Annotated in this window: 88 protein-coding genes, 2 tRNA genes and 2 pseudogenes (1 of these 92 cut by a window edge); 33 read left to right on the top strand and 59 right to left on the bottom strand. The window is 72.3% G+C overall.

Features of this window, described 5'->3' with window-relative positions; translation table 11 throughout:
• The 5 genes and pseudogenes from E0493_RS23145 to coaBC form a co-directional block, all read right to left on the bottom strand.
• Positions 1-283: pseudogene (locus E0493_RS23145) on the bottom strand (hypothetical protein); the annotation flags it as partial.
• Between the two features lie 67 nt (positions 284-350).
• Positions 351-725, bottom strand: coding sequence for a DsrE family protein (locus tag E0493_RS14120; RefSeq protein WP_160937664.1), 375 nt, complete (start codon positions 723-725; stop codon positions 351-353).
• Positions 722-1,570, bottom strand: a complete 849-nt coding sequence (locus E0493_RS14115) for a HesA/MoeB/ThiF family protein (RefSeq protein ID WP_408888923.1) — start codon at positions 1,568-1,570, stop codon at positions 722-724. Before E0493_RS14115 ends, E0493_RS14120 begins: the two co-directional genes overlap by 4 nt.
• An 85-nt stretch (positions 1,571-1,655) precedes the next feature.
• Positions 1,656-2,105, bottom strand: a complete 450-nt coding sequence (gene dut / locus E0493_RS14110) for a dUTP diphosphatase (RefSeq protein ID WP_160937662.1) — start codon at positions 2,103-2,105, stop codon at positions 1,656-1,658.
• The gene (coaBC, locus tag E0493_RS14105; RefSeq protein ID WP_160937660.1) at positions 2,102-3,310 is read right to left on the bottom strand and encodes a bifunctional phosphopantothenoylcysteine decarboxylase/phosphopantothenate--cysteine ligase CoaBC; all 1,209 of its coding nucleotides are present in this window, start codon (positions 3,308-3,310) and stop codon (positions 2,102-2,104) included. Before coaBC ends, dut begins: the two co-directional genes overlap by 4 nt.
• A gap of 186 nt (positions 3,311-3,496) precedes the next feature.
• Here coaBC and E0493_RS14100 point away from each other — a divergent pair, with 186 nt between their 5' ends.
• Positions 3,497-3,808: a hypothetical protein gene (locus E0493_RS14100; RefSeq protein WP_160937658.1), complete on the top strand. Its 312-nt coding sequence runs from the start codon at positions 3,497-3,499 to the stop codon at positions 3,806-3,808.
• Positions 3,809-3,815: 7 nt separating this feature from the next.
• Here the strand turns inward: E0493_RS14100 and E0493_RS14095 are convergent, their stop codons facing one another.
• Complete coding sequence (locus E0493_RS14095) at positions 3,816-4,700, bottom strand: helix-turn-helix transcriptional regulator (RefSeq protein ID WP_160937656.1); 885 nt, start codon at positions 4,698-4,700, stop codon at positions 3,816-3,818.
• Positions 4,701-4,818: 118 nt separating this feature from the next.
• On the opposite strand from E0493_RS14095, the gene E0493_RS14090 reads away from it, so the two are divergent.
• Positions 4,819-5,193 carry a nuclear transport factor 2 family protein gene (locus E0493_RS14090; RefSeq protein WP_160937654.1) on the top strand — a complete coding sequence of 125 codons (375 nt, stop codon included), beginning with the start codon at positions 4,819-4,821 and terminating at the stop codon, positions 5,191-5,193.
• A gap of 5 nt (positions 5,194-5,198) precedes the next feature.
• On the top strand, positions 5,199-6,038 hold the full coding sequence (locus tag E0493_RS14085; RefSeq protein ID WP_160937653.1) for an alpha/beta fold hydrolase: 840 nt from the start codon (positions 5,199-5,201) through the stop codon (positions 6,036-6,038).
• A 209-nt stretch (positions 6,039-6,247) separates the two neighbouring features.
• On the opposite strand, the gene E0493_RS14080 is transcribed toward E0493_RS14085, so the two are convergent.
• From E0493_RS14080 to E0493_RS14065, 4 genes are all read right to left on the bottom strand, one after another.
• Positions 6,248-6,985: a class I SAM-dependent methyltransferase gene (locus tag E0493_RS14080; protein WP_160937651.1), complete on the bottom strand. Its 738-nt coding sequence runs from the start codon at positions 6,983-6,985 to the stop codon at positions 6,248-6,250.
• Positions 6,986-7,037: 52 nt separating this feature from the next.
• A complete protein-coding gene (gene murJ / locus E0493_RS14075) occupies positions 7,038-8,564 on the bottom strand; it encodes a murein biosynthesis integral membrane protein MurJ (protein WP_160937649.1) in 1,527 nt (508 codons plus the stop codon).
• 162 nt (positions 8,565-8,726) lie between these two features.
• Positions 8,727-9,305, bottom strand: coding sequence for a protein-export chaperone SecB (secB, locus tag E0493_RS14070; RefSeq protein WP_235913777.1), 579 nt, complete (start codon positions 9,303-9,305; stop codon positions 8,727-8,729).
• 132 nt (positions 9,306-9,437) lie between these two features.
• Positions 9,438-9,995, bottom strand: a complete 558-nt coding sequence (locus E0493_RS14065; protein WP_160937648.1) for a histidine phosphatase family protein — start codon at positions 9,993-9,995, stop codon at positions 9,438-9,440.
• A 214-nt stretch (positions 9,996-10,209) separates the two neighbouring features.
• Between E0493_RS14065 and E0493_RS14060 the strand changes: the two genes are divergently transcribed.
• From E0493_RS14060 to E0493_RS14050, 4 genes are all read left to right on the top strand, one after another.
• Complete coding sequence (locus E0493_RS14060) at positions 10,210-10,884, top strand: Tim44/TimA family putative adaptor protein (protein ID WP_160937646.1); 675 nt, start codon at positions 10,210-10,212, stop codon at positions 10,882-10,884.
• Positions 10,885-10,982: 98 nt separating this feature from the next.
• Positions 10,983-12,014 (top strand): murein transglycosylase A, encoded by a 1,032-nt coding sequence (gene mltA, locus E0493_RS14055; RefSeq protein WP_235913776.1) that lies wholly within the window; start codon positions 10,983-10,985, stop codon positions 12,012-12,014.
• A 174-nt stretch (positions 12,015-12,188) separates the two neighbouring features.
• Positions 12,189-12,596: a hypothetical protein gene (locus E0493_RS23140; RefSeq protein WP_202397127.1), complete on the top strand. Its 408-nt coding sequence runs from the start codon at positions 12,189-12,191 to the stop codon at positions 12,594-12,596.
• 83 nt (positions 12,597-12,679) lie between these two features.
• A complete protein-coding gene (locus E0493_RS14050; protein WP_160937644.1) occupies positions 12,680-13,444 on the top strand; it encodes a (Fe-S)-binding protein in 765 nt (254 codons plus the stop codon).
• Positions 13,445-14,121: 677 nt separating this feature from the next.
• Here E0493_RS14050 and E0493_RS14045 read toward each other — a convergent pair.
• From E0493_RS14045 to mutS, 9 genes are all read right to left on the bottom strand, one after another.
• A complete protein-coding gene (locus E0493_RS14045) occupies positions 14,122-14,472 on the bottom strand; it encodes a helix-turn-helix domain-containing protein (protein WP_160937642.1) in 351 nt (116 codons plus the stop codon).
• Positions 14,469-14,999: a Smr/MutS family protein gene (locus E0493_RS14040; RefSeq protein WP_160937640.1), complete on the bottom strand. Its 531-nt coding sequence runs from the start codon at positions 14,997-14,999 to the stop codon at positions 14,469-14,471. Before E0493_RS14040 ends, E0493_RS14045 begins: the two co-directional genes overlap by 4 nt.
• Positions 15,000-15,128: 129 nt before the next feature.
• The gene (locus E0493_RS14035; RefSeq protein WP_160937639.1) at positions 15,129-15,809 is read right to left on the bottom strand and encodes a LutC/YkgG family protein; all 681 of its coding nucleotides are present in this window, start codon (positions 15,807-15,809) and stop codon (positions 15,129-15,131) included.
• Positions 15,806-17,296, bottom strand: coding sequence for a LutB/LldF family L-lactate oxidation iron-sulfur protein (locus E0493_RS14030; RefSeq protein WP_160937638.1), 1,491 nt, complete (start codon positions 17,294-17,296; stop codon positions 15,806-15,808). The genes E0493_RS14035 and E0493_RS14030 overlap by 4 nt, the downstream gene beginning before the upstream one ends.
• A 95-nt stretch (positions 17,297-17,391) precedes the next feature.
• On the bottom strand, positions 17,392-17,898 hold the full coding sequence (locus tag E0493_RS14025; protein WP_160937637.1) for a hypothetical protein: 507 nt from the start codon (positions 17,896-17,898) through the stop codon (positions 17,392-17,394).
• Positions 17,899-18,243: 345 nt separating this feature from the next.
• Entirely contained in the window at positions 18,244-18,474 is a 231-nt protein-coding gene (locus E0493_RS14020; RefSeq protein ID WP_160937635.1) for a hypothetical protein, read from the bottom strand.
• A gap of 146 nt (positions 18,475-18,620) precedes the next feature.
• Positions 18,621-19,100 (bottom strand): hypothetical protein, encoded by a 480-nt coding sequence (locus tag E0493_RS14015; protein WP_160937633.1) that lies wholly within the window; start codon positions 19,098-19,100, stop codon positions 18,621-18,623.
• 108 nt (positions 19,101-19,208) lie between these two features.
• Entirely contained in the window at positions 19,209-22,046 is a 2,838-nt protein-coding gene (locus E0493_RS14010; protein ID WP_160937631.1) for a [protein-PII] uridylyltransferase, read from the bottom strand.
• Positions 22,043-24,814, bottom strand: a complete 2,772-nt coding sequence (mutS, locus tag E0493_RS14005; protein WP_160937629.1) for a DNA mismatch repair protein MutS — start codon at positions 24,812-24,814, stop codon at positions 22,043-22,045. The genes E0493_RS14010 and mutS overlap by 4 nt, the downstream gene beginning before the upstream one ends.
• A gap of 244 nt (positions 24,815-25,058) precedes the next feature.
• Here mutS and E0493_RS14000 point away from each other — a divergent pair, with 244 nt between their 5' ends.
• From E0493_RS14000 to E0493_RS13990, 3 genes are all read left to right on the top strand, one after another.
• Positions 25,059-26,636, top strand: coding sequence for an ABC transporter substrate-binding protein (locus tag E0493_RS14000; protein ID WP_160937627.1), 1,578 nt, complete (start codon positions 25,059-25,061; stop codon positions 26,634-26,636).
• Positions 26,637-26,770: 134 nt separating this feature from the next.
• Positions 26,771-29,068 (top strand): NADP-dependent malic enzyme, encoded by a 2,298-nt coding sequence (locus tag E0493_RS13995; protein WP_160937625.1) that lies wholly within the window; start codon positions 26,771-26,773, stop codon positions 29,066-29,068.
• Between the two features lie 247 nt (positions 29,069-29,315).
• The gene (locus E0493_RS13990) at positions 29,316-31,355 is read left to right on the top strand and encodes an AI-2E family transporter (protein ID WP_160937623.1); all 2,040 of its coding nucleotides are present in this window, start codon (positions 29,316-29,318) and stop codon (positions 31,353-31,355) included.
• Between the two features lie 265 nt (positions 31,356-31,620).
• Here E0493_RS13990 and folD read toward each other — a convergent pair whose 3' ends face one another.
• The 3 genes from folD to E0493_RS13975 are packed head-to-tail and all read right to left on the bottom strand — an operon-like array spanning position 31,621 to position 33,052.
• Positions 31,621-32,463: a bifunctional methylenetetrahydrofolate dehydrogenase/methenyltetrahydrofolate cyclohydrolase FolD gene (gene folD, locus E0493_RS13985; protein ID WP_160937621.1), complete on the bottom strand. Its 843-nt coding sequence runs from the start codon at positions 32,461-32,463 to the stop codon at positions 31,621-31,623.
• A complete protein-coding gene (locus E0493_RS13980; protein WP_160937620.1) occupies positions 32,460-32,780 on the bottom strand; it encodes a DUF167 domain-containing protein in 321 nt (106 codons plus the stop codon). Before E0493_RS13980 ends, folD begins: the two co-directional genes overlap by 4 nt.
• A complete protein-coding gene (locus tag E0493_RS13975; protein WP_160937619.1) occupies positions 32,759-33,052 on the bottom strand; it encodes a YggT family protein in 294 nt (97 codons plus the stop codon). Before E0493_RS13975 ends, E0493_RS13980 begins: the two co-directional genes overlap by 22 nt.
• A 110-nt stretch (positions 33,053-33,162) precedes the next feature.
• Here E0493_RS13975 and E0493_RS13970 point away from each other — a divergent pair.
• Both E0493_RS13970 and E0493_RS13965 read left to right on the top strand, forming a co-directional pair.
• Positions 33,163-33,238, top strand: a tRNA-Ala gene (locus E0493_RS13970).
• A 163-nt stretch (positions 33,239-33,401) separates the two neighbouring features.
• Entirely contained in the window at positions 33,402-33,830 is a 429-nt protein-coding gene (locus tag E0493_RS13965; RefSeq protein ID WP_160937617.1) for a VOC family protein, read from the top strand.
• Between the two features lie 63 nt (positions 33,831-33,893).
• On the opposite strand, the gene E0493_RS13960 is transcribed toward E0493_RS13965, so the two are convergent.
• The 5 genes from E0493_RS13960 to coaA all read right to left on the bottom strand — a co-directional run bounded on the left by E0493_RS13960 (position 33,894) and on the right by coaA (position 39,960).
• The gene (locus tag E0493_RS13960) at positions 33,894-34,958 is read right to left on the bottom strand and encodes a hypothetical protein (RefSeq protein ID WP_160937616.1); all 1,065 of its coding nucleotides are present in this window, start codon (positions 34,956-34,958) and stop codon (positions 33,894-33,896) included.
• A complete protein-coding gene (locus E0493_RS13955) occupies positions 34,951-35,208 on the bottom strand; it encodes an acyl carrier protein (RefSeq protein WP_160937614.1) in 258 nt (85 codons plus the stop codon). Before E0493_RS13955 ends, E0493_RS13960 begins: the two co-directional genes overlap by 8 nt.
• Positions 35,205-37,118: an HAD-IIIC family phosphatase gene (locus E0493_RS13950; RefSeq protein ID WP_160937612.1), complete on the bottom strand. Its 1,914-nt coding sequence runs from the start codon at positions 37,116-37,118 to the stop codon at positions 35,205-35,207. The genes E0493_RS13955 and E0493_RS13950 overlap by 4 nt, the downstream gene beginning before the upstream one ends.
• A gap of 8 nt (positions 37,119-37,126) precedes the next feature.
• Entirely contained in the window at positions 37,127-38,740 is a 1,614-nt protein-coding gene (locus E0493_RS13945; RefSeq protein WP_160937610.1) for an MBOAT family O-acyltransferase, read from the bottom strand.
• A gap of 266 nt (positions 38,741-39,006) precedes the next feature.
• Positions 39,007-39,960 carry a type I pantothenate kinase gene (gene coaA, locus E0493_RS13940; RefSeq protein ID WP_160937608.1) on the bottom strand — a complete coding sequence of 318 codons (954 nt, stop codon included), beginning with the start codon at positions 39,958-39,960 and terminating at the stop codon, positions 39,007-39,009.
• Positions 39,961-40,362: 402 nt separating this feature from the next.
• On the opposite strand from coaA, the gene E0493_RS13935 reads away from it, so the two are divergent.
• Both E0493_RS13935 and E0493_RS13930 read left to right on the top strand, forming a co-directional pair.
• Positions 40,363-40,908 (top strand): hypothetical protein, encoded by a 546-nt coding sequence (locus E0493_RS13935; RefSeq protein ID WP_160937606.1) that lies wholly within the window; start codon positions 40,363-40,365, stop codon positions 40,906-40,908.
• 108 nt (positions 40,909-41,016) lie between these two features.
• Positions 41,017-41,241, top strand: a complete 225-nt coding sequence (locus E0493_RS13930; protein ID WP_160937604.1) for a hypothetical protein — start codon at positions 41,017-41,019, stop codon at positions 41,239-41,241.
• Positions 41,242-41,347: 106 nt separating this feature from the next.
• Here E0493_RS13930 and dnaA read toward each other — a convergent pair whose 3' ends face one another.
• Positions 41,348-42,826: a chromosomal replication initiator protein DnaA gene (dnaA, locus tag E0493_RS13925; protein ID WP_160937602.1), complete on the bottom strand. Its 1,479-nt coding sequence runs from the start codon at positions 42,824-42,826 to the stop codon at positions 41,348-41,350.
• 347 nt (positions 42,827-43,173) lie between these two features.
• On the bottom strand, positions 43,174-43,452 hold the full coding sequence (gene rpsT, locus E0493_RS13920) for a 30S ribosomal protein S20 (RefSeq protein ID WP_160937600.1): 279 nt from the start codon (positions 43,450-43,452) through the stop codon (positions 43,174-43,176).
• Positions 43,453-43,701: 249 nt separating this feature from the next.
• On the opposite strand from rpsT, the gene E0493_RS13915 reads away from it, so the two are divergent.
• Positions 43,702-44,052, top strand: coding sequence for a RidA family protein (locus E0493_RS13915; RefSeq protein ID WP_160937599.1), 351 nt, complete (start codon positions 43,702-43,704; stop codon positions 44,050-44,052).
• A 202-nt stretch (positions 44,053-44,254) separates the two neighbouring features.
• Here the strand turns inward: E0493_RS13915 and E0493_RS13910 are convergent, their stop codons facing one another.
• The 4 genes from E0493_RS13910 to E0493_RS13895 all read right to left on the bottom strand — a co-directional run bounded on the left by E0493_RS13910 (position 44,255) and on the right by E0493_RS13895 (position 47,764).
• The gene (locus E0493_RS13910) at positions 44,255-45,010 is read right to left on the bottom strand and encodes an enoyl-CoA hydratase (protein WP_160937597.1); all 756 of its coding nucleotides are present in this window, start codon (positions 45,008-45,010) and stop codon (positions 44,255-44,257) included.
• Positions 45,011-45,071: 61 nt separating this feature from the next.
• On the bottom strand, positions 45,072-45,914 hold the full coding sequence (gene mutM, locus E0493_RS13905; protein WP_160937595.1) for a bifunctional DNA-formamidopyrimidine glycosylase/DNA-(apurinic or apyrimidinic site) lyase: 843 nt from the start codon (positions 45,912-45,914) through the stop codon (positions 45,072-45,074).
• An 80-nt stretch (positions 45,915-45,994) separates the two neighbouring features.
• Positions 45,995-46,510: a L,D-transpeptidase family protein gene (locus E0493_RS13900; RefSeq protein ID WP_160937593.1), complete on the bottom strand. Its 516-nt coding sequence runs from the start codon at positions 46,508-46,510 to the stop codon at positions 45,995-45,997.
• Between the two features lie 54 nt (positions 46,511-46,564).
• Positions 46,565-47,764 (bottom strand): GTP cyclohydrolase II, encoded by a 1,200-nt coding sequence (locus E0493_RS13895; RefSeq protein ID WP_202397125.1) that lies wholly within the window; start codon positions 47,762-47,764, stop codon positions 46,565-46,567.
• 252 nt (positions 47,765-48,016) lie between these two features.
• Here E0493_RS13895 and E0493_RS13890 point away from each other — a divergent pair, with 252 nt between their 5' ends.
• The 3 genes from E0493_RS13890 (at position 48,017) to E0493_RS13880 (ending at position 50,872) form a co-directional block, all read left to right on the top strand.
• Positions 48,017-48,736, top strand: a complete 720-nt coding sequence (locus E0493_RS13890) for a response regulator transcription factor (RefSeq protein WP_160937591.1) — start codon at positions 48,017-48,019, stop codon at positions 48,734-48,736.
• A 364-nt stretch (positions 48,737-49,100) separates the two neighbouring features.
• Complete coding sequence (locus tag E0493_RS13885; protein WP_367614517.1) at positions 49,101-49,556, top strand: DUF2231 domain-containing protein; 456 nt, start codon at positions 49,101-49,103, stop codon at positions 49,554-49,556.
• The gene (locus E0493_RS13880) at positions 49,556-50,872 is read left to right on the top strand and encodes a PQQ-dependent sugar dehydrogenase (RefSeq protein ID WP_160937589.1); all 1,317 of its coding nucleotides are present in this window, start codon (positions 49,556-49,558) and stop codon (positions 50,870-50,872) included. The genes E0493_RS13885 and E0493_RS13880 overlap by 1 nt, the downstream gene beginning before the upstream one ends.
• Before the next feature lie 147 nt (positions 50,873-51,019).
• Here E0493_RS13880 and E0493_RS13875 read toward each other — a convergent pair whose 3' ends face one another.
• Positions 51,020-52,468 carry an ATP-dependent nuclease gene (locus E0493_RS13875; RefSeq protein WP_160937587.1) on the bottom strand — a complete coding sequence of 483 codons (1,449 nt, stop codon included), beginning with the start codon at positions 52,466-52,468 and terminating at the stop codon, positions 51,020-51,022.
• A 290-nt stretch (positions 52,469-52,758) separates the two neighbouring features.
• Here E0493_RS13875 and E0493_RS13870 point away from each other — a divergent pair, with 290 nt between their 5' ends.
• The 3 genes from E0493_RS13870 (at position 52,759) to E0493_RS23135 (ending at position 55,388) form a co-directional block, all read left to right on the top strand.
• Entirely contained in the window at positions 52,759-53,325 is a 567-nt protein-coding gene (locus E0493_RS13870) for a transposase (RefSeq protein WP_160937585.1), read from the top strand.
• Between the two features lie 74 nt (positions 53,326-53,399).
• Positions 53,400-54,635, top strand: a complete 1,236-nt coding sequence (locus tag E0493_RS13865; protein WP_160937583.1) for an argininosuccinate synthase — start codon at positions 53,400-53,402, stop codon at positions 54,633-54,635.
• 153 nt (positions 54,636-54,788) lie between these two features.
• A complete protein-coding gene (locus E0493_RS23135; protein WP_202397124.1) occupies positions 54,789-55,388 on the top strand; it encodes a hypothetical protein in 600 nt (199 codons plus the stop codon).
• Between the two features lie 56 nt (positions 55,389-55,444).
• On the opposite strand, the gene E0493_RS13860 is transcribed toward E0493_RS23135, so the two are convergent.
• On the bottom strand, positions 55,445-55,876 hold the full coding sequence (locus tag E0493_RS13860) for a DoxX family protein (RefSeq protein ID WP_160937582.1): 432 nt from the start codon (positions 55,874-55,876) through the stop codon (positions 55,445-55,447).
• 111 nt (positions 55,877-55,987) lie between these two features.
• On the opposite strand from E0493_RS13860, the gene E0493_RS13855 reads away from it, so the two are divergent.
• Complete coding sequence (locus E0493_RS13855; protein WP_160937580.1) at positions 55,988-56,956, top strand: LysR family transcriptional regulator; 969 nt, start codon at positions 55,988-55,990, stop codon at positions 56,954-56,956.
• Between the two features lie 52 nt (positions 56,957-57,008).
• Here E0493_RS13855 and htpX read toward each other — a convergent pair whose 3' ends face one another.
• On the bottom strand, positions 57,009-57,968 hold the full coding sequence (gene htpX / locus E0493_RS13850; protein ID WP_160937579.1) for a zinc metalloprotease HtpX: 960 nt from the start codon (positions 57,966-57,968) through the stop codon (positions 57,009-57,011).
• Positions 57,969-58,010: 42 nt separating this feature from the next.
• Here htpX and E0493_RS13845 point away from each other — a divergent pair, with 42 nt between their 5' ends.
• Complete coding sequence (locus E0493_RS13845; RefSeq protein WP_160937577.1) at positions 58,011-58,196, top strand: DUF1674 domain-containing protein; 186 nt, start codon at positions 58,011-58,013, stop codon at positions 58,194-58,196.
• Positions 58,197-58,358: 162 nt separating this feature from the next.
• Here E0493_RS13845 and E0493_RS13840 read toward each other — a convergent pair whose 3' ends face one another.
• Entirely contained in the window at positions 58,359-58,841 is a 483-nt protein-coding gene (locus tag E0493_RS13840; RefSeq protein ID WP_160937576.1) for a nucleoside deaminase, read from the bottom strand.
• Positions 58,816-59,565 (bottom strand): SDR family NAD(P)-dependent oxidoreductase, encoded by a 750-nt coding sequence (locus E0493_RS13835; RefSeq protein WP_160937575.1) that lies wholly within the window; start codon positions 59,563-59,565, stop codon positions 58,816-58,818. The genes E0493_RS13840 and E0493_RS13835 overlap by 26 nt, the downstream gene beginning before the upstream one ends.
• Positions 59,566-59,729: 164 nt before the next feature.
• Here E0493_RS13835 and E0493_RS13830 point away from each other — a divergent pair, with 164 nt between their 5' ends.
• From E0493_RS13830 to rsmD, 3 genes and pseudogenes are all read left to right on the top strand, one after another.
• Positions 59,730-60,443 (top strand): gamma-glutamyl-gamma-aminobutyrate hydrolase family protein, encoded by a 714-nt coding sequence (locus E0493_RS13830; protein ID WP_160937574.1) that lies wholly within the window; start codon positions 59,730-59,732, stop codon positions 60,441-60,443.
• A 56-nt stretch (positions 60,444-60,499) separates the two neighbouring features.
• Positions 60,500-61,249: pseudogene (locus E0493_RS13825) on the top strand (pseudouridine synthase); the annotation flags it as partial.
• A 203-nt stretch (positions 61,250-61,452) separates the two neighbouring features.
• Positions 61,453-62,049: a 16S rRNA (guanine(966)-N(2))-methyltransferase RsmD gene (gene rsmD / locus E0493_RS13820; protein ID WP_160937570.1), complete on the top strand. Its 597-nt coding sequence runs from the start codon at positions 61,453-61,455 to the stop codon at positions 62,047-62,049.
• Positions 62,050-62,146: 97 nt separating this feature from the next.
• Here the strand turns inward: rsmD and pdxR are convergent, their stop codons facing one another.
• The gene (gene pdxR, locus E0493_RS13815) at positions 62,147-63,577 is read right to left on the bottom strand and encodes a MocR-like pyridoxine biosynthesis transcription factor PdxR (RefSeq protein ID WP_160937568.1); all 1,431 of its coding nucleotides are present in this window, start codon (positions 63,575-63,577) and stop codon (positions 62,147-62,149) included.
• Positions 63,578-63,653: 76 nt separating this feature from the next.
• Between pdxR and E0493_RS13810 the strand changes: the two genes are divergently transcribed.
• On the top strand, positions 63,654-64,382 hold the full coding sequence (locus tag E0493_RS13810) for a pyridoxamine 5'-phosphate oxidase family protein (protein ID WP_160937566.1): 729 nt from the start codon (positions 63,654-63,656) through the stop codon (positions 64,380-64,382).
• Between the two features lie 147 nt (positions 64,383-64,529).
• Positions 64,530-66,077, top strand: a complete 1,548-nt coding sequence (locus tag E0493_RS13805; RefSeq protein WP_160937564.1) for a DegQ family serine endoprotease — start codon at positions 64,530-64,532, stop codon at positions 66,075-66,077.
• Between the two features lie 79 nt (positions 66,078-66,156).
• Here the strand turns inward: E0493_RS13805 and E0493_RS13800 are convergent, their stop codons facing one another.
• On the bottom strand, positions 66,157-66,921 hold the full coding sequence (locus E0493_RS13800; protein WP_160937562.1) for a meso-2,3-butanediol dehydrogenase: 765 nt from the start codon (positions 66,919-66,921) through the stop codon (positions 66,157-66,159).
• A gap of 165 nt (positions 66,922-67,086) precedes the next feature.
• On the opposite strand from E0493_RS13800, the gene E0493_RS13795 reads away from it, so the two are divergent.
• Positions 67,087-67,560: a GNAT family N-acetyltransferase gene (locus tag E0493_RS13795; protein ID WP_160937561.1), complete on the top strand. Its 474-nt coding sequence runs from the start codon at positions 67,087-67,089 to the stop codon at positions 67,558-67,560.
• Between the two features lie 86 nt (positions 67,561-67,646).
• On the opposite strand, the gene E0493_RS13790 is transcribed toward E0493_RS13795, so the two are convergent.
• The 11 genes from E0493_RS13790 to E0493_RS13740 form a co-directional block, all read right to left on the bottom strand.
• A complete protein-coding gene (locus E0493_RS13790) occupies positions 67,647-68,759 on the bottom strand; it encodes a c-type cytochrome (protein ID WP_160937560.1) in 1,113 nt (370 codons plus the stop codon).
• Positions 68,756-69,391, bottom strand: coding sequence for a cytochrome c oxidase assembly protein (locus tag E0493_RS13785; RefSeq protein WP_160937559.1), 636 nt, complete (start codon positions 69,389-69,391; stop codon positions 68,756-68,758). Before E0493_RS13785 ends, E0493_RS13790 begins: the two co-directional genes overlap by 4 nt.
• Complete coding sequence (locus tag E0493_RS13780) at positions 69,391-69,768, bottom strand: hypothetical protein (protein WP_160937558.1); 378 nt, start codon at positions 69,766-69,768, stop codon at positions 69,391-69,393. The genes E0493_RS13785 and E0493_RS13780 overlap by 1 nt, the downstream gene beginning before the upstream one ends.
• A 10-nt stretch (positions 69,769-69,778) precedes the next feature.
• Complete coding sequence (gene ctaD / locus E0493_RS13775; RefSeq protein WP_160937557.1) at positions 69,779-72,325, bottom strand: cytochrome c oxidase subunit I; 2,547 nt, start codon at positions 72,323-72,325, stop codon at positions 69,779-69,781.
• On the bottom strand, positions 72,322-73,302 hold the full coding sequence (coxB, locus tag E0493_RS13770; RefSeq protein WP_160937556.1) for a cytochrome c oxidase subunit II: 981 nt from the start codon (positions 73,300-73,302) through the stop codon (positions 72,322-72,324). The genes ctaD and coxB overlap by 4 nt, the downstream gene beginning before the upstream one ends.
• A gap of 114 nt (positions 73,303-73,416) precedes the next feature.
• Positions 73,417-74,703, bottom strand: coding sequence for a capsule biosynthesis protein (locus E0493_RS13765; RefSeq protein WP_160937555.1), 1,287 nt, complete (start codon positions 74,701-74,703; stop codon positions 73,417-73,419).
• Between the two features lie 218 nt (positions 74,704-74,921).
• Positions 74,922-76,058: a GNAT family N-acetyltransferase gene (locus E0493_RS13760; RefSeq protein ID WP_160937554.1), complete on the bottom strand. Its 1,137-nt coding sequence runs from the start codon at positions 76,056-76,058 to the stop codon at positions 74,922-74,924.
• Between the two features lie 6 nt (positions 76,059-76,064).
• The gene (locus tag E0493_RS13755) at positions 76,065-77,393 is read right to left on the bottom strand and encodes an aminotransferase class I/II-fold pyridoxal phosphate-dependent enzyme (RefSeq protein WP_160937553.1); all 1,329 of its coding nucleotides are present in this window, start codon (positions 77,391-77,393) and stop codon (positions 76,065-76,067) included.
• A complete protein-coding gene (locus E0493_RS13750; RefSeq protein WP_160937552.1) occupies positions 77,390-84,748 on the bottom strand; it encodes a type I polyketide synthase in 7,359 nt (2,452 codons plus the stop codon). Before E0493_RS13750 ends, E0493_RS13755 begins: the two co-directional genes overlap by 4 nt.
• 116 nt (positions 84,749-84,864) lie before the next feature.
• Entirely contained in the window at positions 84,865-86,232 is a 1,368-nt protein-coding gene (locus tag E0493_RS13745; RefSeq protein WP_160937551.1) for a glycosyltransferase family 4 protein, read from the bottom strand.
• Positions 86,233-86,458: 226 nt separating this feature from the next.
• Positions 86,459-87,466, bottom strand: a complete 1,008-nt coding sequence (locus tag E0493_RS13740; RefSeq protein WP_160937550.1) for a C-terminal binding protein — start codon at positions 87,464-87,466, stop codon at positions 86,459-86,461.
• A gap of 114 nt (positions 87,467-87,580) precedes the next feature.
• On the opposite strand from E0493_RS13740, the gene E0493_RS13735 reads away from it, so the two are divergent.
• Together E0493_RS13735 and E0493_RS13730 are read left to right on the top strand one after the other, a co-directional pair.
• A complete protein-coding gene (locus E0493_RS13735) occupies positions 87,581-88,330 on the top strand; it encodes an SDR family NAD(P)-dependent oxidoreductase (RefSeq protein WP_160937548.1) in 750 nt (249 codons plus the stop codon).
• 827 nt (positions 88,331-89,157) lie between these two features.
• Positions 89,158-89,802, top strand: coding sequence for a glutathione S-transferase family protein (locus E0493_RS13730; RefSeq protein ID WP_160937547.1), 645 nt, complete (start codon positions 89,158-89,160; stop codon positions 89,800-89,802).
• Between the two features lie 4 nt (positions 89,803-89,806).
• Here E0493_RS13730 and E0493_RS13725 read toward each other — a convergent pair whose 3' ends face one another.
• From E0493_RS13725 to E0493_RS13715, 3 genes are all read right to left on the bottom strand, one after another.
• Complete coding sequence (locus E0493_RS13725; protein ID WP_160937546.1) at positions 89,807-91,573, bottom strand: adenine deaminase; 1,767 nt, start codon at positions 91,571-91,573, stop codon at positions 89,807-89,809.
• Positions 91,574-91,769: 196 nt separating this feature from the next.
• Positions 91,770-91,994, bottom strand: coding sequence for a PsiF family protein (locus tag E0493_RS13720; protein WP_160937545.1), 225 nt, complete (start codon positions 91,992-91,994; stop codon positions 91,770-91,772).
• Between the two features lie 118 nt (positions 91,995-92,112).
• Positions 92,113-92,188 (bottom strand) — tRNA-Ala (locus tag E0493_RS13715).
• A gap of 177 nt (positions 92,189-92,365) precedes the next feature.
• Here E0493_RS13715 and E0493_RS13710 point away from each other — a divergent pair.
• The gene (locus E0493_RS13710) at positions 92,366-93,127 is read left to right on the top strand and encodes a CoA transferase subunit A (protein ID WP_160937544.1); all 762 of its coding nucleotides are present in this window, start codon (positions 92,366-92,368) and stop codon (positions 93,125-93,127) included.
• Positions 93,128-93,142: 15 nt separating this feature from the next.
• Positions 93,143-93,790: a CoA transferase subunit B gene (locus E0493_RS13705; RefSeq protein ID WP_160937543.1), complete on the top strand. Its 648-nt coding sequence runs from the start codon at positions 93,143-93,145 to the stop codon at positions 93,788-93,790.
• Positions 93,791-93,873: 83 nt separating this feature from the next.
• Here the strand turns inward: E0493_RS13705 and E0493_RS13700 are convergent, their stop codons facing one another.
• From E0493_RS13700 to ptsP, 5 genes are all read right to left on the bottom strand, one after another.
• Complete coding sequence (locus E0493_RS13700) at positions 93,874-94,326, bottom strand: hypothetical protein (RefSeq protein WP_160937542.1); 453 nt, start codon at positions 94,324-94,326, stop codon at positions 93,874-93,876.
• A 73-nt stretch (positions 94,327-94,399) separates the two neighbouring features.
• Entirely contained in the window at positions 94,400-95,206 is an 807-nt protein-coding gene (locus tag E0493_RS13695) for an undecaprenyl-diphosphate phosphatase (protein WP_160937541.1), read from the bottom strand.
• A 143-nt stretch (positions 95,207-95,349) separates the two neighbouring features.
• Entirely contained in the window at positions 95,350-96,438 is a 1,089-nt protein-coding gene (locus E0493_RS13690; RefSeq protein ID WP_160937540.1) for a TRAP transporter substrate-binding protein, read from the bottom strand.
• A gap of 447 nt (positions 96,439-96,885) precedes the next feature.
• On the bottom strand, positions 96,886-98,193 hold the full coding sequence (ahcY, locus tag E0493_RS13685; protein WP_160937539.1) for an adenosylhomocysteinase: 1,308 nt from the start codon (positions 98,191-98,193) through the stop codon (positions 96,886-96,888).
• 685 nt (positions 98,194-98,878) lie between these two features.
• Positions 98,879-100,004, bottom strand: partial view of a phosphoenolpyruvate--protein phosphotransferase gene (gene ptsP / locus E0493_RS13680; protein ID WP_160937538.1) — the 3' portion only. 719 nt of this gene lie beyond the right edge of the window; 1,126 of the gene's 1,845 nt are visible here — the last part of the coding sequence; the start codon falls outside the window, past its right edge — the gene reads right to left on this strand; it ends in the stop codon at positions 98,879-98,881.

Here is a 100,004-nt window from a genome sequence, read left to right as displayed (position 1 = left end):
CCTGGCGCGGGGCCTGCCGGGGCGCGGCGGGCGGCGGCTCGAGGTTCTGCGCCGGGCGTGCCGGGGAGGCGGGCGGGGCGGCGGGCGGCGCGGCGGGCGCCGGCTGCTTCGGCACCATGCCAGGCGGTGCGCGCAGCACATGGCCGCCGCCGGGCGGCACCGGCTGCGGCAGCGAGGGCGAGGGAGCGCCCAGGCTGGAACCGCCGAGCGACGATTGGGCGGCCGCCGGCGCGGCGAGAAGCAGCAGCAGCAGCAGCGGGGATGCGAAGCGAAGCCAAGCCATGGCCTGATCTGGCGCGCAATCTGGGGTTGCGGTCAAGCGTCCCTCCGCAATGAATTCGCTTCTTTCCTCAAAGCGACACGATCTGCCCGCCGCCGACCGCCGCCAGGAAGGTGACGACGCCCGCCACCTCCACCCCCGGCGCCAGCGTCCCGGCCTCGATGTCCTCGGCCCGCAGCCCCGCCTCGCAGGCGATCCGGCGCAGGCCCAGCTCGCCCGCCGCCTCCAGCAGCGTTCCGATGCCGGCCACGCCGCGCTCCCGCAGCAGCGCCTCGCGCGGGTCGGCCAGCAGCGGCGTGTCGCGCAGCAGCAGCCGGCAGCCGGCATTGGTGGCGAACAGCACCACCTCGCGCCCGACCGCCGCCGCCCCGGTGGCCAGCACCAGCGCGTAATGCGCCGGCTCGTGCCCCGCCGCGCGCAGCAGGATGCCGAGCGGCGCGCTCACGCCGGCAGCGCGCAGGCCACGGGCGCGGTGCCGTGCCCGGAAAGGTCGTGGATGGAGGGCGCGTCGCCGCAGAGCGGGCAGGCCGGGTCGCGCCGCAGCTTCACCGTGCGGAAGCGGGTGTCGAGCGCGTCCCACAGCAGCAGCCGCCCGGCCATGCTCTCGCCGATGCCCAGGATCTCCTTCAGCACCTCGGTCGCCTGCAAGGTGCCCATGACGCCGGTCACGGCGCCCAGCACCCCGGCCTCGGAGCAGGTCGGCACCAGGCCGGGCGGCGGCGGCTCGGGGTGCAGGCAGCGCTGGCAGGGATAGGCAAGTCCCCCGGGGCCATGCACATGCGACTTGAACACGGCGAGCTGCCCCTCGAAGCGCAGCACGGCGGCCGAGACCAGCGTGCGGCCGAGCAGGTGGCAGGCGTCGCCCAGCAGGAAGCGGGTGGCGAAGTTGTCGGTGCCGTCGCAGACCAGGTCGTAGCGCGGGATGAGCGCCTCGGCGGCGGCGGCGTCCAGCCGGCGGGCGTGCACCTCGACCGCCACCTCCGGGTTCAGCCGCCGGATGGTCTCCGCCGCGCTGTCCGCCTTGTTGCGGCCGATCCGCCCGGTGTCGTGCGCCACCTGCCGCTGCAGGTTGGAAAGCTCCAGCCGGTCGTCGTCCACCAGCCCGATGGTGCCGATCCCGGCGGCGGCGAGGTAGAGCGCCAGCGGCGAGCCGAGCCCCCCGGCGCCGACCACCAGCACGCGCGCCGCGCGCAGCTTCGCCTGGCCGACCGCCCCCACCTCCTGCAGCAGGATGTGGCGGGAATAGCGGTGCAGCTCGGCTTCGGAGAAATCGAGGTCCATGCCCGGCATATGGGCGAGGGGGCGCGGCCGGCGCAATGGGGCTTCGGGCGAAGCGGCGAGGGGCCAGGGCATGGCTGCCATGGCCCGCCGCGCCTCAGTGCCCCGTGCTGCCGAAGCCGCCCGCCCCGCGCGCCGTGTCCGGCAGCGCATCGGCCTCCCGCCAGGTGGCGCGCGTCACCGGCGCCAGCACCCCCTGGGCGATCCGCGTGCCGCGCTCCACGGTGAAGGGCGCCTCGCCCGCGTTCATGACGATCACCTGCAGCTCGCCGCGATAGTCCTCGTCGATGGTGCCGGGCGCGTTGGGCAGCACGATGCCATGCTTCAGCGCCAGCCCCGAGCGCGGCCGCACCTGCAGTTCGTAGCCTGCCGGCAGGGCGACGCAGAGCCCGGTGGGCACCAGCACCCGCTGCCCCGGCGCGATCACCAGCGGCGCCGTCACCGCCGCCTGCAGGTCGAAGCCCGCCGCGCCGGCGGTGGCGTATTCCGGCAGCGGCAGCCCCTCGGCATGCGGCAGGCGGCGGACGATGATCTCGGCGCCGCTCATGCCGGGCTCTCCCCGGCCAGCGCCTCGGCCAGCCGCGCGGCCAGCCGCCGCGCCACTTCCTCCTTGGGCAGGCGCGGCCAGTCCTCCACCCCGCCTTCCGTCACCAGGTGCACGGCATTCTCGGCGCCGCCCATCACGTCGCCCGACACGTCATTCGCCACGATCCAGTCGCATCCCTTGCGTTGCCGCTTCGCCACGGCGTTGGCCACCACGTTTTCCGTCTCCGCCGCGAATCCGACCACCAGCCGCGGCCGCCGCGCATGGGCGGAGAGCGTCGCCAGGATGTCGGGGTTCAGCGCCAGCGCCAGCGGCGGCGGCGCCTCGCCCGGCACCTTCTTCAGCTTCTGCCCGGCCGCCAGCGCGGCGCGCCAGTCGGCCACCGCGGCGGCGCAGACCGCCGCATCCGCCGGCAGCGCCGCCTCGCAGGCCGCCAGCATCTCCCGCGCGCTCTCCACCCGCACCACCCGCACCCCCGCCGGGTCGGCAATCGTCACCGGCCCCGCGACCAGCGTCACCCGCGCCCCCAGCGCCGCCAGCGCGGCGGCGATGGCGTGCCCCTGCCGGCCGCTGCTGCGGTTGGCGATGTAGCGCACCGGGTCGATCGGCTCATGCGTCGGCCCGCTGGTGACCAGCACGTGCCGCCCCGCCAGCGGCTGCGCCGCCGCCCCCAGCAGCGCGGCGATCGCATCAAGGATCTCCGGCGGCTCGGCCAGCCGCCCGGGCCCGCTTTCCGCCTCCGCCATGGCGCCCTCGCCGGGCCCCACCACGGCCACCCCGCGCGCCGCCAGCGCCGCCATGTTGGCGCGGGTCGCGGGATGCGCCCACATCGCCCAGTTCATCGCCGGCGCCACCAGCACCGGGCGGTCGGTGGCCAGCAGCAGGGTGGTGGCGAGGTCGTCGGCCAGTCCGTGCGCCATCCGCGCCAGCATGTCGGCCGAGGCCGGCACCACCGCCACCAGGTCCGGCAGCCGGGCGAGCCGGATATGGCCGATCTCCGCCTCCCCGGCGAGCGACCACAGCTCCTGGTGCACCGCCTCGCCGGCGATGGCCTGCAGGGCATGCGGCGTGACGAAGCGGGCGCCGCCCGCCGTCAGCACGGGGATGACACGCGCCCCCGCCTTGCGCAGCAGCCGGGTCAGCTCCAGCGCCTTGTAGGCGGCGACGCTGCCGGCAACGATGAGAAGGATGCGCTTGTCCGCGAGCATGGCGCGCAAGCTAGACCGGCCGGGCCGCCGCCGGAAGCCGCGCCGCGCCTGTCATGCCGCTGTCATCACGCGGACGGATGCCCGGTATCCCGGGAAGCGATTGGCGCCGGCTCCGCCCGGGCGCCATCTAGCCCCCTGTAAGAGGACGCAAGGACGTCCCCTAACGACTGAACAGGGGAACGAAAAATGTTTCGCACAGCTATTCTTTCGACGGTTCTGGCTTTCGGCGTGATCGGTGCTGCCGCCGCGCAGGAGAGCAGCATCCGTGTTCTCGGCACCGGCGAGAATTTCGCCGTCGATTACTCCAACGACGGCGGCAACATCGTCGGCGGCGGCCCGGTGAAGGTGATCGGCCGCAACGAGAACGCCCGCTACATCTACGCCCCGGATGCGCCCGCGCAGCGCGGCGTGGTCGCCAGCTTCGCCAACCAGGGCGAGAACAACGAGATCACCTACACGCCGGTGCCCGGCCCGGCCGCCGCGCAGCCGCGCGGCTGACCGCCCGTCACGGCCAGGCAGAAGAGGGGGCTCCGGCCCCCTTTTTCGTGCCCGCGAGCCGCCGCAGCCGCCCGGCGGTGGCGGCATCCGCCGGGTAGAAGGCCTCGATCGCCAGTTCCGACAGCGTCACCTCCACCGGCGTGCCGAAGACGGTGGTGGTCGAAAGCAGCGAAAGCCGCCCCGCCCGGCTTTCCAGTTCCAGCGGCACCGCCAGCCCGTCCACCGCCATCTCCCCGCCGGCCATCTCCCCGCCGGCCACTTCCCCACCGGCCACTTCCCCGCCGGCCGCCGGCGTCTCCAGCGCCGCCAGCTCCGCCAGCAGCGCCGCCAGCGCCGGGTCGGCGCTGGCCGCGACCTGCCGCCGCAGCCGCTCCAGCAGATGCGCCCGCCAGGCGCCAAGGTTGGCGATGCGCGGCGCCAGCCCGCGCGGATGCAGGCTGAGCCGCAGCACGTTCACCGGCGGCGCCAGCAGGGCCGCCTCCGCCACCCCCTCCAGCAGCGGCGCCACCGCCGCGTTCGCCGCGACAAGCCGCCAGTGCCGGTCCACCGCCAGCGCCGGATGCGGCGCATGCGCCTCCAGGATGCGCTCCACCATCGCCCGCGCCGCCGCCATGGCGGGGTGGCCCAGCGGCCGCTCGGCGAAGGCCGGCGCATAGCCGGCGGCCAGCAGCAGGGCGTTGCGTTCGCGCAGCGGCACCTCGAGCTGCTCGGCCAGCCGCAGCACCATCTCGCGGCTCGGCGCCGCCCGCCCGCTCTCCACGAAGCTGAGGTGCCGCTGCGAGACCTCGGCATCCAGCGCCAGGTCGAGCTGGCTGCGCCGCCGCCGCTGGCGCCACGCCCGCAGCAGGGCGCCGATGGGGGAACCGGAGGGGGAGGGCCGGGACAGCGACATGCCGCCAGCCTAGCCCGCCGCCGCGCCGCGCGCCCATGACCTGCGAGGTCATCGCGCCGCCGCCCGCCCCGCGGAACACTGCGCCCGTCCCCACCACCGCGCAGGGAGCGCCCGACCGATGACCGCCACCGACGCCCAGGCCCTCGCCACCCGCTACATCGCGGCCTGGAACGAGACCGACCCCGCCCGCCGCCTGGCCCTTCTCGCCGCCCTCTGGACCGAGGACGCCACCTACCGCGACCCCCTCATGCAGGGCACCGGCCACGAGGCCATCGCCGCGCTGGTCGCCGCCGTGCAGGCCCGCTTCCCCGGCCACCGCTTCAGCCTCGCCGGCCGCGCGGACGGCTATGCCGACCGGCTGCGCTTCTCCTGGACCCTCGGCCCCGACTCGGGCGAGCCCCTGGTCGCCGGCACCGACTTCGCCCAGCTCGCCGGGGATGGCCGGCTCCACACCGTCACCGGCTTCCTCGACCCCCTGCCCGGCGAGGCCTGAACGCCATGCCCGCCCCCTTCCGCACCCGCGACGGCACCGCGCTGTTCCACCGCGACTGGCCTCCCCAAGGGCCTCCCCAAGGGGCTTCCGGCCCGCCCGTGGTGTTCGCCGCCTCCTGGTCGCTGCCCTCCGACTCCTGGTGCTACCAGATGCTCGCTTTGGCCGAGGCCGGCTTCCGCTGCGTCGCCTATGACCGTCGCGGCCATGGCCGCTCCGACGATCCCGGCCGCGGCTACGACTTCGACACCCTGGCCGACGACCTCGCCGCGCTGCTCGACCACCTCGACCTGCGCGGCGCCACGCTGGTCGGCTTCTCCATGGGCTGCGGCGAGGTGCTGCGCTACCTCACGCGGCACGGCGCCGCCGGCCGCGTCGCCCGCGCCGTGTTGGTCGGCACCACCACGCCGAAGCTGGCCCGCGCGCCCGACAACCCCGCCGGCCTCGACCCCGCCCTGCTCGAAAGCTTCCGCCGGGACTGGCTGATGCGCGACTTCCCCGGCTGGATCGACGCCAACATGGAGCCCTTCGTGTCCCCGGAAACCCCCGCCGGCCTGCGCCACTGGGTGCGCGACATGGCGCTGCGCAGCTCGCTCCAGGCCCTGCTGGAATGCCACCGCACCCTGGCCGCCGCCGACTTCCGCGCCGAGGCGCGCGCCATCGGCGTTCCCGTGCTGCTGCTGCATGGCGAGCGGGACATCACCAGCCCCCTCGACCTGACCGCCCGCCCCACCGCCGCCCTGCTGCCCGACGCCCGGCTGGAAATCTACGAGGATGCGCCGCACGGGCTCTTCCTGACCCACCAGGCCCGGCTCAACGCCGACCTGATCGCCTTCGCGCGGGGCTAGAAAAGGTCGGGGGAAGGAACGCCCCCGAACCCCCCTCTTCTTCTTGTCCGTTGAACCGCGTGCAGCCGCCGGGACTGCCCCAGCCACGGCGGCTGCAAGCGGCCAGCGCGGCGGACCGATAAAAAGGNCAAGCGGCCAGCGCGGCGGACCGATAAAAAGGAAAGAAGAGGGGGCCCGGGGGAGAATTCATTCTCCCCCGGAACGGCCCCTCAGAACTTCCACCCCGTATGGATGGCGACCACCCCGCCCGAGAGGTTCTGCCACTTCACCCGTTCGAAGCCCGCGCCTTCCATCATCCCCGCCAGCGTGGGCTGGTCCGGGAACATGCGGATGCTCTCCGCCAGGTACTGGTAGCTTTCCGCGTCCTTGGCGACGCGCGCGCCGATCGCCGGCAGCGCCTTGAAGGACCAGGCGTCGTAGAGCGGCCGCAGCGCCTCGATCTCCAGCCGCGAGAACTCCAGCACATGCATCCGGCCGCCCACGCGCAGCACGCGGAAGGCCTCGCGCAGCACCGCGTCCTTGTCCGTGCAGTTGCGCAGCCCGAAGGCCATGGAGACCTTTTCCACGCTGCGGTCCGGGAAGGGCAGGCGCTCGGCGTCGCAGCAGGCGAAGGCAAGCCCCTCCATCAGGCCCTTCTGCAGCGCGCGGTCCCGCCCGACGCCAAGCATGCTGGCGTTGATGTCGGCCAGGATGACCCGCCCGGCGCCGCGCCTGCGCGCCAGGAAGCCGACATCCCCGGTGCCGGCGGCGAGGTCGAGCAGGGTATCGCGCGGCCCGGCGCCGATGGCGGCGACGAAGGCCTGCTTCCAGGCCCGGTGCAGGCCGAGCGACATCAGGTCGTTCATCACGTCGTATTTGGGGGCGACGCTGTCGAAGACCTGCCGCACCATGGACGCCTTGGCGTCACGGGGCACTTCGCGGAAGCCGAAATCCGTGGTCTGGGTCATGCGCGCAGGATAGCGCGATGCGCGGCGGCGGGAAGGGGCAGGGGCGCCCCCGTCAGGACCGCCGCCGCCGCAGGTCGCGCAGGTCGAGCGCGCCCAGCGCCTGGGTCGCGCCGAAATAGGTGGCCAGCCCCAGCACCACCAGCGCGGCGAGCCCCGCCAGCTTCATCAGCCCCTGCGCCGGGAACAGCCAGGGCTCCACCGCCGCCAGCACCGCGGCCATCACCGCCGCGGCCAGCACCAGGCGCCAGACATTGCGCCGCAGCCGCCGGTCGGCATGGAAGTGGCCGCGCCGCGCCAGCAGGCCGAACAGCAGCCCGGCATTGCACCAGGCGGCCATCGCGGTGGCCAGCGCGATGCCGACATGGGCGAGCACGCGCGTCAGCAGCAGGCTGAGCGCCAGGTTCACCAGCACCACCACGATGCCGATCTTCACCGGCGCCGCGGTGTCGCCGCGCGCGAAGAAGCCGGGGGAGAAGGCCTTGATCAGCACGAAGGCGGGCAGGCCGCAGGCATAGGCGCGCAGCGCCCAGGCCACCGAATACGCCTCCTCCACGCTGAGCGCCCCGCGCTGGAACAGCGTCAGGATGATCGGGTCGGCCATCACGACCAGCGCCGCGGCGGCGGGAATGGTGAGCGCGAGGGAAAGCTCCACCGCGCGGTTCATGCTGCGGTGCGCCGCGAGCGGCTTGCCGCCGCGCAGCTGGCGCGAGAGCACCGGCAGCAGCGCCGTGCCCACCGCCGCGCCCACCACGCCGAGCGGCAGCTGCGCCACGCGGTCGGCATAGGTCAGGTAGCTGATGGCCCCCGCCGGCAGCAGCGAGGCGATGAACACGTCGATCGCCAGGCTCATCTGCGTGATCCCGGCGCCGAGCACGCCCGGCATCATGCGGCGCAGCACCTCGCGCGTGTCGGGCGTCAGGCGCGGCGCCGAGATCAGGCTGAAGCCCATGCCCACCTTGCGGCAGGCCACCACCACCACCGCGAGCTGCGCCAGGCCGGAAAGCATGGTGCCCCAGGCCAGCGCATGCGCCGGCGTCGCCACGAAGGGGGTCAGCGCGAACAGCGAGACGATGGCGAAGAGGTTGAACATCAGCGGCGCCCCGGCGGCGAGGGCGAACCTGTCGATGGCGTTCAGCACGCCGCTGACCAGCGCGGTGAGGCAGATGAACAGCAGGTAGGGAAAGGTGATGCGCGACAGCTCCACCACCAGCCCGAAGCGCAGCGGCTCGTCGCGCAGCCCCGGCGTCAGCACCGCCATGATCTGCGGCATGAACACCATGCCCACCCCCACGATCAGCGCCAGCCAGAGCGCCAGCAGGGTGGACATGCGCGCCGCCAGCTCGCGCGCGCGGCGCGGCCCCTCCAGCGTCAGCGTCGCGGTGAAGGCGGGCACGAAGGCGGCGTTGAAGGCGCCCTCGCCGAACAGGCGGCGGAACAGGTTGGGCAGGCGCAGCGCGATGAAGAAGGCGTCCGCCAGCGGGCTGGCGCCGAGCATCGCGGCGATCAGCATGTCGCGGGCGAAGCCCAGGATGCGGCTGGCGAAGGTCCAGCTGCCGATGGTCAGGATGTTGCGCAGCATCGCAGGGCCGCCCGCCGGGAGGAGGAAAAAGATCGGAGGGAAAGGAATTCCCCCCGAGCCCCCGTCTTCTTTTTGTCGGTTCCGGCGCCCTGTGGCGGGCCGCGCTGCAGACTCGAAGAAAAAAGAAGGGGGTCCGGGGGAATTCCTTCCCCCGGCCTTGCTTCAGGCGTTGACCGGCTGCTGGCCCGCCTCGGGCCCGCGGCGGCTCTGCCACAGCGCCACGAAGTCGATCGGCGAGAGCAGCACGGGCGGGAAGCCGCCGTCGCGCGTCACGTCCGCCAGGATGTTGCGGGCGAAGGGGAAGAGCAGGCGCGGGCACTCCACCAGCAGCAGCGGCTCGACCAGGTTCTGCTCCACGTTCAGCGTGAAGATGCCGCAATAGACCAGCTCGGCGATGAAGGCGGTCTGCGACTGGCCGTCCGGCCCGCTGGCCTGGGCGTCGGCGCGGATCTGCAGCGCCACCTCGTAGACGTTGCCGCCCTGCTGCAACGGCCGCGCCTGCACGTCGAGCGCCAGGTCGATGCGCGGCTGCTCGCGCAGGGTGGTGAAGATCTCCGGCGCCCCCGGCACCTCGAAGGAGAGGTCCTTGGTGTACTGCAGGTTCAGCAGCAGCGGACCCTGGGGTTGCCCCTGCGGCGGCTGTCCCTGCGGCGGCTGTCCCTGGGGCGGCTGCCCCTGGGGCGGCTGCGCCCCGCCGTTCGGGGGCTGGTTTCCGTTGGGGGGAAGGCTGGTGTCGGACATGCAAGCCCCTGGCGTCTGGTTCCGGTTCCGGCGCGCGGGGTAGCACGGCGCGCCCCGGCTGTCACAGGCGGGCTGTCACAGGCGGGCTGCTTGCGGGCGGGCTGCTTGCGGGCGTGCCCTCCCCGCGCGGCGTCAGCGGTGGTGCCAGGAAATCTCCGCCGGGGCCGGCATGCAGGGGTCGCAGCGCAGCCACTGCCCGTTGCCGACCGATTCGCCGGTCATGGAAAGGATGAAGCCCCAGTGCGAGACCACCACGGTGTGCTGCCAGTCCGGCAAGGCGGCCATCTCCGCGCGGAACAGCCGCGCCCGCGCCTCCACCTGCTTCGCCGGCTCCTCCACCGGCGGCCACCACACCTCCTCGACATGCGACCATTCCAGCTCCGGCCACGCCATCGCCAGGGCGGTGCGCGGCGAGCCGACGTCGCAGGTGAAGGCGTAGCGCTCGCGCACCATGGGGTGCACCAGCACCGGCAGGCCGAACCGCCGCGCCAGCGGCGCCGCCGTCTGCAGGGCGCGGGTATAGGGGCTGGCGATGATGCGCCGGACGTCCTCCCCGGCCAGCGCCTGCGCCGCCTGCTCCGCCTGGTGCTGGCCGAGCACCGTCAGCTTCGGGTCCTTGATGCCGGGGTCGCGCCGCGTCGCGGAGAAATGCAGGTTGAACTCGCTCTGGCCGTGACGCAGCAGGATCATCGCTAGACTCCGGGAGGTGGCGCAGCGGGAGGTGACGCAGGGCGGTGCCCCAGCCAGTACCGGCAGGCCCGCCCCGTCGCAAGCTGGTGGCCCTGGCGCCCGCCGCGCGCTGGCGGTTTCGTGTGCCCGACGGCCGCTCCGCCAGCATCCGTCGCCGCGGGGCCGTTGCGGTCAGGGGAATGCGCGCTTAAGTGTCGGACATGAGGAGATTGCAATGTCCGGCGGCTTCCCGCTCGATCTGATCCTGTTCGGCATGGTCGCGGCCTTTCTGGTGCTCCGCCTGCGCAGCGTGCTGGGGCGGCGCCAGGGCTTCGAGCGGCCCCCGCGCGAGCGCCCCGTTCCGGCGCCCGGCGCGCCGCCCCTGCGCGAGGCGGAGGCGCAAGCCCCGCCGCCGCCAACGGGCGGCAGCGGCACCCACCAGGTGGTGCCGGAGATGCGCTCGCCCGCCGGCCAGGCGCTGCAGGCCATCCAGCAGGCCGATCGCGGCTTCGACCCCAACGCCTTCCTGGCCGGGGCGGAGGGCGCCTTCCGCATGATCGTCGCCGCCTTCGCCAGCGGCGACCGCGCCACCCTGCGCGGCCTCCTTTCGGAGGAAACCTATGCCGGCTTCGAGCAGGCGATCAGCGCGCGCGAGCAGGCCGGCGAGCGCCAGCGGAGCGAGATCCGCGCCGTCCTGGAGGCGGCGATCACCGGCGCCGAGCTGCGCGGCAGCACCGCCGAGATCACGGCGCGGATCGTCTCCGAGCAGGTGAACGTGACCACCGACGCCAAGGGCGAGGCGGTGGCCGGCGCCGAGGCGGTGACCGAGGTGACGGACATCTGGACCTTCCAGCGCGACCTGCGCAGCAGCGACCCGACCTGGAAGCTGGTCGGCACGCACGCCGCCTGAGCGCGGCCGTGGAGCGGGGGCCTGGGCCGCGGCGGCGCCCGCCGTCCGCGGGCCGGCGGCTGCGGCGCGCGGCGCCGGTCCATCTGCTGCCGGTCCTGTTGCTGCTGGCCCTGCTCGCCGCCTGTTCCCCCGCCCCCCGCCAGGTTCCGGACCTGCCCGGCTGGGGCGAGGACCGCCTCGCCGAGGCCATCCCCCCCTTCCTGGCCGGCTGCCGCCCGCCCCGCTTCCCCGCCGCGCTCTGCGCCGAGGCCGCCGGCCTGCCGCCTGGCGACGATGCCGCCGCCCGCGCCTTCTTCGCCCGCCGCTTCACCCTCCGCCACGCGGGCGAGGGGCTGATGACCGGCTACTACGAGCCCGAGCTGCGCGGCGCGCTCACCCCCGGCCCCGGCTACCGTACGCCGCTGCTCGGCCGCCCTGGCGACCTCATGGAAGTCGATCTCGGCCGCTTCGCCGAGGACCTGAAGGGCCGCAAAATCCTCGGCCGGGTGGAGGAGGGCGCCTTCGTCCCCTATCCCGACCGCGCCGCCATCGAGGCCGGCGCCACCGACGCCCCCGTGCTGCTCTGGGCCGCCGACCCCGCCGAGGCCTTCTTCCTGCAGATCCAGGGCTCCGGCCGCGTGGTGCTGCCGGACGGCTCCGTCCGCCGCCTGGGCTATGCCGCCGGCAACGGCCGCCGCTACGTCCCCATCGGCCGCCTGCTCGCGGACCGCGGCGAGATCCCGCGCGAGCAGGTTTCCATGCAGAGCATCCTGGCCTGGCTGGAGCAGGCCGGCCCCGCCCGCGCCAGGGCGCTGATGGACGCGAACCCCTCCTACGTCTTCTTCCGCGAAACCCCCGCCCGGCCGGACCAGGGCCCCACCGGCTCGCTCGGCGTGCCGCTGACGCCGCTGCGCTCGGTGGCGGTGGACCGCGCCCATATCCCGCTCGGCAGCCCGGTCTGGATCGTCACCCGCCACCCGCTGACCGGCGCGCCGCTGCGCCGCCTGGTCCTGGCGCAGGACACCGGCGGCGCCATCCGGGGCGAGGCCCGCGCCGACCTCTTCTGGGGCTGGGGCGAGGCCGCCGCCGGTGCCGCCGGGCGGATGAAGGAGAAGGCCATCCTTTACGTGCTGGAGCCCGCCGCACCCTGAGTGGCCGCGCACGCACCTTCGAATATGGCATTTCTGCAGCATGAAAACGGCGAAAGAACGCTGTTGGCCCACGTTCACGTGAAAACTGTAAGCTCCGACGTAGCAAAACCGTGCGCAAGGGCAGGGGTTCTTCCAATGCGTCCCGCGTGGCGCGGAAAAATTGGAGGAATCCCGATGAACAAGATCACCTACGGCTTGGCTGGCCTCATGCTGGCCTTCACCATGCCCGCCATGGCGCAAAGCGCCGGCTCCGGCGCGCAGAGCGGCGGCACCGCAGGCAGCCACAATGGCCAGCAGCAGCAGGGCGCATCCGGCCAGCGGGAGATGATGTCGCAGCAGCGCGTGAAGCAGGACCTGGAGCAGGCCGGCTTCACCAATGTGCGGGTGATGCCGCAATCCTTCCTGGTGCGCGCCAACGACAAACAGGGCCGTCCGGTCATGATGGTCATCAACCCCGACTCCATCACTGCCGTCACCGCGGTGGGCGGCTCGGGCAGCCAGGGCTCCGCAGGCAGTGGCGGCTCGGGCAGTGGCGGCTCCTCGGGCAGTGGCAGCTCGGGCAGCGGCGGCTCGTCCCGCTGAGGGCATGGCCGGCCCGGCCTGCCCGGGCCGGCCGACGCTGCGCGATCCTTGCATCTTGCCGCCCGCGGCCTATCGTCGCCCGCATGTCCCCGACAAAGCCGCGCGTCGCGCTCTTCGTCACCTGCCTCGTGGACCTCTACCGGCCCACCGTCGGCTTCGCCGCCATCCGCCTGCTGGAGCAGGCCGGCTGCACGGTGGAGGTGCCGCGCCTGCAGACCTGCTGCGGCCAGCCCGCCTACAACAGCGGCGACCGCGCCACGGCGCGCGACCTCGCCCGCCCGGTGATCGACGCCTTCCTGGGCTACGACTACACGGTGGCCCCCTCCGGCTCCTGCGCCGGCATGATCGCCAGGCATTATCCCGCGCTCTTCGACGACGACCCCAACTACCGCGGCCGCGCCGAGGCGCTGGCCGCCAGGACGCACGAGCTGGTCTCCTTTCTCGCCGACATGCGCGGCATGACGGGGGTCCGCGCGCGCTACGAGGGCGTGGCCGCCTACCACGACAGCTGCGCCGGCCTGCGGGAACTCGGCGTCCGTGCCCAGCCGCGCCAGTTGCTTGGCACGGTCGAGGGCCTGACGGTGAAGGAACTGGCCGATCCCGAGCTGTGCTGCGGCTTCGGCGGCACCTTCTGCGTGAAATACCCCGAGATCTCCACCCGCATGGTCGCGGACAAGGCCCGCGATGTCGAGGCCACCGGCGCCGACACCCTGCTGGCCGGCGACATGGGCTGCCTGCTGAACATGGCGGGCCGCCTGAAGCGCCAGGGCAGCGCCGTGCGCGTCCGCCACGTGGCCGAGGTGCTGGCCGACATGACCCAGGCCGTGCCGCCCATCGGGGACGCCTGAACACCGGGGGAGAATGAATTCTCCCCCGGACCCCCACTTCTTTTCTCTTTATCCGGTCGTGGTGGCGCTTGTGGCAGCCGTTGTGCCTGGCCGTAGAGGAAAACCGAGCAGGAAGGTCTGCTTACGGTTCAGAGCGGACCCAGGGTGAACGGCGAATCGACGGTATGTCGCTCAGTGACCGCCCGCAGTGGGTTGCTTGGCGAAGTGATGCCAGCAGGAATGAATTTGCCGGCCAGAAGTGTGGATGAGGCAGATGATGAAGGACTTGCTGGGTATCGCCATTTTGTGGGGGGCGTGGCCCTGATCATCTTCAGCATGAGATCCGCCTAACGCATTCAAAAGAACTCTCACCAACATGACTGGAGAAATGATTTCTTCGAAATCGTGTTTCTATCAAGCCAAACTGCCAGTAATACGCTGACCCTACCGATGATTCTGTTCCTGGCGCATCATCTATATGCGCCTCTCTAATATTCAACAGAAAATTTCAGCAGTTAAGCAGGTGCGGACGTGTTGCTCCGTTTCCCAGCCATTCCGGCTCTTCTGACCACGGTTTTCACGCTGAGTTGGGACTTGTTCCGACCGCCAAGGCAGACCCCCACCATCAGCGCGACAAAACCGACAGAAAAAAGAAGGGGGCCTGGGGGAATTCCTTCCCCCAGCCTTTATCCACCCCTCTATTCCCCCAGCAGCCGCCGCATCTCCCGGATCACCTCCGGCGAGAGCCGACGGATTCGCGCGGCGAGAAGGTTCGCCAACTCGGTCGCTTCCGGCGAGAGCCCGCTGGTATCCAGCGTCACCTTGGGGTGCGAGACCCGGGCCAGCCGCGCCATCTCCTCCGCGTCGTCCCAGATCAGCCCGAAAAATTCATTCACCTGATGGATCAGCCCGACGCTCGGCCGTCCCCGTCGCCCATGCTCCAATGCCGAGATGTAGGCCGGCGAGACCTGCAGCGCCGCCGCCAGCTCCTTCAGCGTCACCCCGCGCGCCTGCCGCAGCGCGCGCAGCCGGGCGCCGAAGGGCGTCACCGCCGCCGCCGCAGCAGCAGGTGCACCGCTCCCTGGTTCGGCGCCGGGTGGACGGCCCCCAGCACCAGCGGCCGCAGGTCCGGCGCGTTCAGCCAGTGCGGCAGCTCCCGCCGCAGCACGCCGCCATCCGGCACCGGCCCCTTGCCCGTCACCACCGCCACGCAGCGCAGCCCGTCGGCCTGCGCCGCGTGCAGGAAGGCGCGCACCGCGTGCCAGGCGTCCTGCGCGCGGCGGCCGTGCAGGTCCAGCGTGCGCTCCGGGCGGGTGCGGCCGCGGCGCAGGTCCTTCCAGCGCTGGCTGTCCACCCCGCCCGGCTGCACGCCGACATGCAGCACCGGCGACAAAGGCCTCAGGGCAGGCTTGACGGAGGGAGCGGGGGCGGCGACCACCGGCGGAGGCGGCGCCGGCTCGGCCGGCGCGGCGGGCACCGGCGGCAGCGCATGGCCGGGCAGCGGCGTCACCGCGGCGACATAGGCCCGCCACAGCGCGCGCTCTTGCTCGGTCAGGTTGCGGCCGCGGCGGGGCATCTCGGTCCTGTTCTGGAAAGGCCAGCGAAGGTCAGGGGGCGCCGCCCCTGAAACCCCCGGCAGGACCCTGAGGTTCCTGCACCTTCCTCTAGTCAGGAAGGCAAACCAGGTCCAGGCGACAGCGCCCCCTCAACCCACAAGGATCACATGCAGCCGGCGCGGGCCATGCGCGCCCAGCTCCAGCGTCTGCTCGATGTCGGCGCTGCGCGAAGGGCCGGTCACCAGCATCACGTTGCGCGGCATGAAGCCGCCGGTCAGCGCGTCTTGGTTCTCGGCGCGCAGCAGGTCCCAGGCCTCCTCATAGGCGCCCACCACCCGGTCGGCGCGCAGCACCACCACTTCCGTCTCCGGCAACAGGTTCAGCGTGGTGGGCCGCCCCGGCGCCGCGGGCAGCATCAGCGTGCCGGTCTCCGCGATCCCGGCATAGCCGTGCTGCACGGAAACCTGGTCGCTCCCCTCGGCGCGGCGGCGCTCCATCATCAGCAGCCGGTGCTCGGCCCAGGGCAGCGCCTCCAGCTCCGGGTGCGGCGCCATCACGAAGCGCGGGCCGAGGTTCTGCCCGGCCAGGTAGTCCATCAGCGCCACCGGCACCTGGCTGGCCTCCGGCACCCGCTCCACCGTGCCGAACTCCGCCTCCACCCGCGCGATGAACAGCGCCACCTGCTCCGGGTGCGGCACCCGCGAGCGCGCCGGGATCAGGTGGCGCGGATGGCTCTCCAGCCGGTGCCGCAGCATCGCCTGCTGGTCGGCGGGCAGTTCCCCGCGCTTCAGCCCGCGCCGGATGCCGCCCAGGATCGCCTCCCGGCTCATGCCCGGTTCCCCCCCTGCCGGTTCCCCCCCTGCCGGTTCCCCCCCTGCCGGCGCTCCCCATGCCGGCGCTCCCGCTGCTGCCGCTGGTAGCGGTCCATGAAGGTGCCGCCCGGCTCCGGGGCCGGCAGGTCGCGCCCCTCGGTCCAGCCGCCGGCGCCCGGCAGCTTGCTGAAGGCGCCCTTGCCCCGCCCGAGGCGCGCCAGCGCACCGATGCCCATCCGCATCGCCAGCCGGTAGGCCTCCGGCCGCTTCGCCAGCCAGGCCCAGAGCCGCAGCGCCCGCCGCTGGGTGGGCGGCGTCAGGTGCCGCTCGAACTCCCGCTCGCGCCAGTGCCGCATCAGCTTGGGCAGCGGGATCTTCACCGGGCAGACGCTCTCGCAGCGCCCGCAGAAGGTGGAGGCGTTGGGCAGGTGCCCCGCCTTGTCCACCCCGATCAGCGAGGGCGTCAGCACGCTGCCCATCGGCCCCGGATAGACCCAGCCATAGGCATGCCCGCCGGTCACGCCATAGACCGGGCAGTGGTTCATGCAGGCGGCGCAGCGGATGCAGCGCAGCATGTCCTGGAACTCGGTGCCGACCATGTTGGAGCGGCCGTTGTCCACCAGCACCACGTGGTATTCCTCCGGCCCGTCCAGGTCGCCCTGCCGCCGCACCCCGGTGGAGAAGGTGGTGTAGACGGAAAACTCCTGCCCCGTGGCCGAGCGCGCCAGCAGCCGCAGCAGCGCGGTGCAGTCCTCCAGCGTCGGCACCACCTTCTCGATGCTGGCCAGCACCACATGCACGCGCGGCAGCGTCTGCGTCAGGTCGCCGTTGCCCTCGTTGGTCACGATCACCGAGGAGCCGGTCTCGGCGATCAGGAAGTTGGCGCCGGTGATGCCCACATCGGCCGCCAGGAAGCGCGCCCTGAGCCGCACGCGCGCCTCCTCCAGGATGTCGCGCCGCTGCGCGAAGCTGCGGTCGAAGGGCAGGTCCACATGCGACTTGCGGAAGGTGTCCTCCCAGTCCTCGCGGTTGAGGTGGAAGGCGGGGCCGATGATGTGGCTCGGCGGCTCCTTGCGCAGTTGCAGGATGTACTCGCCGAGATCGGTCTCCACCGGCTCGATGCCGTTCGCCTCCAGGTGCTCGTTGACCCCGAGCTCCTCGGAGATCATTGACTTGCCCTTGGTGACGGTGCGCGCCCCGGCCTTGCGGCAGATCTCCAGCACCGCCGCGCGCGCCTCCTCGGCGGTGGAGCACCAGTGCACCCTGCCGCCTGCCGCCTCCACCCTGGCGGCATAGGCCTCCAGGTAGAAGTCGAGGTTGGCCAGCGTGTGGTTCTTGATGTCGCGCCCGATGTCGCGGAGCTGCTGGAACTCGGGCAGCGCCGCGATGGCGCGGCCGCGCTTGGCATGGAAGGCGGGGCCGGAGCGGCCCAGCGCCTTCTGCAGGCCGGGGTCGGCCAGCGCGCGGGCGGCATTGGCCTTGAAGGCGGGCGAGGTGACATGCACGGGCGAGAACTCCTCCGGGCGTCACCTCACTGTAGCGGGAACGGCGCGGGCGGTCAGGGGGTCCCTTCCACGCGCGCCGCTGCCCTCACGCGGCCTCAGGGACGGGTCGTCGTGCCCTGGCCCACGTCGCTCTGGCCCTGGATCGGCGAGATGGTGCCGGTCCCGGCGGTCGGGCGGCCGCGGCCGGCGCGGGTGGGCGCCACGCTGTTCTCGCCCTGCACGGGCGAGATGGTGCCGGTGCCGGCCGTCGGCGTGCCCGGCGTGTTGCGGGTGGGCGGCACGCTGTTCTCGCCCTGCACGGGCGAGATGGTGCCGGTGCCGGCCGTCGGCGTGCCCGGCGTGTTGCGGGTGGGCGGCACGCTGTTCTCGCCCTGCACGGGCGAGATGGTGCCGGTGCCGGCCGTCGGCGTGCCCGGCGTGTTGCGGGTGGGCGGCACGCTGTTCTCGCCCTGCACGGGCGAGATGGTGCCGGTGCCCGCCGTCGGTGCGCCACCACGCATCGGTCCGGCCGGACCATTGGCGAGGCCGTTGCCGGTCTGCGCCTGGCCGCAGGCCGCCAGCATCAGGGCCAAGCCGCCAATCAGGGCATAGGACGTGCGCATCTGCATTCTCCAGTTCTGGTGACGCGGCGAAGGCCACGCCGGCGGAGGACTAATTCCGCCCAAACGGAAAGGTTGCGCCGCCGCATCCGTCAGCTTGGCCGCGCAGCCGGCGGGCGGCGTTTGGCGCCGTGTCCAACTCGACAGTGTTCGGCGCACCCGTGTCCTGCCCGCGAGGTTCGTGGGGCTTTCCACCAACGCGGCGGACCAGCAGGCCCGCCGGGAAAGGTTCCGCCGGGCGGCCCAGGAGGGGGTGAGCCCAGGAGGGGTGAGCCCAGGAGGGGTGAGCCCAAGGGCAAACCCACGGGAAAGCCCAGGATCCCACGGCGCTGCGGGGCGCCTCCGCCTTCAGCCGCCGCGGCGCTTCGCCGCGCCGGCGGCGCGGCGCGTGCTGGTGCTGTTGCCTTCCTCGCTGCCGGCCGGGTTGGCCACCCCACCGCCGCCGAGGCCAGGCACGCCGCCGGTCCCGGTGGCGGCGCCCTGCGCCGCCTGTGGCGGGCCGCCCCGGGCGGCCGGCCCTGGAGCGCATCCCAGCGCCGGAAGGCCCATGACAAGGAGCAAGGCGAGGGCACGCCGCATCACTGGGCCTCCTGGCAAGGGCGCGGTTCCCGGCGCACGGTGATCGGGCCTGGACGAACTCGGCCAGCGCCCCCGGTCAGCGCCCGTCCGGCACGCGGCGCACCGCACCCGGCACGTGGCGCCGGGCGAGGCGCGCCGCCACGGCCTCAGCCGCCGCTGCCGGAATTGCCGCCCGAACCGCCCGAGCCGGAATTGCTGCCGCTGCCCTGGCCACCGGGGCTCGGCGTGCCGATGCCGGTGCTGCTCGGGCCGCCGACGCCGGAGCCGGTGCGCGGCGTGCCGCTCTGGCTGCCGGAGGGGTTGAGGGGGACACCGCTGGTGGTGCCGCTCGCCGTGCCGCCGGTGGCGCCGCCGCCGCGCATCTGACCGCCCTGTGCCTGGCCACCCTGCGCCTGGCCACCCTGGCTCTGCGCCCTGGTGGCGTTCCGGCCATAGCTGTCCGTCTTGCCGACGGTGCTGCCCGGCCGGTGCGTCGGCATGGTGCGGTGGGCGCTGTTGCCGTGCGCCTGGCCGGCCTTCGCGGCGGTGCCGGCGGTCGGCGCGGTGCCGGAGCCGGTGGTCTGGGCAAAAGCGGGAGTGGCCAGCGCCAGCGCGAGGCCAGCGACGAGGGCATAGGACGTGCGCATGGGGTTTCTCTCCGTTGGACGGCGCGCTTTGACGTCGCGCCGGCAGCGGATTCAAACGCCGGGGCGGGGAAAGGTTGCCCCCCGGCCGAAATCACCCCCCGGCCGAAATCACCCCCCTGCGGCCTCCTCGCCGCCGGGCAGCGTCAGCGCGGCGAGCAGCGCCGCCCTGAGCGTCGCCAGCTTGCGCTCGTTCTCGATCTTCAGCCCGAACACGTCCTTCACGTAGAACACGTCCACCGCCCGCACGCCGTAGGTGGTGATGTGCGCCGAGGCGATCTGCACCCCCTGCGCCGAGATCGCCGCCGTCACGTCGTGCAGCAGCCCCGGCCGGTCGCGCCCGTTCAGCTCGATCACCGTGTGGGTGTTGCTGGCGAAGTTGTCGATCACCACGCGCCCCGGCACCTGCACCGCGCGCAGCCGCGCCGGCTCGCGCCGGACCTTGCCGATCTCCCGCACCAGGTTCAGCCGGCCGGACAGCGCCTGCTCGATCAGCACCGAGAGCCGCGCCAGCCGGTGCGGCGCATCGAGCGCGCCGCCCTGCGCGTCCTGCACCCAGAAGGTGTCGAGCGCCATGCCGTTGGTCATGGTGTGGATGCGCGCGTCCACGATGGTGGCGCCGCCCACCGCCAGCGCGCCCGCGATGTGGCTGAACAGGCCGGGATGGTCGGAGCAGTACACCGTCACCTCGGTCACCGCCCGCGCCTCCAGCACCCGGGTGGCGATGGCGAGCGGCATGCCCTCGGCCTCCGCCTCGCGGATCATGCCGGCATGGCGGGCATGGCTTTCCGGGTCGAAGGAGAGCCAGTAGCCGGGATAGCCGAGGCCGAGGAAATGCTCCACCGCCTCCTTCGGCTGCTCCTGCAGCATGGCGGCGGCGGCCTGCTTGGCGCGCGCCACCCGCACGTCGCGCTCCGGCACCGAGAGCCCGCCGGCCAGCACCTCGGCCACCCGCCAGTACAACTCGCGCAGCAGCGTCGCCTTCCAGCCGTTCCAGACCTTCGGGCCCACGGCGCGCATGTCGGCCACCGTCAGCACCAGCAGCAGCCGCAGCCGCTCGGGCGACTGCACGACCTCGGCGATGTCGAGAATGGTCTTGGGGTCGTCGATGTCGCGCTTGAAGGCGGTCTGGCTGACCAGCAGGTGGTTCAGCACCAGCCAGGAGACGGTTTCCGTCTCCTCCGGGCTGAGGCCGAGCTTCGGGCAGATCTCCAGCGCCAGCCCGGCGCCGATCTCCGAATGGTCGCCGCCGCGCCCCTTGGCGATGTCGTGCAGCAGCACCGAGACGTAGAGCGCGCGGCGCGAATGCACCTGGCCCACCAGCTCGCTGGCCACCGGCGCCGCCTCGTCCAGCAGCCCCGCCTCCAGCTGGTTGAGCACGGCGACCGCCTCGATCGTGTGCTCCTCCACGGTGAAGACGTGGTAGGTGTCGAACTGCATCAGCCCGACGATGCGCGCCCAGTCCGGGATGTAGCGCGAAAGAAAGCCCACCTCGTTCAGCACCCGCACCCAGCGCGCCGAATCGCGGCCCGTCAGCAGGTCGAGGAACAGCGTGCTGGCCGCCGGGTCGCCGCGCAGCCGCTGCGCCGCGGGAGCGTTGCGGATCAGCGCGCGATAGGCCAGCGGGTGCAGCTCGATCGCCCGGTCCCGCGCCGCGCGCAGCAGCCGCAGCATCACGGCCGGGTCGGCGCTGGCGTCGTGGTCGGGCATGATCAGCAGCTTGCCGTCGGCCACCGCCACGCCCTCGCTGGCCAGCCCCGGGTCGGGCGCGCGGTTCACCGCGGGCAGCCCCAGCGTGGCGCGCTCGATCGCCGGCTCCAGCAGGCGCGAAAGCCGCACCACATCCCGCACCGTCAGGAAGAGGTGCTTCATGAAGCGCTCCACCCCGTCCTGCTTGCCGTGGCGCGTGTAGCCCATGCGGGCGCCGACCACGGGCTGCAGGTCGAAGGTGAGCCGCTCCTCGGCGCGGCCGGTGACGTAGTGGAGGTGGAAGCGCACCGTCCACAGGAAGTCCCAGGCGCGCTTGAAGGCGCGCGCCTCGCGCGCGGTGAGCAGCCCGCCGCCGGGGCTGCCGGGCCCCACCAGCTCCGGCATGCGCTTCACGCCAAAGGCGTAGCGCGCCAGCCAGTACATGGTCTGCACGTCGCGCAGCCCGCCGCGCCCCTCCTTGATGTGCGGCTCCACCAGGTAGGGGCTGTCGCCGTAGCGGTGGTGGCGGGCGGTGCGCTCGGCCCGCTTGGCGGACAGGAACTGCCCCACCCCCCAGTCCTGCCGCGCCTCGGCGAAGGCCAGCTCGAAGCGGTCGAACACGGCGGCGTCGCCGGCCAGGAAGCGGCTGTCCAGCAGCGCGGTCTGGATGGTGGCGTCGGCGCGCGCGTCCTCCAGGCACTCATGGATGGTGCGGGTGGCGTGGCCGACCTTCAGCCCGAGGTCCCACAGCAGGTAGAGCATGAACTCCACCGCCCGCCGCCCGCGCGGCCCGAGCGGCGCGTCGGAGAGGAACAGCAGGTCGATGTCGGAATAGGGGCCCAGCACGCCGCGCCCGTATCCGCCGGTGGCGGCCAGCACGAAGGGCGGCTCGGGGGCGCCGAAAGGGCTGGCCTCCGCCTCGTCCCCCCCTATCTCCCGCTGGGCCGCCCCCCGCTGGGCCTGCCCCACCTGCGCCAGGGTATAGGCGTGAATGGCGAAGATCAGCCCGTCGGTCAGCTCGCCCAGCATGCGCGCGGCGGTCAGGCCGGACAGGGCATGCGCCTCGAAGGCTTCCTGCACGCGGGACTGGATGCGCCCGAGCTGCCGCCGCAGCAGCGTCAGCGCCGCCTCGCGCGGCACCGGGGCGCCGGGGCGCGGGATCAGGTCGAGGGCGACGTCGGGGAGCGGCCGCATCGGCGCGACGGAGATCGCGTCGATCGCGGCGACAGGGGCATCTGGCAGGTCGCCGGAGCTTCTCATTCGACGGATGATACTGCGCCGTGCGCTGCGGCAACAGCTTCGTGAGCCGTTTTGCCGGAATCTTTGCCGCTCTGCAGCATGCGCAGGCGATAAAGCGCCTCCAGCGCCTCGCGCGGCGAGAGCGTGTCGGGATTCAGCGACTCAAGCGCGTCCAGAACCGGGTGAAACGCACCCGGAGGTTGCGGAGCGGCCGCCGTTGGCGCGGTGGCGGCGCCGCTGAACAGCGGCAGCTCCTCCGCCAGCGGCTCCAGCCCGGCGGCCCGCTGCTCCAGCGCCGTGAGCACCGCGCCCGCCCGCTGCACCACCGCGCGCGGCACGCCCGCCAGCCGCGCCACGTGCAGCCCCCAGGACTTCTCCGCCGCCCCCGCCCCGACCAGGTGCTGGAACACCACCTCGCCGCGATGCTCGCGCACCTTCATGTGCGCCAGCTGCAATTCGGGCAGCTTGCCGCCGAGCGCCGTCAGCTCGTGGAAATGCGTGGCGAAGACGGCGCGGCAGCGGATGCGGTCGTGCAGCGCCTCCAGCACGCTCCAGGCGATCGCCAGCCCGTCCCAGGTGGCGGTGCCGCGCCCCACCTCGTCCAGCACCACCAGGCTGCGCGCGGTCGCCTGGTTCAGGATGGCGGCGGTCTCGGTCATCTCCACCATGAAGGTGGAGCGCCCCCCGGCGATGTCGTCCGCCGCGCCGACGCGGGAGAACAGCCGGTCCACCAGCCCAAGCCGCGCCGCGGCGGCCGGCACGAAAAGCCCGGCCTGGGCGAGGACCACCATGATGGCGTTCTGCCTGAGGAAGGTGGACTTGCCCGCCATGTTCGGCCCGGTCAGCAGGCAGAGCCGCTGCCCCGGCGAGAGGTCGGCGTCGTTCGGCACGAAGGCCCCCGAGGCCATCGTGCCGCGGCTGCGCGCCAGCGCCGCCTCCACCACCGGGTGCCGCCCCTGCCGGATGCGGAACTCCGGCCGCTCCACCATTTCCGGCCGGCACCAGCCGCCATCGGCGGCGAGCGCGGCGGCGGCGGCGTGGATGTCCAGCTCCGCCATGGCGGCGGCGGCGCCGTCGAGGCCGCGCGCCGCGCGCAGGCAGAGGTCGCGCAGGTGGCGCGCCACGGCGGCCTCGCGCCGCGCCGCCTGCTCCCCGGCGGCGGCCAGCTTGCGGTCCAGCTCGGCCAGCGCGGCGCAGGTGAAGCGGTGGGCATTGGCCATGGTCTGCCGGTGCACCGGCGCCTGCGGCGTGCCGGCCAGCCTCGGCGGCGGCGCGCGCAGCAGCTTCTCGCCGGCGGCGGCCGGCATCTCGGCCAGATAGCCGAACTGCTGGTGGTGGCGGATCTTCAGGCTGGCCACGCCCCAGGCCTGCGCCAGGTCGAGCTGCATGGCCGCGATGGCGCCGCGCGCGTCGTCGCGCATCCGCCGCAGCGCATCCAGCTCGCCGTCATACCCTGGCGCGACGAGGTTGCCGTCCTCCAGCCGCGCCGGCAGCTCGGCGGCCAGCGCCCGCGCCAGCTCGCCGCGCGGCGAATCCGGCGGCAGCAGCGCCGCCCGCGCCCCTTCCAGCAGCGCCGGCAGCGGCGCCGCCGCCGTTCGCCGCTCGGCCAGCGCGTCCGCCATCATCTCGGCGCGCTCCAGCCCGTCGCGGATGGCGGCGAGGTCGCGCGGCGCGAAGCGGTCGAGCGCCAGCCGCGCCAGCGCCCGCGCCATGTCGGGCGCCCCCTTCAGCGCGGCGCGCAGGCTGGCCGCGAGCGGCGGCGCCGCCAGCAGCGCCTGCACCGCGTCGTGCCGCGCCGCGATCGCCGCCGCCTCGGTCAGCGGCGCGCCCAGCCGCGCGGCGAGTTCCCGGCAACCCGCCGCCGTCAGCGTGCGGTCCACCGCCGCCAGCAGGCAGTTGCGCGTCTCGCCGCGCTCGCTCTTCAGGATCTCCAGCGAGCGGCGGGTGGCGGCGTCCATCCGCAGCGTCGCGCGCCCGCCCTGCGGCTCCGGCGGCCGCAGCCGCGGCGCCGCCTCGCCCCTGGCCCCCCCCACGGCGCCCCCTTGGGTGCGGCGGACATAGTCGAGCGCCAGCGCGCAGGCCGCCAGCTCCGCCTCGCTGAAGCTGCCGAAGCCCTCCAGCGTGGCCACCTCGAAGAAGCCGGCCAGCCGCCCCGCCGGGTCGCGCGCCGGCTCCAGGTGGCTGATCCGCTCGGCGAAGGGCCGCAGCGCCGCCAGCCCGGAAAACGCCTCCGGCACCAGCACCTCCGCCGGGTCGAGCCGGGCCAGCAACGCCGGCAGCTCGCCCACCGGCAGCGCCTCGCAGGCAAAGGCGCCGGTCGAGAGGTCCACCCAGGCGGCGCCCCATTCCCCCTCGGCGCGCGCCAGCGCCAGCAGCCAGGCCGGCCGCGCGCCGTCCAGCAGCGCCTCCTCCGTCACCGTGCCGGGCGTGACCAGCCGCACCACCTCGCGCCGGATGGTCGGCGCCTTGCGCGCCTTGGCCTGCTCCGGCGTCTCCCGCTGCTCGCAGATGGCGACGCGGAAGCCATGGCGGATCAGCCGCGCCAGGTAGTTCTCCATCGCGTGCACCGGCACGCCGGCCATCGGCACCGGCGCGCCGCGATGCTCGCCGCGATGCGAGACCGCGAGCCCCAGCGCCTCGCCCGCCCGCGCCGCGTCGTCGAAGAACAGCTCGAAGAAGTCGCCCATGCGGAAGAAGACGAGCGCGTCCGGATGCGCCTGCTTGGCGGCGAACCATTGCGCGAGGGCCGGCGTCGCGCCCTCGGGCGAAGGAAAGGGGCGGGAGGTCATGCCCCTTTCCTAGAGCAGGTCGCGCCCTGGGGGGAAGCAGCGGCGGAAAATGGATTTCCCCCCGCGCCCCGCCTTCTTTTTTCTGTTCGTTGGGCGTTCCCTTGCGGGCAGGGGCGCGCCCAAACCCGACGAAAAAAGATGGGGGCCCGGGGGAATTCCTTCCCCCGGCCTGCTTGGCACCCCCGGAAGAGGCGGGCAGGGTGCGCGCACAGGAAGCACCACCAAGGGGAGGTCGAGAACCGCCATGAACCTGCACCGCCGCGCCTTTCTGGGCGCCAGCGCCGCGCTGCTCGCAGCACCCGCGCTCGCCCAGGGCAACAAGGGCAACAGCCTGCTGCGCTTCATCCCGCAGGCCAACCTGAGCGCGCTGGACCCGATCTGGACCACCGCCACCGTCACCGCCAACCACGGCTACTACGTCTTCGACGTGCTCTATGCCGTGAACAAGGCGGGCGAGGTGAAGCCGCAGATGGCCGAGGGCCACGAGGTCTCGGACGACGGCCTGCGCTGGCGCATCCGCCTGCGCCCCGGCCTGAAGTTCCATGACGGCGAGCCGGTGCGCGCGGCGGACTGCGTCGCCAGCCTCAAGCGCTGGGCGGTGCGCGACGGCTTCGGCCAGTTGCTCGCCAAGGTTGTGGACGAGTGGCGCGCGGCGGACGACCGCACGATCGAGATCCGCCTCACCCGCCCCTTCCCGCAGCTGCTGCTGGCGATCGGCAAGGCGGAGGCGAACGTCGCCTTCATCATGCCCGAGCGCCTGGCGAAAACGGATGCCAACAAGGCCGTCACCGAGATGGTCGGCTCCGGCCCCTACCGCTTCCTGGCCGACCAGTACAATTCCGGCAGCCGCGTGGTCTACGAGAAGTTCGACGGCTACGTGCCGCGCGACGAGCCGCCCGATTCCGCCGCCGGCGGCAAGGTGGCGAACTTCCAGCGCATCGAGTGGATGATCATCCCCGACCCCGCCACCGCCGCGGCGGCGCTGATGAACGGCGAGGCCGACTGGTGGGAGCGCCCGCTGGCCGACCTGCAGCCGATGCTGGCCAGCAACCGCGACATCCGCCGCGAGGTGACCGACACCGCCGGCCGCCTGGCGCTGATGCGGCTCAACAACCTGCACCCGCCCTTCAACGACGTGAAGCTGCGCCGCGCGGTGCTGCAGTCGGTGATCCAGGAGAACTACATGCGCGCCAGCCAGGGGGACGACCCCTCCACCTGGACCACCACGCGCAGCATCTTCCCCAAGCACACCCCCTACTACGAGGACCATGCCGACCTGATGCCGGGCGACCTCGACAAGGCGCGCGCCACGCTCAAGGAGGCCGGCTACGCCGACCAGAAGACCGTTATCATCAACCCCACCGACTTCCCCGACATCGGCCCGCTCGGCCAGGTGACGGCCGACGCGCTGAAGCGCATCGGCATGAACGTCGAGCTGGCGGAGAGCGACTGGGGCACGGTGATCCAGCGGCGCGGCTCGCGCGAGCCGGTGGAGAAGGGCGGCTGGAGCATCTTCCACACCACCGGCGGCGCCGCCTACTACGGCAACCCGGCGATGTCCCCGCTGATCCGCGGCCAGGGCGCCGAGGGCTGGTTCGGCTGGTGGAAGAACGACCGCGCCGAGGCGCTGACGCAGGAATGGCTCTACGCCAAGGACGAGGCGGCGCAGCGCAAGGCGGCGATGGAGCTGGGCCGCCTCGGCCTGGAGGAGGTCTCCACCGTGCCGCTCGGCCAGTTCACCATCCGCACCGCCTTCCGCAAGGACATCACCGGCATCCTGGAGGCGCCGGCGCCCTTGCCCTGGAACGTGAAGCGCGCCTGAACGGGAAGGGGAGGCATGCCTCCCCGTTCTCCCCCGCCGGGCTCCCGCTCTACCGCACCCGCGAAGCGCCCCGCTTTCCCGCATCGCCCGGGACCGACATAAAGGGGGGCAAGAAGCACGGGAGCCCCGAGAACATGGACGACGCGAAGAAGACGCCATTGGGCGATACCCGCACCGCCCGCATCACGGCGGAGGAGGCGCTGGCCCTGCACGCGGAGGGCAAGCCGGGCAAGCTGGAGATCCGCCTCACCAAGCCGCTGACCACGGCGCGCGACCTCAGCCTGGCCTATTCGCCGGGCGTGGCCGAGCCCTGCCTGCACATCCACCGCGACCCGGCGCTGGCCTACGACTACACGGCCAAGGGCAACATGGTCGCCGTGATCTCGAACGGCACCGCCGTGCTCGGCCTCGGCAACCTGGGCGCGCTCGCCTCCAAGCCCGTCATGGAAGGCAAGGCGGCGCTGTTCAAGCGCTTCGCCGACGTGGACTCGATCGACCTCTGCATTTCCACCGAGGACGTGGACGAGTTCGTCAACGCCGTGCGCTTCCTCGGCCCCTCCTTCGGCGGCATCAACCTGGAGGACATCAAGGCGCCGGAATGCTTCGTCATCGAGCAGCGCCTGCGCGAGCTGATGGACATCCCGGTCTTCCACGACGACCAGCACGGCACCGCCATCGTCGCCGCCGCCGGCCTGATCAACGCCTGCCACCTGACCGGCCGCGCCCTGGCCGAGACCCGCCTGGTCATCAACGGCGCCGGCTCCGCCGCCATCGCCTGCGCCGAGCTGATGCGGGCGATGGGCATGCGGCCCGAGAACATCATGATGTGCGACACCAAGGGCGTGCTCTACCGCGGCCGCGAGCAGGGCATGAACCAGTGGAAATCGGCCCATGCCGTCGCCACCGACCGCCGCACCCTGGCCGAGGCGCTGGACGGCGCGGACGCCTTCTTCGGCCTCTCCGTCAAGGGCGCCGTGACGGCCGACATGGTGCGCTCCATGGCGAAGAACCCGATCATCTTCGCCATGGCCAACCCCGACCCCGAGATCACCCCGGACGAGGCGCGCGCCGTCCGCCCCGACGTCATCATCGCCACAGGCCGCTCGGACTACCCCAACCAGGTCAACAACGTCCTCGGCTTCCCCTTCATCTTTCGCGGCGCGCTCGACGTCCGCGCCAGCACCATCAACGACGCGATGAAGGTCGCGGCGGCCGAGGCGCTGGCCATGCTGGCGCGCGAGGACGTGCCGGAGGAGGTGGCCGGCGCCGGCGGCGGCCAGGGCCTGCGCTTCGGCCCCGACTACATCATCCCGCACGCCTTCGACCCGCGGCTGATCGCCCGCGTCTCCCCCGCCGTCGCCAGGGCGGCGATGGACAGCGGCGTGGCCCGCCGCCCCATCCCCGACCTGCAGCGCTATTCGCGCGGCCTCGCCGGCCGGCTCGACGCCGCGGTCAGCGCGCTGGAGATCATCACCGAGCGCCTGAAGGCCAGCCCGCGCAAGGTGGTCTTCGCCGAGGGCGAGGAGGAGAAGGTCATCCGCGCCGCCATCGCCTTCCGCCAGTCCGGCTACGGCACCCCGGTGCTGGTCGGGCGGGAGGACCGCATCAACGCCACCGTCGCCGCCCTCGGCATCCCGCTGCCGGAGGGCGTCGAGATCCACAACGCCCGCCTCTCCGACAGCAACCGCCGCTACGCCGAGCACCTCTACGCCCGCAAGCAGCGCCAGGGCTTCCTGTTCCGCGACTGCCAGCGCCTGGTGAACCAGGACCGCAACGCCTTCGCCGCCTGCATGGTGGCCCTCGGCGACGCCGACGCCATGGTCTCCGGGGTCACCCGCTCCATCGGCGACACGCTGGAGAACGTCACCCTCGCGGTGGACCCGGCGCCCGGCACCGTGCTTTTCGGCCTGACGCTGATGCTGGCGCGCAGCTCCGGCACCGTGCTGGTGGCCGACACCGCCATCCACGAGCGGCCCGACCCGGCGACGCTGGTCAGCATCGCCATCCAGTCGGCCGCCGAGGCGCGCAAGCTGGGGCTGGAGCCGCGCGTGGCCTTTCTCTCCTTCTCCACCTTCGGCGACCCGGGCGGCACCATCCCCGGCTCGCTGCGCGAGGCGGTGCGCCTGCTCGACCAGAAGCAGGTGGACTTCGAGTACGACGGCGAAATGGCCGCCGACGTGGCGCTGAACCCGCAGCTCCGCGCGCTCTACCCGTTCTGCCGCCTGACCGGCCCGGCCAACATCCTGGTGATGCCGGGGCTGCACTCGGCGCATATCCTGACCAAGGCGGTGCCGCACCTGACCAGCGCCACCACCATCGGGCCGCTGCTGGTCGGCATGGAGAAGCCGGTGCAGCTGGTGAACATGGGCAGCAGCGTCTCGCAGATCCTGGAAATGGCCTGCCTCGCCGCGCACGCCTCGCTCCGGCGCTGACAAACGGACCGGGGGGAAGGGATTCCCCCCCGGGCCCCGCCTTCCCCGCCATCGGCGCGGCGCTCTCCCAGGCCCCCTTCCTCCTTCGCCCGTCCTTGCGGCGCCGGCGGCATGCGCGCCCGCCACGGCGGAGGAAGCCGCCGCCGAAGGCCGGCCGGCGGGCCGGGGAAAGCCTTCGCCGCGGTCCGTAACCGCGCTCGCGCTCGCGCGTTCTCCGCTTGAAAGCCGGAGCATGTCAGTCCCGCCAATGAGCACAGCGACCGCTTCGGAGCCTCGCCCGCCAGCCCAGGTCCAGCCGCCGCCCAGCCCGGACGCCGCCCATCTCCTCACCGTCGTGGTCTGCGTCGTCACGGTCTGCGCCTTGTACTTCGCGCGCGAGGTGCTGGTCCCCATCACCCTCGCCATCCTGCTTTCCTTTGTGCTCGCCCCCGTGGTCCGTCTGCTGCGGCGCCTGAAGCTGCCGCGCGTGCTCGCGGTGCTGCTGGCGGTGCTGCTCGCGCTCGGGATCATCACGCTCATCGGCAGCATCATCGGCACGCAGATCGCCGGCCTCGCCCGCGATGCCCCGCGCTACCAGAGCGCCATCCAGGAAAAGATGGACGCCGTCCAATCCAGCGTCTTCGGGCGGATCAGCGAGTTCTCCCGCCGCCTGAACAACGACGCCGGAACCCGCCCCGGGCAGCCGCCCGCGGCCGCCGCGCCGCCCGCCTCCGACCCCGCCTCCGGCCCGGCTCCCAGCCTTCCCGGCGCGGGCACGCCGGCGAAGGGCGAACCCCGCCCCGTCCCGGTGGAGGTCCGCCCCGGCGAATCCTCGACCCTCGACCTGGTGCAGAAGTTCGTCTCGCCCGTGCTCGGGCCGCTGGAGACGACCTTCATCGTCCTGATCGTCAGCATCTTCGTCCTGCTCCAGCAGGAGGACCTGCGCGATCGCCTGATCCGCCTCTTCGGCTCGCGGGACCTGCACCGCACGACCGAGGCGCTCGACGACGCCGGGCGGCGGCTCAGCAAGTACTTCCTCGCCCAGCTCATGGTGAACAGCTGCTTCGGCGTGCTGGTGGGGTTCGGGCTGTTCCTGATCGGCGTGCCCAGCCCCGTCGTCTGGGGCCTCCTGGCGGCGCTCTTCCGCTTCGTGCCCTATGTCGGGCCGATCCTGGCGGCCGGCCTGCCCCTGCTGCTGGCGGCCGGCACGGCGCCGGGCTGGTCCATGGTCATCTGGACGGCCGCCCTGTTCCTGATCACCGAGCCGCTCATCGGCCAGGTGATCGAGCCCATGGTCTATGGCCACAGCACCGGCCTCTCGCCCGTCTCGGTCATTGTCGCCGCGATCTTCTGGACCTGGCTCTGGGGCCCGATCGGCCTGATCCTCGCCACGCCGCTCACGCTCTGCCTGGTGGTGCTCGGCCGCCATGTCGAGCGGCTGGAGTTCCTCGACGTGCTGCTGGGCGACCGCCCCGCCCTGACGCCGGTGCAGAACTTCTACCAGCGCATCCTGGCCGGCGACACCGACGAGGCCCTGGCCCAGGCCGAGACGCTGCTGCAGGACCGCTCGCTCACCGCCTATTACGACGAGGTCGCCCTGAAGGGCCTGCGCATGGCCGCCACCGACCTGGAGCGCGGCGTGCTCCCGCGGCACCGGCTGGAGGGCATCAGGAATGCCGTCGCCGGCCTGGTGGACGACCTTTCCGAGGCCCCGGACCGCGATCCGCCGGAGAAGGGCTCCAGGCCGGACAACACGACACCCGCCGGGGTGAGCGTCGCGGAGCAGGCGGTGCCGCACGAGCCCGCCCCCGACCTCCCCCTGCCGCCGCCCGCCGAGCGCGCCGGGGCCTGGGGCTCGGAAACGCCGGTGCTCTGCCTGGCCGGGCGCGGCCCGCTGGACGAGGCGGCCTCGGCCATGCTGGCCCAGTTGCTCACCAAGCATGGCCTCGGCGCCCGCGTGGTCCCCCACGAGGCCAGCTCGCGCGCGCAGGTCAGCCGCCTGGACACGGCCGGCGTCGCCATGGTCTGCATCTCCTACCTCGACATCAGCGGCAGCCCCGCGCATCTGCGCTATCTCCTGCGCCGCCTGAAGCGGCGCATGCCGGAGGTTCCGGTGCTGGTCGGGCTCTGGCCGGAGGGCGAGGCGGTGCTGACCGATGCCGCCCAGGCCCGCGCCGTCGGCGCGGACCATTACACCGCCTCGCTGCATGCGGCGGTGACGACCTGCCTGAAGGCCGCCGTCTCCGGAGCGCGGGGTTCGGGCGTGGCGAAGGAGGCTGCCCCCCAGCCGGCCGGCGATTCCCCCTGAGATCGAAGGGCAGCAGAGCCGGGGGAGACTGAATTCCCCCCCCGCACCCCCTGCTTCTGCTTTTTCTGGCAGCTTTGGCGCTCTGGCCGCGCGCGCTCACCCCAGCGCGGAAGCGGCCCCCGCAAGGGCGACGGGAAAGGCCCTTGCGCCAGGCGGCGCCAAAAACGGCCGGAAAAAAGAGCGGCTTCGGAGGTCCGAGGCACTGCCTCCGGCAACGCCCCCGACCTTGCCGCGATCCCGCCGCCTGCCCGCGGCTCCGCTTCCCTCACCCCCGCCGGGCGATCGCCGCCTCGACGGTGTTCTCCAGCAGGCAGGCGATGGTCATCGGCCCCACGCCCCCCGGCACCGGCGTGATCGCCGCCGCGCGCTCCCTGGCCGGCGCGAACTCCACGTCGCCGACCAGCCCGCCGTTCGGCAGCCGGTTGATGCCGACGTCGATCACCACCGCGTCCTCGGCGATCCAGTCGCCCCGCACCATCTCCGGCCGCCCCACGGCGGCGACCAGGATCTCCGCCCGGCGGCATTCGCTGGCCAGGTCGCGGGTGCGGGAATGGGCCACCGTCACGGTGGCGTCGGCGGCGAGCAGCAGGGCGGCCATCGGCTTGCCGACGATGTTGGAGCGCCCCACCACCACCGCCCTGGCCCCCGCGACCGTCACCTGGGCGGCCTTGAGCAGGTGCATCACCCCCTTCGGCGTGCAGGGCACCAGCCCCTTCTGCCCGGAGGCCAGCAGCCCGGCATTCACCGCGTGGAAGCCGTCCACGTCCTTGGCCGGGTTGATGGCGGCCAGCACCTTGGCGGGATCGACCTGCGGCGGCAGCGGAAGCTGCACCAGGATGCCGTCCACCGCCGGGTCGTCGTTGAGCTGCCGCACCAGGCCGAGCAGCGCCGCCTCGGAAGTCTCGGCGGGAAGCTGGATGGTGGCGCTGTCCAGCCCCGCCTGCTGCGCCGCGCGGTCCTTGTTGCGGACATAGACGCCGCTGGCCGGGTCCTCGCCGACGCGCACCACGCGCAGGCCGGGGGTGAAGGGCAGGGCGGCCACCCGCTCGGCAATGCGGCCGCGCAGCGCCGCGGCCACGGCCTTGCCGTCGATGATGCTGGCGCTCATGGCAGGTTCTCCAGTTGCTCGGCCAGGCGGGCCGGGTCGCCCGCGATGCGGCAGGTCTTTTCCCGCGCCGCCGCCCCCCGCACCACCGCAATGGCGGAAGGGGGGACATGCAGGGCCGCGGCCAGCAGGGCGCGGATCGCCGTGTTGGCCCGCCCGTCCTCCGGCGGCGCCCGCACCGCCACCTTCAGGCGCGGCCCGTCGGGCGCGTCCAGCCAGCCGGCGAGCCCGTCCCGCCTCGCGCCCGGCTGCGCCCGGAGGCGCAGCTCGACGCCGCCCTCGACGGCCCGCCAGCCCTTCAGCGCGCCACCAGCGGCCACAAGGTGGTCCAGAGGAAGATCCGCAGCGCGTAGAGCAGCAGGATCAGGATCATCGGCGAGATGTCGATGCCGCCCATGCTCGGCAGGAAGTTGCGGATCGGCCGCAGCGCCGGCTCGGTCAGCTTGTAGAGGAAGTCGGCCACGGCCCAGACGAAGCGGTTGCGGGTGTCCAGCACGTTGAAGGCAATCAGCAGGCTGAACACGGCCGCGATGATCAGGGCCCAGACATAAAGGCCGATGGCCTGATCGATCAGCCAGAACACCGCGTACATCGCATTCCCCTTGTCGTGAGGTCCCCATCTACGAAGCCCTGCCCGCCCCCGCAAGCGCCACTTGACTTGTTGTGCGGCCTCGGGGATAAGCGCGCCCACCGCGCGAGTGTGGGGCTGTAGCTCAGTTGGGAGAGCGCCTCGTTCGCAATGAGGAGGTCAGGGGTTCGATTCCCCTCAGCTCCACCACCCCCGCCGGTTCCCTCGCCCGACAGGCAGGCTCTCCCCCAACCGTCCCGTTCAGGCGGCCGCCCGGCTTTCGCGCCGCGATTCCGTGCCCGGCCGCGATGCGGTATGCTGGCCGTGAAACGGTCGCGGCTTGTCGGACCGATTCTGGACGCCTGGGAAGCACATGCAATTCGATCATATCGGCGTGGTGGTGAAGACGCTGCGGCGCGGCCGCGACCTGCTGGGCCCGCCCCTGCGGATCCGCGCCTGGACCCGCGAATGGGAGGATCCCGTCAACAAGGTCCATGTGCAGTTCGGCCACGACGCGTCCGGCGTCTGCTACGAGCTGATCGCCCCGCTGGGCGAGGAAAGCCCGGTGGCGCTGGCGCTGAAGCAGAAGTCCCGCATCCTCAACCACGTCGCCTACCTGGTGGAGGACCTGGCGGCGGAGCGCGAGCGCCTGCGGGACGCGCATTGCCTGCCGATCGCCGAGCCCAATCCGGCGGTGGCCTATGGCGGGCGGCCCATCCAGTTCTTCATGAGCCCGCTCAGCCTCATCATCGAGCTGATCGAGGCCCCCGGCCACAAGCACCAGATCCTGCCGGAAGGCTGAGGGCGCGGAGCGCGCCGCCGCGCCGGAAAGGGCTTGCCCGTTCCCGGCGCGGCCGCCGCCGCCTCAGAGCTTGTTGCCCTCGGTTTTGGTCATCGCCCGCGGCGTGCTGGTGATGCCGGGGTGCAGCGCCTTCGCCAGCGCCGCCGTGTAGGTCTTCGCCGCCGACCAGCGCAGATGGATGGCGTCGAAGAAGCCGGCGGGCCCGACCACCTGCGCGGCGTCCCCGTCCCAGAACTCGGCCAGCGCGTTGTTCGCCAGGGTCTCGCGGATGCGGCGGGTGAACACCGCGACGGTCCGCCCGCTGGGATCGCCGCTTTCCTTCCATTCCGGGTTCAGCGGCGTCGAGGCGACCATCAGGCGCCGGCCTTCCTTCTGCAGCCGGGCGCTGAGCCTGCCCAGCGCGTCGAAGCAGGCGTCGTCCAGCTGCTTGACCATGCCGTAGAGCGGCGTCTCGCGGCTCTTGCGGGTATGGAGCGGGCCGCCGCCATAGGGGTCGAAGACCAGCGGGTCCACCCAGTTCTCGCCGCTGCGCTTGGCCGCGATCTCGCTGGCGTTGCGGGCAAGCGAGAAGATGTCGAAGTAGCGCAGGTAGTAGCCCCAGGGCGTGCCGCGGGCGAGCACGTAGTCCTCGACGTCCTCGGCGTCGAACAGCGCCGTCCGGGTGGTCGTGCAGTTCTCGAAGTCCTGCGGCGAGGTGATCAGCAGGACGTCCTGGATGCTCGGCCTGCGGTCGAGGAACCAGTCGGCCACGTAGCGGGTCTGGTTGACGCTCAGCCCGCAGAAGGCGCCGTTCAGCGGCTTCACGGTGGGCGAATCCTGCACCAGCACGGCGCCGTCGAAATGGCGCCAGGCCACCGAGGAGCCGATCACCAGCAGGTTCGGGTCGCCGATCGGGTGCTCGCGGTGGAAGGCGAGCTTCTCGTCCACGCAGATCGAGTTGGAGAAGGCGGGCGGCGGCAGGTTCTCCGTCGCCCGCAGCGTGAACAGCGCGCCGTAGAACAGCGCCAGCGCGCCGAGGGCGCTGCCGAAGACGGCGGCCAGGTAGCGCGGCCGCACGGCGGGCGGCGGCGGCGCCGCCGGCTTGGCCGCCTTGCCGGCGGCTCCGCGTTGAGGGGCAGGTTCATCCATTCCCGACGGCCTCCAGCTTGCTGCCGATCAGCTTCACGAAATCGCCGACATCGTGCAGGGATTCCAACTCGGCGGTGCGGAAGCGCACGCCGAAACGCATCTCGGCCGCCACCACCAGGTTCACATGCGCCTGGCTGTCCCAGCCGGGAATGTCATCCGCCTTGGTGTCCGGGTGCAGGGCGATGTCGTCGTCGTCGAACACCTCCTGGAACACCTCGGTCAGGGCGGCGTAGATCTCGGGCTCGGTCATGCGGCATCAACCTCGATGAAGTGCTCGGGCGCCTTGACGGCGCTCAGTTCGTAACGCCAGAAGCTGGCGCCGGGTTCGGCGCCCTCCGGGGCGGGCATGGGCCTGAAGCCCAGCCTCGCATAGTGCTCCGCCACCATGCCGTTCTTGGCGGTGGGGCGGTATTCGCCGACCAGCGCGGCCGCGCCCTTGCGCGCGGCATGCCCGGCCACCACGCCGAGCGTCGCCTCCTCCACCTGCCGGCCCAGCACGCGGCAGCTCATCAGCCAGGTGTCGATCAGCAGCTCGTTCGGCGCCAGCGCCGGGTCCGGCCGGGCGATGACGACGCTGATCAGCCCGTTGTCGCCGAAGCGGTCGCGCAGCCGGAAGGACAGCATCACCGTGCCGGCATCGGTCGAGAAGCGCTCGGTGTCGGCCTCGGTGTAGCGGCGGGTGGTCAGGTTGAACTGGTTGGTCTTGTTGATGAGCTGCGTCACGCGCGGCAGCTCGGCGGGACCCACGGGCTTGGCCTGCATGGTCATCGCCAGGCTGCGCAGGTAGCCCTGCAGGTCGGTCGCCTGTTCCAGCGCCGCGGCGCGCTCGGCGTTCAGCACATAGGAGCGCCCGCGCGCCGCGTCATCGGCGGTGAAGGAGACGGCCTCGAAATAGCCGGCCGTCGCGACGATCTCGGGATAGAAGGCGACATCCTCCGGCACTTCCGGAACCGCGACCTCCGGCAGCTCGCGCCGGACGATCTCGCGCTCCGCGGGGTTGTCATCGACGAAGACGAGGCTGTCGAGCCCGATGTTCAGCGTCTTGGCGATGTGGCGGAGGTTGCCCGCCTTGTCCTTCCAGTTGGCGACGAAACAGGCGATGTCACCCCGCCGCAGCGCCATTTCCGGATGCTTGGCGAAGGCCTCCTCCGCCACCTCCGGATTGTTCTTGCTGCACACGGCGAGGATCACGCCGCGCCGGCCGAGCGCCGCCGCATAGCGCTGGAAGGCCAGGAAGGCCTCGCCGGTGGCGTTCCCCTGGCCGAGCTTGATGCCGTCCAGCCCGTCATCGCCGATGACGCCGCCCCAGAGCGTGTTGTCGAGGTCGAGCACCAGGCACTTGCGCGCCTGCCCCGCCACCGCGCCGGCGATGCGCGCGACCAGGTCGCCATAGAGCGGCGCGGCGGCCGGGCTGACGAGCTGCTTGGCCTGGTGCCAGCGCACCGGGTCGGCCAGCGCGCCGGCCCCGCCGAAATGCGCCGCCTGCCAGGCGAGGTCGAGCAGCAGCACGCCCTCCTCCCGCGCGGCGGCGCGGATGGCGGTGTTCAGCCGCTCGATCACCGCCGCCGGCGCGGCCGGCACCAGCGCCTCGAAGGAGCCGAACAGCGGCGGGTCGGCCGCCACCAGCGTCTGCTGCACCACCTGCGCGCCATGGCGCGCCTTGGCGCGGCGCCACAGCCCGCGCAGCTCCTCCACGCGCGCGCCGACGGCCTCCGCCACCGCCTGCTCGCCCGAATCGAGCGGCAGGTCGATCGGCGCGTCCCGCGCATCGAGCGCCAGCAGGATGAGCTGCGGCCTGAACGCGGCCAGCGCCGGGTCCTCGCCCAGCAGCGCCTGCCGGTACATGCCGTAGGGCGCCACATGCACGGCGAGCGCCACGCGCCGGCCGAGGCCGGAGACGCGGATCGCCGGCACCAGGTGGTCCACCGTGTGCGAGGCCAGGATGGCCAGCCGCAGCGGCGTCAGCCCGCCCGGCCGGCCTTCCGCGGCAAGCCCCTCGGCGGCCAGCCGGTCGATCCGGCCGGTGGCGGTGAAGTCGCGCCGGAAGCCGGCGAGCCGGATGGCCTCGTTCAGCTTCGCCGCGGCGTCGGGCAGGCGGCGCGCCGCCGAAAGGGCGGCGCCGAGATCGGGATGGGTAGGCAACCAGGCGAGCTGATCCATGATCCGCCTCAGAACTGGAAATAAAGGAATTCGGTCGGCGCCGCGGACATGGCGCGGGCCAGGGCAAAGAAGCCGAGCACGCCGAGCGCCACGCCATAGGCCATGCTGGGCCGCCAGGTGGCGGCCGCCAGCCGCTGCTGCAGCCAGGCCGTCTGCGGGCGCCAGTTGAGCGCGGTGCGGTACCGCCGCAGGAACTGCTGCGTGTTCGGCAGGAACCAGACGATGCCGAGCAGCAGCGCGATCTGCACCGCCAGCACCGGCCGGAAGAACGGCCCGGCGTCGAAGGGAATGCCCAGCAGCCCGGCGAGCGGCGCGATGCCGGGGATGCGCGCGAAGGAGGTCGGCAGCAGCACGCCGTTCAGGCCCACCATGCTGGAGAGCATGCTCAGCGCCGCCTCCATGCTGGCCGAGCGGAAGAAGACGTTGCCAACCACCACGCAGAGGAAGGTCAGCAGCACGGCCGGCACGCGGTGCCGGAGCTTGTCGCTGTCCACCTTCCAGCCCCAGTGCGCCTTCAGCGCCCGCCAGCCCTGCACCGTCACCAGGTAGAAGCCGTGCAGCAGGCCGAAGGCGACAAAGGTCCAGCCCGCGCCGTGCCAGATGCCCGAGATCGCCATGGTGGCGAGCGTCGGGTAGGCGACCAGGGCCAGAAAGGTGCTGACCCCCATCTTGCCGCGCCGCGGCAGCGGCTTGCCGGCGGCGACGCGGGCGCGCGTCACCCGCAGCACGATCGGGTTGTAGAGGTAGGCCGTCAGGAAGCGCGTCAGCGTCATGTGCCAGCGCGACCAGAAGTCGGCGATGTTGTGCGCCTTGAAGGGGCTGTCGAAGTTCGGCGGCAGGCTGATGCCGAACAGCAGCCCCAGCCCGATCGCCATGTCGGTGTAGCCGGAGAAGTCGAAGTAGAGCTGCATGGTATAGGCCAGCGCGGCGCTCCAGGCGTCCAGCAGCGGCAGCGCCATGCCGCCCTGCGCCGCGGCGAAGACCGGGCCGGCCTCCGCCCCCATCGGGTCGGCCAGCAGCACCTTCTTCGCCAGCCCGAGCACGAAGAGCGTGGCGCCGACCGAGATGTTGTCGAGCCGCGGGCGGAAATTGTCCGGGTTGCTGAACTGCGACAGCATCTCCCGGTGGTGCGTGATCGGCCCGGCGATCAGGTGCGGGAAGAAGGTGATGAACAGGCAGTAGTTGAGGAAGTCGTGCTCCACCACCGCGCCGTCATGCGCGTCGCTGAGATAGGCGATCTGCTGGAAGGTGAAGAAGGAGATCGCCAGCGGCAGGATGATGTGCGGCACGTTCCAGCCGAGGCCGAGCGTGTCGTCCAGCGTGCCGACCAGGAAGCCGGTGTACTTGTAGTACCCCAGCAGCAGGACGTTGCCGGCGATGCCGAGCAGCAGAACCAGCCGCGAGGGGTGCTTCAGCAGCCAGCCCCCCAGCAGGTAGTTGGCGACGATGCTGCCCATCAGCAGCGGCAGGTAGTGCGGGTCCCACCAGGCGTAGAAGAACAGCGAGGCGAGGGTCAGCCAGACCCCGGCCAGCCGCTGGCGCCCTGTCCCGGCGAAGAGAAAGAAGCCCAGGAGCACAACTGGCAGGAACCCAGCGATGAAGATGGCCGAGTTGAACAGCATTGGGCGGAGACCCTTTTGGAGCCGGCATTGCGAGTCGCACAACCGGGAGGAGAGCGATTCCGGCTGTGGCGGTTGCCGAGACGATACTTAAAAATTTGTACCGTTCGAACCGTCCAGAGGGTCAATCACGGCCATTTTAGGGCGAACTGCCCAAAGGGGAAATAACCAGATGGTCACGGGCCCTCACGGGCGGCCGGAATCCCCCTTCCTCGCCGCCGCGAGCCGCCCCACCGGCCTCCCGGGCCGGCGGCGCAAGGCGGCGCGGCTCACATCCGCCGCAGCCGGATCTCCTCCACGGCATGCTGCGGCCCCTTGCGCAGCACCAGCCGCGCCCGTTCCCGCGTCGGCAGGATGTTCTCCCGGAGGTTGCGCAGGTTGATTTCCTCCCAGATCCGCCGCGCCACCGCGACGGCTTCCTCCTGCGGCAGGTCCTTGTAGCGCTGGAAGTAGGAGCCCGCCTGCTGGAAGGCGGTGCGCTGCAGCAGCAGGAAGCGCTGGACGTACCAGTCGGCGATGGCGCGCTCCTCGGCGTCCACATAAACGGAGAAGTCGAAGAAGTCGGAGGCCAGCAGGGTCGCCCCCGGCGCTGCCTGCAGCACGTTCAGCCCCTCGAAGATCAGGATGTCCGGCCGGCGGATCAACTGCTGCTTGCCCGGGACGATGTCGTAGGAGAGGTGCGAATAGACCGGCGCCGCCACCTCCGGCTCGCCCGCCTTCACCGCGCTGAGGAAGGCGATCATGCGCCGCAGGTCGTAGCTCTCCGGGAAGCCCTTGCGCTGCATCAGCCCGCGCTCCTCCAGCACCCGCGTCGGGTAGAGGAAGCCGTCGGTGGTCACCAGCTCCACCTTCGGGTGGTCCGGCCAGCGCGCCAGCAGGGCGCGCAGCACGCGGGCGAAGGTGCTCTTGCCCACCGCCACGCTGCCGGCGATGCCGATGATGTAGGGCGGCCGCGCCGCCGGCTGGCCGAGAAAGGTGTCTTGCACCAGCCCCAGGCTGCGCGCCGCCGCCACATGCAGGTTCAGCAGGCGCGAGAGCGGCAGGAAGACATCCACCACCTCGTCCAGCGAGAGCCGCTCGGTCAGCCCGCGCAGGCCCTCGATGTCCTCGCCGGAAAGCGAGAGCGGCGTGTTGGCCCGCAGCCCCGCCCATTCCTGGCGCCCGAACTTGCGATACGCCGCGCTCACCGAAGCCCCCTCGGCCGGGATGGCAGCATCATCCATCAGGCAACCCTTCTCGCCGGCCTGAACGTTTCGGCAATTCTGGCATTGCTGCGCTGCGATGCGAAGGTTGGGAAGGAGAAATTTCAGCCCTCAGCCCCTGCGGGAGGCAGGGCCGGGCAAGAAGCGCGCCTCCCCCGACTCGCCCCCCCTTCCTTTCTCCGGTCCTTCCGGCCGCGCTGATGGCAGCCGCCGGCACGGCATGGGCGAGGGGCAATCCCCGCCCGCGCACGCCCTGTCCCGCCGTCCGACGCATCGGGGAAGGCGCTGGCCGGCGGCGAAGGCTCTCGGCGTGCCAGATGCCGGGCCCATTCCAAAGAAAAACGGGAAAGGAGCCTGCCGCCGGCACGCTTCGCACAAGCAATCCGGCGGGCAAGGAAAAATGATTTCCGATACGGAATCAAAATGAATTACCTGGGCTCTTCGCGCGTGCTGGCCCTCTGGCAGAGCGCAACCCGGTTCCGGAGAATTCCCATGCCCCGCTTGTCTCTCGCGATGCTTTGCGGCCTTGGAGCCCTGCTGGCCGCCTGCGACACGCCGCCGGCTTCCAGGAGCCCCGCCCCGCCCGCGGCCGCCTATGGCAGCCCGACCGCGGGCACCGGCACGATCAATCCGATCGAGGGCCGCAGGATGCAGGACCCCATGCCCGGCATCGGCAGCCCGACCGCGGGCACCGGCACGATCAATCCGATCGAGGGCCGCAGGATGCAGGACCCCATGCCCGGCATCGGCAGCCCGACCGCGGGCACCGGCACGATCAATCCGATCGAGGGCCGCAGGATGCAGGACCCCATGCCCGGCATCGGCAGCCCGACCGCGGGCACCGGCACGATCAATCCGATCGAGGGCCGCAGCATGCAGAGCCCCGCGCCGGGCGTCGGCAGCCCCACGGCTGGCAGCGGGCTGATCAACCCGATTGAGGGCAGGCGAAACAATCCGCCCATGCCGTGAGGGCGGGATTGGCGCAGGCAGGCACGCAACCTGCCTCAAGCCACCCTGCGACCCACGCCCATGGGCCAGCGGCCATGGGGCGGCGCGCAGCATGCCGAAGGCGGTCCGATGAACCAGGCCTCACCGATGCTCCCGGCTCATCCGGAAGAGATGCATGCCCGCGTCGAGATCAGCCTGGGCGGCGGCAGGACCCTCACGGCCGCCGCGCGAGCCACGCCGGCCGGCCTGATCGCGGCGGCGATCCTGGTTGCCGCCGTCCTGCTTTCGGCCACGGCGCTCCTGCGCGCCCGGGGCGCCGGGCCGCAAGCGGGACGGGCCCCGCCAGGGCGGTGAGGCGCCCGCCGCCGGAAGCAGCAGGAGGGGCGGGCAGGGGAGCGCGGCGCCGCCACGATGAGGCCCCCGGCCCCGCCTCGCCCGCGCGGCCCGGCGCGGGCTGGCCTCAGTTCTCCAGCATCCGCCGCAGCAGCTCGACATCCTCGGCGAAGGTGCTGTCGGCCTGCATCAGCTCCGCCACGCGGGAGACCGCGTGCATCACCGTGGTGTGGTCGCGGTTGCCGAAGCGCCGGCCAATCTCGGGCAGCGAGCGGGAGGTGAGCTGCTTGGCCAGGTACATCGCCACCTGCCGCGGCCGCGCCACGTTGCGCGCCCGCCGGGCGGAGGACATGTCGGTCAGGCGGATGTTGTAGTGCTCCGCCACCTTGCGCTGGATCTCCTCGATCGTCACCCGCCGGTCGTGCGCGCGCAGGATGTCGTGCAGCACCTCCTGCGCCGATTCGAGGGTGATCGGCCGGCCGAACAGGTTGGCATGCGCGATCAGCCGGTTCAGCGCGCCCTCCAGCTCGCGGACGTTGGAGGTGATCTTGTGCGCCAGGAACTCCAGCACCCGCGGCGGCACCTCCACGTCCGCACCCTGCGCCTTGGCCTGCAGGATGGAGATGCGCAGCTCGTAGGTGGTGGCGTGGATGTCGGCCACCATGCCGCAGCCGAGCCGCGTGCGCAGCCGGTCCTCCAGCCCCGAAAGGTCGGAGGGCGACTTGTCGGCCGAGACGACGATCTGCTTCCCGGCATCCACCAGCGCGTTGAAGGTGTGGAAGAACTCCTCCTGCGTGTTGTCCTTGCCGATCAGGAACTGCAGGTCGTCGATCATCAGCACGTCGACCGAGCGCAGGCTCTCCTTGAACTCCATGGTGGACTGCGCGCGCAGCGCCGCGATGAAGCGGTACATGAACTTCTCGGCCGACATGTAGGCGACGTTGCGCTGGCCGTTGAAGGAGATCGCCCAGGCGATGGCGTGCATCAGGTGGGTCTTGCCGAGCCCGACGCCGCCATAGAGGAACAGCGGGTTGAAGCCCGGGCTCGCCGGCTTCTCCGCCACCCGCCGCGCGCAGGCATGGGCGAACTCGTTGGGCTTGCCGACGACGAAGCTCTCGAAGGTGAAGCGCGGATCGAGCGGCGCCGCCCAGTCATTGCGCGATTCGGCGCGCGACTCGGCGCGCGGCGGGGAGGAGAGGGGCTCGGCCAGCGCCAGCGTCGCCTGCTGCGGCCGCGCCACCGGCGCCGCCCCCGCGAGCCCGCCAGCTTGCCCATTGGCCTGCCCGTCGGCCATCGCGGCCTCCGGCTCGGGGGCGCGCAGCTCGGGGGCGACGCGGATGTCCACCCGGCGCACGCCCAGGTTCTCGGCCACCCAGAGGCTGCGCAGGCGGTCGCCGTAATGGCCGCGCACCCAGTCGCGCAGGAAGCGGGTCGGCAGCAGGATGACCGCCTCCTCGCCCTCGATGGCGGAAAGGGTCATCTGGCGCAGCCAGCTGCGATACTCGACCTCGCCCACTTCCTCCCTGAGCCGGCCGCGAATGCGGGCCCAGGCTTCCGTGACCTGCCCGGTGGCAGCGGAAGGGGAAGCGCCGAGCTCTTTCTCCATGCGAAGCACCTGCCACCCTTTTGGCCCGAGGCCAGCCTGATGCATCCCCTTGCGGGGGAAGGAACCACTGTGCGGCACGGTCGGCCTGTTCCGACTGTGGCCAGGACCAGGACGGACATTGGTACCGCTCGCCGTGCGCAGGACGCAAATCACCGATTCGCTTGCGACCTCGGATTCAAGAACAGAACCCACGAGGCGAAAGTCGACCGGTAATCCGGTGATGTAATTGAGTCGTTTTGGTCTAGCGCGTGGTCTCTGGAGGCTATCCCCCGCCGCGCCTCTGGCGCAACGGGGACTTAGCGAGAACACGAAAGCCGCCGGTCATTCCGCGCCGGAGCGCGGAATGTTCAGCCCTGCGCGGCCGCGCCCAGCGCCTTGATCCGCGCCGAAAGGCGGGACAGCTTGCGCGAAACCGTGTTGAGGTGGAGCACGCCCTTGGTCGCGGCGCGCTGCATCTCCGGCTGCGCGTCCTGGAAGGCGGCCTTGGCCGCGGCCTGATCGCCGGAGGCGATCGCCTTTTCGACCTTGGTGAGGAAGGTTCCGACGCGGGAGCGGCGGGCGCGGTTGCGCTCGTTGCGGATGGCCGTCTGCCGGATGCGCTTGCGCGCGGAAGCCGTGTTCGCCATGGCGGTGTTTCGAACCAGTCGTCTGTGTCTTCAGGAACGCGCGGAACCCCTCGGGGTCGCTGCGGGAAGGCGCGGTTTAGCCGCCGGGGGAGGCGGGAGTCAATGGATGCGGGGCCCGCCGCCTGGCCGGGGCCCGGATTCGGCCCTGGTGTGGCCCCCGCGACCCGCCGCGGAACGCAGGCCGGCCCCGCTTCCCCCGCGTCCCGCCCGGCGGCAGACTGCCGCCCTCCACCAGGACAGGACCACCCGATGATTGAACGGATCACCCGCACCCCGATCATGCACCGCGCCGTGGCGCATGGCGGCGTGCTGCATCTCGGCGGCATCGTGGCCGAGAGGCGCGAGGGCGTGGGCATGAAGGGCCAGACCGAGCAGGCCCTGGCGCGCCTGCAGGAGATCCTGGCCAGCGCCGGCAGCGACAAGAGCAAGGTGCTCTCCGCCACCGTCTATGTCACGGACATGGCGGCCAAGGCCGAGATGAACGAGGCCTGGGTCAGCTTCTTCGGCGCCGAGAACCTGCCGGCCCGCGCCACGGTGGGCGTGGCCAACCTGGGCTCGGCGGACACGCTGATCGAGGTTGTCGCCGTCGCCGCGCGTTGAACAAAAGCCTGGGGGAAGGAATTCCCCCAGACCCCCATCTTCTTTTTGTCGGTTCTGACCTGCCGGTCGCCGTCGCCGGCGGGAGGGGGGGGCTGCGCCAGCCCCGGCGCGGGCGCATGCCGCCCGCACCGCCCAACGGATGGAAAAGAAGAAGAGGGGGCCTGGGGGAGAATTCTTTCTCCCCCAGCGCTCAAGCCCCGCTTCAGAAGCGTGGCTTCCGCTTCTCCAGGAAGGCCGCCATGCCTTCCTTCTGTCCCTCGGTGCCGAACAGCCCGAGGAACAGGCGCCGTTCCAGCCGCACGCCCTCGCGCAGCGGCAGCTCGAAGGCGGCGTTGACGGCCTCCTTCGCCATGGCCACGGCCGGCGCGGAAAGCCCGCCGATCTTCTCCGCCAGCGCCACCGCCTCGCTCACCAGCGACTCGGCCGGCACCACGCGCGCCACCAGCCCGGCGCGCTCGGCCTCCTCGGCGTTCATCATCCGCCCGGTCAGCACCATCTCCATCGCCTTGGACTTGCCGATGGCATGGGTCAGCCGCTGGCTTCCCCCGGCGCCGGGGATGATGCCGAGATTGATCTCCGGCTGCCCGAACTTCGCCGTCTCGGCCGCCAGGATGAGGTCGCACATCATCGCCAGCTCGCACCCGCCGCCCAGCGCGAACCCGGCCACCGCCGCGATCACCGGCTTCCTCACCGTCAGCACCGCCTCCCAGCGCGCGCCGATGAAGTCGTGCAGGTAGGTCCCGGGGAAGCGGCGGTTCTGCATCTCCTTGATGTCCGCCCCGGCGGCGAAGGCGCGCTCGCTGCCGGTCAGCACGATGGCGGCGATGGCGGGGTCGGCGTCGAACCGCCCCAGCGCCTCGCCCAGCTCGCCCATGAGCTGGTCGCACAGCGCGTTCAGCGCGGCGGGCCGGTTCAGCCGGATCACCCCGGCGCGGCCCTGCACCTCGGTCAGGATCATGGGTTGGTCTTGCGGGGGTTGGTCTTGCGTGGCGTCCGGCATGGCGCGGCCTCCCGTTGCTTCAGCGTTGTGTGCGGGCACAGAAGAAGGTGCTGCGCCCGGATTGCACGATGCGCGCGACCCCCTGGCAAGCCGGCGCGCCCGGGCAGAGCGGGCAGGGCGCCCCCTCCCGGTCATAGACCTGGAAGCGGTCCTGGAAATGCCCGAGCTCGCCATCCGCCCGCACGTAGTCGCGCAAGGAGGACCCGCCCGCCGCGATGGCCTCCTCCAGCACCGCCCTGATCGCCGGCACCAGCCGCCTGGCCCGCGCGCCGGGGATGGTCTGCGCCAGCCGCCGCGGCGAGATCCCGGCGCGGAACAGCGCCTCCGCCACGTAGATGTTGCCCAGCCCCGCCACCACCCCCTGGTCCAGCAGCGCGGCCTTGACCGGCGTCCGCTTCCCCGCCAGCGCCGCCCCCAGCACGCCGGGCGTGAAGCCCTCCTCCAGCGGCTCCGGCCCCATCCCGGCCAGCAGCTTGTGCCCATCCTCGGCGGCGGTCGGCACCAGGTCCACGCAGCCGAACCGGCGCGGGTCCACGAAGCCCACCCGCGTGCCGTCCTCCACCTCCAGCGCGAGGTGCTCATGCGCCGGCGGCGGCGCATTGGCCCCGCGCGGCCGCGCCACCATCCGCCCGGACATGCCGAGATGGATCAGCGCCGAATCGCCGCCCGAAAGCCGCATCAGCATGTACTTGCCGCGCCGCCGGAAGCCTTCCACCCGCGCGCCGGTCAGCCGCGCCGCCAGCCCGGCGGGGAAGGGCCAGCGCATCCCCTCCCGGTTGGTGGCGGCGCGGATGATGGTGCGGCCCTCCAGCACGGCCGCCAGGCCACGCATCACGGTCTCGACTTCGGGTAGCTCGGGCATGGCGCTCCAAAAAGGCCGGGGGAAGGAATTCCCCCGGACCCCCATCTTCTTTCTGTCAGTTCCGCAGAGATGGGGAAGCCTCAGCCCGCATCCAGCACCTCGAAGGCCGTCACGCCCATGGCCAGCAGCGCCCGAAGGTCGCCCGCCTCCAGCGCGATGCAGCCCTCGGTCGGCGCATAGCCCGGCCGCGCCAGGTGCAGAAAGATCGCGCTGCCCCGCCCGCGCACCACCGGCGCGTCGTTCCACCCCAGCACGCCGACGATGTCATAGACAGGGTCCTGCCGCCAAAGCGCCTCATGGTGCGCGTCATGCGGCAGCCGGATCGCCATGTTGTAGGCCGGATGCGACGAATCGTCGCACCACCCGTCGTTCCGCCCGATCGGCTCCACCGGCACCGCGCAGGCCGGCGCCGCCCCCCGGTCGGCCCGGTACAGCACCCGCCGCAGCGGCAGCCGCCCCACCGGCGTCGCCCCATCCCCCTCCGCCTTGTCCCGCCGCACGCCCCCCTTGCCCAGGGCGCAGCGCCAGGTGGTGCCGCGCAGCACGACGCGGCCATCGGGGAAAACAGTGGCGGTCAGGTCATCGGAACGGGCCATGCCGCCCAGCATGCCGCGCCCGCGCGCCCTGGCAAGGGCCCCGCGGGCCGGCCCTCAGCGCAGCAGGTGCCCGAACCGCTCCGCCTTGGTCTCCAGGTACTTGTCATTCACCCCGTTGGCCGCGAAGCGATGCGCCTCCCGCCCCTCCACGACGATGCCGCAGGCGGCGAGCCCCGCCATCTTGTCCGGATTGTTGGTCAGCAGCCGCACCCGCGGAATGCCCAGCGCCCGCAGCATGGTCGCCGCCACCAGGAAGCCACGCTCGTCGGCCCCGTAGCCCAGCGCCCGGTTGGCATCGAGCGTGTCGAGCCCCTGGTCCTGCAGCGTATAGGCCCGCAGCTTGTTGACCAGCCCGATCCCACGCCCCTCCTGCGCCAGGTAGAGCAGCACGCCGGCGCCCTCATCCCCCATGCGCCGGATGGCGCCGCGCAGCTGCGGCCCGCAGTCGCAACGCAGGCTGCCCAGCAGGTCCCCCGTGAAGCACTCCGAATGCGCCCGCACCAGCGGCGCCCCGCCGGCCTCGGCCAGCTTCTCCGGCTCCCCCACCAGGATCGCCAGGTGCTCGATGCCCCCATCGGCCGCCCGGAAGGCCACGATCCGCGCGTCCCGCGCATTCTCCAGCGGCACCCGCGCCTCCGCCACCCGCGCCAGCGTGGTCGCCGCCGTGGTGGGATAGGCCAGCACATCCGCCGCCGGCACGCTCAGCAATCCGAGCTGCGCCGCCGCCGAGGCCCGCGCCGGCGCCGCCACCAGCGCCGGCAACAGCCGCCCCAGCTTGGCCAGCGCCAGCGCGGCCGGAGACAGGGCCGGCGGCGGGATCAGCTCCGGCAGCTCCGGCAGCAGCCGCTCCGCCACGGGATCGGCCAGCCGCCGCAGCGCCGCCGGCTCCAGCAGCGCCGGCCCCGGCCGCAGCGCCACCACGCCCTCCTCCATCTTGCGCCCCTCGGCCCCGCCCGGCGGCGCGGCGGCGATCGGCCGCTGCAACACCGCCGCCGCCCGCACCGGCGCCAGCAGCAGCACCGGGGGCGCCAGCGCGGCCGCGGCCAGCTCCGCCAGCCCCCGCGCCCCCACCACCTCCGCGGCCGCGGCCACCAAAGGTCCCTGCGGCCCCTCGATCAGCACCGGCGTCCCGCGCCGCAGGTCGCTCGCCGCCCGGTGCACCGCGCGCAGCATCAGGGCGGTGGCATCCGGCAGGGGAGCTCCGATTTCCGGATCATGCCTCACATCCGGCGCCACGTTTCCTGTGCTGGTCATCCCATCGCTTCCCGTCGCCTTTCGGGTAATCTGGTCGCGGAGTCCCGTCTCTGGCAATGTGGCGCCGCGTGCAGGATTGCCATCCCCCGTTTTTCGGCAGAAAAATCAATCTTTGGATGCGCCTGAACCCGTTCCGGGACTTGCCGGATGGCCATACTGCCGTCACGATAAGGCTTGATGGCCTTCCCGTCGGGAACTCCATATCTGGAAGGTTGATGCCTTGTCTTTCCACTGGCTAGGTCGAGAAATCGCATGACTGGCCCGCGGCCGATCCTGATCGTGGACGATGATGACGCCCTGCGCGCCACGTTGTCCGAACAACTGGCGCTGGACGGTGAGTTCGCGCCCGCCGAGGCCGGCTCCTCTGCGGAGGCTGCGGAGCAGCTCCTCGCCGGCGGCGCCCGCTTCGACGCCGTGCTGCTCGACATCGGCCTCCCCGATGGCGATGGCCGGGACCTCTGCGCACGCCTGCGCCAGCAGGGCGTCAAGCTCCCCATCATCATGCTGACCGGCGCCGATGCCGAGCAGGACGTGGTGCGCGGCCTCGACGCCGGCGCCAACGACTACATCGCCAAGCCCTTCCGCATCGGCGAGCTGCTGGCCCGCCTCCGCGCGCAGCTCCGGGTGTTCGACAATTCCGAGGACGCCGTCTTCGTGATTGGCCCCTACACCTTCCGCCCCTCGGCCAAGCTCCTGCTGGAGCCGGTGAAGAACCGCAAGATCCGCCTGACCGAGAAGGAAGCGGCGATCCTGAAGTTCCTCTACCGCGCCGGTGGCCGCCCCGTCGCCCGCCAGGTCCTCCTCAACGAGGTCTGGGGCTACAACGCGGCCGTCACCACCCACACGCTGGAGACGCACATCTACCGCCTCCGGCAGAAGATCGAGCCCGATCCGGCCAACGCCGCGCTCCTCCTCACCGAGGGCGGCGGCTACCGCCTCGACCCCCAGGCCGGCCGCGCCGCCGCCGCCTGAGGGCGTTCGCGCCGCTCAGACCCAACAAAGCCGGGCCGCGCAGGCCCGGCTTTTTTCATGCGCGCCCCCCGCCACCCGCGCAAAGGGAAGGCGCCGCCTTCCCCAGGCTCCCGCCTTCGAGGGCGCATTGGCCCGCGATCACGAACGCCCCTGGCCGCGAGCGCAATGATGGCCCCCCGCCGGCGGCGGGACCGAGGCCGCCCGCACGGGGACTGCCCCTGAACGGCGAGCCGCACGACGGCCCCGCAACCCCCCGTTGACTGCCCCGTTCTCCTGACATCGTCCCCGCCGGAGGCAGGCCGCGTCACCCTGCGCGCCGCCCGGCCCGACCCGGAAACCAGGCTAAGAAACAAGAGGATCCGCCGTGGCCGCCACCCCGACCTCCAGATCCCCGACCCAACTCCCAACCCGATCCCCGCGCCCGCTCCACCCGCTGCACGCCATCCTGCTGGCCTTCCCGCTGCCGCTCTTCCTCGGCGCGCTGCTCAGCGACCTCGCCTACAACGCCAGCTTCCACGTCCAGTGGACCAACTTCGCCTCCTGGCTCATCGCCGGCGGCCTGCTCGTCGGCGCCTTCGCCGTGCTCTGGGCGCTGGTGGACCTGATCCGCGCCCGCGCCCCGGCCCGCAAGCGCGCCGGCCTCTACTTCGCTGTGCTGCTCGCCATGTGGGTGCTCGGCTTCCTCAACGCCCTCGTCCACGCCAAGGACGCCTTCGCCATCATGCCGGAGGCCATCCCCCTCTCCGCCATCGCCGCCCTCCTGGCGCTCGTCGCCGCCTGGCTGGGCTATTCCCGCCTCCAGCCGAGGGAAACCACCTGATGCGCCCGCTCCACACCGCCGGCGCCGCGGCGCTGGCCCTCCTCGCCCTCCAGGCCGCCCCCGCCGCCGCCCAGCCGCAGACCAACCCGCCGCGGCCCGGCCAGACCGGCCCCGACCCCACGCTGCCCCAGCCCCAGCGCGGCCTCCTCCCCAACATGACGATCCCCCGCCCGGCGGGCTGGAACAACGAGCGCCCCACCGTGCCCGAGGGCTACACCATCCAGCCCATCGCCACCGACCTCCGCATCCCCCGCCAGACCCTGGTGCTGCCCAATGGCGACATCCTGGTGGCCGAGGGCTCCGGCGGAAAGCAGGCGCCCAAGGTCCGCCCCAAGGACTTCGTCGCCGGCTTCATCAAGAGCCTCGGCAAAAGCTCCGCCCCCAGCGGCGACCGCCTCACCCTCCTGCGCGACGCCGACGGCGACGGCACCTACGAGCTCCAGCACACCTTCGCGGAAAACCTCAACGCCCCCTACGGCCTCGCCCTGGTCAACGGCAGCCTCTTCGTCGCCAACCAGGACGCCCTGGTCCGCTTCGACTACCGCGACGGCCAGACCGAGGCCTCCGGCCCGCCCGAGCAGGTCACCGCCCTCCCGGCCGAAATCAACCACCACTGGACCAAGTCCCTCGCCGCCAGCCCGGACGGCGAATCCCTCTTCGTCGGCATCGGCTCCAACAGCAACATCACCGAGCGCGGCATGGCCGCCGAGGTGGACCGCGCCATGGTCTGGCAGATCGACGCCGAATCCGGCGCCCACCGCCCCTACGCCACCGGCATCCGCAACCCCACGGCATTGACCATCCAGCCCGGCACCGGCCAGCTCTGGGCCGTCGCCAACGAGCGCGACGAGATCGGCCCCGACCTCGTGCCGGACTACCTGACCTCGGTGAAGGAAGGCGCCTTCTACGGCTGGCCCTACAGCTACTGGGGCCAGAACGTGGACGAGCGCGTCCGCCCGCAGGACCCGCAAAAGGTCGCCGCCGCCATCGCCCCCGACTACGCCCTCGGCTCCCACGTCGCGGCGCTGGGCGTGGACTTCTCCACCCCCGCCATGGGCGCCCCCTTCGCGGAAGGCGCCTTCGTCGGCGAGCACGGCAGCTGGAACCGCACCAATCCCGTGGGCTACAAGGTCGTCTTCGTGCCCTTCCGCGACAACCGCCCCGCCGGCCCCCCGCAGGACGTGGTGACCGGCTTCCTGAACGAGGAAGGCAACGCCCGCGGCCGCCCGGTCGGCGTCACCGTGGACCCGCGCGGCGCCCTCATCATCGCCGATGACCTGTCGAACACGGTGTGGCGGATGACGCCCGCCCGCTGAGGCCGGCCGGGGGAAGGCGCCGCCTTCCCCCGGACCCCCATCCGCCAGGAGGCTGAGCCTCCTGGACCTGCCTGCTTATCAGGCTTTGAAACCATATCTTGGGAAGTTCTTACCCTACGCTGTGGATAGAATAACGCGCATCTTGTGCTACGAAATTGCGGTCCTAATCTTCTTGCAGAGGCTGTCATACCACGTCGCGCCGACTTCATCGAGAAATGCCCGTATACAGTCGCTCTCCAGAACTTCTCGCGAGCAGCTTTTCTTCTCTGCAATGTGGCTTGCGTATTGATGGTGATCATGATCTGGGAAGGATGTGCGAAAAGTAGGAAAATCGAACCCATAGTTTTCGCGCAGCGTTTTCTCGGCAGACTTTGAATGAAATACTTCTTTTTCTGGAGGGAGAGAGCCAGGGAGACAGTATATTCCTTGGCTCTCATTGGCGGTTTGATCGGCGTCCAGAACAGAAATTGCTTTTTGTCCAGAATGGATGATGGCTTTCTGTGCCGAAACAACGGCTCGGTTATCCCCAAAGGGGAGAACTTCAACGCTTTCAATGAGCTGGCGATCAAAACGCATCAGGATTTCCCTCAGCATCGACTGAGCAAATTTATCTTCCACACAAATAACAAAATGGCCACGTTCGCCAGCGGATAATGCTGTCCGGATACGAGAAGAGGACACATTGTCAAAAACCTTTACGCCATCCTGATCTCGTATAAGCAACTTGCGGCCTTCCGGGGGAAGGGCATCCATCATAACGCTAGAATGAGTCGAAAATATAATCTGGTGATGGCGGCGATCGACCACATCCATTAAGTACTTAACAAATTCGTACTGAGCATTTTCATGTAGAGATGTTTCCGGCTCCTCAAGAACTATTAAGCTTTGCTCAGGGCAAGTTTCGAGTAGCCTAACCGTATAGATGAGCCTGCCTTCACCAAATCCCATATTATTTTCTGAATAGGTTGCTCCTAATCGGCAGGCAATTCCTAATTCTCCCTCTCGCTTTTTGAGGGAAACTCCTTGAAAATAAATATCATCATAGTTGGAGCCAAGAATACGGCTCACACGACGGGCGGCGTCTTCGATTTCGTTGCGAGAAGTCAATTCCAAATTGGCTGCGCCATATATACTTAAATCTCTGCGTTCGACTTTGGGTATGTAGACTGTGAAACCCACGTACTCGGTATTCCGCTCGGGCTGCCGCTTGTATCCGGACCACTCCTTCTGTGCTCGACTTATGGTTAGTTCTTGTGGTTGTTCTGGTTTGTCTGTTTGATAGCGAAATGTGACCGCCGCGTCGCGGATAAAGGGTTCGGGATCAGCAGCAGAAGAAGGAAAAAAATCTTTTACGTAAAATCGTTTTCGTGTTGTTGAAGTCGATAGTTTCTTATAGCCGCAAAGCATGAGTTGCCCAATTGTGCTTTTCCCAGATCCGTTAAAGCCTGTGAGGGCGGTAATTGGGTATTCGAATGATAATTTTGCTTTTACACCTCGAAAACCTTCCACATCAGATGATGTAATAACAGGTCCAAAATTCTTAAAACGATGAGCAAGCTTGTATTTCGCTGCCAATGTTTTTCGCACATCTACCATGTGGTCTGCTCGTTATTTTTCTAGAAAATATACAATAATTTAGGAGCGGCGCTGTATATTTTTCGAAGCAGTATTATCCCATCTTTGTCTCTCCATCTTCGAACCTAAAGCGGTTGATATAAACTCAGGGTAGAAGATTAGCGCGAAAATGTACGATGAGAACCTCTGTTTTTAAGTCCAAAAGGTGGCTGAGCTACGCCCCTAGCGAGGGATAGACGAGCCTCTGGTAGAAGCTTGACAAAAGGCATAAATTCCTAATACCCTCCCGCTTCCCACCCGGAGCGGCCCCCATGTCCCGCCTCACCCCCCGAACCCCCTGGACCCCGCTCTCCGACGCCGCCTGGGCCGCCCTCCAACCCTTTCTCCCGGCCCTCTCCCCTCAGGGCCGCCGCACCGCCGATCCCCGCGCCCGGCTGGATGCGATCTTCCACCTCGCCCACCAGCGCGGCGCCCCGTGGAAATCCCTGGCCGAACATCACGGCAAGCCGGATACCGTCTCCCGCTTCTTCCGCCGCCTCACCCATGCCGGCGTCTGGCATGCCCTGCTCCGCGCCCTCGCCAAGGCCCCGCCCGACCACCCGCTGCGCGCCCTGGAATACGCCATCTGCCGCGCCTGCCGCCGCGCCGCGCGCCTCGGCGGCCTGGCCCTCCTGGTGCTGATCCGCCGCCTCGGCCTGCGCTCCGCGCTGGATGCGCCCCCCTGGCTCCTGCCCGATCCGCTTTTGTCCGAAACCCTCCTCCGCCTCCCCCTCGGCCCCCGCACCCCGCCCGAGGCCATCCGCAGCCTGCTCCATCTCGCCCGCGCCACCGCCGGCCGGCGGCGGATTCCCCGCTCCGTCCGCCTCTCCTGGTCATGATCGCCTTGCCCGCGCCCGCCCGCTGCGGCAAACCCCGCCGGAACGCGCTCCCAGCGGAAAAGGAACCGGACGCTATGGCGGTGAAGGACGTGAAGAAGGTGGTTCTCGCCTATTCCGGCGGGCTGGACACCTCCGTCATCCTGAAGTGGCTGCAGACCACCTACCGGTGCGAGGTGGTGACCTTCACCGCCGATCTCGGCCAGGGCGAGGAGCTCGGCCCGGCGCGGGACAAGGCCCGCCTCCTCGGCATCAAGGAGGAGAACATCTTCATCGACGACCTGCGCGAGGAGTTCACGCGCGATTTCGTCTTCCCGATGTTCCGCGCCAACGCGCTCTATGAGGGCTGCTACCTCCTCGGCACCTCCATCGCGCGCCCGCTCATCGCCAAGCGCCAGATCGAGATCGCCGAGAAGGTTGGCGCCGATGCCGTCTCCCACGGCGCCACCGGCAAGGGCAACGACCAGGTCCGCTTCGAGATCGGCTACTATTCCCTGAAGCCGGACGTGAAGGTCATCGCCCCCTGGCGCGAATGGGACCTCACCAGCCGCACCCGCCTGCTGGAATTCGCCGAGGCCAACCAGATCCCCATCGCCAAGGACAAGCGCGGCGAGGCCCCCTTCAGCGTGGACGCCAACCTCCTGCACAGCAGCAGCGAGGGCAAGGTGCTGGAGGACCCCTGGCAGGAGCCCCCCGAATCCGTCTGGCAGCGCACCATCCGCCCCGAGGACGCGCCCGACACCCCGACCGAGATCACGGTGGAGTTCGAGCGCGGCGACGCCGTCGCCATCAACGGCGAGCGCCTCTCCCCCGCGTCCCTGCTCACCAAGCTGAACGAGCTCGGCCGCGCCAACGGCATCGGCCGCCTGGATCTCGTCGAGAACCGCTTCGTCGGCATGAAGTCCCGCGGCTGCTACGAGACCCCCGGCGGCACCATCCTGCACGCCGCCCACCGCGCCATCGAGAGCATCACCCTGGACCGTGAGGTGGCCCACCTCAAGGACAGCCTGATGCCCCGCTACGCCGAGCTGATCTACAACGGCTTCTGGTTCGCCCCCGAGCGCCGCATGATCCAGGCCATGGTGGACGAGAGCCAGAACAGCGTCAGCGGCACCGTCCGCCTGAAGCTCTACAAGGGCAACACCATCGTGACCGGCCGCCAGTCGCCCAACAGCCTGTATTCCATGAAATACGTCACCTTCGAGGAGGACCAGGGCGCCTACGACCAGTTCGACGCCCAGGGCTTCATCAAGCTGAACGCGCTGCGCCTGCGCTTGGGCGCCATGGCCGGCCGCAAGGGCGGCGCCGTCTGATGCGCGGCGGGCCGCGGGCGAGGGCGACCTCTCCCGCGGCCCGCCCCCTGCCGCGCGGGGTCCGAAACCCCCCTCTTTCGCTCGCGTTGTTTCGCCACAAGCTGCGGCCACCCGGCCAGCGGCAGGAAAAAACCAGCGAAGGAGGAGACGCGCATGATCCGTCTTCCGACCACCATTGCCGCCGCGGGCCTGGCCCTTGCCATCGGTGCCCCCCTGGCCCATGCCCAGACCGGCGTCTACGGCACCGCCGGCTACGGCACCCAGAACTCCCCGACGCAGCTTGGCGGCGCCGTCCAGAACGGCGTCGGCCCTTCCAGCACCCGTATGCCGGACAGCCGCGTGCCCGGCGGCGGCAGCTACGGCAGCAGCGGCATGTCTGGCAGCAGCGTCCCCGGCGGCAGCATGTCGGGCGGCAGCATGTCCGGCGGCAGCATGTCGGGTGGCAGCATGTCTGGCGGCGGTATGTCCGGCGGCAGCATGTCGGGTGGCGCGATGCCGGGTGGCGGCATGGCCCCGCCGGGTGGCATGCAGGGTCACGACCGGATGGGCGGCGCCATGCACGGCCAGTCGATGCAGGGCAACATGGCGATGCAGGGCGGCATGCGCGGCGACAGCCGTGCGAACCCGCCGCAGCAGCCCTTCCAGGGCCTGGACCTGCCGCGGCAGAACGTCGGCAATGGCGCCTACAACGGGGGCGGCATGATCCTCGAATACATGCCGGATGGCAGCGTGCGGACCGTTTCGCCCCGCTAAGAATCCGCCTGGCCGCCGGGCGGGGTCTTCCCCGCCCGGCTCCTTCGCCTCTTCTCTCAGGCGAGCTGCGGCCGGCGGTTGCGGCCGATCAGCCGCGCCGGGACCAGCGCCCAGGCGCCGGCGCCGAGCCCCGCCTGCACGAGCAGCGCCGCGATCCAGAACGCCGGGAACTCCCATCCGCCGCCCGGCCGGCTGAACACCCAGCCATTGCCGATATGCTGCAGCGTCGCGCCGATCAGGATGGGCACCGCGAGCAGCGAGACCAGCCGCGTCCAGATGCCGAGCACGAGCGCGATGCCCGCCGCCGTTTCCGCCAGCGCGACCACCGCGCCGAGAACGGGCGGAAAGCCGAGGCTGCCGAAATATCCCATCGTGCCCGTGAGGCCGAAGGTGAGGATCTTCATCAGGAAGCCGTGCGCCAGGAACATCACGCCGAGGCTGACGCGCAGCAGCAGGGCGGCGTAGGGCGCGGTGCGGGAATCCAGCATGGGTGTTCTCCGTGGGAGAGGGGGCCTGTGGCGGCCGTTGCGTTCCCCTCTACGTCCAAGGCACCTCCGGCTTCCAACCGCCATCGGAAACGGCCATCATTGGCGGCATCAATGACCGACCTGGCCCGGCTCGACCTCAACCTGCTGCGGGTGTTCGACGCGGTGGCGCGCGAGCGGCACGTGACGCGCGCCGCGCAGCGGCTGAACCTTTCGCAGCCGGCCGTTTCCAACGCGCTCGCCCGTCTGCGCGCCACCCTGCAGGACGAGTTGTTTCTCCGCCGCCCCGGCGGCGTGGAGCCTACCGCGCTCGCGCTTTCCCTGATGCAGCCGGTCGCGGAGATGCTGGACCGCCTGCGCGATGCCCTGGCCGCCCACGCCCCCTTCGAGCCCGCCACCGCCGAGCGCGTCTTCCCCATCGGCCTCTCCGAATATGCCGAGGCCGTGCTGGCGCCCCCCCTGCTGGCGCGGATGGCCACCGAGGCGCCGGGCTGCCTGCTCGCCATCCGCCACGCCGACCGCACCAACGCCCTTGCCCTGCTCGAGAGCGACGCGGTGCAGATCGCCCTCGGCATGCTGCCCGAGCCGCCCGCCCTCTATACCCGGCTGCGCCTGCTGCCCGAGGTCTTCCTGACCCTGATGCGCGCCGACCATCCCCTGGCCGATGGCCCGATGACGCCGGAGCGCTTCGCCGCCTGGCCGCACCTGCTGCACTCGCCGAACGGCTCGCGCGAGGGCGCGCTGGACGAGCCGATGCGCCAGGCCGGCCATCCGCGCCGGCTGGGCGCCGTGGTGGCGCATCTTTCCGCCGTGCCGGCGATCCTGAAGCGCACGGACATGGTCATGGCGCTCACTGCCCGGCTGGCGATGCAACTGGCCGAGGCGCATGGCCTGGCCCTGCGCCCCTGCCCGGTGGAGATCCCGCACAGCCGCCTCTCGCTGCTCTTCCCGCGCCGCCTGGAGGCGGACCAGGGCCATGCCTGGCTGCGGCGGCTGGTGCTGACGGTGGCGCGCGAGGCGACCGAGGGCTGCGCGCAGGTCAAGGCGCTGCACCGGGATCTCGGACTCCCTGAAAATGACTGACAGCAAAAAGACGGGAGTTCGGGAGAATTCCTTCCGCCGCGCTTTCTTCTTTCTATCCCCAGGGCCCGCGCCGCCGCTGCGGCCGTGCCGTACCCCAGGGGCCGGCCGCCGCGCCCGGCGCTTGCCACGCGCTTTGCGCCGCGCGCGGCGGAGGGCCGCCCATCTCGCCCGCCAGCGCCATCAGCCGCGCCACGCGTTCCTCGGTGCTGGGATGGGTGGAGAAGAGGCTGTCCATTCGCAGCCCCGCCAGGGGGTTGATGATGAACATGTGCGCCGTGGCCGGATTGGCCTCGGCGGCGTGGTTGATGAAGCTGCGCCGGCCCTGTTCCAGCCGCATCAGCGCATGCGCGAGGCCGCCGGGGTTGCCGCTGATCTCGGCGCCGCCGCGGTCCGCCTCGTATTCGCGCGAGCGGCTGATCGCCATCTGCACCACCATGGCGGCCAGCGGCGCCAGCAGCATGATCAGCAGCGAGCCGATCGGGCCCAGTCCGCCGCGCTCGTCCCGCCCGCGCAGGCCGCCGAACAGCCAGCCGAACTGCGCCAGCATGCCGATGGCGCCGGCCAGGCAGGCGGTGACGGTCATGATCAGCGTGTCCCGGTGACGGATATGCGCCAGCTCATGAGCGATGACGCCCTCCACCTCCTCCGGCGGCATACGCTGGAGCAGACCGGTATTGACCGCCACGGCCGCGTTCTCCGGGTTCCGGCCGGTGGCGAAGGCGTTCGGCTGATCCTCGTGGATAATGTAGAGCGCCGGCATCGGAAGGCCGGCGCGCTGCGCCAGCCGGGACACCATGGCGTGGAGATCCGGTGCCTCCTGCGGGCCGACGGGCTGCGCGTTGTGCATCCGCAGCACCATGCGGTCGCTGTTCCACCAGGCGAAGAGGTTGGTGACGCAGGCCACGCCGAAGGCCACCATCATGCCGCCACGGCCACCGATGGCATAGCCCACGGCCGCGAAGAGCGCCGTCATCGCCGCCAGCAGCAGGGTCGTTCGCAGATAGCCGCTCATGCCCTCTTTCCGTTTCCGCGTTCCCATCCCCAGATGGGGTGCATGACACGCGCTCAGCAAGAGGCCGGCAAGCCGGCCAGCCCAAGCCAGACCGAGGCCCAGCCGGCAGCGGAGGCGCCGAAGGTCGCCGAGAAGCCGAAGATGCCGAAGGAGATCGACGGGCCCAAGGGTCCGGAACCGACCCGCTACGGCGACTGGGAACGGAAGGGGCGCGTCAGCGACTTCTGACGCCGCGGCAAGGGCGCTTCCCCGCGCCGCCTTGGCTCCCCCCGTCCCGCGCGGGAGAGACGTCCGCGATTCGTTCGTGCGACTCGGGAATGCCGCCGCGGCAGGTGCGCCTTTTGGACATGCTTTGTTCGAAGATCACCGCAGCGCCGCTACCGGGAGGCGTCAGCCTCCCCGGCGCTGCGCGAAAAACGCGCGCAGCGCCTCCCCGCATTCGCGCTCCCGCACGCCTCCCACGACTTCCGGCACGTGGTGGCAGGAGGGCGCGGCGAAGATGCGCGCGCCATGCTCCACGCCGCCGCCCTTCGGGTCATAGGCGCCGAACACCACCCGCCGCACCCGGAAGAAGCTGGCCGCCTGGGCGCACATCGGGCAGGGCTCCAGCGTCACCGTCAGGGTACAGTCGGGCAGGCGGGGTTCGCCGCGCGCCGTGGCGGCCTGGCGAAGGGCCAGCAGCTCGGCATGGGCGGAAGCGTCGTGCAACTCCTCCACCCGGTTGCCGGCGCGGCCGAGCGCCGTGCCGGCGGCGTCGGTCACCACCGCGCCCACCGGCACCTCGCCGCGCGCGGCGGCGGCGCGCGCCTCCGCCAGCGCCAGCTCGATCGGGCGCGGGGGCGGCACCTCAGGGGCCGATGAGCTGGCCGCCATCCACCACGATGCTCTGCCCCGTCACCCATCGGGCGCGGTGCGAGGCCAGGAACAGCACCACGTCCGCCACTTCCTCGGGATGGCCCAGGCGGCCGGCGGGGATCTGGTTGCGGATCTGCTCGTAGAGCGGCGCGCCCTCCAGCCGGCGCTTCTCCCAGGAGCCGCCGGGGAACTCGATCGAGCCGGGGGCGACGGCGTTCACCCGGATTCCCTTGGAGGCGTACATCTTGGCCTGGCTGCCGGTGTAGTGGTCCACCGCCGCCTTGATCGCGCCATAGGGCGCGCTGCGGCTGCTGGCCCGCAGCGCCGAGATCGAGGAGACGTTGACGACGGCGCCGGCGCCCGACGTCTCCAGCCAGGGCAGGGCGGCATGCGTGGCGCGGACGATCGCCATCATGTCCACCGCGAAGGAGGCGGCCCAGCCGGCCTCGTCATCGGTGGCGCCGAAGCCGGAGGCGTTGTTCACCAGAACGTCGATGCCGCCCAGCGCCTCAGCCGCCTCGGGGATGAAGCGGGCGATCTGCTCGGCCTCCGCCAGGTCGCAGGGGGCGGCGAAGGCCGGCACCTTGAGGGCGGCGATCTCGGCCTGGGTCTCGGCGAGCTTCGCCGCGCCACGGGCGCAGATGGCCACCGCCGCGCCCTCCCGGGCGAAGCCGAGCGCGACGGAGCGCCCGATGCCGCGGCTGCCGCCCATCACCACCACGCGCTTTCCTGCCAGTTGCATCCGCTGTCCCTTCCTTCCGGCGCTGGACACGGGGGAAAATGAATTCTCCCCCGCACCCCCTCTTCTTTGTCTTCTATCCGGCAAAAAGAAGAAGGGGGTTGGGGGAATTCATTCCCCCAACCTTTCTGTTGTCCCCCGTGCCGTGCGCGGCTAGCAACCCCACCATGCGCAAGCTTCCCCTGATCGGCCTGACCCTGGATGCGGAACAGCCTGGCGGCTACTCCAAGCTGCCCTGGTACGCCCTCCGCCAGAACTATTTCGCGAGTGTGGCGCGGGCCGGAGGTTTGCCCGTCGCCTTGCCGCACGCGCCGGAACTGGCCGAGGCTTATCTGGACGAGATCGACGGGCTGCTGGTCACCGGCGGTGCCTTCGACGTGGACCCGGCCCTCTATGGCGGCGGCGCGGCGCACCCGACGGTGGCGCTGAAGGAAGGCCGCACCGCCTTCGAGCTGGCCATGGTGCGCGGCGCGCTGCAGCGGAACATGCCGATCCTCGGCATCTGCGGCGGCGAGCAGCTTCTCGCCGTGGCGCTGGGCGGCACGCTGATCCAGCACATCCCGGACAGCATCCCCGCCGCGCTGGCGCATGAGCAGCCGAACCCGCGCACCGAGCCCGGCCATACGGTGGAGATTTCCGAGGGCACGCTGCTGGCGCGGCTGGTCGGTGGCACGCGGATGGCGGTGAACTCGGCGCACCACCAGGCGGTGGAGCGGCCGGGGCCGGCCAGCGTCATCAACGCGGTGGCGCCGGACGGGGTGATCGAGGGGATCGAGTCCACCGGCCACCGCTTCGCCCTCGGCGTGCAGTGGCACCCGGAATACGCCGTGGACGCCGCCGACCAGCGCATCCTCGACGGTTTCGTGGCGGCCTGCCGATGAGCGGCGCGGCGGATGACGACGGTCCCGAGGGGCTGCCCGAGGAGCAGTCAGAGGGGCTGCCAGAGGGTCAGAAGGGCGAGCGCATCGCCAAGTGGCTGGCGCGCGCCGGCATCGCCAGCCGCCGGGACGCCGAGAAGCTGATCGCCGAGGGGAAGGTGGCGCTGAACGGCCGCAGGGTGGAGGCACCGGCCACCTTCGTGGCCGAGGGCGACACGGTGACGGTGGGCGGCAAGCCGGTGGCGGCGGCGCAGCGCAGCCGGCTGTTTCGCTACCACAAGCCGCCGGGGCTGGTGACGACGCACCGCGACCCCGAGGGGCGCCGCACCGTCTTCGAGGAGTTGCCGGAGGGGCTGCCGCGGCTGATCTCGGTGGGGCGGCTGGACCTCAACTCCGAGGGGCTGCTGCTGCTGACCAATGACGGCGCGCTCTCGCGGAAGCTGGAACTGCCGGACAATGCCTGGATCCGCCGCTACCGCGCCCGCGTGCATGGCCGGGTGGACGAGCGGGCGCTGGCGGCGCTGGCGCATGGCGTCACCGTCGAGGGCGTCGCCTATGGGCCGATCGAGGCCGGGCTCGACTCGCGGCAGGGCACCAATGCCTGGCTGACCGTCAGCCTGCGCGAGGGCAAGAACCGCGAGGTGCGCCGGGTGCTGCAGCATCTCGGCCTGACCGTGACGCGGCTGATCCGCACCGCCTACGGGCCGTTCCAGCTTGGCACCCTGCCGCGCGGGGCGGTCGAGGAGGTGAACGCCAAGTTCATGCGCGAGCAGCTCGGGCTGGACGCGCCGCCGCGCATCCGGCGCGGGGTGGAACTGGCCGCCGAGGCGAAGCAGAAGGGGGCGCCGAAGCCCGAGGGCGTGCAGCGCAGCCGCCCGGCGCGGCCGCCGCGCGCGCGCAACGCGAGCGAGCCGCTGCGCCGCCCCTGGGGCGCCGTGGTGCAGGGGCCGGAGGCGGCCGACCAGCCCGAGGGCCCGCGCCGCCGCGGGCCGCGCAAGCCGCGCTGAGCGGCATGCGGATCATCGCCGGCCGGAATCGCGGCCGCCGCCTGGAGGCGCCGCCCGGCGCCGCCACCCGCCCCACCGCCGACCGCGTGCGGCAGGCGCTGTTCGACATGCTCTGGCATGCGCCCTGGGCCGGGCGGGCCGTGGTGGAGGCGGCGCAGGTGCTGGACGCCTTCGCCGGCACCGGCGCGCTGGGGCTGGAGGCGCTCTCGCGCGGCGCCGCCATGGCGCATTTCATCGAGCGCGACCGCGCCGCGCTGGCGGTGCTGCGGGCCAATGTCGCGGCCTGCCGGGAGGAGGAGCGGGCACGCGTGCTGCCGGGCGACGCCACCCGGCCGCCGCGCGCCGCCGCCGCCTGCGGGCTGGTGTTTCTCGACCCGCCCTATGGGCAGGACCTGGTGCCGCGCGCCGTGGCGGCCCTTGGCGCGGCCGGCTGGATCGCGCCGGGGGCGCTGATCGTCGCGGAAGTGGGACAGGAGGAGGCGCTGGACCTGCCGGAGACGGAGGTGCTGGCCGAGCGGGCGCATGGCGCGGCACGGCTGGTCTGCCTACGGGCGGGCGGGCGGGGCGCTGCCTCTCCCGAACCCACCCCGCCAAAGGCCTGAGGCCTTTGGAAACCCTTTCCTCGGAACCGCGGGTGCAGGGGACCGTGTCCCCTGCCCGGGGGGGGATGAAGGGAGAGTTTGAGGGGGCAGAGCCCCCTCATGCCCGGGCGAAGTTGCGCGCCGCGCGGCCGAGGCGTTCCGCCGCCCGTTCCAGTGCCGGCAGCGGGTGGCCGGAGAAGCCCAGCACGAAGCCGTCCGGTTCCTTCGGAATGATGCGCGTGTCGGAGAGCAGCCAGCCTTCCACGCCGGCCGCCGCGCGGATCGCCCGCGCCGCGCCGGGCGGCAGGCCATCCGGCAGCAGCGCCAGGAGGTGCAGGCCCTGGTCGGGCACGGCGACGCGCAGGGCGCCTTCGGAGGTGCGGGTGAGGGTTTCGGCCACGCGGTCGCGCGCCGCGCGGTAGCGGCCGCGCATGCGGCGGACATGCGCCGCGAAGCCGCCGCCGCTCACCAGCTCGGCCAGGGCGCCACTGAGCGGGCTGGGTGGGAAGCGGTCCACCGCCGCGCGGGCCGTGGTGATGGCGGGCAGCAGGGCGGGCGGCAGCACCAGGTAGCCGATGCGCAGGCCCGGAAAGAGCGTCTTGGAGAAGGTGCCGAGATAGATGACGCGGGCCTGCCGGTCGATGCCGGCCAGGGCCGTCAGCGGCGGGCCGGCATAGCGGAACTCGCTGTCGTAGTCGTCCTCCAGCACCCAGGCATCGGCCTCTTGGGCCCATTCGAGCAGGGCGAGGCGGCGCGGCATGCTCATGGTCACGCCGGTGGGGAACTGGTGGGAGGGCGTGACATAGGCCAGCCGCGCGGCGAGCGCCCGGCGGCGGCCCTCGGCGGCGTCCAGCCCGGCGCCGTCCACAGGCACGGGCACCAGGCGGGCGCCGGCGGCCTCCAGGATCTGCCGCGCGGAGGGGTAGCCGGGGTCCTCCATCCAGGCGGCGTCGCCCGGCCGCAGCAGCGTCGCGGCGCAGAGGTGCAGGCCGTGGCGCGTGCCGCTGGTGACCAGGACATGGCCGGGATCGCAGAGGATGCCGCGCGTCGCCGCCAGGTGGGCGGCGATGGCGGCGCGTAGCGGCTCGCCGCCGCGCGGGTCGCCATAGCCGAAATGCGCGGGGTCGGCCTGCGCGAGCTGGCGCCGTATCAGGCGGCCGAGCTGGTCGAGCAGCGCCTGGTCCGGCTGGGTGCGGCCGATGGCGAAGGGCGCCTGGGCGGCGGGCGGCGGCAGGGTGGGGCGGGGGGCAGCCTCCACCGGCCCGGGAGCGTGCCCCTGCGGCAGCCGGGGCGCCACGAAGGTGCCGGCGCCGGTGCGGGATTCCGCCAGCCCGTCGCTCAGCAGTTGCTCATAGGCCGCGATGACGGCGTTGCGGCGCAGGCCGAGCTGGGCGGCGAGCGCCCGGCTGGAGGGCAGGCGCAGCCCCGCGGGCAGCCGGCCGCCGAGGATGGCGGCGCGCAGCCCGGCATGCAGGCGGCTGGACTGGTTGCCTCCGCTGCCGTCCAGCAGCAGCGGCAGGTCCGGCGCCGTCAGGGAAGTGGTCGGCAATTTCCGCTCCGGATTGGCCCTCGCGCCGACCAATTTCCCGGCGCAAGCATCCGCCTGTCAACCGAGGACCGCCGCCATGTCCGACACCGATGCGCCCGCCGACGCGACCAGCTACCCGGTGGATGCCCGCAACCGCGTGAAGCGCCGCCATGACCGCGGCTTCTACGACCACGAGACGGTGCACCGCCTGCTCGACGCCGCCGCGCTCTGCCACGTCGCCTATGTGGTGGACGGCCAGCCCTACTGCACGCCGACGCTGTTCTGGCGCGAGGGCACGCGGCTCTACTGGCACGGCAGCAGCGCCAGCCGGATGCTCCGCAACCTCGCCGAGGGGGAGCCCGCCTGCCTGACGGTGACGCATTTCGACAGCATCGTGCTGGCGCGCTGCGGCTTCAACCATTCGGCCGACTACCGCTCGGTGATGGCCTTCGGCCAGGCGCGGCTGGTGAGCGACCTGGAGGAGAAGCGCCGCGCCCTGGTGATGATGGTGGACCGCTTCTTTCCCGGCCGCACCGCCGGGCTGCGCGCCAGCACGGAGCAGGAGATCAAGGCCACGGCGGTGATCGTCATGGAGATCGAGCGCGCCGCGGCCAAGATCCGCGCCAAGGGGGTGGCGGATGACGAGGAGGACTACGCCCTGCCGATCTATGCCGAGCGGCTGCCGCTGCGCACCGTGATCGGCGCGCCGGAGCCCTGCCCGCGGCTGCGGCCGGGGGTGGCGCGCGCGCCGGATCTGGCCGCCTATCGCGAGGGGCGCAGCCTGGAGGATGCCCTCGCGGAAGCCCATGCGGAGGCCTATCGCTAGGCCCGCGGCGCGGCGTGGCGGCGGGCGGGCGCCGGAGTCTGAAAACTCTTTCATGCTTCTGTCGGCGCCCTTCCACCGTGCCTCTCCCAGATTGCAGGGCATCGCGGTGGGCCAGCCCGCCGCCCGCAAACGAGAGGGACACGCCGCATGAGCAACCCAACGAACCGCCGCCGCAGCGCCGCCTTCGCCGCCTTCCTGCTGGCCGGCACGGCCCTGGGCGGCGGCGCCGGCTGGCTGGCCGCGCCCACCCATGCCGAGGCGCAGGTCCAGACCCAGGGGGGGCAGGCCCAGGGAAGCCAGGTCCAGCAGAACGCCTCCGCGCAGCTTTCCGCGCCGCAGGTGGCGCTGCCGGGCTTCGGCGACCTGGTGGCGCGGGTGAAGCCCGCCGTGGTCACCATCACCGCGACCGAGCGCGTCGAGGCCGAGCCGTTCCGCTCGCCCTTCCCCGAGGGCTCGCCGCAGGACCGCATGTTCCGCCGCTACTTCGGCGCGCCGGAGGGCAGCCGCCCGCAGGCCGCGCAGGCGCTGGGCTCGGGCTTCATCATCGATGCCGGCGGCGACATCGTCACCAACAACCACGTCGTCGACGGCGCCTCCTCGGTGAAGGTGACGCTGGACGACGGGCGCGAGCTTTCCGCCAAGGTCGTCGGCCGCGACCCGCGCACCGACCTCGCCCTGCTGAAGGTGGAGGCCGGCGACAAGCTGCCCTTCCTGAACCTCGGCAACTCCGACAAGGCCCGGCCGGGCGACTGGGTGGTGGCGCTGGGCAATCCCTATGGCCTGGGCGGCACCGTCACGGCGGGCATCGTCTCGGCGCGCGGCCGCGACATCCACAGCGGCCCGTATGACGACTTCCTGCAGATCGACGCGCCGATCAACCGCGGCAACTCCGGCGGCCCGCTGTTCGGCCTGGACGGCTCGGTGATCGGCGTGAACACGGCGATCTTCAGCCCCTCCGGCGGCTCGATCGGCATCGGCTTCGCCATTCCGTCCAACCTCGTCAAGACGGTGGTGACGCAGCTCAAGGAGAGCGGCCATGTCGAGCGCGGCTTCCTCGGCGTGACGACCCAGCCGGTGGACGCCACCATGGCCGAGGCGCTGAACCTGAAGAACGCCGATGGCGCGCTGGTGGCGCAGGTGCAGCCGAACAGCCCCGCCGCCGAGGCCGGCATCAAGGCCGGCGACGTGGTGACGGCGGTGGGCGGCACCAGGGTGAGCGGCCCGCGCGACCTGGCCCGCCTGATCGCCTCCATGGCGCCCGGCACCAGCACGGAGCTGACCACGCGCCGCGGCGGCGGCGACCAGAAGCAGGTCGAGGTGAAGCTCGCCACGCTGCAGGACGGGAAGGCCAAGGCCGGCCAGCAGGCGGGTGACGAGGGTTCCGAGCGTGGCCGCATCGGCATCGGCCTGGCCTCGGTCGAGGAGGCCGGGCGCGCCGGGCTGGACCTGCCGCAGGGCACCGAGGGCGCGGTGGTGGCCCAGGTGCGCCCGGGCAGCCCGGCCGCCGAGGCGGGGCTGCAGACCGGGGACGTGATCCTCGGCGTCGGCGACCGCGCGGTGAAGGGGCCGGAGCAGGCGGCCAGCGCGATCCGCGAGGCAGGCAGCGGCGGCAAGGGCGCGGTGGCGCTGCGGGTGCTGCGCGACGGCCAGCAGATCTTTGTCGCGGTGCGCGCCGGCCAGGCCAACAAGGGCTGAGCCGTGCGGGGGAGGGCCGCGCCCTCCCCGCGGCAAGGGTGGCGGGGCCGGGGAAGCGCCTTCCCCGGCCCTTTCGCGTTCAGGCCTGCGGCGGCTGGCCGTTGGAGGCGGACAGGCCGCCATCCACCGGCAGGTTCACGCCGGTGACGAAGCGCGCATCCTCGCTCGCCAGGAAGGCGATGACGCCGGCGATGTCGGCCGGCTCGGCGGGGCGGCCGAGCGGGATGCGCTCCCGGAACTTCGCCACCAGCGCCTCGTCCTTTGCCATGTTCCTGGTGAGGTCGGTCAGGGTGAAGGTGGGGTTCACCGCGTTCACCCGCACACCTTTCGCGGCGAGGTCCATCGCCAGCGCGCGGGTGAAGTTGGTCACCGCGCCCTTGGCCGCGTTGTAGGCGCTCATCTGCCAGTCGCCGCCGAGGCCGGAGACGGAGGAGACGTTGACGATGCAGCCCCTGCTCTCCAGCAGGTGCGGCAGCGCCGCGTGGCAGCAGAGGAAGACGCCGTCCACGTCGGTGGCCATCACCTGGCGCCAGTCCTCGAAGCGCAGCTCCTCGAAGGGGCCCATCGTCGCCACGCCCGCATTGTTCACCAGCACGTCCAGCCGGCCGAAGCGCTCCACGGCGGCCGCCACCAGGCCTTCCACCTGCTGTTGATCCGAGACATCCGCCGCATGCACCAGCGTGCGCGCCGGGTCGAGATCCTGCGCGACGCGCTGCAGCTTCTCCGCCGTGCGGCCGGCCAGCACCACCATCGCGCCATCTTGCGCGAAGCGCCGCGCGGTGCCCTCGCCGATGCCCGAGCCCGCGCCGGTGACGAGCACCACCTTGCCCTCGAACTTCGCCATGGCTGTTCCTTTCGCTTTGTGCTGCGGTGGGCAACGCGGAAGGCGGCTGCACGGTTGGGAGGAAGGTCGGGGGGATGAATTCCCCCGAACCCCCTTCTTTCTTCTGTTCGTTTGGCGCGAAGAATGGCCTCGGCGGGACTCCGCGGGCGGAGCCATGCTGCGGGCATGCATGACGCGTGGCAGATCCGGCCGCTGGCAGAGCTTCCCGTCGGCATCGAGGCGCTGCGGGCCGAAGCCGTGGCCGAAGGGTTCCGTTTCATGGACCGCCTGGTCATGGATTGGCACGCGGGCACGAACAGGTTCGACGGCGCAGGCGAGGTGCTGCTGGGCGCCTTCGACGGCGACACCCTGCTGGCCGTCGGCGGGCTGAACCGGGACCCTTACGCGAGCGAGGAAGGCGTGGGCCGGCTGCGGCACCTCTATGTCGCGCGGGCAGTTCGCCGCCGGGGCATCGCCTCGCTCCTGGTCGCGCAACTGCTCCGGCGGGCGCAGGACACCTTCCGGATCGTGCGGCTCAGGACGGAGACGGGGGAGGCTGCCCGCTTCTACGCCCGGCAGGGCTTCGCCCGCGCGAAGGGCGAAGCTGCCTCCCATGTTCTGGTGCTTGCCCAACGCCGAAAGCCTGGGGAAGAGCGTTGAACGGGAAAGCGCGGCTCGCGACCTGCCACGCGCACTGAAAACCCGAAGAAAAAAGAAGGGGGCCTGGGGGAATTCATTCCCCCGGCCTACTGTTCCGGCGCTTCGCGGCGCGTGGCGAACCAGGCGGCGGCGGCTTTCGCCTGGTCCGGCGCCAGCCGCTCCGCGATGGTGTGCATCAGCTCGTTGAACGGGCCGCCGCCGCGCTGTCCTTCGCGCCAGAGCGCGAGCTGGTTCTCCAGGTAGCTGGCGTGCTGGCCGTGCAGGCGCGGATAGGCCGGGTTGCGCGCCAGTGCGGCGGCGCCGTGGCAGGACAGGCAGGCGGGCACGCCCTCCGCCGGGATGCCCTCGCGGGCGATGCGCTCGCCCTCGGCCAGCAGGCCAGGGTCCGCCGCCTGCGGCACGGGGAAGGCGGGCTGGCGCGCGTAATGCGCGGCGATTTCGCGCAGCGCGGCGGCCTCGGTGCGCGCGGCGGGGGGCTGCATGATGCCGCTGTGCCGCCTGCCCTGCGCGAAGGCCGTCAGCGCCTGGGCGAGATAGGTTTCGCTCTGGCCGGAAAGCACCGGAAAGGCCTCGTTGTCGCGGCCGCGGCCGTCGGGGCCGTGGCAGCGCGCGCAATCCGCCATCCCGTCGCGGGCGAGGCCGCGCAGCCCGGCGGCGCCGGCGGCCTGGGCCTCGCCGCCGGCCTGCGGGCCATAGGCGAGGCGGCGGTATTCCTCCGGCGGCATGTCCGGCATGGCCTGCAGGAAGGCGACCATGGCCCAGACCTCGTCCGCCCGCTCCGGCGCCACCCAGGCGGGCATGCCGCTGTAGCGCACGCCGTGCTGCACGATGCGGAAGCGCTCCGCCGGCGTCCAGTCGCCGGGCTCATCCACCAGGGGCGGCGGCGCGGGCAGGCTCTGCCGCACCACCGGGTCCTGCGGCTGGCCCGGCGCGCCGTGGCAGGGCGCGCAGCCGGTGGCGTAATGGCCGGCGCCGCGGGCGAGCAGGGCGGGGCTGGAGAGGTCCTCGGGAGCGGCGACCGGAAGGGCGTCGGTGCGGACGGAGTTCTGCATCACCCAGTGCAGGAACCAGCCGGTCACCGGCCAGTGGCCGCTGCTGGCGCGCACGCTGAAGAGGCCGGACCAGGCGAAGAGCAGCCCGCCGAGCAGCAGGACCGCCAGGCCGAGCGCGAGGCGCCGGAGGGTGAGACGGAGGGTCATCGGGTGGCCTCCTCGGCGGGGTCGCGCAGCAGCCGGGCCGCCAGCCAGAGCCCGCCGGCCAGGTAGGCGCCGCCGCCGGCAAGCAGCATCACCACGCCGCCGAGCGACTGGTCCTCCAGCTGCGTCAGGCCGAGGCAGGCGGGGTGGTCGTAGAGCGGGCGGGGAGCGAGGGCGATGAGCGCGCCCAGCAGGGTCATGTGCATCGAGGTCAGCAGCAGGCCGACGATGCCGGCGGCCTGGCGCGGGCGGCGGTCGGCCGCGCCGGCGCCGAGGCAGGACAGCCAGACCAGCAGCGCGGCGAGCAGGAAGCTGCCCTGCTCCAGCACCAGCATGGGAAAGGCGCCGCGCGCCGCCTGGTGCGGCGCCGGCGCGTGCCAGCCCCAGATGGCGATGAACTCCAGCCCGGAGGCGACCACCGGGCCGAGCAGCTGGGGGAACCGCCGCGTCGGGTCGAGCCGGGTGCCGCCGAGGGCGATGGCGAGCAGCGGCGCGGCCAGCGCCACCACGCCCATGTGCATCACCATGTGCCCGGTGAAGGAGCGGTCGAAGACCAGCAGCAGCGGCCCGCCCCAGGCCAGCGCCAGCACCAGGGCCGCGAGCGGCAGGGCGGGGGAGGCGAGGCCCCGGCCCATCAGCGGCAATCCGCGATGGTCAGCGCCGGCAGCGCGACGAAGACGACGCTGACGAAGCTGAGGGCGCAAAGCAGCAGCGTGGCGTAGCCGAGGAAGTGCTGCCGGACGTCGGCGGTCGGCTGCTCGTAGGGCGGGTCGTCGGTGCCGAAGCCCCAATGGCGCCGCGCCTGCAGCCCGGCGACGGCGATCAGCGCCAGCGCCAGCAGGGTGACGACCAGGATGAGGATGCGCAGCCCGCCCAGGCCGGCGAAGATGTCCTCCGCCTTGGCGCAGGCGATGGCGGCGGCGGCGTAGCAGACCAGGAAATGGATGGCCCAGATCGCCGGCGGCGCCAGCAGGGTCCAGAGGTCGGCGTGCTTGCGGTTGTAGATCAGCATGGCCGCTTCCTCACGCGAGCAGCGGGAACAGCGCCACGGTGGCGAGCGTGACGTGGCCGGTGATGGCGGCGAAATGCCAGTAGAGCACGATGTTCTGGATATCGATGTCGTGCTCGCGCGTCAGCTTGCCCGCCAGGCTGCGGGCGACGGCGTAGAGCTGCATGACGATGCCGGCGGCATAGTGCGCCGCCGCCCAGAGCAGCAGCACCCAGACGGCGGCGGGATAGGAATGCGTCTCCGGCTGCAGGCCGGCCTGCCAGGGGCCCATCAGCATCGCCGCCGCGCTGCCGGCGGCCAGCAGGGCGGAGAGCAGCAGGCCGAGCCGCAGGCCGCCCGCGCGCCCGGCGGCGTTCTGCCGGCGCGCCCAGAGCATCAGCCCCCAGGCGGAGAGGCTCGCCGCCAGGGCCAGCCCGGGCCAGAGCAGGCCGGGGCCGAGCGGAGCGCCCGCGGCATCCAGCGGCGGAAACACCGGCAGGATGGTCCAGTAGTAGAAATAGGCGAAGAGAAGGCTGGCGAAGGCCGTCATGTCGCCGGTCATGGTGATGAACATCGCCCACCAGCCGACCGAGTGCGGGCCGGAGCTGTAGAGCGGCAGGCGGGTGCCGTGGCCGACATCCTTGGCCTGCTTCTCCGGCACCATGGCGGTGCCGGTCCAAAGCCAGGCGAGGATGGCGAAGAGCGCCGCCACGCCGAAGACCAGCCCGCTCCAGTAGAGATGGAAGGTGGTGAGGATGAAGACCGCGCCGGTCAGGATCGCCGCGACCATCGGCAGGAAGCTGGGGCCGGGCACGCGCAGGCACTGGATCGGCCCGGCGTCCAGCACCGAGGTGACCAGCGTCTCGCGCAGCCCCTCCTCGGCATCGGGGAGGTATTCGCGGCCCTCGTCCACCCGGCGCGGCAGGTCGGGGTCGTCCCACAGCGGATAGCGGGAGGCGATGCCGGGCACGCTGCGCACGCCGCAGCTCGGCTGCGGCAGCGGGTTCAGCCATTCCAGCGTGCCGGCGCCCCAGGGGTTGCGCTCCGCGTTGGCGCGCCGGCGCCAGCCCCAGGCGGCGTCCCAGGTGAAGAGCAGCACGCCGGCCGCGAAGATCGCCGCGCCCGCCGACGAGGCCAGGTTGAGCCAGTCGAGCCCCATGCCGCCGGGATAGGTGAAGATGCGCCGCGGCATGCCGCGCAGCCCGCTGAGATGCATCGGCAGGAAGGCGATGTTGAAGCCGGCGAACATCAGCCAGAACACCCAGCGCGCCAGCCGGTCGGAAAGCTTGCGCGCCGTCATCAGCGGAAAATAGTAGTAGGCGCCGGCGAAGAGCGGCAGCAGCATGCCGCCGATCAGCACGTAGTGCAGGTGGGCGACGACGAAGTAGCTGTCATGCGCCTGCCAGTCGAAGGGCGCGATCGCTACCATCACGCCGGTCAGCCCGCCGACGACGAAGATGGCGAGCGAACCGGCGGCGAACAGCATCGGCGTGGAGGCGGTCACGCGCCCGGCCAGCATGGTGGCGATGAAGACGAAGATCTGCACGCCCGTGGGGATGGCGACGGCGGTGGAGGCGGCGGAGAAGAAGCCGATCGAGATGGCGGGCAGGCCGATGGTGAACATGTGGTGCACCCACAGCCCGAAGCTGAGGAAGCCGGTGCCCACGGCGGCCAGCACGATCCAGGAATAGCCGACGATCGGCCGCCGCGCGAAGGTCGGGATGATCATCGCCAGCAGCGCGATCGAGGGCAGGAAGACGATGTAGACCTCGGGGTGGCCGAAGATCCAGAACAGGTGCTGCCACAGCACGGGGTCGCCGCCGCGCTTGGGGTCGAAGAAGGGCCAGCCCGCCAGCCGCTCCAGCTCGAACAGGATGTCGCCGGCGATCAGCGGCGGGAAGGCGAACAGGATCATCCCCGCCACGATCAGCACGTACCAGCAGTAGAGCGGGATGGTGTTGATCCGCATGCCCGGCGGCCGGCACTTCAGCACGCCGACGATCAGCTCCACCGCCGCGGCGATGGAGGCGACCTCGATAAAGGAAAGGCCGAGCAGCCAGACGTCGGCGCCGATGCCGGTGATGCGCGTGTCGGTGGTCAGCGGCGGGTACATGAACCAGCCGGCATCCGGCGCCGCGTTGAAGAAGATCGAGCCGCAGACGAAGATGCCGCCGATCAGGAAGCACCAGTAGCCATAGGCCGAGAGGCGCGGGAAAGGCAGGTCGCGCGCCGCCAGCATGGTGGGCAGCAGCAGGATCGCGACCGCCTCGAAGATCGGCACGGCGAAGAGGAACATCATCGCCGTGCCGTGCAGGGTGAAGGCCTGGTTGTAGAGCGGGGCGGAGACCAGCCCGTTGTCCGGCACGGCGAGCTGGGCGCGCATCAGCAGCGCCAGCGCGCCGGCGAAGAGGAAGAACAGGAAGGAGGTGGCGGTGTACCAGACGCCCACCTCGGTGTTGTTCACCGCCGACCAGTAGCGCCAGCCCTTCGGCGTTTCCCAGGCGGCGTCCAGCCGCCGCTGCTGCGCTTCCTGCCGCGCCCGGTCGGCCCCGTCGTGCCGCGTCGTCGTCTCGTCGCTCATTGCAGCCTTCCCAGCCAGGCCGCGATCGCGGCGATCTCCCCCTCCGGCAGCATGCCGAAGCCCGGCATCAGCGCGGATGGCTTGATCTCGCGGGGATGGGTGATGAAGTGCTCGCGGTTCGCCCGGGTGTTGTCCAGGATGCCGGCGCCCAGCGTCGGGCGGCTGGCGAGATGCGTCAGGTCCGGCCCGACGCGCCCCGCCGCCGGCGTGCCGCGCACCGTGTGGCAGGCGCCGCAGCCGTTCTTCAGGAACAGCGCCGCGCCCTCCCCGGCCGGCGCCGCGGCCGGGCGGCCCTCCTCCGCCAGCCAGCGCTGGAAGGCCGCGGGCTCCATGACCTCCACGGTGAAGGCCATCAGGGCGTGCGAGGCGCCGCAGAACTCGGCGCAGGCGCCGCGGAAGAGGCCGGTGCGGGAAGGCTCCAGCACCAGGCGGTTGGTGCGGCCGGGGATCATGTCCATCTTGCCGGCCAGGGCGGGCACCCAGAAGGAATGGATCACGTCCGGGCTGGTGAGGCGCAGCTCCACCCGCTGGCCGACCGGCAGGCGCAGCGCGTTGGCGCTTTCCACCGGCGGGCCGCCGCCCGGCGGGTGGTAGCGCACTCGCCACCAGAACTGCTCGCCCTGCACCTCCACGCGCAAGGGGCCGCCGGGCGCGCGCAGCGCCGGCATCAGCAGCAGGGAATGGACCAGCAGCCCGCAGAGCAGCAGCGTGGGGCCGATGGCGCCGCACCACAGGATCAGCCGCCCGGCGCTGCGGTGCCGCCAGGGCTCCTGCCGCGGCCGCGCGGCGTAGCGGGCCAGCCCCAGCACCGCCACCCAGAGCAGGGCGGCGGCGCCCAGCATGATCCAGAACAGGCGGGCGACCGCATCGGCCTCGAAGCCGGCGGGGTCGAGCGCGGATTGCGCGCCGCTGCAGCCCGCCAGCACGGGCAGGGCGAGCAGCGCCCGGCCGCGGCAGCCTCCCAACTTCAGTCGCATCATCCCCCCGGCGGAGCGGAAGCGGCCGTGCCGCGCCATGGCCGGGGCAACGCCAGGGCGGCGAAGAGGTTGCGGCGCTGTAATCCGCCGCGCGGGAGCCGGGGCCTGCCGGCCTCAGCCGCCCGCGCCGCTGCCGGCGGGCTCCGGCAGCGGTGCCAGGGGCAGCGCCGGGTCGGGCTGGTTCAGCAGGCCGAGATGCAGCCGCCGCACCGCCGCCTGCACGGCCGCGTCCAGCCCGGGCTGGCCGTAATAGGTGCCGCGGATGTGCAGCATGTGCGCGATGCAGCGCAGGAAGCCCTCGCGCAGCGCCGGGTCGGGCGGCGTCGCCTCGGTCCAGAAGCGGTCCAGCGGGCCGGAGAAGACCAGGCCGGGGATGCGGTAGAGCGCCTCGCCCAGCGCGAAGGTGGGCTTCTGGTCGAGGATGGAGCGCAGCCCCACCGTGCTGTTCACGGTGACCGTGCCCTGCACCTCCTCGACGATGGCGCCCAGGTTGCCGCCGCCGAGATAGTGCATCCGCCCTTGCAGCCCGAACTCGCGGGCGATGCGCTGGCTGCGGCGCTTCCAGTTCTTCAGCCCGGGGTCCAGCGGATGCACCTTCACCAGCAGGTGGGCGTCGGCCGGCGCATGGGCGGCGAAGCTCTGCGCCACCTCGCGCAGCGCGCTGTCGAGGTCGCGATACTTGGAATAGGCGCGGATGGAGAAGTCGGTCTCCATCTGCATGGCCATCAGGAAGAGGGGGCCGGTGCCCATCCGCTCCCGCAGGATCGTCTCGGCGCGGCGGTTGGCGGCGCCCCGCCGCAGCAGCCGCCAGGCCATGCCGAGATAGACCGGGATGGGGTTGTAGAGCTGGTGGCTGGCATAGTGCGGGAAGGGCCAGGGCAGCAGGCTGGCGAGGTGGTAGAGGATGTCCCACCGCGCCTGCGCGGGAAAGCTGTCGCGGTATTTCGTGGCCAGCTCGGGCGGGGGGAGGCGCGCGCCCAGGCGGATGATTTCGGCCGGGTCGCGGGTGAAGCGGCTGGCGGCGTTCATGCCGTCGCGCTCCAGCACGATCCAGTCCGGGCGGATGTAGCCGAAGTCGGTCACCGCCACGCGCACGCCGCGGGCCTCGGCGGCGGCGATGGCGACCTTGTTGTACGCGCGCTGCTCGCCGAGCAGGACCATGTCGGTGATGGCGTGCCGATCCAGGAAACCGGCGATGAAGGCCGGCCATTCGGCGGGGCGGCCGCGGAAATCCACCGCGCCGGGGCCTTGCCAGAACAGGCGGTCGCCCAGGTTGAGGTTGATGCGGTGGACGGCGTGGCCCAGCTCCCGCAGCCCGGCGCCGAGCCGGGGGAAGAAGGGGGAAATCGGCCCCTGCAGGAAGAGGAAGCGTTTTGCTGCCGTAGGTTCTTGGGCCGACATCGTGCCTTTCGTTCAAAGCGGCCGGCATGCGTCCTGTCAAATCCGGCCCCTTCCCGCAGTCTGGCAGAGCGCGGCTTGCAGGATGGTAAAAAATTTCTCCGGTGGTGAGGTCTCCCCGCATCCCCGCCTACCGGGGGGCCGGAAGCCGGCGAGGGGAGGGGGGGGCCTGGAGGTCGCTCCCCCGGCCTCCCCTCACCCCGGAGGGCGGGGGGAGCGCGTCAGTGCCCGAGGCCGGCCGACCACAGCCGCCAGCGGCCGCTCACCGGGGCGGGGAGGCGCGCCATGGCCTGCAGCATGGCCGTGTTGTGGGCCAGGATCCAGGAAACCTCCACCTGTGCCCAGCCGCGCCGCTCGGCATGGCCGATGGCCGCGCTCAGCAGCGCCCCCATGGCATAGGCGGAGACCGGATGCCCCCGCCAGGCCCGGCGGATGCCGAGCATGGGCATGCGGGCGCTGGCCGCCCCGCCCGCCAGGGCCTGCAGCATCCGCGCCCAGCCCCAGGGCAGCAGCCGGCCGTCCAGCCGTGCGGCGGCGGGCTCGATGTTGGGGATCAGCGAGGCGACGCCGATCGGCTCGCCGCGCCATTCCGCGAAGAACACGGCGCCGCGCAGCAGCAGCGGCCGCAGCAGCCGCGCCATGGTGGCCGCCTCGGCCGCCGAGACGGGCAGGGCGCCCCAGTTCTCCGCCCAGGCGTCGTTGAACAGGTCGCGCATCAGGCCGACCTCCTCGCTCAGCCGGCCAGGCCGCAGGCGGCGGACGCGCAGCTCCGAGCGGCCGGGCCAGCGCGCCAGCAGGGCGGCGAAGCGCGGCCGGTGGGCCTCCTCGGCGAGGTCGAGGGTGCAGGCCAGCAGGTCCATCTCGCGCGCCAGCCCGGCGGCATCCAGCATGGGCGGCAGCCAGGGCGGGTTGCGCGGCATGCGTGGCATGGGCAGGGTGCCGCCCTCCACCAGCGCGCCGGCCTCGTGGTTGATGGTGAAGGAGAGCGGCCCGCGCATCCGCGTGGCGCCGCGCTCCGCCAGCCAGCGCCGGGCGGCGCCGAGCAGCGCCGCCAGCACCGCCGGCTCCCGCTCCAGCGCCAGGAAGCCGAAGCCGCCGATGCCCTGGCTCGCCACCCCGTCGCGCGGCCAGGCGGCGGCGATGCGCCCGACGGGGCGGCCGTCTCGGAAGGCCAGCCAGCGCGGCACCGACCATTCGGCCAGGGCGGCGTTGAAGCCGGGATCGAAGATGCGGCGGGTATCGGCGAAGAGCGGCACCGACCAGCCGGCGGCGGCCCCGCCGAGCCGCGCCGGCAGGCGGACGAACAGCTCGGCCTCCGCCGCGCCGCCGACGGGGCGGACCTCCACCGGCGCGGGCAAGCGGGGCTATCCCACCAGGCCGGCCGGCAGGCTTTCCACCCGGCCGGCGCCGGCCACCGCCTCGGACAGCGCCTCGGCGGCGCGGTCGAGATCCTCCGGCGTGTGCTCGGCCGAGACGAAGAAGCGCAGCCGGGCGGACTGCTCGGGCACGGCGGGAAACACCACCACCTGGCTGGTGACGCCGCGCTCCAGCAGCGCCGCGGCCACCCTGGCGGTGCGCACCGAGGAGCCGAGGATCACCGGCACGATGGCGGCGCCCAGGCTGCCGCCGGTGTTGAAGCCGCGCGCCTTCAGCCGGTCGCGCAGGCCGGTGCCGTTGGCGGCGAGGCGCGCCACGCGCTCCGGCTCGGCGCGCAGGATGCGCAGCGCCTCCAGCGCGGCGGCGGCCAGCGGCGGGGCCAGCGCGACGGAATAGACGGAGCCGGGCGCGGTGTGGCGCAGCCAGTCGATCACGTCGGCCCGCGCCGCGATGTAGCCGCCGCCGGCCGCCAGCGTCTTGGAGAGGGTGCCCATCCAGAGGTCGACGCCCGCCGGGTCCACGCCCTGCGCCTCGGCCACGCCGCGCCCGCCGCGGCCCAGCACGCCCAGGCTGTGCGCCTCGTCCACCATCAGCCAGGCGTCGTGCCGGCGGGCGATGGCGACGCAGCGGGCGAGATCGGGGCTGTCCCCGTCCATGCTGTAGTGGCCCTCGACCAGCAGCAGGGCGCGCTGGGCGCCGCGCCGGGCGCCGGCCAGCTCGCGCTCGGCGGCGGCGAGGTCGTTGTGCGCGAAGGGGATGCGGCGGGCGCCGGAGAGGCGGATGCCCTCGGTGCAGGAATTGTGGATCGCCGCGTCGTGCACCACCACGTCGCGCGGGCCCATGATGTGGCCGATGGTGGTGACGTTGGTGGCGTGGCCGGAAACAAAGGTCAGCGCCGCCTCGGCGCCGTGCCATTCGGCCAGCGCCGCCTCCAGCTCGCGGTGCAGCGCCCGCTCGCCGGCGGTGATGCGCGCGCCGGAGGGCGAGACGCCGTACCGGTCGATCGCCGCCTTGGCCGCGGCCTGCACGCGCGGGTCGCCGTTCAGGCCGAGATAGTCGTAGCTGGCGAAGTTCACCACCTCGCGCCCGCGGATGCGGCTGTGCGCGCCGGCCCGCCCGTCATGCTGCTGGAAAAGGGGGCTTTCCAGCCCGAGCGAATCCAGCGCGGTGCCGAGCAGGGCGAAGTCGCGCATGCCCGGCAGGGTGGCGAAGTCGCGCGCGCTGCCGGCCTCCGGGCGCGGCGCCTCGCCGCCCCGGCGCTTCGAGAGCCGCGCCAGCAGCGCCATGCGGGCGGTGGCGGAAAGCCCGCCGCTCATTCGGCGACCTCTGCCTGCCGGGAGGGCGGGTGCCCGCTGGGCTCGAACTGCTCGACGAGATGCGCCACCATGTCCTCCACGGGCTGGCCGCCGGCCAGGCCTTCCGCCAGCTTGCGGGCCAGCAGGTCGATGGTCAGGTCCTCCGTCACCGAGGCGAGCGGCACCGCCATGCCGAGCCGCTGCTCCAGCGCGCCGCGCAGCTCCAGCCCGCCCAGGCTGTCCAGCCCCAGCCCGGCCACGGGCGCGTCGGTCGGCACCGCCTCGGCGGGCAGGCGCAGGATGCGGGCGATCTCCTCCCGCACGGTCTGCCGCAGCAGGGCGCGCGCGGCCTCGGGGGGCAGGGTGAGCAGGTGCTCGCGGAGCGCGCCGGTTTCCGCCGCCAGCTCGGCGCGGCCGCGCACCGCCTCGAAGAGCGGCTCCTCCAGCAGCGGCAGGGCGAGCCGCGCCTCGCGCCAGCCGATGCGGGCGAGGCCGAGCACCGGCTCGCCGCTGGCCAGCATGGCGGGCAGGGCGGAGAGCGCCTCGGCCGCCGGCATCGGCTCCACGCCGAGGCGGCGGGCCAGCGTTTCGGCGGTGGCGGCGTGGGTGGCCAGCACGCCGGCATCGGCGATCGGCCCCCAGCCCACCGCCAGCGCCGGCAGCCCCTCCGCCTGGCGGCGGCGGGCGAGCGCCTCCAGCGCGGCGTTGGCGGCGACGTAGTTGGCCTGGCCGGGATTGCCCATCGCCGTGGTGGCGGAGGAGAACAGCAGGAACAGGGCCACCGGGTCCCGCCGGGTCAGCCGGTCCAGGTTCTCGGCGGCGGTGAGCTTGGGCGCCAGCACGGCGGCGAAGCGGCGCGCATCCAGGGCGGCGGCGGCGGCGTCGTCGAACACGGCGGCGGCCTGCACCACGCCGACCAGCGGCGGCCCCTCGGCGCGGATCTCCGCCAGGGCGGCGGCCAGGGCAGGCTCGTCCGCCGCATCGGCGGCATGGATGGTGGCGCGGGCGCCGAGCGCGGCGAGGGCGGTGACGGCGGCCTCCGCGCCCGGCGCCGCGCCGCCGCGGCGGGACAGCAGCGCCAGGTCGGTGGCGCCGCGCGCCGCCAGCCACTTGGCGCATTCGAAGCCGAAGCCGCCGGTGCCGCCGACCACCAGGATGGTGCCGGCGGGCGGCGCCCAGGCGGCCGGGTCCGGCCGCGCGGCGGGGCGGGGCGGGACCGGCGGCGGCGTCAGCACCAGCTTGCCGATCTGCGCGCTGGCCTGGAGGGTGCGGAAGGCGGCCTCCACCGCCCCGGCCGGGCGAAGGGCATGGGGCAGCGGCCGCAGCGCGCCGGCGGCGAGGCGGGCGGCGATCTCCTCCAGCAGCTCGCGCGCCAGGGCGGGGCGGGCCTTGGGCAGCTGGTCCACGTCCACGCCGAAATAGGTGAGGTTGTTGCGGTAGGGGCGCAGGCCGACGCGGCGGTTCTCGAAGAAGTCGCGCTTGCCCAGCTCGACGAAGCGGCCGAAGGGCTTCACCAGCCCCAGGCTGCGCTCCATCGCCTCGCCGGCCAGCGAGTTCAGCACCACGTCCACCCCCTCGGGCCAGGCGGCGCGCAGGCGGTCGGCGAAGCCGGGGTCACGGCTGTCCAGCACCAGCTCGGCGCCGGCGGCGCGCAGAAAGGCGCGCTTGGCGGCGGTGCCGGCGGTGGCGGCGACACGGGCACCGGCGGCGCGCGCCACCTGCAGCGCGGCGAGGCCGACGGCGCCGGCGCCGCCATGGATCAGCACCGTCTCGCCCGGGCGCAGCGCGGCGCAGCGCTCCAGCGCATAGACGGCGGTGAGGAAGGCGACCGGCACGGTGGCGGCGGCGGCGAAGCCGAGCCCCGCCGGGATGCGGGCAAGCGCCTCCACCCGCGTGCGGGCGCGGCTGGCCAGCGCGGCGGGGGCGAAGCCGAACACCGCCTCGCCGGGCTGGAACGGGCTGCCGGGGCCGGCCTGCTCGACCACCCCCGCCATTTCCATGCCCAGCGTCGGGCCGGCGAAGCCGTTGACCAGCGCCTCCTCCGGCAGCAGGCCCTGCGCCCACATCAGGTCGCGGAAGTTCAGGCCGGCGGCCTCGACGCGCACCACCACCTCGCCGGGGCCCGGCGCGGGCAGATCCAGCGGCGCCCAGGCCAGGCTGCCAAGCTGGCCGGGCTGGCGGATGGCCAGCACCGCCGGCCCCTCCGGCGGCGCCGGGGAAGCGGCGCCAGGCCGCAGCCGGGGCACCAGCCGTCCCCCGGGGGCCAGGTGCAGCTCCGGCTCCGGCTCGGGAACGGTGCCGAGCAGCTCGGGCAGCAGGCGGGCGGCGGCGGCCTGCGGAGCGGGCGCCCCGTCCAGGCTGATGCGGCGGAGCTTCAGCTCCGGCATCTCGTTGGCCAACACGCGGCCGAGGCCGAGCAGGGCAGCGGCCTCCGGCACGGTCGTGGCACCCCTGGCCACCAGGGTGAAGCCGGCGGCACGGCCGCGCGCGGCCTCGGCCAGGGCGGTGACCTGCGCCAGGGTGGCCGGCAGGGCCTCGCCTTCCGGCGCGGCAAGCACCACCAGCGTGGCGCCCGCCAGGGCGCGTGGCGGCTGGGCGGCGGCGGCTTCCAGCGGCAGGCTGGCGACCTGCGCGCCGGCCGCCTTCAGGGCCTCCGCCAGGGCGTCGCGCGTCGCGGCGCTGGCGGCATCGGCATGGATCTGGAAGGGTGTCGCGGGGGCAGCCGCCTGGACCGCCCCCTGGACCGCCAGCGGCTTTGCGGCGCGGCGGGCGGCCAGCAGAAGGGCGGGCCAGGGCGCGGAGCCAAGCGGGGCGGTCCAGGCGCGCGCCCAGTCCGGCATGGCGCCGGCGCCTTCCCAGGCGGCGGTGTCCGGCAGGGCGGCGCCATTCGCCCCGGTTTCGGCATCCTGGCCGCAGGCAAAGGCCCAGGCGCGGCCGGGCAGGGGCTCGGCCAGCAGCAGCGTGCCGCCGGGCGCCAGCAGCGGCGCCAGGGCGGGCAGCAGGGCGGCGCCCCGGCGGCTGCGGGCGGCGGCGGCGATGCCCACCACGAGATCCGCCGCGAGGTCCGGCGCGGGACCGGGCAGGGCAGGGTCCCAGGCCTCGAAGCGAAAGGCGATGCTCTCGGCATGCGCCGGGACAAAGGCGGCGCGGGCATCGCCCGGCGCGCCGGCGGCGACGTAGCGGACCGGCTTGCCGCTGGCTTCCAGCACGGCCAGCAGGGCGCGGGTCAGCGTGCCGCCCTGCGCCCCCACTTCCAGCACCCGCAGCGGCCGCCCGGCGGGCCAGGCGGCGGCCAGCGCGGCGACGGCGCGCGCCAGCACCCCGGCGAGGCGTTCGAAGCCGGCCGCCTCGGGGGCCGGCAGCAGCCCTTCGGCGCTCGCCATGCCGCCCAGCGCGGCGGGCAGGCGCTCGGCGGCATGCGCCAGCCAGGCCAGCTCGTGCGCCAGTTCCGGCGCCTCGGCCAGCACGGTCTGCCAGATCTCGGCCGGCGGCGGCAGCTCGCCCTCCGGCGCCAGCCGCCAGCCGGCCGGCGTCGGCTCGGCCAGCCCGTCCTCGGCCAGCGCGCGCAGCAGGCCCAGCGCATAGGCGTTCAGCCCGGGCCGCGGCAGCAGGCCGCCCGCGCCGGCATGGGCACGCAGCGCGGCATGCGCGCTGGCGGCCACGTAGCCCTCCAGCAGCAGCGCCGCCTCGGAAAGGTCCTGCGCCGCGTCCTCGGCCAGCGCCGCCCGGGTGGCGGCATCCAGGTCGGGCACCGGGCCGTCCGGCGCGAGGGAGGCCAGCGCCGGCTGCGGGAGGACGCGGAACAGCGCCTCCCCCACGCCACGGCGGGCGCCGAGCGGGATGCGCTGCATCCAGCCATCCTCCAGCCAGGCAACCACCTCGCCGCCGCCGTCGCGCAGCGCCAGGCTGTACTGGCCGCTGCGCGCGCCCTGCCGAAGCAGGCGCAGCTCGCCGCTCACCGGCACCGGGGCGCCGCGCCGCAGCACCAGGCGGCCGAAGCGCACCGGCACGACGGCGCCGCCCTCGGCCTCCGTGGCCGCGCCGAGCAGGCCGACCAGGCCCTGCAGGGCGCCGTCCAGCCGCACCGGGTGCAGCAGCCAGCCCGCCGAATCGGGCGGCGCCGCCTCCGGCAGGCCGAGCCGCAGGGTGGCGGCCTGGCCGTCGGCGGTGCGCTCCACGGAATGCAGCGCCTGGAAGGCGGGGCCGTAGTCGAGCTGCAGGCGGCGGGCGGCGGCCAGCGCCTCGGCGCCGCTCAGCGCCATGCCCGGCTCGCCGCGCGGCGGCGGCGCCTCCGGCAGCGCGGCGAGGGTGGCGGGTGCCACCTGGCCGCGTGCGTGCAGCGTCCAGCCCTCCGCGGAAAGGCGCGGGCGGCTTTCCAGCAGCAGGGTGCCGCTTTCGGGCTCCAGCGTGCAGCGCAGCTCGCGCGCGCTCTCCGCCGCCAGCGGCAGGACGCGCAGGATCTGGAACTCCCGCACCTCCAGCGCCGGCGCCTCGGGGAAGCGCAGGGCGGCGACGGCCAGCGCCATCTCCAGCATGGCGGCGGCGGGCAGCACCGGTTCGCCGCCCAGGCGGTGGTCGGCCAGCCAGGGCTCCAGCGCGGTGTCGAGCAGGCGCGACCAGCGCAGCGGCTCCTGGCCCTGGCGCAGGCCGAGCAGCGGGTGGTCCTGCGCCGGATCGGTCAGGCGGGTGGATTCCGGCGTGGCGGCGAACCAGTGGCGCTGCCGGTCGAAGGGGGTGAAGGGCAGGCCGCGCCAGACCGCCGGCCCGGCGAAGGCGGGGGCGGCGCGCAGGTCGGCGCCGGCGGCGAAGGCGCGGTCGGCCAGGGCGGGGAAGGGGTCGCCCGGCGGGTCGCGGCGCGACAGGCTGGGCAGCACCGCCGCCTCGGTCTCGGCGGCGCGCAGGCTGTCGCGCAGGTAGGCCTGCAGCACCGGGTTCGGGCCGATCTCGACAAAGAGCCGCGCCCCCGCCGCCGCGGCGGCCTGCGCGGCGGCCTGGAAGCGCACCGGCGCGCGCAGGTTGCGCCACCAGTACTCCGCGTCGAGCGCCGTGCCGGGCAGGCGCGTGCCGGTGACGGAGGACAGGAAGCCGTGCCGCTCCGCCCGCGGCGCGAGGCCGGCGAGATCGGCGGCAAGGGCGGCGCGCACCGGGTCCATGGCCGCCGAGTGGAAGGCGTAGTCGAGGTCGAGCCGCACGGCGGGCCAGCGGCGGGCCTTGGCCTCGGCCACCAGCCAGTCGATGGCCGCTTCCGGCCCGGCCAGGGTGAGCGAGCCGGGGGCGTTGTAGGCGGCGATCTCGGCTCGCTGGCCGGAGGCGTCGGGCGGGCAGGCGGCGAGCAGGGGGGCGAGGGCCTCGGCGGAGGCGCCCACCGCCGCCATGCGCCCGATGCCGCGCTGGCGGTGCTGCGCGCGGGAGCGGGCCACCACGAGCCGGGCCGCCTGCGGGAGGTCGAGAATGCCGGCGGCATGGGCGGCGGCCACTTCGCCCACGGAATGGCCGAGGCAGAGGTCGGGCCGCAGCCCCTGCTCGGCCAGGGCGGCGAGGATGCCGCGCTGCACGAGGAAGAGCAGCGGCTGCGCCATGTCGGTGCCGGCGAGCTGCCCGGCGCTGGCGCCCTCGGCCAGCACCGCGGCGCCGGACCAGCCGGCGAGCGGCGCCAGCACGGCATCGGCCTCCTCCACGGCGCGGCGGAAGGCGGCGTTGTGCGCCATCGCCTCGCGCGCCATGCCGGCGAACTGCGCACCGTTGCCGGAGAAGACAAAGGCCAGCGGGCTGGCCGTTGGGCCGGGGCGGGCGAGGCCCTGCGTCACGCCCTCCGGCTGCTTGCCGGCCAGCCAGTCGCCGAGCCGCGCCGGCAGGGCGGTGGCGTCGCCGCGCAGCAGCAGGCGGTGCGGATGCAGGTCGCGGTGGCGCACCGCGCCGCGCCGCAGGGCGGGCGTGGCGGGCCGTTCGGCCAGGCGCTCCCGCCAGGCGCCGGCCAGGGCCTTCAGCGCGGCGGCGGAACGGGCGGTCAGCACCAGCGGCGGCGCTTCCGCATCCGGCGGCGCGGCCTCCGGCGTGGCGGCGGCGGGCGGTGCGGCGAGCAGCGCGGTGGCGTTGGTGCCGCCGAAGCCGAAGCTGTTCACCCCCGCCACGGCGCCGGGCGGCAACGCCAGCGGCTCCAGCGCGGTGGGGACGCGGATGTTCAGCCCGTTGAAGTCGATCTGCGGGTTGGGCGCGTTGAAGTGCAGGTTGGGCGGCAGCGCGCCGCGCTCCAGCACCAGCATCGCCTTGAGCAGCCCGGCCAGACCCGAGGCGGGCTCCAGATGGCCGATATTGGTCTTGACCGAGCCGACCGGCAGCGGCGTGCCGCGCGGCTGGCCCAGGACGGTGCCGATGGCCCAGCATTCCGCCGGATCGCCCACCTGCGTGCCGGTGCCATGCGCCTCGAAATAGGCGAAGTCCTCCGGCGCCACGCCGGCCTCGGCCAGCACCCGGGCGAGCAGGGCGGCCTGCGCCTCCCGGTTGGGCAGGGACAGGCCGATGGTGCGGCCGGCCGCATTGGTGCCGGTGGCCAGGACGAGGCCGCGGATCGCGTCGCCATCGGCCAGCGCCGCGGCGAGCGGCTTCAGCACCACCAGGCCGGCGCCCTCGCCGCGCACATAGCCGTCGGCGGCGGCGGCGAAGGCCTGGCAGCGGCCGCGCGCGGAAAGCATGCCGGCGCGCGAGAAGCCGGTGAAGGCGAAGGGGGAAAGCAGCAGCTGCACGCCGCCGACCAGCGCCGCCTCCACCCGCCCGGCGCGCAGCGCGGCCACCGCCGCGTCCAGCGCCACCAGCGAGGAGGAGCAGGCGGTGTCCACGGTCTGGCCGGGGCCGCGCAGGTCGAACACGTTGGTCAGGCGGTTGGCCAGGATCGACAGCGTGTTGCCGGTCATGAAGTAGCGGTCGGCGCCGGAAACGTCGCCCAGCCGCAGCTCGGCGTAGTCGGTCGAGGCGCCGCCGACCCAGACGCCGACGGCGCGGCCGGCCAGGCGGCCGGCGGGCCAGCCGGCATCCTCCACCGCCTCGGCGGCGACCTCCAGCAGCAGGCGCTGCTGCGGGTCCATCTCCGCCGCCTCGCGCGGGGACAGGCCGAAGGCCGGCGCGTCGAAGCCGCTGATGTCGCCGAGATGGCCGGCGGCGAAGCTGTAGCTGCGGCCGGGCTCGCTCCTGCGCGGGTGGTGGAAGGCCGCCTGGGGGAAGCGGTCCGCGGGCAGGGTGCCCACGGCGTCGCCGCCGCGCGCCAGGAGGTTCCAGAGGCCTTCCAGGTCGGGTGCGCCCGGCAGCCGGCAGGCCGCGCCGACAATGGCGACGGCGTCAGCGTGGCGCGCGGCGCCGGGGAGGCGTGGTCCGTTGCTCAATTCCATTTGCCCAGTCGGCCGTTTTGGCACCTGCGCCTTCGCGGAGCGAGGGGCGCTCCGCCCGCGTATGGCCGCTCACCAGGGGGGCGGGCAAGAACCCGGCCCACCGGCGGCTTTCATGGCACGGCTTCATCCCGCGCTGCAACAAGACCCGCCGGCCGCTCCGCCCAGGCGGTGCCGCGGCGTCCGCCCCAGCCCGCCGGCTGGCTCCAGGCGGCGCCTGGCCGGGGCGCCGGGCGCGCCTGGACCGGCTCGGTCACCCGGTCCAGCAGCGTGTCCACCAGGCGGAAGTGGTCGGCCCAGCGCGGCGCCTGCCAGGCTTCGAGGCGGTCGAGCTGCGCGCCGCGCCGGCCGCTGTCCAGCGCGGCGTAGTCGGTCACCGCCTGGCGCCAGGCCTGACCGTCCAGCGGGTCGAGGTAGTCCGGCACCTGGCCGCCGACCTCGCGCAGCGCCGGCAGGTCGGAGCAGACCACCGGCACGCCCATCGCCAGGGATTCGGCGAGCGGCAGGCCGTAGCCCTCGGCGAAGGAGGGGAAGAGCAGGGCGCGGGCGCCCTGCATCAGCTCGGCCACCATGCGGTCGGGCAGCTGGCCGACCTCCTGCACCACCCCGTGCAGCGCGGTGCAGCGCTCCAGGATGTCGATGATGTTCTCGTTCTCCCAGCCGCGCTTGCCGATGATCAGCAGGCGCGGCGTGGCGGCGCCCTGGACGCGGGCCAGCTCGCGCCAGAGATGCAGCAGGAGCAGGTGGTTCTTGCGGGGCTCGATGGTGCCGAGGGCGACGAAATAGGGCTCCAGCGGCGTGGTGGGCGTGGCGCGCTCCAGCGTGTCGATGCCGAGCGGCGCGACCAGAACGGATGGCGGCCGGGTGCGGCCGCGCAGATGCGGCTCCAGCGCGGCGGCGGTGGCAGCCGAGTTGACGATCACGCCGTCCGCCAGGGCGGCGGTGGTGGTGATGCGGCGCAGGTGCTTCTCGGCCTGCCCGGGGCGGGCATATTCCGGATGCGTCACCGGGATCAGGTCGTGGATCAGCGGCACAAAGGCGCAGCCGGCGCGGCGCAGCGCCTCGATCGGGCCGCTGCGGTCCAGCGCCTGGTGGGAAACCAGCAAGAAGGCGAGCCGGCGGCGGGAATGCAACAGGCGCGCGAGCTCGGTGCGGCCGAAGCCGAGCAGCAGCCGGCCACGCCCGAGCGCGCCGATGCGGGCGGCGCGGCGGAAGGCGGGACTGTTGGCGATGCCGGCGCTCCAGGCCTCGGTGAGCGCCGCCACCAGGTCCGCCACCAGGCGGCGGGGCAGCATGGCGAAGCCGCCCTGCACCTCCTGGCCGACAAAGGAGCAGCGCTCCGGCGGCGCCTGCAGCCAGTGGCGCGCATAGGCGAGCTCGACACGGTCGATGCCGGAGGGAGTCCGCTTGCGCCCGCAGCCCAGCAGCCGGGAGACGTCCAGGATCACATGGGGGCCGTTTTGGCGCAGCTCAGCGGGCATTATCGGACCTCAGGGAGCACCGTTCCGCTGCTGCACGAACCTATCGCGTCAGCAGAACTGTGCTCGCCGGAATTCTACGTTGCGGATGCGAAGGCGACGCTCTCACAATCTTGTGTAGAATGCTTGCAGCGTCAATTGCAATCACAACGGCAGTTCGAGGCCCGACTTTTTCAGTCTTAATATTCAGAAATTGCTCGTATTCGCGCCGGCCGCGGCAGAGCTTTCCTCAATCCGCGTCGGCTGCGATGACATTGGTGTTACGGCCCTCAACCAACACGTCGCGCATGGTTTCCGCGCTTTTGCGGCGGATGTCCTCGAAGGCCTGCGGCGTGTGGAAGGCGCTGTGCGGCGTGACGATCAGCCGGCCCGTCAGCCACGGCTCGCGCGCCCGGTAGGCGGCGAGCAAGGGATGCACCGGCTCCTTCGGCGGCTCCTCCGGCAGCACGTCCAGCCCGGCGCCGGCGAGCTGGCCGTCGCGCAGGCAGGCCGCCAGCCCGTCGAGGTCGAGGATCGGGCCGCGGGCGGTGTTCACCAGCACCGCGCCGCGCGGCAGCCGGCGCAGCGCCGCCTCGTCCAGCAGGCCGCGCGTGTGGCGGGTCAGCGGCGTGTGGATGGAGAGCACGTCGCTCTGCGCCAGCAGCTCCTCCAGGCCGCGGACGCGGCGGATGCCCAGCGCCCGGTCCACGCCGTTGGGCAGGAAGGGGTCGAAGAACACCACCCGGAAGCCGAAGGCCTTGGCCCGCAGCGCCACGGCGGTGCCGATGCGGCCGAGGCCGAGGATGCCGAAATTCTGTGTCTCCGCCCTTTGCACGAGGGGAGTCTCAAGATACTGCCAGGGGGCCGGCGGGTCGGCGCGCTGCAGGTCGTGGTGCAGTGCGATACCGCGGCGCAGCGTCAGGGCCAGCGCCATGGCGTGGTCGGCCACCTCGGTGGTGCCGTAGTCCGGCACGTTGCAGACCTTCACGCCGCGGGCGGCGAGCGCCGGACGGTCCAGCCGGTCGTAACCGACCCCCATCCGCACCACGGCCTTCAGCTTGGGAAAACGGTGAAGCTGGCTGCCGGGAAGCCAGTGCCGGAAGATGAACAGGCCGTCCGCCTCGGCGCAGAGCGAATCGGGCAGCTCCTCGACCCCGCCGCGCCCGCCGCCGCGGATCACGCGCACGCCGGGCCCCAGGATCTCCTGCTCCAGCGCGGTGTCGGGATAAAGGCCTTCCGGCTCCAGTACGGTCAGCATCGCCAGTTTCCGTCCCCTGTCGGCATCGTTGTGGGGCAAGGATGCGGGGGCGGCCTTGGGGGCGCAAGGGAGCCGGCCTATCCTGCCGCGCCTCAGGCATGGAGAGGAACGGAGATGGCGCAGCGCTGCATCCTGGTGACGGGGGCCTCCAGCGGCATCGGCGCGGCCACCGCCCGCGCGCTGGCCGGGCCGGGCACCGCCCTCGCCCTGCACGCCCGCGGCAACCGCGAGGGCGCCGAGCAAACCGCGCAGGAGGTGCGCGGGCGGGGCGCCGAGGCGGTGGTGCTGCTGGCCGACCTCCGCGAGGCCGGCGCGCCGGAGCGGCTGGTCGAGCGGGCCGCCGGGGCGCTGGGCGGGCTGGACGTGCTGGTCTCCAACGCCGGATTCGCCGACCGCACCCCGGTCGCGGAACTCACCGACGAGGCCTTCGCCCGCAGCCAGGATACGATCCTCTGGGCGCTGTTCCGCCTGGCGCGCGCCGCCGGGCCGCTGCTGGCGGCGGGGCGGGCGCCGCGGCTGGTCGCCGTCTCATCCTTCGTGGCGCACAACTTCCGCACGGACAGCACGGTGTTTCCCGCCTCCGCCACGGCCAAGGCCGGGGTGGAGGCGCTGGTGAAGGCGCTGGCGCTGGAATGGGCGCCGGCGGTGACGGTGAATGCCGTGGTGCCGGGCTACACCCGCAAGGACGCCGGCGCCCATGCGGCACTGGATGCCCGGGCCTGGGAGGCGGTGATCGCCCGCATCCCGATGCACCGCCTGGGAGAGCCCGAGGACGTGGCGCGCGCCATCGCCTTCCTGGCCTCGGAGGGCGCCGGCTACATCACGGGCCAGTGCCTGCATGTGGATGGGGGCGTGGTGGTCTGAGGGGGCGGTCAGGGGAGGATAAGGGTCTGCCCTCGCCTCCCTCACGCGCAGGTCGGGGAAGAAATCGGGCCTGTCCTCCAACGCTCGGCTGAAGCAAGGATGGGGGAGCGAACTCCCCCATTCCCCCTCCTTTTTCTGTCAGTTTCCGGCGCTGCCTTGAGGCAAGGGCCCCGCCGACGGTCCGCCCGGTGGCCGCCGCCGCCGGGGCTGCTCCAGCCCCGGCGTGGGTCCGCCCCACCGGCGCAACAGTTGGATCAGAAAGAAAGAAGAGGGGGCCTGGGGGAGAATTCATTCTCCCCCAGTTTTGCCCGTACTGCCGTCCCTGGGCGGATTTGAGGGGCAGGCCCGAATTCTCCCCCGGATCCCTTCTGCATCCTTATCTGTCAGTTTGCTGCGCGGATGGCGCGCGCTCGCGCCGGGGCTGCGACAGCCCCGGCGATTGTCGCCGCGTGGATCATCGGCGGCGCCTTCGTCTCAAGGCAGAGCCGAAAATTGGCAGAGGAAGGGGATGGGGGTGCGAGGCACTGCCTTGGGCAATTCACCCAACCCTGTTCCGGCTGGCTGCCCAGGATGCGCCCGCGTTCATTTTCCCCCCTTCTCATCCCATCTCCTGCCGGCTGGGCTTGCATCGGCCCTGCGCATCCGCGCGGCAGCGGCAGGAAATCCTCTCGCCGCAGGCGGGGCCGAAAGCTGGTAGAAGAAGGGCAGGGCGGAGGGCGCTGCCTGCCATCCCGCTCCGCCCGTGCAGGGGCAGGCCCGGCCGGGTGCGATCCGCAGCAGGTTCTGCCGCCCCTACGCATGGCGGCCGGCCGGGAAAGGACCCGAGGATGACGGACGAGCTTGTCTTCTACACCCATCCGATGTCGCGCGGCCGCATCGTCCGCTGGGCGCTGGAGGAGAGCGGCCAGCCCTATCGGACTGAGATCGTCGAATACGGGCCCGCCATGCAGGCGCCGGGCTTCCGCGCCCTCAACCCGATGGGCAAGGTGCCCGTCCTTTCCCACGGCGGGACGGTGGTGACCGAGACCGCCGCCATCTGCGCCTATCTCGCCGATGCCTTCCCGGCGGCGCAGCTGGCCCCGGCGGTGGAGGACCGGCGGCGCGGCCCCTACTACCGCTGGCTGTTCTTCGCCGCCGGCCCGGTCGAGGCGGCGGTGAGCAACGCCGCCTGCGGTTTCGTGGTGCCGGAGGAGAAGCGGGCGATGGTGGGGCACGGCACGCTCGCCGCGGTGCTGGACGTGCTGGAAGGCGCGGTGAGCCGGGGCGACTACCTGCTCGGCGACCGCTTCACCATGGCCGACCTCTATCTTGGATCGCAGGTCGGATGGGGGATGATGTTCGGCATGGTGGAGCGGCGGCCGGCCTTCGAGCGCTACTGGGAGCGCCTCGCCGCACGGCCGGCGGCGCTGCGGGCGCGGCAGATCGACGACGCGCTGATGGCCGAGCGCGGCGAGGCGACCACGCCGGAATAGCGCATCATTCCTCGACCAGGGCGCCGGCGAAGACCGCGCCGGTGCCGCCGTCGGCGATGCCGAGATCAGTCACATGCGGGCCGGCATTGCAGGCCAGCGTGGCGCCGACCACCGCCTTGAAGACGCGGTAGGGTGGCTGCCACTCGGCGATGCCGTCGGCGGCGGCGCGCAGCGCGGTGAACTGCGCCGCCACCTGCTCCGCCGGGGCGTCGGAGAGCAGGCCGCAGACCGGCAGCGGCAGCACCGCGCGCACCTCGCCCGCCGCCGCCACGGCCATGCCGCCGCCGCAGGCGATCAATGCATTGGCGGCGGCCGCCATGTCGGCCGGGTCATGGCCGAAGACGCAGAGGTTGTGGCTGTCATGCGCGACGGTGGTGGCCAGCGCGCCGCGCCAGGCGCCCCAGCCCTCGAGCACGCCCAGCACCGGCCGCGCCGGCGCCAGCCCGTGGCGGTGGATGACGGCGAGAAGGGTGGCCTCGGGCGGCAGCACCGCGCGGCCCTCGCGCACCGGCACCGCGATCTCGCCCCATTGCGTGAAGCGCGGGTTCACCACGCTGCGCAGCCGCGCCGTGCCGCCGGGGGCGTTCAGGTGGAAGTCCGCCGCGGCGAGCGGGGCCAGCTTCATCGTGTCGCGCAGGCCGGGAGGGTCGGCGAGGGGCAGGGCGGTGGCGAGGCGCCCGCCTTCCGCCACCCGCGCGCCGGAGGCGAAGACCTGCTCCACCCCGAGGGTCTCCAGCCCGTCCAGCACCAGGAGGTCCGCCCGCCGGCCCGGCGCCACCAGCCCGAGGTCGCGCCGGCCCAGCCGCATGGCGGCGTTCAGCGTGGCCGCGCGCAGCGCCTCCAGCGGCGGCATGCCGTGGCGCACCAGCCGGCGGATCAGGTCGATCATGCCGCCCCGGGCCACGAGGTCGTCGGGGAAGACGTCGTCGGTGCAGAGGGTGAGGGTCTGCGGGTAGCGGGGCAGGGCGTTCAGCGCCGCCACCGCCTCGGGCAGGATGTAATCGTGGCTGCCGCGCAGCTCGACGGTGAAGCCGGCGCGCAGCTTTTCCAGCAGGTCGGCGCCGGAGGTGATCTCGTGGTCCGACTCGATGCCGGCCGCCGCGAAGCCCTGCAGGCCGGGGCCGGAGAGGCTGCGGGCATGGCCGCAGACCAGCTTGCCGCTGGCGAGCCCGGCGCCGACGATGCCGGCCATGCGCGGGCTGCGTTCCAGCACGCCGCGCATGTCCATCACTTCCGCCACGCCGGCGATTTCCGGCCAGGACAGCATCTCCGCCATCTCGGCGGGACCGAAATCGGCGCCGGCGCGTTCCAGCCCGGGCGCGGAGGGCACGCAGGAGGGCGCCAGCACCAGCGCGCGCAGGGGCAGGCCGCGCAGCGCGCCGATCGCCCAGCGCAGCCCGTCCAGCCCGGCCACGTTGCCCAGTTCGTGCGGGTCCCAGCAGATGGTGGTGGTGCCCTGCGGCAGCACCGTCTCGGCATAGCGGCGCGGCGTCACCATCGAGCTTTCGACATGCATGTGCGTGTCGATCAGCCCGGGCGCGATGATCCGGCCGGGCACCGCGCGATGCTCGCGCGCGTCGGCGCGGGTGCCGGGGGCGTGGACGCTGGCGATCAGCGGCCCGACCAGCCCGACATCCGCCGCGCGCAGCTCGCCGGTGGCCATGTCGGCGACCTCGGCGCCGGTGAGCAGGATGTCGAAAGGGGCCTCGCCGCGCGCGGCGCGCACCGCGCGGTCCCGCAGGGCGGGATCATGCAGATCGGCTGGGGTCATGGCCTGTTCTGCCTCCGTGTCGCGGCGCTGGGTAGAGCGGCGGGGCACCTCAAGGCAAGCGGGACGGGAAAGCCCGGGGAAGTGAACTCGCCCAGACCCCCTCCTTCGCTTGCCAGCTTTTGGTCACGCCACCGCGGCGAGCACCACCCGGGCCGGCAGCAGGAGGAGATGGGGAAGCGTTCCGCCCCGGGGGCCTTCAGTGCTTGCGCAGGCAGCCGCGCATGAACTCCTTGCGGGGCGCGCCGTGCAGGTTCTGGGTGCGGGCGGTGGCGTTGCAGCCGCGCATCCGCTCCTGCTGCGCCAGGCGCGCGGGGGAGGGGGCGCGGTGCTGGACAGCCTCCCCGGTGGCCTTGCCGCGCGCGAGGGCAGGGGTCGCGCAGGCCAGGGCCGCGGCGGTGAGCAGAAACAGAAGCGGCTTCAAGGGCAGGATCTCCGTGAACGTTCCGGTTGTATAGCGGAACGCCGGATACGCTTCACCAGGAATGCTGGCTCCCGGAAGCAGGAAACCCGGCCTCTCGCGAGGCCGGGTTTCCGGAAACTGGTGGAGCCAATCGGAATCGAACCGACGACCTCTTGAATGCCATTCAAGCGCTCTCCCAACTGAGCTATGGCCCCTCAGGGAAGTGGCCGGGGTATAACCATGCGGCCAGGGGCGCGCAAGCGGGCGAGACGCTGTTTTTCGTGTTTTTTCGTCGGCTCCGGCCGCTCCGGTGCGGTGCACACGCCGCCCCCCTTTCGCCCGCCCGGCCGGGTGGGTAGCTTCGGCGCATTCCGAACTGGGGAGCGTCTGTGATGCGGAAAATCTACCCGGATGCACGTGCCGCGCTGGAGGGGCTGCTGCAGGACGGCATGCTGATCCACTCCGGCGGCTTCGGCCTTTGCGGCATCCCGGCGGCGCTGATCGAGGCGATCCGCGATTCCGGCGTGAAGGACCTCACGGTCGTCTCCAACAACGCGGGCATCGACGACGCGGGGCTCGGCCTGCTGCTGAAGACGCGGCAGATCCGCAAGATGATCTCCTCCTATGTGGGTGAGAACAAGACCTTCGCCGAGCAGTTCCTGGCCGGCGAGCTGGAGATCGAGTTCAACCCGCAGGGCACGCTGGCCGAGCGCATCCGCGCCGGCGGCGCCGGCATCCCGGCCTTCTTCACCAAAACCGGCTACGGCACCGCCGTGGCGGAGGGGAAGGAGACCCGCGCGTTCGACGGCGAGAACTATGTGATGGAGCGCGGCCTCTTCGCCGACCTCGCCATCGTCCACGCCTGGAAGGCCGACACCGAGGGCAACCTCGTCTTCCGCAAGACGGCGCGCAACTTCAACCCGATGATGGCCACCGCCGCGAAGGTGACGGTGGTGCAGGTGGAGCACCTGGTGCAGCCGGGCGAGATCGACCCTGACCAGATCCACACCCCCGGCATCTACGTGAAGCGCATCGTGAAGCTGCCCGAAGGCTACCAGAAGCGGATCGAGCAGCGCACCACCCGCAAGCGGGTGACGGATGCGATCCCGGCCAACGCGAACGCCTCGGCCGCCGGCGCCGAGAGCCTGGCCTGAGAGGGAGGACGAGACATGCCCTGGACCCGCGATGAAATGGCGGCCCGCGCCGCGCGTGAGCTGCAGGACGGCTTCTACGTCAACCTCGGCATCGGCATCCCGACGCTGGTGGCGAACCACATCCCCGACGGCATCAGCGTGCAGCTCCAGTCCGAGAACGGCATGCTCGGCATGGGGCCCTTCCCCTACGAGGGCGACGAGGACCCGGACCTGATCAACGCCGGCAAGCAGACCGTGACGGAGCTGCCCACCACCAGCTTCTTCTCCTCCGCCGACAGCTTCGCCATGATCCGCGGCGGGCACGTGGACCTCTCCATCCTCGGCGCGCTGCAGGTGGCGGAGAACGGCGACCTCGCCAACTGGATGATCCCCGGCAAGATGGTGAAGGGCATGGGCGGCGCCATGGACCTGGTGGCCGGGGTGAAGAAGGTGGTGGTGCTGATGGAACACACCGCCGGCGGCAAGCCGAAGCTGCTGCGCGAATGCACCCTGCCGCTGACCGGCAAGGCGGTGGTGGACATGGTGATCACCGAGCTCGGCGTGTTCGAGATCGACCGCCAGGCGGGCGGCATGACGCTGGTGGAGCTGGCGCCGGGCGTCACGCCGGGCGAGCTGCGGGAGAAGACCGAGGCCGCCTTCCAGGCCGGCCCTGGCCTGGCCTGAAAGCGGGTCGCCTTCCGCCTCCCCGCCGGCGCACTGACAGAAGGAAGATGGGGGTCCGGGGGAATACCTTCCCCCGGACTTTTTTATGGGTTCGGCGTGGCCTTGCCCTGCGCGTCAAAGCGTTGCCGCTCCTCATCCAGGCGCCGGCGCATGGTGTCCATCTCCCGCTCCCGCTCTTTCAGGCTGCGCTCCCAGTCCTGCCGGTTCGGGGCGGCGGCCTGCGTCGCCGGCGCCGGAGCGGGGCGGGGCGTGCTGCGGCGCTGGACCGGCCGCCTCGGGGCCGTGGCGCGCGCGGCGGGCGGCGGGGGCGTCCAGTCGAGCATGGGGACCGCCGGCTGCGCCACCGGGCGCGGCAGGCCGGGCCGCGCCTCCGGCTGGCTGCTTGCCGGCGGTGTCGCCTGCCACAGCCGGTCGAACTGGCGGGAAGAGTTGCGGAAGAGGTCGCCACCCGGCCCGGTCTCGTTCGGCCATGTCTGGGCCAGGGCCGGAAGGGCCAGCAGGATCAGGAATATGAAAGTCTGCGCCGCGAGCCGCATCGGGCCTCACCATCCGGAAGATGAGGCGAAGATGACGGCTCGTGTTTCCCGGATCAAGCGATCTGATGGCGCTTCAGCGCAGGCCCAGCCAGGCCAGGATCAGCACGCCCAGGATGATGCGGTACCAGGCGAAGGGCGTGAAGCCGATGCGGCTGATCACCGACATCAGCCAGCGCACCACCAGCAGCGAGACGAGGAAGGTGACGACGAAGCCCACGCCGATCTGCCCGGCCGCCGAGAGGTCCAGCTCCGCCCGGTTCTTCCACAGGCTGAACACGGTGGCGGCCAGCATGGTGGGCACCGCCAGCAGGAAGCTGAACTCGGCGGCGACGCGGCGGTCCACCCCCACCAGCAGGGCGCTGATGATGGTGGCGCCAGAGCGGCTGGTGCCGGGGATCATCGCCAGAGCCTGCCCGAAGCCGATCAGCAGGGCCGCCAGCGGTCCGATCTCCGGCACCGAATGGATGGTGGGAGCGGGGCGGTTGCGCTCGATGAGGATGATGGCCACCCCACCCGCGATCAGCGCCAGGGCGATGACCAGCGGCGTGTAGAGCATCTCGGTGATCGGCTTGTAGAGCGTGGCGCCCAGCACCAGCGCGGGCAGGAAGGCCAGCAGCAGGTTGATGGCGAAGTAGTATTCGGTGCTGCCGCGCCGCCACATGCCGAAGGCGATGCGCAGCAGCGTTTCCCGGAACAGCCAGATCACCGCCAGGATAGCGCCGAGCTGGATGCTGATCTCGAAGGTCTTGCCGGGCGGTCCCTGAAAGCCGATCACCTCGCCGAGGAGGATCAGGTGGCCGGTCGAGGAGATCGGGAGGAATTCGGTGACCCCCTCCACCACGCCCATGAGCATGGCGGAAAGGAGCGAGACGAGATCCATGGCGTCGGTCCTGCGCTGGAGCGGACCCGATAGCGTGCAGCGCAACATCTGTCACCGCGCGAAGCCGCGGTTAAGGCTGCGCACGGGATGAAATCGAGGTCAGCTTCACCGGAGTGGAACGAAGCCCCGCTCCGGTGCCGGGATTACTTTACCGTTTGGGCCGCGGTGAAGGCGAAGTTGTCGAAGGAGTTCTCGGCGACGCGGAACCAGGCGTACTCGTCGTCGCGGAAGGGGCGGTAGGAGTCCCAGATCGTCTTGAAGCGCGCGTCCTTGGCGCTGGTCTCGTCATACAGCTCGTGCGTGGCCTTCCAGGCGGCGGAGAGGATCTCGCGCGACCAGGGGCGGAGCTGGGCGCCATTGGCGAGCAGCCGGCGCAGCGCCTGCGGGTTGCTGGCGTCGTAGCGGGCCGTCATGTCCATGTCGGCATCGGCGCAGGCGATCTCGATGGCCGCCTTGTAGGCCGGCGGCAGGGCCTCCCAGGCGTTCTTGCCGACCAGCAGGTGCAGCCGAGCGCCGGGCTCCCAGAAGCCGGGGAAATAGTAGTTCGGCGCCACCCGGGCGAAGCCGAGCTTCTCGTCGTCATAGGGACCGACGAACTCCACCGCGTCCAGCGTGCCGCGCTCCAGCGAGGGGTAGATGTCGGCCGCCGCGACCTGGGTCGGCACCGCGCCCATCTTGGCGAAGACCTGGCCGGCGAAGCCGGCGATGCGGAACTTCAGGCCCTGGATGTCGGCCAGCGTCTTCACTTCCTTGCGGAACCAGCCGCCCATCTGGGCGCCGGTGTCGCCGGCGGTGAAGCCCACGCAGTTGTAGGCGCCGAACAGGTCGGCCGCCAGCTTGGCGCCGCCGCCATGGCGGTACCACGCGTTGTACATGCGGGTGTTCAGCCCAAAGGGCATGGCGGTGAAGAAGGCGAAGGAGGGCTCCTTGCCCACGTAGTAGTAGGAGGCGGTGTGGGCGCACTCCACCGTGCCGGCCTGCACCGCGTCCAGCGCCTGCAGCCCGCCGACGATCTCGCCGGCCGGGAAAACGCGGATCTGGAACTTGTTGTCCGTCAGCGCGGCGACGCGGCGGGCGATCACCTCCGGCGCGCCGAAGAGGATGTCGAGGTTGCGCGGGAAACTGCTGGTCAGGCGCCACCGCACCTCCGGCGCCGACTGCGCCAGGGCGGGGGTGGCAAGGGCAGCCGGCGCCGCGGCAGCGGCGGCGCCGAGCAGGGCGCGGCGGTTCATTGGCGGGATCCTTCGCAGGCAGTTGCTTGCGGCCCGGCTTGGGCCATGCAGGGGCTTATCCCCTCGATCAAGCTGCCGGGGAAGGGGTGCCGCGCAATTTTATTGCGCGAAGAGCGAAAATTTCGGCTCTTTTGGTGCTTGCCGGACGCCGCAAGAGGCAGGGCTGCCACGTAACTCCCTGCGGAAGCCAGGTCAGGGGGAGTGAACTCCCCCCGAACCCCCCTCCTTCCTCTGTCGGTTTTCGGCGCCGCCTGAGGCCATGGCGCCCCTGACGACCCGCGTGGCAGCAGTCGCCGGGACTGGCCCAGCGCCGGCGCGCGCCCGCGGATCAGACTGACAAAAAGAAAGTCAGACTGACAAAAAGAAAGAATGAGGGGGTCGGGGGGAGAATTCCTTCCCCCCGGGCCTTGCACGGCCCGCCAGCCCGGCGGGACCGCCGCTGCCGCCTCAGTAGCGGTAGAGGTCGTGCTTGAACGGGCCGCTGACCTCGACGCCGATATACTCGGCCTGCTTCGGGCTCAGCCTGGTGAGCTGGGCGCCGACCTTGGCGAGGTGCAGGGCGGCCACCTTCTCGTCCAGCTTCTTGGGCAGGGTGTAGACCTTGTTCTCGTAGGCCTGGTGGTTGGTCCACAGCTCGATCTGCGCCAGCGTCTGGTTGGAGAAGCTGGCCGACATCACGAAGCTCGGATGGCCGGTGGCGTTGCCCAGGTTCACCAGGCGCCCCTCGGAGAGCACGATCAGGCGCTTGCCGTCGGGGAAGATCACCTCGTCCACCTGCGGCTTCACGTTGTCCCAATGGAAGTTGCGCAGCGCGCCGATCTGGATCTCGGAGTCGAAGTGGCCGATGTTGCAGACGATGGCGCGGTGCTTCATCGCCCGCATGTGGTCGATCGTGATGACGTCCACATTGCCGGTCGCGGTGACGAAGATGTCGCCCTTCGGCGCGGCATCCTCCATGGTCACGACCTCATAGCCTTCCATGGCGGCCTGCAGGGCGCAGATCGGGTCGGCCTCGGTCACCATCACGCGGCAGCCGGCCTTGCTCAGCGAGGCGGCGGAGCCCTTGCCGACATCGCCGTAGCCGGCGACCACGGCGACCTTGCCGGCCATCATCACGTCCGTGCCGCGGCGGATGGCGTCCACCAGCGACTCGCGGCAGCCGTAGAGGTTGTCGAACTTCGACTTGGTGACGCTGTCGTTCACGTTGATGGCGGGCACCTTCAGCGTGCCCTTGCGCGCCATTTCCCACAGCCGGTGCACGCCGGTCGTGGTCTCCTCCGAGAGGCCGCGGACGTTCTTCAGCAGCTCGGGGTACTTGTCGTGCATCAGCACGGTGAGGTCGCCGCCGTCATCGAGGATCATGTTGATCTCCCAGCCGTCCGGCCCGCGGACGGTCTGCTCGATGCACCACCAGAACTCCTCCTCGTTCATGCCCTTCCAGGCGAAGACGGGAATGCCGGCGGCGGCGATGGCGGCGGCGGCGTGGTCCTGGGTGGAGAAGATGTTGCACGACGACCAGCGGACCTCGGCGCCGAGCGCGGTCAGCGTCTCGATCAGCACCGCGGTCTGGATCGTCATGTGCAGGCAGCCGGCGATGCGGGCGCCCTTCAGCGGCTGGGAGGGACCGTATTCCGCGCGGATCGCCATCAGGCCGGGCATCTCGTCCTCGGCCATCGAGATCTCCTTCCGGCCCCATTCGGCCAGGGAGATGTCCTTCACCTTGTGGTCGGCGGCGGCGGTGTTCGCGTCGGGCATGGGTCTGTTCTCCAGAAGGTGCCCGCCCGATAGCACGGCCCGCCCCGCAGGGCCAAGGGATGCAGCGAGACATAATAATGTCTTTATGTGTTTTGGCCCTTCAGGGCGCACGGCACGCACTGCACCGCCCTCATGCGTGGTGGCGCCCGCGGCCATACGGGACCGGAGCCGGTCTTCGAAACCGCCCATGGGCAGGATCATGGTCAGGTCTGGGGGAGAATGAATTCTCCCCCAGGCCCCCTCTTCTTTCTTTTTGATCCGTCTGTTGTGCCGGTGGAGCGGACCCACGCCGGGGCTGGAGCAGCCCCGGCGACTGTCACCACCGGGCGGATCATCGGCGGGACCGTTGCTTCAAAGGCAGCGCCGGAAACTGACAGAAAAAGGAGGGGGGTTCGGGGGGAGTTCACTCCCCCTGACCTTGCTTCAGCCGAGCGTTGGAGGGCAGGCCCGATTTCTCCCCCGGACCCCAATTTTATTCTTTTTTGTCAGCCTGTTGTGCGGGTGGCGCGGGCGCGCGCCGGGTTGCGACAGTCCCGGCGACGATTGCCACACGGATCATCAGAGTCGCGATTGCCTCAGGCGGGGCCGGGAACCGAGTGGAAAAGAGGGGTTTGGGAGGGGCGAGGCACTGCCTCGGACGGCTCCCCGGCCGTTGTGCTGCGGCTGAGGCGGCCCTCCCGCCGCGTCACGCCCCGTCGGGGTTGCCGAAGTTCATCACCAGCTCCTGGATCAGGCGCGGGTCGCCCTGCTCCATGACGCGGCGGGCGAAGCGGGCGCAGTCGTCGATCTTCAGCGTCCGCACCATCTGCTTCACGCGCGGGATGGCGCTGGCGTTCATCGAGAGGGCGCGGATGCCGAGGCCCAGCAGCAGCGGTACCAGGCGGGGGTTGCCGGCCATCTCGCCGCAGACGGAGACCGGCATGCGCAGGCGCAGCGCCGCCTCGGTGGCGAACTGCACCAGCCGCAGCACCGCCGGGTGCAGGGGGTCGTAGAGGTGGGAAACCTCCGTCTCGGCGCGGTCCACCGCCAGGGTGTACATCGCCAGGTCGTTGGTGCCGATGGCGAAGAAGTCGGCCTCCAGGGCGATGGCGTCGGCGGCCAGGGCGGCGCCGGGCGTCTCGATCATGGCGCCGAGGGGCGGCAGCTTGTCCGGCAGGGGGATGCCCTTGCGGCGCAGCCGGCGGGCCACCCGCTCGTAGATCTCGCGCGCCTGCGCCACCTCGGCCGGAATGGTGACCAGCGGCAGCAGGATGCGCACCGGACCCTGGGTGGCGACGCGCAGGATGGCGGCGAACTGCGCCTCCAGCAGCTCGGGCCGCTTCAGCAGCATGCGGATGCCGCGCAGGCCAAGCGCCGGGTTGGGGCCGGTGTGCCAGGGCACCACGCCCTCGGCCAGCGCCTGCATGTCCTTCTCGCCGCCCCAGTCGAGCACGCGGATGGTCACGCCATCCCCGGCGAGCGGGCCGACGATCTGGCTGTAGGCCTCGAACTGCGCGTCCTCGTCCGGCAGGTCCTCGCGGTTCATGAAGAGGAACTCGGTGCGCAGCAGGCCGATGCCCTGGGCGCCGGCCTGGGCGATCAGCGGCAGCTCGGCCGGGATCTCCAGGTTGGCCTGCAGCTCCACCTCCTCGCCGTCCAGCGTGACGGAGGGCAGGCGGCGCAGCTTGGCCAGCCGCTGCTTCTCCTTGGCGTAGCCGGCCAGCGCCTCGCGTCCGGCCTCCAGCGCCGCGGCGCCCGGGCGGATGACGATGATGCCGGTGCCGCCGTCCAGCACCGCCTCGTCGCCGCGCCGCGCCGCCTCGGTCAGGCCG

Source organism: Teichococcus coralli, assembly GCF_009829925.1.
GTDB classification, from domain to species: Bacteria; Pseudomonadota; Alphaproteobacteria; order Acetobacterales; family Acetobacteraceae; genus Pseudoroseomonas; species Pseudoroseomonas coralli.
This window is presented reverse-complemented; position numbering and strand designations above follow the sequence as displayed.

What these genes read in the sequence shown, in the direction of transcription:
- E0493_RS13990 (WP_160937623.1), top strand. Translation starts at nt 29,316, where the DNA reads ATGAGCACAGCGACCGCTTCGGAGCCTCGCCCGCCAGCCCAGGTCCAG.
- E0493_RS13945 (WP_160937610.1), bottom strand. Translation starts at nt 38,740, where the DNA reads ATGCTGTTCAACTCGGCCATCTTCATCGCTGGGTTCCTGCCAGTTGTG.
- E0493_RS13765 (WP_160937555.1), bottom strand. Translation starts at nt 74,703, where the DNA reads ATGTCGGCCCAAGAACCTACGGCAGCAAAACGCTTCCTCTTCCTGCAG.
- rpsT (WP_160937600.1), bottom strand. Translation starts at nt 43,452, where the DNA reads ATGGCGAACACGGCTTCCGCGCGCAAGCGCATCCGGCAGACGGCCATC.
- E0493_RS14065 (WP_160937648.1), bottom strand. Translation starts at nt 9,995, where the DNA reads ATGATCCTGCTGCGTCACGGCCAGAGCGAGTTCAACCTGCATTTCTCC.
- E0493_RS13900 (WP_160937593.1), bottom strand. Translation starts at nt 46,510, where the DNA reads ATGGCCCGTTCCGATGACCTGACCGCCACTGTTTTCCCCGATGGCCGC.
- E0493_RS13730 (WP_160937547.1), top strand. Translation starts at nt 89,158, where the DNA reads ATGACGGACGAGCTTGTCTTCTACACCCATCCGATGTCGCGCGGCCGC.
- E0493_RS13865 (WP_160937583.1), top strand. Translation starts at nt 53,400, where the DNA reads ATGGCGGTGAAGGACGTGAAGAAGGTGGTTCTCGCCTATTCCGGCGGG.
- E0493_RS14015 (WP_160937633.1), bottom strand. Translation starts at nt 19,100, where the DNA reads ATGCGCACGTCCTATGCCCTCGTCGCTGGCCTCGCGCTGGCGCTGGCC.
- rsmD (WP_160937570.1), top strand. Translation starts at nt 61,453, where the DNA reads ATGCGGATCATCGCCGGCCGGAATCGCGGCCGCCGCCTGGAGGCGCCG.
- E0493_RS14100 (WP_160937658.1), top strand. Translation starts at nt 3,497, where the DNA reads ATGTTTCGCACAGCTATTCTTTCGACGGTTCTGGCTTTCGGCGTGATC.
- E0493_RS13795 (WP_160937561.1), top strand. Translation starts at nt 67,087, where the DNA reads ATGCATGACGCGTGGCAGATCCGGCCGCTGGCAGAGCTTCCCGTCGGC.
- E0493_RS13860 (WP_160937582.1), bottom strand. Translation starts at nt 55,876, where the DNA reads ATGCTGGATTCCCGCACCGCGCCCTACGCCGCCCTGCTGCTGCGCGTC.
- E0493_RS13875 (WP_160937587.1), bottom strand. Translation starts at nt 52,468, where the DNA reads ATGGTAGATGTGCGAAAAACATTGGCAGCGAAATACAAGCTTGCTCAT.
- E0493_RS14095 (WP_160937656.1), bottom strand. Translation starts at nt 4,700, where the DNA reads ATGTCGCTGTCCCGGCCCTCCCCCTCCGGTTCCCCCATCGGCGCCCTG.
- E0493_RS13975 (WP_160937619.1), bottom strand. Translation starts at nt 33,052, where the DNA reads ATGTACGCGGTGTTCTGGCTGATCGATCAGGCCATCGGCCTTTATGTC.
- E0493_RS23135 (WP_202397124.1), top strand. Translation starts at nt 54,789, where the DNA reads ATGATCCGTCTTCCGACCACCATTGCCGCCGCGGGCCTGGCCCTTGCC.
- E0493_RS14035 (WP_160937639.1), bottom strand. Translation starts at nt 15,809, where the DNA reads ATGAGCCGGGAGGCGATCCTGGGCGGCATCCGGCGCGGGCTGAAGCGC.
- E0493_RS13755 (WP_160937553.1), bottom strand. Translation starts at nt 77,393, where the DNA reads ATGAGCGGCGGGCTTTCCGCCACCGCCCGCATGGCGCTGCTGGCGCGG.
- E0493_RS14040 (WP_160937640.1), bottom strand. Translation starts at nt 14,999, where the DNA reads ATGCCCCGCCGCGGCCGCAACCTGACCGAGCAAGAGCGCGCGCTGTGG.
- E0493_RS13725 (WP_160937546.1), bottom strand. Translation starts at nt 91,573, where the DNA reads ATGACCCCAGCCGATCTGCATGATCCCGCCCTGCGGGACCGCGCGGTG.
- E0493_RS14025 (WP_160937637.1), bottom strand. Translation starts at nt 17,898, where the DNA reads ATGCGCACGTCCTATGCCCTGATTGGCGGCTTGGCCCTGATGCTGGCG.
- E0493_RS13785 (WP_160937559.1), bottom strand. Translation starts at nt 69,391, where the DNA reads ATGGGCCGGGGCCTCGCCTCCCCCGCCCTGCCGCTCGCGGCCCTGGTG.
- E0493_RS13965 (WP_160937617.1), top strand. Translation starts at nt 33,402, where the DNA reads ATGCAATTCGATCATATCGGCGTGGTGGTGAAGACGCTGCGGCGCGGC.
- E0493_RS13810 (WP_160937566.1), top strand. Translation starts at nt 63,654, where the DNA reads ATGTCCGACACCGATGCGCCCGCCGACGCGACCAGCTACCCGGTGGAT.
- ctaD (WP_160937557.1), bottom strand. Translation starts at nt 72,325, where the DNA reads ATGAGCGACGAGACGACGACGCGGCACGACGGGGCCGACCGGGCGCGG.
- folD (WP_160937621.1), bottom strand. Translation starts at nt 32,463, where the DNA reads ATGAGCGCCAGCATCATCGACGGCAAGGCCGTGGCCGCGGCGCTGCGC.
- E0493_RS13695 (WP_160937541.1), bottom strand. Translation starts at nt 95,206, where the DNA reads ATGGATCTCGTCTCGCTCCTTTCCGCCATGCTCATGGGCGTGGTGGAG.
- E0493_RS13890 (WP_160937591.1), top strand. Translation starts at nt 48,017, where the DNA reads ATGACTGGCCCGCGGCCGATCCTGATCGTGGACGATGATGACGCCCTG.
- E0493_RS13830 (WP_160937574.1), top strand. Translation starts at nt 59,730, where the DNA reads ATGCGCAAGCTTCCCCTGATCGGCCTGACCCTGGATGCGGAACAGCCT.
- E0493_RS13740 (WP_160937550.1), bottom strand. Translation starts at nt 87,466, where the DNA reads ATGCTGACCGTACTGGAGCCGGAAGGCCTTTATCCCGACACCGCGCTG.
- E0493_RS13910 (WP_160937597.1), bottom strand. Translation starts at nt 45,010, where the DNA reads ATGATCCTGACCGAGGTGCAGGGCCGCGCCGGGGTGATCCGGCTGAAC.
- E0493_RS13790 (WP_160937560.1), bottom strand. Translation starts at nt 68,759, where the DNA reads ATGACCCTCCGTCTCACCCTCCGGCGCCTCGCGCTCGGCCTGGCGGTC.
- E0493_RS14080 (WP_160937651.1), bottom strand. Translation starts at nt 6,985, where the DNA reads ATGACCCAGACCACGGATTTCGGCTTCCGCGAAGTGCCCCGTGACGCC.
- E0493_RS13840 (WP_160937576.1), bottom strand. Translation starts at nt 58,841, where the DNA reads ATGGCGGCCAGCTCATCGGCCCCTGAGGTGCCGCCCCCGCGCCCGATC.
- mutS (WP_160937629.1), bottom strand. Translation starts at nt 24,814, where the DNA reads ATGACCTCCCGCCCCTTTCCTTCGCCCGAGGGCGCGACGCCGGCCCTC.
- E0493_RS13995 (WP_160937625.1), top strand. Translation starts at nt 26,771, where the DNA reads ATGGACGACGCGAAGAAGACGCCATTGGGCGATACCCGCACCGCCCGC.
- E0493_RS13710 (WP_160937544.1), top strand. Translation starts at nt 92,366, where the DNA reads ATGCGGAAAATCTACCCGGATGCACGTGCCGCGCTGGAGGGGCTGCTG.
- E0493_RS13805 (WP_160937564.1), top strand. Translation starts at nt 64,530, where the DNA reads ATGAGCAACCCAACGAACCGCCGCCGCAGCGCCGCCTTCGCCGCCTTC.
- E0493_RS14090 (WP_160937654.1), top strand. Translation starts at nt 4,819, where the DNA reads ATGACCGCCACCGACGCCCAGGCCCTCGCCACCCGCTACATCGCGGCC.
- ahcY (WP_160937539.1), bottom strand. Translation starts at nt 98,193, where the DNA reads ATGCCCGACGCGAACACCGCCGCCGCCGACCACAAGGTGAAGGACATC.
- coaBC (WP_160937660.1), bottom strand. Translation starts at nt 3,310, where the DNA reads ATGCTCGCGGACAAGCGCATCCTTCTCATCGTTGCCGGCAGCGTCGCC.
- E0493_RS13855 (WP_160937580.1), top strand. Translation starts at nt 55,988, where the DNA reads ATGACCGACCTGGCCCGGCTCGACCTCAACCTGCTGCGGGTGTTCGAC.
- coaA (WP_160937608.1), bottom strand. Translation starts at nt 39,960, where the DNA reads ATGGATGATGCTGCCATCCCGGCCGAGGGGGCTTCGGTGAGCGCGGCG.
- secB (WP_235913777.1), bottom strand. Translation starts at nt 9,305, where the DNA reads ATGTCCGACACCAGCCTTCCCCCCAACGGAAACCAGCCCCCGAACGGC.
- dut (WP_160937662.1), bottom strand. Translation starts at nt 2,105, where the DNA reads ATGAGCGGCGCCGAGATCATCGTCCGCCGCCTGCCGCATGCCGAGGGG.
- E0493_RS13935 (WP_160937606.1), top strand. Translation starts at nt 40,363, where the DNA reads ATGAATTACCTGGGCTCTTCGCGCGTGCTGGCCCTCTGGCAGAGCGCA.
- E0493_RS14050 (WP_160937644.1), top strand. Translation starts at nt 12,680, where the DNA reads ATGTCCCCGACAAAGCCGCGCGTCGCGCTCTTCGTCACCTGCCTCGTG.
- E0493_RS13800 (WP_160937562.1), bottom strand. Translation starts at nt 66,921, where the DNA reads ATGGCGAAGTTCGAGGGCAAGGTGGTGCTCGTCACCGGCGCGGGCTCG.
- E0493_RS13895 (WP_202397125.1), bottom strand. Translation starts at nt 47,764, where the DNA reads ATGACCAGCACAGGAAACGTGGCGCCGGATGTGAGGCATGATCCGGAA.
- E0493_RS13690 (WP_160937540.1), bottom strand. Translation starts at nt 96,438, where the DNA reads ATGAACCGCCGCGCCCTGCTCGGCGCCGCCGCTGCCGCGGCGCCGGCT.
- E0493_RS14000 (WP_160937627.1), top strand. Translation starts at nt 25,059, where the DNA reads ATGAACCTGCACCGCCGCGCCTTTCTGGGCGCCAGCGCCGCGCTGCTC.
- E0493_RS14115 (WP_408888923.1), bottom strand. Translation starts at nt 1,570, where the DNA reads ATGCCGGGCATGGACCTCGATTTCTCCGAAGCCGAGCTGCACCGCTAT.
- E0493_RS13870 (WP_160937585.1), top strand. Translation starts at nt 52,759, where the DNA reads ATGTCCCGCCTCACCCCCCGAACCCCCTGGACCCCGCTCTCCGACGCC.
- E0493_RS13780 (WP_160937558.1), bottom strand. Translation starts at nt 69,768, where the DNA reads ATGCTGATCTACAACCGCAAGCACGCCGACCTCTGGACCCTGCTGGCG.
- coxB (WP_160937556.1), bottom strand. Translation starts at nt 73,302, where the DNA reads ATGCGACTGAAGTTGGGAGGCTGCCGCGGCCGGGCGCTGCTCGCCCTG.
- E0493_RS13845 (WP_160937577.1), top strand. Translation starts at nt 58,011, where the DNA reads ATGACACGCGCTCAGCAAGAGGCCGGCAAGCCGGCCAGCCCAAGCCAG.
- E0493_RS13950 (WP_160937612.1), bottom strand. Translation starts at nt 37,118, where the DNA reads ATGGATCAGCTCGCCTGGTTGCCTACCCATCCCGATCTCGGCGCCGCC.
- E0493_RS13955 (WP_160937614.1), bottom strand. Translation starts at nt 35,208, where the DNA reads ATGACCGAGCCCGAGATCTACGCCGCCCTGACCGAGGTGTTCCAGGAG.
- E0493_RS23140 (WP_202397127.1), top strand. Translation starts at nt 12,189, where the DNA reads ATGAACAAGATCACCTACGGCTTGGCTGGCCTCATGCTGGCCTTCACC.
- mutM (WP_160937595.1), bottom strand. Translation starts at nt 45,914, where the DNA reads ATGCCCGAGCTACCCGAAGTCGAGACCGTGATGCGTGGCCTGGCGGCC.
- E0493_RS13745 (WP_160937551.1), bottom strand. Translation starts at nt 86,232, where the DNA reads ATGCCCGCTGAGCTGCGCCAAAACGGCCCCCATGTGATCCTGGACGTC.
- E0493_RS14020 (WP_160937635.1), bottom strand. Translation starts at nt 18,474, where the DNA reads ATGCGGCGTGCCCTCGCCTTGCTCCTTGTCATGGGCCTTCCGGCGCTG.
- E0493_RS13705 (WP_160937543.1), top strand. Translation starts at nt 93,143, where the DNA reads ATGCCCTGGACCCGCGATGAAATGGCGGCCCGCGCCGCGCGTGAGCTG.
- E0493_RS13930 (WP_160937604.1), top strand. Translation starts at nt 41,017, where the DNA reads ATGAACCAGGCCTCACCGATGCTCCCGGCTCATCCGGAAGAGATGCAT.
- E0493_RS13880 (WP_160937589.1), top strand. Translation starts at nt 49,556, where the DNA reads ATGCGCCCGCTCCACACCGCCGGCGCCGCGGCGCTGGCCCTCCTCGCC.
- E0493_RS14085 (WP_160937653.1), top strand. Translation starts at nt 5,199, where the DNA reads ATGCCCGCCCCCTTCCGCACCCGCGACGGCACCGCGCTGTTCCACCGC.
- E0493_RS13960 (WP_160937616.1), bottom strand. Translation starts at nt 34,958, where the DNA reads ATGGATGAACCTGCCCCTCAACGCGGAGCCGCCGGCAAGGCGGCCAAG.
- E0493_RS13835 (WP_160937575.1), bottom strand. Translation starts at nt 59,565, where the DNA reads ATGCAACTGGCAGGAAAGCGCGTGGTGGTGATGGGCGGCAGCCGCGGC.
- E0493_RS13700 (WP_160937542.1), bottom strand. Translation starts at nt 94,326, where the DNA reads ATGCGGCTCGCGGCGCAGACTTTCATATTCCTGATCCTGCTGGCCCTT.
- murJ (WP_160937649.1), bottom strand. Translation starts at nt 8,564, where the DNA reads ATGCTGCGCAACATCCTGACCATCGGCAGCTGGACCTTCGCCAGCCGC.
- E0493_RS13915 (WP_160937599.1), top strand. Translation starts at nt 43,702, where the DNA reads ATGATTGAACGGATCACCCGCACCCCGATCATGCACCGCGCCGTGGCG.
- E0493_RS14060 (WP_160937646.1), top strand. Translation starts at nt 10,210, where the DNA reads ATGTCCGGCGGCTTCCCGCTCGATCTGATCCTGTTCGGCATGGTCGCG.
- htpX (WP_160937579.1), bottom strand. Translation starts at nt 57,968, where the DNA reads ATGAGCGGCTATCTGCGAACGACCCTGCTGCTGGCGGCGATGACGGCG.
- E0493_RS13735 (WP_160937548.1), top strand. Translation starts at nt 87,581, where the DNA reads ATGGCGCAGCGCTGCATCCTGGTGACGGGGGCCTCCAGCGGCATCGGC.
- dnaA (WP_160937602.1), bottom strand. Translation starts at nt 42,826, where the DNA reads ATGGAGAAAGAGCTCGGCGCTTCCCCTTCCGCTGCCACCGGGCAGGTC.
- E0493_RS14010 (WP_160937631.1), bottom strand. Translation starts at nt 22,046, where the DNA reads ATGAGAAGCTCCGGCGACCTGCCAGATGCCCCTGTCGCCGCGATCGAC.